Genomic DNA, 115,343 nt, shown 5'->3' on the forward strand with positions numbered 1-115,343 from the left:
ACCGTCATGCTGGACCGGCTGGAGCTGCTGGAGCTGATCGCCCGCGTGACGGACGAGAATGACCGCAGAGCGGTAATCGTTACGATTACCGGCAAGGGACAAGAGGTGCTGGAAGAAGCACAGCGCCGGTCACTGCTGCTGCTGGAAGAGCATTTGGCCATTCTGGAGCCGGCAGAGCTGGAGAACTTCGCGGATTATTATCTCATGCTGGAGAATCAGGAGCGTTAACATAAGCATCACAAAGAGGCAGCGCTTCTCCCGTTACGGAGAGGCGCTGCCTCTTGTCTAGTCTGGCTATTCTGCGGCAGGATCTTTGTCCGGCAGTTGCGTGACGTAGCTGTCAGACAGCTGGCGCAGCCGCAGAGCGCGGTTGTATTCATCCTCGTTGCCGGCCGGAGCAGTACCTCCGGTCGCCAGCGGATATTGGGTATTATCCTCGAAGCTGTTGCCCGGAATCAGCAGGGCAGAGCTGGAAATGAAGGAGCCGGTAGGCAGGTAATACCGCTGCGGCAGCAGATTGTAGGACTGGCTGAGCAAATCCTGGCCGAAATGAATGTTGTGATCCATGGATACCCCCAGCAGGCTGGCAGCTGTAGGCATAATATCGACTTCTCCGCCTACCTGTGCAAGCTTCTGCGGAGCAATTCCTTCGCCATGGATAAGCAGCGGGATGTTGAGCATATTGGCGTAGCTGTAATCATACCCGTAGATTTCCTTCATTAACTGCTTGTCGTCATGATCCAGCGAATAGATCGGCAGTCCCATATGGTCGCCGTAGACCATAACCAGACTGTTGTCCCATAATCCGCTCGCCTTCAGTTCATCTACAAACTGTCCGAAGGCAAAGTCCGCATAGTTCTGGGACCGGACATAATCGCCGACAAAGGTTCCTTCATACCGCTCAGGAAGCTTCATCTTGTGCTTTTCTTCAGGAATAGTGAACGGGTGATGCGCCGACATGGAGATGACTTGGGCATAGAACGGCTGGCCCGCATCGCTCATTTCCTTCAGCTTCTCCGAGGATTTGCGGTAGAGCACCTCATCGGAAGCGCCGAAGAAGAAGGCATCCTCGTCACCGAAGAACTGGTGATCGTAATACTTCTGCCAGCCGAGGGCCTTGTATAGCTCGCCCCGGTTCCAGAATTCCACTACATTGGTGTGGAACGTGGCCGTCTGATAGCCGTTGTCTCCCAGCAGACGGGGGAGACTCGGCAGCTGCTTGTCGATATAAGACATGGTAGCCGCACCCTGCGGAGGAATATAGAAGGACGAATTGACCACGAATTCCGCATCGGAGGTGTTGCCCTGGCCGACCATCTGATAGAAGTTCGTGAAGTACAGGCTCTCCTCCATCAGGCGGTTCAGGTTAGGGGTAATCTCCTGACCGTCTATCTTCAGACCAAGCAGGAAGTTCTGGAAGGACTCCAGCTGGATCACAATCAGATTCTTGCCCTTGGCGGCACCGGCATAAGCCGAGACTGCTGAAGGGTCGATGCCCTTGAGCTGGTTAATCGTGCTCTGTGTGATTTCACTGGCCTGGACCAGCTCGGTTTTATCTTTGGCAAAGATCGTGTATGCTTCATAATTAAGGATGCCCATTTCCTGGGCCTTCTTGATCTCATTCATGCTCGCCTTATTCGGAAGAATATTGAACAGGCAGAGTCCGAGCGAGACCGCGAACAGTACGACATGCAGCGTCCGGCCACTGCGCCGGTTGATCTGGTCTTTTTTATAATTGCGTCCGTTCTTATTAATGAAGAAGTAGAAGCCCAGCACGATAATATCGGTGAAGATCAGCAGATAATAAGGGTCCATCAATGAGAACACGCTGTTCTTGACGGCAGTGACCTGGTTCACCTGCTCGGCGGCATGGTAAGTGACAATGACCCCGTAATATTTGAAGTACATAATGGCGGCAAAAAAGATCGCGGTAACCAGCAGATTGACCGTCATGTAATAGCCGAGCTTCCGTCTGGAAGCAAAGCGCTCAATCAGGAAAAATAGGGCCCAGACAAAGGGCAGCTCCGTCAATACGGATTTCCAGAATTGCAAATCATCAAAGATTACACCCCAGGCCAGCAGGCTTTTGAACAGAAAAAGAATGGAAAAGAACACAAATGGCTTAAGGAGCCAGCGTTTCACAGTTTGGGATGACACAGCTTCGCCTTCTTTCTGAAGAATGAACAGGTTTCCCGGGTGATAGGAAACAGCAGCATGAGGACATAAGAATACCATTATCAATAGAACTTATTATGCAGTGCCAGGGAAGGAATGTCAAAAATCAGAAGCGGCCGTATACTTCCTGGAGCGCGCATAAACTACGGCTAGAACGAACCTGGCGCAGGCCACTCCCTCAGGCGGGGGAATATCGGCGTTAAACGAAGAATATGAGCCTTACGCAGTGAAAGCTGGCGGAAATTATTGGAGGTGGGGACGGATGGAGCATACAGAAATCACACTGTCCGTGAGGGCGCTTGTGGAATTTGCCTACAGCAGCGGCAGTCTGGAGCCGGGCTTCCGCAGCGGAACCGCCATGGCGGAGGGGACGCGCAGCCATCAGCTGATCCAGAAGCAATATAAGGAAGGGGACCGCAAGGAGGTCTATTTGAAGACCGGAATTGCTTACGGAGAGCTGCTGTTCCAGATTGACGGGCGCTGCGACGGCCTGCTTACGGCAGAGGATGGAAGCCTGACAGTGGAGGAGATCAAGTCCATGGCCGGAATCCCGGATCCTGCGCTTGAAGGGAAGGAGGTACACTGGGCCCAGGCTTATATGTACGCTTACATGCTGGCAACGGATCTTGAGCTTCCCTACATTCAGGTGAAGCTCACCTATGTGCAGCGGGGAAGCGAGGCACAGTATAGTCTCTACCGGGAGATGTCCCGTGAAGCGCTGACGGCCTTTGCGCTTGAGACAGTAAGCAGGTATGCACCGTATGCCGAAATGATGGTCCGTTACAAGGCGAAGAGAGGGGAGAGCATCACGAACCTATCTTTTCCGTTCTCGGCTTACCGGCCCGGCCAGCGCCATTTCGCAGCCGCAGTCTACACCTCCATTGCTGAGGGGGCGAACCTCTTCGCCCAGGCACCGACTGGCATCGGCAAAACCATGTCCACCCTGTTCCCGGCGGTCAAAGCGCTGGGCGAAGGTAAGGCGGCCGGTATCTTCTATCTGACCGCCAAGACCGTTACACGGATCGCGGCGCAGGAGGCAGCCACGATGCTGAACCGCCGGGGGCTGCATCTGCATGTCATTGCGCTGACGGCGAAGGAGAAGGCCTGCTTCCGGGAGGAAGGCATCTGCGGCACGGATTCCTGCGCGTATGCGGAGGGCTATTATGACCGGATCAACGGCGCGCTGATTGATATGCTGGAGCATGAGACACTGATGACCCGGGAGACGATCGCCGGCTATGCCCGTAAGCATCAGGTCTGCCCGTTTGAATTCTCGCTGGATGCCGCCTATGCCTGCGATGTTGTTATCTGCGATTACAATTATATCTACGACCCGCGCATCAGTCTGAAGCGCATGTCTGAGGAGCGTAAGAAGAACACCGTGCTGCTGGTGGATGAAGCGCATAATCTGGTGGACCGGGGCCGGGAGATGTATTCGGCTTCGCTTACCAAGGCACCCTTCCTGGCGCTCAGCCGGACCTACAAAACGGCGAATCCCCGGCTCGGCACTGCCGCCAAAGCGGTGAACGCTTTCTTCATTGCCCTGCGTAAGATCTGCGGTGATAAGGGTGCGGGAGAGTGGGCGGCCTATCCGGAGGAGCTGCCGGAGCTGCTGGAGAACTTCGCAGCCGAAGCGGAGCTGGAGCTGGAGCTGCTGAATTCCTCTTCCCTGGTAGGCTCTGTGCAGGCGGAGGAGGACAGGGCGGATAGCCTGCTGGATACCTATTACGCAGTACAGGGGATGCTTCGCACCTTCAAAACCTACGATGAACGCTACATTACCTATGCCGAGGTGCGCAGCGGAGATGTGTATCTGAAGCTGTTCAATCTCGATCCGTCGCATTTGCTGCAGCAAATGGGCAAGAGCTTTCGCAGCCAGATTCTGTTCTCTGCGACCCTCTCGCCGCTCTCGTACTACAGGGACATGATCGGTGCAGGCGAGGAAGACTACAGTCTGAGCCTGGCCTCACCTTTTCACAAAGAGCAGTGGCAGGTGTCTGTCCTGCCGGTATCCACCCGGTTTCATGACCGGGAGGCTTCCTTGCAGCCGCTGAGTAATGCTCTTAGAGGCATGGTCTCGAAGAAGGGCAACTACTTGGTCTTCTTTCCCTCTTATCTGTACTTGAGGAATGTCTATGAGGTGTTCACTGAGAAGTACCCTGAAGTCCCTACGCTGCTGCAGGGCAGCGGGATGAGCGAGCCGGAGCGGGAGAGCTTCCTGGCGGCCTTCCGCCCGGATAACCCGGAGCCGCTGCTTGGCTTTGCCGTGCTGGGCGGTATTTTCTCCGAAGGGGTGGATCTGCCCGGCGACCGGTTAAACGGGGTAATGGTGGTGGGGGTCGGACTCCCGCAGGTGGGTCTGGAGCGCAATCTGCTCCGGAGCTATTTCCAGTCACAGGGCAAGAACGGCTTCGATTATGCTTATATCTACCCTGGCATGTGCAAGGTGCAGCAGGCTGGAGGACGGCTGATCCGCAGTGAGAGCGACAGCGGGGTCATTGTGCTCGCAGACGACCGCTTCATGCAGCCTTCCTACCGGCAGCTGCTTCCAGAGGAGTGGCGGGACTACTCTGTTATGACCTAAGCGAGTATAATCTACTGAAAAGGCATTCACCAGACAACTCAGGAGGTAATGACATGACGCTTAATATCGGACTTGTTGGAACAGGCTGGTTCTCCAAGGTACATGCGGATTTGCTGGCGGGCATGGAGGATGTGTCGCTGAAGGCGGTCTGCGGCAGCAGCAAGCTTAAGGGAGAAGAGATGGCCCGCCCTTACGGGGCCGAAGGCTACGGGGAGATTACCGAGATGCTGGACAGCCACAAGCTGGATGCCGTCTACATCTGCGTGCCGCCACAGTCGCACGGGGCGATTGAGCGGGCGCTGATCCGCAGGGATATCCCCTTTTTCATCGAGAAGCCGCTAGGCTCAAGTACAGCCATTCCGGCCAGTCTGCTGGAGGATATCAAGCAGCATCAGCTGCTGACCTCGGTAGGCTATCATTTCCGCTATCAGGAGAATATCCAGCGGCTGAAGCAGACGCTTGCCGGAGACAAGGTAGGGATGATTACCGGAGAATGGATGGGCGGAATGCCCGGCGTGGCGTGGTGGCGCAATCAGGAGCAGTCCGGCGGGCAATTCACGGAGCAGACGACGCATATTGTTGACTTGCTGCGTTATCTGGCCGGTGAGGTGACAGAGGTCTACGGCATGTTCGGCAACCGGATTATGCATGAGAAGCATGAAGGGGTGACCGTAGCCGATGTAGGCACCGTATCGCTGAAGCTTGCAAGCGGCATTATCGCCAGCATCTCCAATACCTGTGTGCTGCCAGGAGAGGTGAACAAGGCTGGAATCAGCTTCTATAATGACAACGGCATGCTTGACTGGAACCCGGAGCGTCTGCTTGAAGTCCGCAGCGGGGACAGCAAGGAATACAAGAATACGGGCAACCCTTACGCGGTAGAGAGCGAGGCCTTCCTGTACGCTGTCCGCACCGGAGACCGCTCCCGTATTCTCAGCGATTACGAGGACGGGTACAAGACGCTGAAGGTAACCTGCGCCGCGTATGAATCCGCCCAGAGCGGATTGCCGGTGAAGCTGTAGGACTCTGTCCTAGGGTCAGGGAGCTGCTTAATGAATGAACACTGCGATCAGTGCGGGTGCCAGCCCAATGGAGAACAGCGCCGCCAGAATCATCGAGATACTGGAGATGGTGCCGGTCAGCGAGCTAAGCTCGAAGGCCTTGGAGGTGCCGGTGCCATGCGCTGCAGTGCCCAGCGAGACCCCGCGTGCCACTTCATTCTCAATGTGGAAGAGGCGCAGCACCGAAGGACCCATCATCGTTCCAAGCACACCCGTGAGAATGACGAAGACTGCGGTGATGCTGGGAACTCCGCCGATGCTCTGTGAGATGCTCATGGCAATCGGCGTAGTTACCGAACGGGGGACCAGGCTGGTGGCGAGATCTCCGCTCAGGTGCATTAATTTGGCCAGCAGCATGGACGACAGTACAGCCGTTACCGTTCCTGACAGCACGCCTGCCGCAATTTCGGCGGCGTGTTTTTTGAGTAGCTTGAAGTTCTTGTGCAGCGGAATCGCAAAGGCGATTGTCGCCGGCTGAAGCAGGTCTGACAGCCATTTGCCGCCTGCATTGTAGGATTCATAAGAGCTGCCTGTGATCAGCAGGAAGCCGATGATTACCAGCGGGGTGATGATCAGCGGAGAGGCGTACATTTTGCCGCTGGCCGCATAGATCCGTTTGGTTATAAGATATACCGCAATGGTAAGTCCAAGGAATAAAAGTCCGGTCATCATGAGCTTCTACGCTCCTTTACTTTATAGATCATCCCTGTCAGCAGACCCGAGCTGGCCATGACAGCAAAGGTGCCCACGAGCACAACAGCCAGTACCTGCAGGCCGAAGGATTCCAGCAGCTTCGAGTAGTTCATGACCCCGATAGCCGATGGAATGAAGAACAGCAGCAGCTCAGCCAGCAGCCAAGAAGCTCCTGCCTCCACCCAGTTCAGCCGGATCACGCCGGATTCGAGCAGCAGGAATAATAGAATCATCCCGATAATGCTTCCGGGAAGCGGAATATGCAGTAGTGAGGTTAATCCGTTAACGAGCAGGGAGAACACGGTTAGTCCGGCCACCTGCAATAAGCCTAAGGCAATCTTTTTCATCATGATTACCTCCTTTCATCTCTTACTGAAATTTTACATCTAATTCTTTCATAGGTACAATGAATGGATTGAATAGCTCGCATTCTAATTGTCTATGCATGGAGGTTACCTAATGGATATCAGACAGCTGGAGTATTTCGTGCAGGCCGCCAGGCTGAACAGCTTCTCCAGAGCCGCAGAATCGCTGTATATCACCCAGCCGACCATCAGTAAGATGGTCCGCAATCTGGAGATGGAGCTGGGGGCCGACCTGTTCTACCGCGAGGGCCGGAGCATCCGTCTGACGGATGCGGGAGAGCTGCTGCTCGTCAAGGCGCAGAACATTGTAGAGTCCTTTGCCAGCCTCTCCTCCGAGCTGGACAGCCTGCGCAATCTGAAGCAGGGGCATATCCGTATCGGACTTCCGCCTATGGTTGGAGCCAGCTTCTTCCCGGCGGTCATCGGGGAATTCCACCGGAAGTATCCAGAGGTGACGATCCGGCTGCATGAGGACGGGGCGAAGAAAGTGGAGGATGACGTAGAGTCCGGCCTGCTCGATATCGGGGCGATTGTACTGCCGGTGGACCCGGCCAGATTCCACTGCTTCACCTTTGTGGAGGAGAAGCTGGAATTGCTGGTTCCCGCAGGCCACCGTCTGGACGGAGAGCAGCAGGTGCCGCTGAGAGAGCTGGCCGGGGAGGAGTTCGTCCTGTTCCGGGAGGACTTCGCCCTCCATGACCGGATTATCTCGGAATGTGTCAAAGCTGGCTTTCAGCCCAAGGTGGTCTATGAAAGCTCCCAGTGGGATCTGATCAGCCGGATGGTCGCCGCCGGAATGGGCATTGCGCTGCTGCCGGAGACCATCTGCCGGGATATTGACCGTTCGCGGATTGCGGTGATTCCCCTGACCGAGCCGGTGATTCCCTGGCAGCTGGGCATGATCTGGCGCAAGGACCGCTATCTGTCCTTTGCCGCCAGGGAGTGGATTGCTTTTGCGATGAATGTACTAGGAGAGCGGTATTCGCGGCCGGAGCCTCCGGAGGATATATAAATAACAGAGCTTATTTATACTTCCGCCGACATTTTTTTCTTTTTTTTCAAATTTTGTTTTTTGGCATCATGATTTATGATAAGGGAGAAGTTGATAGAGAGAAGGTGAGTAACCGTGAACCTTTACCAGAATTCTCCTGATGTTAGCGGCCGGGATTACAGAGAAGATGAGCTGTTCCTTACTATAGAGAATTTAAGAAGCGAGCTGCTGGAGGTGGCCCGGGAACGGAGTCTGAGCGACCATACAGTGCTGGAGCTTAGCCAGCGGCTGGACGGATATATTGTGATGGCCCAGAACCTGATGATGGAGAGCCTGCGCAGCCGCAAGAATGGAGCCGCGCCCTACGGCAAGAATAAGAAGAGCCAGCGGATCAGGAATCAGGCGGCTCTGCAGCAATAATCTATAATACACCCAAGCATCTGACGGTGTTTGTTAATCATGGTCCTACTAATGTGGGGCCATTTTGTTGTGCTTTTCATAGTGTTGTCCTATAATGGCAATTAATAGAAGGATAACCTGAATGATGGATAGGGAGGTGCCGGGTGGAGGCGAAGCTGACTACTTTACGTACGGAAATCGAGAAGAATCTGTCCCGCTCGGGCCATAATCTTGCCTCATTTGCCAAAGTCTCCGGCCTGAACCGCGGCAGTCTCAGCGCCATTCTTCACGGCAATCCGCCGAAGCCCATCTCGCTGGGACAGCTCGATGCCGTGATCCGGGCCTTCGGCTTCCCGGAAGGCTGGCTGTATCCGCTGTATGTGGATGAGTGCTTCAGTGAAGAGCGGATCTCCCGCCGCCGTATCGAGCCCTTCCTGGTTAAATGTGCCGAGATGGGCAAGCAGCAATGCATTGAAGAGGTCTTAAGGCGGATTATGGAATATCAGCGGCCGCTGGATATCATCTACAGGGTGGCAGAGAGGCTATTCTGCAGCGGCAAAGTACAGGAGTCCATCGTATTCTACAAGCTGATTGTAGACCATGAACAAGACAGCTATTCCGAGCGTATGGCGATTAGCCAGTACCGTATCTTCATGTCTTTGCAATCCACTCCGGATGTGGATATGGAGCAGAAGCTGCGCGCCGTAATCAGCTTCGAGCCGTATCGTGGGCTGCTTCCCGAGGAGATGCAGCTGGACGGGCTGCTGAAGCTGGCGAAGGTATGCTTCGCGCTGCACCGCTGGAAGGATGTGGAGAAATTCGCTGATGAGCTGAGGGCATTAGCAAGCGGAATCTACCGCGAGGAGCTGCGCCGCAGCAAGGGGAAGAGGGCAGAGGCCTTTCAGGCAGAACGTCCGCTGGTGGTCTATTACGGGCACGGTTATCTGCTGAAGGCCTCGGCGCTTACCAAGCAGGGGGAGTATCAGCAGGCCAAGAAATATACCGCCGGCTATGCGGACCTGGGATGGTTCGAGATGCTGGATGACGAGGGGCGCAGCAGTGTGGACAGCTTCAAGCTGTTTGCCACGGCCAACGGGTTCACGCTGGAGATTCTGATGGGCAATATCTCTGTATTGCCGTCCTATATCGCTTTTTTGTCCGAGCATCCCGGTGAGATTCTGTCCGGCATGGTGATTATTATGGAGTCGGCCAACCGCTTCGGTTTCTCCGCTGATACGGTGATGTCGCGCTTTTCCCGGGAGATGCTGCGCTTTGAACAATTCCAGGATACGATCAATGTAGACCGGGTGTACCGTCTCTATTATCAGATTGCGATCTACCATATCTCCCGCCAGCAATATGCCAAGGGAATCGACTATATCATTCATTGTCTGCGTCTGACCATTAGGCTGAACAGCGGCAAGGACTTTATTAATTGTGTAACCTTATTTGAACTGAACAGAGACTATGCCTCCGATACCCAGCAGAATGCTTACCGGGAGCTGATCAGGGAGGTGAGAGCGCATGAAGAGATCACTGTTGATGACGGCCAGCGTTTTGGTATTGTTTAGCTTCATTCTTGCGGGTACAGGAACAGAACAGAAGTCCAAGGTAAGAGGCTTTACCGCTGTTGAACACGGAGTGGAATTCTAGAGCAGATTAGAGCAGTTAATTGTATAGCTAAGAGAGACTCCCCGGCCCTCTGTGTCGCGGGAGCGTTTGCGCGTGGTAATGTGAAATAAATTACATAACAAGAGCGTAATCAGGAATTGACAAATTGCAGGCACGAAAATATAATTAGGTAGCCTAATTAATATAGGGTTTAATTATTTGTAGACCTAACTAAAATGGGGTGGAAGCATTGGGATAAATCGCGAAGGTGAAAACACAGTCGGACACAAGCTTTTCTCTGCACTTCGGAAGCTGCGCAAAGGGCATTGGCATCACTCAGTGGAGGGGCATAAGCCAAGTGAGATGACTTTATTGATATGTATTGCACGGGCTTCGCATGCTTCAGATCAGGGACTTAAGGTGTCGGAGATCAGCCGCTTCCTGGGACTGACTCCGCCAACAGTAACCCAGCTGATTAACAGTCTTGAAGCCAAGCAGATGGTAGAACGGCAGGCTGATCCGTCTGACCGGAGGGTAGTGCGCATCAAGTTGACCGAACAGGGGAAAATTATTACCCGCAGAGCCAGGGACCATATGGACGCCACACTTAACAGGATGGTGGAGTATTTAGGTGAGGAAGAATCTGATCAACTGGCGGAACTGCTGCTGAAAGTCTATGCCTTTATGGAGGATAATCCTCCGCCTAATCTAGACCGGTTACAAATGAACGGAGATGAGAAGCATGATTAAATTAATGAAACAACTGAAGCCCTTTCGCTGGGCCATTGCGGCTGTACTGATTCTTGTATTTCTGCAGTCCATGGGGGATTTGTATCTTCCGACCCTGATGAGTGACATTATCGACAAGGGGATTGTGGACGGCGACCAGCCTTATATCTGGAGAATCGGCGGCTTCATGCTGCTGGTGGCGGCTGGCGGTGTGCTATGCTCTATTATTGCCAGCTATCTGTCAGCCAGAGTGGCGGCAGGCTTCGGGAAGAATACCCGTTCCCGGGTGTTCAATCATGTGGAGAATTTTACGCTCCATGAATTCGATAAGCTGGGTACGGCCTCATTGATTACACGTACCACTAATGATATTACACAGGTTCAGACCGTTCTGACTATGATGCTCCGCATGATGGTTGGTGCTCCGATGATGATGATCGGCGGGATTATTATGGCGGTGTCGGAGGACGCCAAGCTCTCGCTGATCTTTGTAGTGGTGATTCCGCTGCTGGTCGGAGCGATCCTCTTCATTGGAATGAAGGGCCTTCCGCTGTTCAAGGCCATTCAGATCAAGCTGGACAAATTAAATCTGGTGCTGCGCGAGCATCTGACCGGTATCCGCGTCATCCGCTCCTTCAACCGGATTGAGCATGAGAACAGACGGTTCAGTGCGGCGAACCGCGACCTTACCGACACGGCGATTAAAGTCAACAAGGTGATGGCGGGACTCATGCCGCTGATGATGATCGTCATGAACTTCTCGATGATTGCCATTCTGTATTACGGCGGAATCCGCATTGGCGACGGGGATCTGAAGGTTGGCTCCCTGATGGCCTTCATTCAGTATGCAATGCAGATTATGTTCTCGCTGATCATGGTGTCGATGATGTTCGTGCTGATTCCAAGAGCTTCTGCCTCAGCGCTGCGCATTAATGAAGTGCTGGATATGCAGCCAGAGATTAAGGACCCTACCTCTGCAGAACTGAAGACTACGGCTACAGCTACACAGGAGGACGGCCGTGACGGATTGCGCGGGTATGTGGAGTTCGACAATGTATCCTTCGCTTATCCGGGTGCAGAGCAGGCAGCCTTGTCGGGAATTACCTTCAGTGCGCGCCCCGGTGAGATTACCGCCATTATCGGCGGAACCGGGTCAGGCAAGTCCACGCTGCTGAACATGATTCCGAGATTCTATGATGCCATAGAAGGTACGGTAAGTGTGGACGGTGTGGATGTGCGCCAGATGACGCAGGAGGAATTGCGGAGCAAGATTGGTTATATTCCGCAAAAAGCCGTGCTGTTCACCGGTACCATCAACGAGAATATCCGTTACGGCAAAGAGGATGCTACCGAGGAGGAGATTCTTCATGCCGCCAAGGTGGCACAGGCCTATGACTTTGTCACAGCGATGAAGGAAGGCTTCGATTCAAGCATCTCCCAGGGGGGCGGTAACGTCTCCGGCGGCCAGAAGCAGCGTCTGTCGATAGCCCGTGCCCTCGTCCGCAAGCCGGAGGTATATCTGTTCGATGACAGCTTCTCCGCGCTGGACTTCAAGACCGATGCCAAGCTGCGTGCCGCGCTCAAGGAGGAGACTACGGAATCTACTGTCCTTATCGTCGCACAGCGGGTAAGCACGGTAATGGATGCAGACCGGATTATCGTACTGGATGAAGGTCAAATTGTCGGTATGGGCACGCACCGCGAGCTGCTGGACAACAATGAGGTGTACCGCGAGATCGTATCCTCGCAGCTGTCAGAGGAGGAAATAGCATGAGTGAGCAGAACAAAGCAATGAAGCCGCCCGCCCGCAGACACGGCGGATTCGGTCCCGGCCCGGGCGGACCCGGCATGGGTATGCCTCCCGAGAAGGCGAAGGATTTCAAGGGCACCCTGCGCCGCCTGATCCGGTATTTGCGCCCGCGCCAGGTACAGCTGATTATCGTATTCGTAATGGCGATTGCCAGTACCGTATTCAGTATTTTCAGCCCTAAGGTGATGGGTAAGGCAACGACCAAGCTGTTCGAAGGCGCTTATGGCAAGATGATGGGCGTGCCTGGGGCGGCGATTGATTTTGGCTATGTGAATGATATTCTGATCCTGCTGGCAGGCCTGTATCTGTTCAGCGCGCTGTTCAGTTATATCCAGCAGTATGTCATGGCCGGTGTGGCGCAGAAGGTCGTATACGACATGCGCGAGCAGATCAACAGCAAGCTGGAGCGGCTGCCGCTGAAATATTTCGATTCCCGGACCCACGGGGAGATTCTTAGCCGGGCGACCAATGATGTGGACAACATCAGTACCACCCTGCAGCAGAGCTTGACCCAGCTGATCACCTCCATTGTGACGATTGTCGGGGTTATTGTGATGATGCTGACGATCAGCCCGTGGCTGACCCTGATTACGATCGTTACGCTGCCGCTGAGCTTCGTAGTGATTATGCTGATCACCAAGCGCTCCCAGACCTATTTCGTCGGACAGCAGAAATCGCTGGGCCAGCTGAATGGTCATGTGGAGGAGATGTATACCGGGCACCGGATCATCAAGGCTTTTGGACGGGAGAAGAATTCCCTGAAGGACTTCAATGCCATCAATGAGGATCTGTATAACTCCGGCTGGCGCTCCCAGTTCATCTCCGGGATTATTATGCCGCTGATGATGTTCATCGGGAACCTGGGGTATGTGCTGGTCTGTGTGGTCGGCGGGATCTTCGTGACCAAAAAAGCGATCGACGTCGGTGACATCCAGGCATTTATCCAGTATTCGCGCCAGTTCACCATGCCGATTACGCAGACTGCCAATATTGCCAACATCATTCAGTCTACCATCGCTTCGGCAGAACGTGTATTTGAACTGCTGGATGAGGAAGAGGAAATCCCTGAAGTGGCTGCTACACTGGCGAAACGTTCAGCAGCTGCAGAAGAGGGCTCTGTGGAATTCCGTCACGTGCAGTTCGGCTACAAGCCGGGTGAACTCCTGATTGAAGACATGAACATCGAGGTCAGTCCGGGACAGACCATTGCCATTGTAGGGCCAACCGGAGCCGGCAAAACCACGCTGATCAACCTGCTCATGCGCTTCTATGAGATCAGCGGCGGGGAGATTGTGATCGACGGTGTGAACATCACCGATATGAAGCGCAGCGAGCTGCGCAGCAAATTCGGTATGGTGCTTCAGGATACCTGGCTGTTCAACGGGACCATCCGCGATAATATCGCTTACGGCCGGGAAGGGGCTTCGGAGGCTGATGTGGTGCGGGCAGCCAAGGCTGCGCATGCCGATCACTTCATCCGTACGCTGCCGCTCGGGTATGACACGATTCTGAATGAAGAGGCCTCGAACATCTCCCAGGGTCAAAAGCAGCTGCTTACCATCGCCCGGGCGATTCTGGCCGATCCGTCCATCCTTATTCTGGATGAAGCAACCAGCAGCGTGGATACGCGGACAGAGGTGCAGATCCAGAAGGCGATGAACACGCTGATGCACGGCAGAACCAGCTTCGTGATCGCTCACCGCCTGTCCACCATCAAGGATGCCGATCTGATCCTGGTGATGAACCAGGGTAGCGTCATTGAGAAGGGCACCCATGTGGAACTGCTGGAAGCGGGCGGCTTCTATGCCGATCTCTATAACAGCCAGTTCTCCGGTGATGACCTGCCGGACGCAGGCTGATCTCTGATCTGAATGGAATAGTTACCTGAATATAACCGGCTGTAGGTCACAGCCAGGCATCACCTAGCGTTCATGCAGAGCGTCTTCGGACATTCTCTGTTATGAACGCTTTTTTTGCAACTCACACATCAACTCACCACTTACCTATGCCACTACTCGACTCCACCAACCTAGCCTTTCCTGCATTTTATACAGCATTCCTCGAATTATCAGCTTATCTGTGAGCGGAAGTTGCAATTCCTGCAACATTTCTGTCTGCGGATTCAAAAGCAGGTCTAAATCGAATTCTCCAGATAATACTAGAGAGAGTATCTACGATCACCCGTTATTAGCGGCATTGAGTCAGCTGTTTCCGGGCAGCAGCGGCAGTGATCACTCTAGTTTTTCAACATTTCAGAAAAAAGATTTGCTTAAAATTTTCGGGGTATATATGATAAGGATATCAAAATGACCCGCGGCTCATTTTTTTGGGCGGACGGATAGGAGAGAGGATGAAAGGTATGTCGGGCTACGGAAAATGGGTAGCAGGGAGCAAGACCAAATGGATCACTCTGCTGGTGTGGGTTGCACTGGTCGGGGTGCTTACGATGCTATGGCCATCAGTGAATTCACAGGTTGCTAACAATGCCTCCAATCTGCCGGAGGATTCACAATCGGTGCGGGCATCGGTCGTTGCTGAGAGAGAATTTCCGGCCGGAAGCGGAGTGCCGGCACTGCTCGTATGGCATCGTGACGGAGGAATCGCGGAGGAGGATCTCGTACATATAACAGCAGTATACAGCAAGCTGGAGCAGCAGCCTCTTATGCATCAGAACTTCGTTCCGCCGCTGGGCAAGCTGCCGCCGCAGGCGCTGCAGGCGTCCTTGTCGGAGGACCGGAGCACGCTGGTCACCCCGGTGCTGTTTGACAAGACGGCGGACAGCGACCAGCTCGGAGAGTCGCTGAAGAGCCTGAAGGAGCTGGTCCGGACGGAGACGGGGACTGACCCGTCTGCCGCCAAGCCGGACAGCGGAGACTTGAGCCTGCGCGTATCCGGCCCGGTTGGAATCTCAGTAGATGCTACAGGGCTGTTCAAGAATGCCGATGTGTCGCTGCTGATTGCCACCGTCATTCTGGTGCTGGTCTTCCTGCTGCTGATCTACCGTTCGCCGATTCTGGCGCTGATTCCGCTGGTCGCTGTAGGCTTCGCTTATGGCGTAACCAGCCCGGTGCTTGGCCTGATGGCCAGGGAAGGCTGGATTACGGTGGATTCGCAGGCAGTCTCGATAATGACGGTGCTGCTCTTCGGGGCAGGGACAGACTATTGCCTGTTCCTGATCTCGCGCTTCCGTCAGATGCTGAAGGTGGAGGAGAGTAAGGGGCGCGCACTGCTGAGCGCCATTTCCCACTCCTCCGGGGCGATTGCGATGAGCGGCTTCACCGTGGTGCTGGCCCTCTTCGCTCTGCTGCTGGCCAAATATGGCGCGTACCACCGGTTTGCAGTGCCGTTCAGCGTGTCCATTCTGATTATGGGAGTAGCCAGTCTGACCCTGGTTCCGGCCTTGCTGGCGATCTTCGGGCGGACCTCTTTCTTCCCGTTCGTGCCTCGCACGCCGCAGATGGAAGCAGAGCGGGCCAAGGCCAAGGGCAGACCGGTGCCGCAGCCGCAGCCTGCCCGCCGTAAGGGAATCGGGTACCTGGTGGTATCCCGCCCGTGGGCCATTGTCGGAATTACCGTAGTACTTCTGGGAGTGCTGGCCTCATTCTCCAGCGGAATTAAGTTCACCTATGATATTCTGTCGTCGTTCCCGAAGACGATGGAATCAAGAGAGGGCTTCGACCTGATTGGCAAGCAATTCTCCCCCGGTGAGCTGGCGCCCGCCAAGCTGATGGTTGATACGGAAGGGTTATCCGGCGGAGAAGACCTGAAATCGGTGCTGAGCAGCCTGTCCTACGTGGATGTGGTCTCAGACCCGCAGCAGGGGGCCGTCAACCCGAAGATTACCGCCTATGATATCGAGTTCAAGGACAATCCGTATTCGATTGAGGCAATGGACCATATCCCTGCACTTCAGGCTACGGTTGAGTCGGCTCTGACGGAATCCGGGATTGAGAACGCACAGGATAAGGTATGGATCAGCGGCCAGACTGCTACCCAGCACGATACCAAGGAGCTTGGAGAACGGGATACTGATCTGATCATCCCGGTTGTTATCGGCCTGATTACGGTGCTGCTGCTGGTCTATCTCAGATCTGTCGTAGCCACAGTATATCTGGTGGGGACAGTAATTCTATCGTTCTTCTCGGCACTGGGCCTGGGCTGGATCATCATTCATTATGTGCTCGGAGCAGATGCGATTCAAGGGTCCATTCCGCTATATTCCTTCGTCTTCCTGGTAGCGCTAGGGGAGGATTACAACATCTTCATGATCTCGAATATCTGGAAAAAGCGTAAGCATATGCCGCTGAAGCAGGCGATTGCAGAAGGTGTAAATGAGACCGGCTCGGTCATTACCTCCGCCGGACTTATCCTGGCCGGTACGTTCGCCGTGCTGGCAAGTCTTCCGATTCAGGTGCTGGTCCAGTTCGGCATCATCACTGCGATCGGTGTCCTGCTGGATACCTTTGTGGTCCGTCCCTTCCTGGTACCGGCTATCACTGTTCTCTTCGGCCGTCTGGCCTTCTGGCCCGGCAAGCATCAGGAGATTAGCGAAGCCTCTGCTTCGGATACACAGCGGTAAGAAGTAGTTAGTTCTACAATTTTCTGAAAAAACAACAAAGAAATCGCCCTTTCGGGAAAATGGAAGATCCATCAACCATCCCGAAAGGAGCGATTTTTTTGCTTTTGCCAGCGAATCTCTATTAAAGGGAGAAGCCCTTCTTTTGATCGGAGCTATTCAGCCTGGACATCCGGAGTACGGCTGTGCAGCAGCTCGTACTTGTCGAGCGAGGAGCCGACAATGGCTTCGTTCCGGCCGGCACCGCGGTGCGAGTCCCGGAAGGCGGGGCTTGAGGTCCAGCCGTTCAGCGCTTCCTCATTCTCCCAGACGGTGCTGATCTTCAGCTCCTCCACGCCTTCCTTGGGAGCGCCGCGCCACACCTCCATGCGGATGAAGCCAGGGATGCTCTGCACCCCGTTATCTGCGCTGAACCGTGAGGCCAGCGCTTCACCATGTCCTTCCTTGATCTTAATCGTATTAGTAACTACCAGCATGCCAAGTCCTCCTTGTAGGGCTGTACGTAATGTCAGTCTTTATTGCGGATTTGTGGTCCAGATCCCTGCCGTCTTCAGGAAGACGCGGTCAGGCAGCTTAAGCGCAGCGAGCGTCAGCTCGGCCACATCCTCCGGCTGCATCATCCGGTCCTCGTCCCCGATCTTAAGACCCGCATCGGCAGCAAGGCCTGTATTCACTGTGCTTGGGGTCAGCGCTACGACACGGATATTATGCTTACGCACCTCCATCGCCAGCGACTCCGTCATGCCCATAAGAGCAAACTTGGAAGCACAGTAGGCCGAGCCTGTGGCGAAGCCGCGTTCTCCTGCGGTGGAGGAGATATTGATAATATTGCCGCTCGAACGCTCGATCATCGCAGGCAGTGCCGCGCGGGTCACATAATAGGCCCCGAACAGGTTGATCTGCATATGCCGTTCCCAGTCCGCCGGGTCCATCTCCAGGAACGCGCCGAACTGGGCGATCCCGGCATTGTTAATAAGCGCGTCGAAGGGGCCGAGGTCCTTCTGCAGGGCCACTACCGCCCGCTCCGCTTCTTCACGTACGGCGATATCGGCTACAGCGATACTGACCTTGATGTCGTACACCTCGGTCAGCGCCGCCTTCAGCGCCTCCAGATCCGCCGAGGTTCTGGAGATCAGCCCCAGGTTGGCACCTTCCTTAGCCAGCGCCATAGCGAGCGCCTTGCCGATTCCCTTGCCTGCACCTGTAATGACAATACTGGTTCCTCTCAAATCCATAACCTGTCGTCACGCTCCTTATATATAGAATGATGGGTAATTCTAGAAGATACTGTCTATTATACCTGAGCGGCCGGGCACAATCACGCCGGAGCCGCAGCTCCGGCAGTGCAGACCGCCAGGCCCCCAGGCCCCCGGTACCACTTGTGCCGCTAATGCCCCGCCGCGCCCGGTCATCCCGCTTTAGTCTTCCGGCGTAATTGTCTTAAGAGGCACGGTCGCCGGACCTTCGAGCACATCGCCTTCGTAGGAGAAGCGGGAGCCGTGACACGGGCAATCCCAGGAGCGTTCGGCATTATTCCATTCGCATTCACAGCCCATGTGGGTACAGGTTCTGTCCACAAGATGCAATTGGCCTTCGGGATCGCGGTAGGCACCGACACGTTTGCCGTCATGGAAGACAACAGCCCCCTGATCCGGCTCCAGATCTTTTGTCTTGGTGTGCACAATCTCCACTTTGCCGGCCACCAGCTCCTTGGCGACCGAGAAGTTCTGCACGATGAAGTTCTTGATGGCTGGAACGGCCTTGAAGCGTGAGGGATCATATAGCCCGGTGTACGGGTTGCTGCTTCCCAGAATGCCGTCTGCGATCAGGCGGGCAGCCACGGTTCCGTTCGTCATGCCCCATTTTCCGAAGCCGGTAGCGATATAGATCTCCTCGTCCTCAGCGCGCTTGCCGATATAGGGCACCCGGTCCAGCGTGATCAGGTCCTGGGTGGACCAGCGGAACGGAATACTGCGGATGCCCAGCAGCTCCCCGGCGAACCGCTCCAGATTCTCATAATGGCCGAACGTACAAATGCCTTGACCCGTCTTGTGGTTCTCTCCGCCGGCGATGACCAGCTTCCGGTCTCCCCATTCCACTGCCCGCAGCGAACGGGCCGGTTCACCGGCACTCAGATACATGCCGCCCTCATAATCCGTCTCCGGCTCGAACGCCAGACAGTAGGAGCGTTCGGCATGCAGCCGTGAGAAGTAAAGGGAGCCGCCGTCATAGAAGGGGAAGTGGGAAGCCGACACGGCATGGCGGCAGCGGATCTGGAGCTTCTCTCCCTCGGTATGCAGGGTTATCTGTCCGTCCGTATCGACCTTCTCTCCGATCATCGTATGCTCAAATACGGCGCCGCCCCTGTCCAGAACCGCCTGCAGCAGTCCCTTCAGGTACTTTAGCGGGTGAAAACGGGCCTGATCCGGCATCCGGATGGCCCCGCCCGCGCCCAGCGGCAGGGGGACCTGATCCAGCCACTCTCCGGGCAGTGCCAGCTTGCCGTAAGCCTCGAATTCCTTATTCAGCGCCTTCAGCGTCTTCTCGTCACCTTGATCCGCATACAGGTAGGCCGCTTCCCGCTTCATCCCGCAGGACAGGTCCAGCTCCTCCGCTGTGGCAATCATCCATTCCATGGCCTCGCTGTTCGACTGATAATACATCCGGGCCTGCTCCACGCCGAAATGCTTCAGCAGATCATGATAGATCATGCCGTGCTGGGCGGAGATTTTGGCGCTGGTATAGCCGGTGGCCCCGCCGAGAATCTGTCCGGCTTCAAGCAGTGTGACCTTATATCCGGCCTTGGACAGCAGATAAGCGGTAGTAATCCCGGTAATTCCTGCCCCTACAATAGCTACGTCTGTGACATGATCTTCCGCAAGCACCGGAAAAGACGGCAGACCTGTACTGTCTAGCCATAACGATTCCGGAAATTGCGGAAGACCTTGCGGACGGGGTTCCTGTGTGCTCATAGTCTAGTCCCTCCTAAGTGATGATCCATTTCATTTATTACCACTCTTCCGTGAAAAGAAACGCCCCGCTCCCCCGGCAGGTGCATGAAAACCGCCAGAAAGTGCCAACCTAAGAAGAAATTCACGGAGCAGCGGGCGGAGAGGGGCAGAGACCTATGTCGGAACAACAGCATACACAAGCGGTCCTGCTCGAATGGATCAGAAGCCAGCTAAGCGGGTTCGGCGACCTTGAAGACAAGATCTTGACGATTCCGGCGGGACAGGTCAGCCTGCTCTATATCAAAAGTGTGACAGACGGACAGGCCATCAGCCGCAATATTATTGCTCCGTTCTACGAGATGGGCCATCCCGCAGCCTACTACAGCTATGTGGCCGATTACCCCGGCAGTGAAGAGGTGACAGACGGGCAGCGTGCTCTGGATCTTCTGCTCAGCGGCTATGCCTGTATTGGGCGGGAGGGCAAGCTCTGCTGCTTCGATGTCCTCCGGGCGGAGGCCAGCAGTATCAAGGAGACGATCACGGAGAGTATCAGCCAAGGTCCATCCGATGCGCTGGGGGAGAGTCTGGCGGTGAACCTCAATCTGGTCCGGCGGCGGTATCTGTCCTCTGCGCTCAAGATGGAATTTACCGTTATCGGCAATGTGTCCAAGACTAAGGTGGCAATTCTCTATGACGAGAGCCGGGTGAATCACCAGGTGCTGGCGGAGTTAAAAGAGAAGCTGGACTCGCTGAAGCTCGACATTCTGCAGGCTGCCGGTGAACTGGAGAAATATATCAGCAGCGACAAGCTGCGCATTTTTCCCAAGACCATAGTAACCGAGCGCCCCGACCGGGTGGTATTCAATCTGGCAGAGGGCAAGGTGGCGGTCCTGCTGGATACGACCGGGTATGCGATTGTGCTTCCGTCCATATTCAATGATTTCTTCACCGCCATGGATGACAAAATCCATCTGCCCTTCGTCGGCCGCTTCCTGAAGCTGCTGCGCATTCTGGGCGTGGCCATGACGTTATGGCTGCCGGCCTTGTACATTGCCTTCACCTCATACAATCCGGAGATTGTGCGGGTGCAGATCGCCCTGCTGATCGGGGGAAGCCGCGCTACGGTGCCTTACCCTTCTTTTGTCGAGGTGATTCTGATGATGATTATGATGGAATTCCTGACGGAGGCCAGCTTGCGTCTGCCCAGAGCCATCGGTCCTACAGCGACCACGGTCGGCGGTCTGATCCTGGGGCAGGCTGCTACAGCGGCAGGGCTGATCGGCAACATTATGATTATTCTCGTCTCCGTAGTGGCGATATCCAATTTCCTGGTTCCGCTGAATATGATGAGCTTCTCCATCCGTGTGCTGAAGTATTTCTTTGTCATTGCCGCAGCTGTGCTCGGGCTTGTCGGTGTCGTGATCTGCCTGGTGGGCTTCACGCTGTACTTATGCAGCCAGCGCAGCTTCGGCCAGCCGTATTTCAAGATGTTCGTCCTTGATTCGCTGGGAGCGTCACTGAAAAAGAAAAGCGGGGGCTCCTAATGGCAAACAGCCGCTATTTCTACTGTCTGTTTCTCATGAATTCCTTGATCAATATCATTAACTTCGCCCCGCGGGAGCTGCTGGATGCCCGCTTCGACGGTGCGCAGTCCTCCATTCTGGTTGCGGTGGGCACGGGCACGCTGTTCATCTATCTTTTCACCAGTGTCATTTGTAAATTCCCGGGAAAGGGACTGCCAGAGATCTTCGGTTCAGTGATGCCGAGGCTGCTGGCCTCTCCGCTGATTATCGTATATGCGGTTCTCTGGTATCTGGCCGGGGCGCTGATTCTTCTGTCCTTTGTGGATATTACCCTGCGGTTCATCAGCCCGGACACCGGCCCAATGGCAGTCTTGCTCGGGTTCCTGGTATTGACCTGCCTCTGTGCCAGAATAGACTCGCTGTCCCTGCTCTATGGACTGGAAATTACACTGGCTATCACCCTGCCCTTAATTCTGTACACGACAGTCAAAGCAGTGGTGAACCCGGACTTTAGCTGGGACGCTGTGCTGCAGATCATGACACATGCCCTGCATCCTCCAGACTGGAACAGCATTGCAGCGGCGACCTTCACGTTCAGCGGCTACATTAATATGGCGGTCTTCAACCGGGTATTTCATGGCTTGAAGCTGAAGCATATCTGGATTCTGAGTCTGGAGGGGCTGCTCGTGCTGGCCATCACGTTTTATGTGCCCATCGGATATCACGGAACCGTCGGTGTCGAGCGGCATGTGTACACCTGGTTCACCACAGCGGACAGCATCCGGATTGAGTCGTTTTTGATTGAGCGTATGCTCTATCTCTTTTATTTTGCTTACAGCACGCTGGCGCTGGTCAGTGCCATTATCCAGTGGCATGTCGGCAAAGAGCTGCTCCTCAGCCAGCTCCCCTCCGCCCCCGGCAGACCTAAGACCAGACAGTGGCAGGAGATCGTCATTCTGGCGGTTTTTGCAGCGGGCACCCTGCTCCTGATGCGCATAGATCAGTACGATCTTAATATGCTCGGGGTATTCCTGCTGCATATCCGCTGGTACGGGGAGCTGCTGCTGATCCTGCTGTTATTCGGGTGCTACTGGATGGTAAGGAGGCGAAGAGCGTGAGAGCGGGAGTAATCGGGACTCTGCTGGTGATGCTGCTGTCTGCAACCATGACCCTGGCCCTTACAGGCTGCAATTTCAAGGATATTGACCGGAGAATATTTGTGGTTGCTATTGGCATTGATCCCGGCCGGAAGGAAGGAACGTTCAAGGTTAGTCTGAAGCTGGCGATTCCGCAAGGGGATGTCACGAAGATTGACGAGAAGATGCAGATTCTGACCGAAGAATCGGATAGTATCTCTGAAGCATTGCGCAGAATGAAGTCCAAGGTGGAGAAGGAGCTCGACTATGTGCACTGCAAATCGGTGATTCTGGGGGAAGGGCTTGCCGCGGATGATATCCGGCATGTAACGGACTGGGCAGTCCGGCGCAGAGACATCCAGCTGATTCTTAATTTCGCCGTGGGCAGGCCGGGGGCGCTGGAGGTGCTTCAGGTTAAGCCGCCGTCAGAGCGCATTCCGTCCAACTCGCTGATTCTGGCAATGAGCGGGCAAGGCACCGAGTCGCCCTTCATCTCCAGTGTGTATTCCTACCAGCTTATGCGGAGTATTTATGAGAATGGGATAGACCCCATATTGCCGGTTATTGAAGCGCAGAAGAAGGACCAGTTCCTGATTGACAAGATCGCTCTGCTGGATAAAAGAAAAATCAAGCTGGTCCTCTCCCCGGACGAGACCCGGTTGTTCAACCTGCTGTCCCGCTCCAATCTGCGGACGAACTTCCCCGCCCATATAGGCGGCGGTATGTATCAGTACTATACGGAGAGCTCCTCTTCAAGCTACCAGATTGTCACTCCCGCAGATGAAGATCCCTATCTCCGCTATACCATTAAAATCCGGGCGATCCTGGAGGAGAACAGCACGGCGGAGATCGTCACCCACCATATGCTGAAGGAGATTGGGGAGGCCGGTGCAGCGGAACTGGAACATGCCGTAACCGCACTGCTGGTCAAAATACAAGGCAGCGGCATGGACCCGCTGGGCTGGGGGCTGCATTACGGCGCGCGGCACTGGAATAATGATACGGAGATGGCTGACTGGGAGCGTCTGTATCCCCGGCTGCAATTTCAGGTCAAGGCCAAGGTGGACATTAAATACTCTGGAATGATCAAATAGAGCCGCGGCGGATTGACGCTTCCGGCATCAGGACTTATACTTGATCTAAAAACAAATTAGAGGATGATAAAGATGAGAACCCTGAACCTGACCTCTCAGCGTCAAGCCGTGTATGATATCGTCCGCAATTCCCATGATCACCCTACCGCTGCGGAAGTCATGAACCGGCTGGTTGAGCAGGGGCATAACCTCGCTTATGGAACGGTCTACAATTCCCTGCGCTACCTTACAGATAAGCAGATGATCCGCGAGCTGAAGCTGGGCGAGGCGGCCAGCCGGTATGATGCGCGCCTGGACGACCACCAGCATATTGTCTGTGAAATCTGCGGTGCCGTGGATGAAGTGATGAGCCAGGTCCCGCAGGAGTGGAGCGACTCGGTGGCAGCAGATACAGGCTATTCGATCACTCATACGCATGTGGTATTCGGAGGCATCTGCCCGGCCTGCCAGAGCAGAAATTCACGCCAGAACTAGGACGTTTGTATGAGGCGTGCTGGCTCGCTTAGTAACGGAATATAACAAAAGACCGTTTTCATGGAAACGGTCTTTTTGCTGTGCTCCTATAAAAATTATCAATAAATATAGGGAAATTATCATTAATTGCCGGAAAAAAGAGGGTTTCGGGGGCTGATATTTAATTATATATAAAGCCTGCCGCTATGATCCTTCTTAAGACCCAGGAAGAATGAAAGAGAGAGTGAGTCCATCATATGAATAAAAAGGTGCGTCTGAACATCCGTACGAAGCTGATTACTACCTATCTGCTTGTCCTGCTGGTACCGAGCATCATTATAGGCTGGTTAACCTATCAATCGGCCAGCAGCAACATGGGGGAGCAGCTTACCAATAATGCACAGGAAAGTGTAGTTGCAGTGAACCAGATCATAAGTTCCAATATTCAGTCGAAAATAGATGATATTCTCTATTTCGCCGGACAGCTTCCGGCAGATTCTATTAATAACGAGGCGGCCGGACTGGCGGCGCCTGCACTGGAGAACAGATTGCGGGAGTATGCCGCGCTGCATCCCGATGTGCTTGATATTTATGCCGGAACCAGCAAAGGCAAGAGCATCCGAGCGGCAGAGCTGGAGCTGCCGGAAGGCTATGATCCGCGCAAGGAGAATACATATATCAATGCGCTTAAGCAGGGCAGCGGCACTGTGATCTCACCGGTATTTCAGACGGTGAACGGGGAGAGCGCCATTGCGGTATCGGCGGTGCTCGCAGGCGGGGACGGCGTAGTCAGTCTTGATCTGAATCTGTCCTCCCTTGCCGGTATGACGGATATCAAGGTCGGTCAGGAGGGCTATATTCTGATTATCGACAGCAGCAAGAAATTCCTGGTTCATCCCACAGAAGCGATTGGCGCGGAATCCTCGCTTGAGTTCGTGAAGCAGATGTTCGGGAGTGAGAGCGGAAGCTTCGATTATGTATATAAGGATGCACCCAAGAAGATGACCTTCATGGTCAATGAGCTGACGGGCTGGCGAATCGGAGGCACCATCAGCTTGAATGAGATTACGCAGGCAACCAGCGGCATCCGTGAGACGGTCTGGCTGGTCATCTCTGTATCCGTGCTGCTGGCGCTGGTGCTGATCTATTTCAACATTGCGTCGATTCTGAAGCCGCTGATCCGCCTGCGCAAGGCAACCGAGCGGATTGCCGGCGGCGACCTGTCTGAGGATATCGGGGAATTCCGGGGGGATGAGATCGGCCTGCTGGCCGGGAATTTCCGCCTGATGGTGGAGAATCTGCGGCAGATGATTATCGGGGTGCAGACGATGACGGATAATGTCTCTTTCTCCGCGGAGCAGCTGAGCGCAGGGGCAGAGCAGACGACCAAGGCTATAGAGCATGTTACAGTAGCCATCCAGGAGGTGGCAGCCGGCACGCAGCAGCAGGTCAACAGTGTGCATAAAGGAATGGCAAGCACGGCAGCCACCACCACCGAGGTAGCCCATATCTCGGAGTTCATGAAGCAGGTATCGGTAATGATGGACAAGACCTCGCTGTCGGCTTCGGAGGGCAATGATTCGGTCATCAGCGTAGTCGACAAAATCAACGGCATTCATGAGACCGTGGAGGAGATGGGCAAGGTCATCGATCAGCTGAGTGAGCGGGTCGGGCAGATCCAGGGGATCACCGGTGTGATCTCGGGAATCTCGCGGCAGACGAACCTGCTGGCGCTGAATGCGTCCATAGAAGCGGCCAGAGCCGGTGAACAGGGTCGCGGGTTCGCTGTGGTAGCCTCGGAGGTCCGCAAGCTTGCGGAAGAATCCGGAAAGTCAGCAAGCCTGATCTCCGAGCAGGTTGCCTCTATCCATTCAGAGATGCTCCGGGCTACGGCAAGCATGGAGGATGCGAAGACCAAGGTGATGGACGGCATTATGGCTGTGGATACAACGGGACGTTCGTTCTCGCGTATCCGCAGGGCGATTAAGGGGGCCGCGGAGACTATAGGCGGAATGAACGAAGGCGTTCAGACCCTGACTGCAGAAGCAGATAGTCTGGATCAGGCTATTAGCGAGATCCGCGGCATTACCGAGGCCGCGGCAGGCAGTACCGAGACGATCTCGGCAGCAGCCCAGCAGCAGCTTGCCTCGGTGGAAGAGATCGCCTCTTCCTCAGCCGACCTGAGCCGGCAAGCCGATGAATTGCAGCAGCTGGTCGGACGCTTCAAGCTGTACCCGGGAAACCAGGCTCCTGCCGCGCCGGAAGCGGTCAAGCCGGGGGAGAACCTCCCTGGGGATCAGCAGAATTCATGAGGCCGAATATGCGGTCTGGTCTTTTCTTTTACCTCACTTTGCAAGTATACTGGTAAGCAACAATACGGGGTGATGAAGGGGAGAAGCGTTCATGGCAGAGCAATTAAAGGGCATTACCGTAGCCCTGGCCGGTCCGCGTAAAGCGGAAGACATGGCCAAGCTGGTAGAGAATATGGGAGGAACCGCGCTGCACCGTCCCGCTCAAGGGACAACCTTTCTGGATGATGCAGCCCTGCGTGAGGGGCTGATTGCCTGGACAGAGCAGCCGCCGGATCTGGCTATTCTGACTACCGGTATGGGGCTGGACGCATTGTTCGAGACGGCTGCGAAGCTGGCGCTTGCGGACCGCTTCCTGGAGGTTCTCTCTGGCTCACCTGTTGCTGCCCGTGGTTATAAGACAGTGAATGCCCTGAAGAAACGGGGACTTGAGCCGGTCGTGCGTGACGATGACGGCAGCTCTGCCGGACTGATTCGCGGCCTGCAGGACTATGATCTGCAGGGCAAGCGGGTCATGCTTCAGCTGCATGGGGAGACTGCCCCGCAGCTGACCGGTTGGCTGGAGCAGGCGGGCTCAGCCGTAAGCTGTGTGCAGCCTTACCGGTATACTCAGCCGGAGCCTGGAGCGCTGGAGCTGCTGCTCACAGAGATCACCGAAGGACAGGTGGATGCAGTGGCGTTCACAAGTGCGCCGCAATTCCGCTTCCTGGCACAGCATGCGCGGGAGCAGGGGCAGCTTGCGGCGTTGGTGCAGGCTTTTGAAGAGAGGGTGCTGGCGGTATCTGTCGGCCGTATGACCTCGGAGGCTCTGAAGGAAGAAGGCGTGAAGCGGATTGTCATGCCGGAGCACGAGCGGATGGGCAGCATGTTCGTTACCCTGGGCCGCTATATTGCGGCTAACCGGTAGCAGCAGGCCGTTCAATTACAGTTACTGCTACAAATACAGAGAGATATGGAGGAGGAGACCTATGGACAAGAGAAAATGCCTGTTGTTAGGCGATTACACACACCCCCGGTTTCACCCGTTGCAAGGTGTGGACAAGCAGGTCAGTGAAATTCTGCATGAGCTTCTGACGGTACAATGCTCGGAGAACAAGAAGCTGATGCTAAGCGAGCATTTGTCCGGATATGATCTGTGCATTGCATATAATGAATTGTGGAATGAAACCGTATCTCCGCAGCAGACGGCAGGTCTGCTGAGCTATGTCAGCGGAGGAGGCGGTCTGATTGTCCTGCACACCGGGGTATCCCTGGCGAAGCGTTATGAGCTGGCCCAGCTGATCGGTGCCAGATTCACCGGCCATCCGGCCTATACTCCGCTTCAGTTCAAGGTGCAGGAGCATGATATTACCGAAGGCATCGAAGACTTCCAGCTCGATGAAGAGCCGTACCGGTTCGAGTTCGATCCGTTCACCGAGAAGCAGATTCTGCTCGAATACGAAGCGGACGGGGAGATGCTGCCTGCGGCCTGGTGCCACAGCTATGGCCTGGGACGGGTGGTCTATCTGATGCCCGGCCATCATGAGCCGTCGTTCCGGCATCCGGCTGTTCGTCAGCTGATTCTGCGGGCAGCCACCTGGGCGGCGCGTATCCCCAGATAATCAGCAAATAATCGGCAATATCGAAGCTTAGCCCCACTTTGTGGGGTTATTTTGTGAAATGGCGGGCGAAGGGGTATACTTTATCCATAACTGCAATCTTTGGGAGGGAAGTACCATGAGTGATCTGTTGAAGAAAGCTATCTCATTAGGCGTAGGCCTCACCATTGTCAGCAAGGAGAAGGTTGAGAAGGTCGTTGACGATCTGGTGAAGCGGGGCGAGCTGGCCCCATCGGAATCCAAGGCGCTGGTGGAACGGCTGGTAGAGCGCGGAGATGAAGAACGGGGTGTGTTCAAGTCTGCCGTGCAGGAGCAGGTTCAGCGGGTGCTGAAGGAGCTTAAGGTACCTGTGCAGGAGGATATCACCAGGCTGGAGTCGCGCATTGCCCAGCTTGAGGGCCGTGTTGCCGAGCTTGAGGGCAAGTCAACCCAGGAGACCACCGTGCCGGAACAGCGTACGGAATAAATGGCTGTCCGCATAAGGCATGCCGGACGTTACCGGGCAATCGCCATGGCGCTTATGCGTCATGGCTTCGGCTATATGGTGGAGGAACTGGGCCTCTACCATCTTCTGTCACTTCCCCGCAGGATCATCACACAGGAGGTTCATGAAAGTGTGACCCTCGCTGAACGGGTCCGCAGGGTGCTGGAGGAACTGGGGCCGACCTTCGTCAAATTGGGCCAGCTTGCCAGTACGCGCTCCGATCTGCTGCCTGATGCGATTATTCAGGAGCTGGTCAAGCTGCAGGACCATGTGCCGCCGTTCTCAGCCGAGACAGCCCGCAATATTCTGGAGCAGGAGCTGGATCAGCCTATTGATGCGGTCTTCGAATACTTCGAGAATAATCCGCTCGCTGCCGCCTCCATCGGCCAGGTGCACCGGGCTGTGCTGCATGGCGGGCAGAGTGTAGCGGTCAAAATACAACGTCCAGGCGTCATGCGGACGATGAGCAGGGATCTTGAGATTCTATCGGATCTAAGCCTGCTCGCCGAGCGCAAGATGGACTGGGCCAGGCAATACGGATTAGCCCGGATGGTCGAGGAATTCTCACGGGCCCTGCTGGCGGAGCTGGATTACGCCCAGGAAGGGCGCAATGCCGAGCGTATAGCCGGGCAGCTGTCTGCTCAAGATAACGTATATATACCGGCCATCTATTGGGACTTCAGCTCCACCAGGATTCTGACCATGGAGTACATGGAAGGAATTACGCTGAACCGCAAGGACGAGCTCCTGGGCTCGGGCGTGAAGCTTAAGACAATCGCCCAGCAGTTTGTGGAGATGATGCTGAACCAGATTTTTATTCATGGCTTCTTTCATGCCGACCCGCATCCAGGCAATGTCATGGTGCTGGAGGACGGGAAGCTGGCCCTGATTGATTTCGGGATGGTCGGACGGCTTAGCGAGGAGATGAAGGATGGCCTGTCCGCGCTTGTGATTGCACTCATGCGCAAGAATACGGACTCAATGGTACGGGCCATTCTGCGCCTGGGAGTAATCCCGGAGGAGGCCGACCGGATGGCACTGCACGAGGATATGGACCGGCTGCGCGAGCAGTATTATGATATCCCGTTCAAGCAGGTCAGCATCGGCAAGGCGCTGAATGATCTGTTCAGCATTGCCCGCAAGCACCGGCTGGTCATTCCGCCGGATCTGGCGCTGCTGGGCAAGACGATGCTGACCCTGGAGGGCATGGTCGCCAGCCTGGACCCGGCCTTCAGCATTATGCAGATGGCCGAGCCGTTCGGCAGGCGGCTGATCAAGCAGCGCTTCAGCGGAAGCCGCCTGCAGCGCAAGCTGCTGGGCGGGGTAGCTGATCTTGCCGAAAGTCTGGTCGAGCTTCCCGCTCAGGCCCGGCAGCTCTCCTCGCTGATCAGCAAGGGGAAGCTGAAGGTGGAGATCGGGGTCCCCGAGCTGCAGGACCTGGAGCATAAGTTCAGCCGGATCGGCAACCGCCTCTCCTTCAGTATCGTGCTGCTGGCCTTCAGCATCATCATGGCCGGACTGATTGTTGCCTCCTCCCTGCGCGGCGAGCCGTCGCTGCTCTGGGACTTCCCGATTGTGGAGATCGGCTCGGTCATCGCACTGCTGATGATTCTGTGGCTGCTGTTCTCCATCTTCAAATCGGGCAGATTCTAGCCGGGAGGGCCGGATAAATAATTATTCTTCGCCGAATGCACACAAAGGTTGCAAAATCAAGTACAATATTAAGATAACTTGCCACAATTAAAGTGTAATGGAACGCAAATGGAGTGCCGTCTGAACGTCCGGTGGATCGCTGCTGCGCCGTATAACCGAACGTTCGACCGCTGCCTTGCGGGCCCATGGGACGGAAGGGCTCCGGTGACGGGGTGCTTCCGCTTTTATTTGAAACGATAAGAATGTGAACGGTACCGTCCTTGTCAAAGGACCTGAGGGTGAAATGCCCCTCAGCTTACATTGCGTACATTACTCCGTTACATGGATGAATATAAGTTATGAACTGAAATGTTGAACAGAAAATTTAAGGAAATTAGTGAGGTGGAGCAATTGCCGGGTTTTAAAGATTTAGGAGTATCTGAAGTGCTGATTGATCTGCTCAAGGGGCAGGGCATCGTGAAGCCGACGCCGGTGCAGGAAGAGGCGATTCCGCCGCTGGTGCAGGGTCTGGATGTGATCGCACGTGCGAAGACGGGAACGGGGAAGACGCTGGCTTTTCTGCTCCCGATTATGGACAAGATCCGGGTTGAGGCCGCTTATCCGCAGGCGCTGATTCTGGCACCGACGCGTGAGCTGGCGCTGCAGATTACCGAAGAGGCACGCAAGCTGGCCCGTCATACGGGCGTGAAGATTCTGGCGGTCTACGGCGGTCAGGATGTGGAGAAGCAGCTTCGTAAGCTGGAAGGCGGCAGACATCTGATCATCGGTACGCCGGGACGGCTGCTGGATCACCTCCGCCGGGAGACCCTGGACCTTAGCGGTGTGAAGATGCTGGTGCTGGATGAAGCGGACCAGATGCTGCATATGGGCTTCCTGGAGGATGTGGAGACCATCATTACGGCTGTGCCTTACCGCCGCCAGACGATGCTGTTCTCCGCGACGATGCCGGACCCGATCAAACGGCTGGCAGCGAACTATATGAAGGAGCCGCTGGATGTCATTATCAAGAGCGGTTCGCCGATCCCTCTGGACAATATCCGCCAGCAAGTGGTGGAATGCTCGGACCGCAACAAGGAGGAGGCGCTGATCTCCCTGATTGAGCGCGACCGTCCTTATCTGGCGATCATCTTCTGCCGGACGAAGCGCCGGGCCATCAAGCTGAACGAGGCGCTGCAGGCGGCCGGGTATGACTGTGACGAGCTGCACGGCGATCTATCGCAGGGCAAGCGCGAAGCCGTCATGAAGCGGTTCCGGGACGCCAAGCTCCAGCTGCTGGTGGCTACGGATGTGGCGGCACGGGGTCTGGATGTTGAAGGGGTCACCCATATCTTCAACTATGATCTTCCGCTGGATGCGGACAGCTATATTCACCGGATCGGCCGCACCGGCCGCGCCGGAGGCAAGGGCCTCGCGATCACGTTCGCTTCGCCGCGTGAGCGCGCCGGGCTCGAACTGATCGAGCATGGCATCTCCCAGCGGCTGGACCGCCGCCGGTACGAGAAGGATGAATTCGGCGTAGGCGAATTCACCTCGGTGCAAGGCGGCGGCTCGCCGCGCGGGCGGCAGAGCGCGGCGCCTGAAGCGGCGCGCGCCGGCCGTGGCGGCCGCGGGCAGGGCCGCAGCGGCGGTGCGCCGCGCGGCGAAGCCGCAGGGCGTCCGGGCGGGCGCGGACGCGGCGGCAAGGACGCAGGCGGCTGGGGCGCGCCTGCGGAAGGCGGCGGCCGCAGCCGGAAGGACGCGGCCGGAGGCGGCAAGCGCAGCGCGTACAGCGCAGCTGCGGCGCCGAAGGGCGACTCCGCCGGGCAAGGCGCGGCGAAGAAGCCGAGACCTGGCGGCGGCTACGGCGCCTTCGCCAGCGGTGGCGACAGCGCACCAGCCAGCGGCTATGCTGCGGGTGCAGGTGCGGGTGCCGCAGCCGGGCGCGGCGGCAAGGGTGGCGCTGCGCGGGGCGGTTCCGCCAGAGGCAACGCCTCCCAGGGCGGGCCGAGCAGCGGCTACAGCACCAACGTATCCCGAGGCGCAGAAGCTGGCGGCTTCAGCTACGGCGCTTCGAAGGGTGCCGGCTCCGGGGCCGGGTATAATCCCGGCGGCGCGAAGTCGAGCCCGAAATTCCGGGCGCATGTAGCGCGCAGCAACGATGCGGGCGGCTATAACGCCTCCGCTCCCAAAGGCGGCTCACGCGGCGGCTCTAAGGGCGGTAAGGGCGGCTTCAGCTCGGGCGGACGCAGCAGCAGCGGCGGGAATTCATCGCGCGGCGGGCGCAGCGGTGGCTCCGGCGGCGGTGCACGCGGCGGACGCGGCTCCTCCAGATAAAGGCGCTTTACATGCATAGCTAATCCTTGTTACCATAGGGCCGTTGGCGTAACAGCCAATGACTCTATGGTAATATTTATTTACTGAAACCTTTTGGCTACCAGGCCTGTCTAATAGATACCGCCAGAAAGATTCGGGCAGGTATTCGGGTACAAGTATAAATAGAGAGATAAAGAATGTAACCTGCACTTTTGATCAGGCGGGGTTCTGCCGAATTCAGGAGTGCGGGGGTACACAACGTTTAGGAGGATTACACAGCATGTCCAAAACCGCTAAAATTGTCATTCTACTCATCGTCGTCATTGCGGTCGGCTGGGGAATCGGGAAGTACACGGCACCGTCCGCTTCCCAGGAGAACGAAACCAATATAAATGCAGGCACAGATCTGGGAGCCGAGGGGCCGGAGGCAGCGCCTGAAGCTTCGGCAGTGCCGGAGCCTACGGATCAGCCAGCTCCTGGCGGTTCAGGCAATGGCACATCCGGGAACAATGCTGCGCAGATGGTGGTAGCCGAGCCGGAGAGCATCACGGTTATGGTTAATAAGCAGTACAGCCTGCCTGATCAGTATAAGCCTGCCGATCTGGTCTACCCGGACGTACCTTTTATCTTCTCGGAGAAGATTGAGAAGCGGATGCTGCGGCGTGAAGCGGCTGCGGCGCTGGAGGAGATGTTCGCGGGGGCGAAGGCGGACGGGGTCTATCTGGCCGGTGTATCCGGCTACCGTTCGGAATCGACCCAGAGACGGCTGTTCGATAACTATGTCGCCAGAGACGGCGAAGAGAAGGCCCGGACTTACAGCGCCATGCCGGGACACAGCGAGCATCAGACGGGGCTGGCCATTGACCTGTCCGGCAGAGACGGCAAGTGTGCGGCGGAGAGCTGCTTTGCAGGAACGAAGGAAGCGGAGTGGCTTGCCGCCCATGCCGCTGAATACGGCTATATTATCCGGTTCCTTGAAGGCAAAGAGGCGATTACCGGGTACAAGTATGAGCCTTGGCATGTCCGTTATGTAGGCAAGGAGATTGCGGCTTCCATAGCCGAAAGAGGGATTACACTCGAGGAGTATTATGACGCCGTCCCGGTGTCGAATTAACCCTACACTATAATCAGGCGGTCCCGCGATTTGCGGGGCCGTTTGTGTGTCTGGGCGGGCGGGAGGTGATTTGTTCGCCAGTTGGCTGTATCGCCACAATGAAGCGTGTACGGACATTAACGGGGCGCTATAGTAAGAGGTTGCATCTCTGAAGCTACAAAGAAGCAGGCTAGGGTGAGTAATGTATGCTTTTGATGCTACAAGGCACGCTAATGTCGGGTAATAGATGCTCTGATCATACGTGTGTCAGGAGAATAAGTGGATTTCATCCACCTGCTGTGGCGCGATTGAGCCCTCCTCCGGTAGCAATTGGAAAAAGAGCACTTAATTAATCACTATTCAGCAAAAGTACCCAAACTCCACAAATTAGATGCTGTTTTTCCAATTGCTTCCGGCCAATCGTCTGAAACCGGGAAAATAAGATACGTTAATCCACTCGCTTGCTTCTGAGGCGGGTAATGGCTCGTTCAGCAGCATGGTTCACCCCTGGAAACGCTGGTTAAGTAGTGGGAAACCGCACACTATGAAATGGGAGGCGTTCTGGATGTCTGAACATAATCATGTGGTGAGTAAGGACGGCAGTGTGACCATGAACCGGGTAACGGATGCGCTGGACCGGATCGATCCGGGGCAGAAGGAGATGATTCTGGACAATTTCGGGCAGTTCAAGGCGTATTTAGGAAAGCGCATTCAACTGGCGCAAAAAATCGGCCTCAGCGACGAACAGCTGGCACTGGCCGCCGAGAAAATCGCCGATTATCTGGCAGCGTACGAGGAGCCCCGCAATAGCGAAGAGAAGCTGCTGCTGGAATTGTGGAAGGCCGGGAACAAGGAGGAGCGCCACCGGTTGGCGCATATGCTGGTGAAGATGGTGCAGCACTAAAAGTAGCGGTACCACTGGCAACTCAAGCAATACAAGCACGGCAAGCAGCATGACTCCCTGAAACAGTAACAACGTTGCTCCATCCCATCCTATAAAAGTAAAGTAAATCAGGCGGTTCCGTGATACTTGCGGTGCTGCCTATTTGCTGTGCAGGAAACAATTGACCCAGCAACCCAATGACCACCCTTAATCTCCTATCCCTGATTTTATTCTGTACGTTCCTTGCCTCTTATGTGTTAAAGCTTGTAATTCTAAACAGAAAGAACATCCATAGCTGAGCCGTATCTTGTGAACTTGCTTGGGCGGCATTATAATCTTCCGGTTGTGAATTATATCGGTGTGGGTATAGTTAGTATAGGGTGTGCGGTATTCATTCTTGCCATGGCAGCGATGAGCACGTCCTGGAGAGTAGGAATTGATAAGTCCACAACAACCAGACTGGTGACCCGCGGGGTGTATAAGGTTAGCCGGAACGCTGCTTTTGTCGGCTTCGATCTGATGTTCGCAGGTCTTTATCTTATGTATCCGAGCTGGCTGACGCTGGTTATTCTAGTGTTGAATGTTGCTGCTATTCATCTGCTGATTCTGCAGGAGGAGAAGCATTTGCGTCTTGTCTTTGGCGAAGAATACAGATCCTACAGCAGCAGGACGCCAAGATATCTCTGAAGACTCTATAATCCAACCCATTGGAGTTGCTCTCATATGAAATTAAGCATTCTCGATCAATCCCCGGTGCCGGAGGGAAGCACTCCGGCAGAGGCGCTCCGGCAGACGGCCCTGCTGGCCCGTGAAGCGGAGCGGCTCGGCTATCACCGCTTCTGGGTTGCGGAGCATCATGCTGCGCCAGGCCTTGCCGGCTCCAGCCCTGAAGTGCTAATGGCGCATCTCGCTGCGGTGACCTCAGCGATCCGCATCGGCTCGGGAGCGGTGCTGCTCCCGCATTACAGTGCGTTCAAGGTCGCGGAGAATTTCCGCGTCCTGGAGGCGCTCTATCCCGGGCGGATCGATCTCGGGATAGGGAGGGCGGCAGGCGGCGGTGCCCTGGCCGCCAAAGCACTACAGGATACCCGTGTGACTATCGACGACGTTGACCGGTACGAGCAGCAGATTCAGGAGCTGATAGTCTATCTCTATGAAACAGAGGGCGGAGCATCCCCGCAGCGCTATGCCGGATTGCGGGCAACGCCTGCGGTAGACTCAGCACCGGAAATCTGGCTGCTGGGCTCCAGCCGGGAGAGTGCGGCGCTCTCGGCCCGGCTGGGAACGGGTTATGCCTTCGCCCGGTTCATTGCCGGGAATGGGGGAGCGGGAGCGGTGCATGAGTACCAGGACAGCTTCGCGCCATCCGTGGCCGCTGCATCGCCGAAGCCGCTGCTTGCGGTGTTCGCCGTCTGTGCAGAGACATCGGCCGAAGCAGACCGGCTGGCTGCCAGTATGGATCTCTCACTGGTTAGCCTGGAGAGGGAACACCTCTCTTCCCCGACCCCGTCCGTAGAGACTGCACTGAACTATACATATACCCCTTACGACCGTTTCACCATTAAGGATAACCGGAAGCGGATGGTTATAGGCTCGCCTGCTGAAGTCAGGGAGCAGCTTCAGCTGCTGGCGGAAGAATACCGCTGCGGGGAGCTGATGATTTCTTCGCATATCTATGAGTTCAGGGACAAGCTGCAATCCATCCGGCTCATCGCCGAAGCCTGCGGGCTGCAGCGCAGGGCATAGCCTTTGCCGCTGGAATTTGGTTTTGGCTGCGAATAGGGTAGAATGAAGAGGTTACTTATATAAAGCGCACTTAAGAACTGGGCATACAGCCGAAAGGAAGCGAAGCAGAGATGTCGATTTATAGTTTTGCCGGAGTGAAGCCTTCGGGTACAGAAGTGCCGTTTAAGGACTATGAGGGCAAGGTGCTGCTGATTACCAATACGGCCAGCAAATGCGGACTGACCCCGCAGTACGGAGACTTGCAGAAGCTGCACGAGCAGTACGGGGACCGGGGGCTGGTGGTGCTGGGCTTTCCGTGCAACCAGTTCGGGGGTCAGGAGCCTGGCACAAGCGAGGAAGCGGAGTCCTTTTGCCAGATTAACTATGGAGTCACCTTCCCGGTGTTCGCCAAGGTCGATGTGAACGGTCCGGAGGCGAGCCTGCTATTTCAATATTTGAAGGGCCAGCAGCCGGGTGACGGCGAGAGCAGTGATATCCAGTGGAACTTCACGAAGTTCCTGGTGGACCGCAGCGGCAATGTAGTAGCCCGTGTCGAGCCGAAGGAATCACCGGAGAGCATGAAGGGGCTTATCGAATCCCTGCTTTGAACTTCCACACCCTTAAAAGGGCGGGATTCTTAGCTAGTTAGCGGGCGCATACGTTTCCGCTTTGCCCTACTGCTAAGTTAAGGGCGAGTTCATTCGCCCATCCTAGATCAGAGCGTATAGCTATCTAGGCTGGCAGACTGTTACCATCTGCCACAGGTTGACGCATGATGTTGATGGCACCGACCCGATCTCGATGTGCTGTATACCCGCAGTCGCACTGATACGTTCGATCCTTTGCTTTGTTCCGCTCTCCACAAGAGGGACAGGTTTGCGAGGTGTATGCCGGATTCACTTCAACCACTTGGATTCCAGCGAGTGCCGCCTTATATCCAATGAACATTTGCAACTGATAGAACGACCAATGATGCAGATTTTTAGCGTTTTTACGACTTGTTCTTGTCGTCTTACGGATATTCTTCAGCTTCTCTAGCTTGATGACAGATACCCTTTCTTGAATCGCCATATTTACGATCTGGCGGCTAATTTTGTGATTCTGATCTTTCATAAAACGACTTTCCTTGTCGTTCTGTTTGCGGATCGCTGATAGCTTTTTAAGCTTTCCTAATTTGCGGCGATAGCTATGGTACTTACGGCGAACAAACTTGTTTTGACGTCCATTTCCACAAAATTTGGTCTTTCCGCTAGAGGTTACGACAACAGCAGGTACTTTCAAGCCTAAATCAATCCCCATCACTTCATGACCATCGGCTGGCTCAGTGGGGCGTTCGATTGAAATTTGAACAAACCATTTCGCTGATTTTTGAACCACTCGCAGAAGTCCAAGTTTCCCATTCGAAAGCATGTCACGCTCCCGATCCGAAAGAAGCACAGGAACCACCAGACGTTGTACTTTTCTTTCCAGCATCACTGGAAAAGAAATGTGGTTGCCCCAAATCGTATAATTTTGATTGTTAACGTAATACACCCTCTTTTGGAGAAGAGGTCGCTTCTTCGTTTTCTTAAACCGCTGAAATAGGCTTTTGGCGTCTCGAATCACTTGATTCTTTACGGCAGAGGGTAGATTGGCATGAATGGTTTTTGAAGTTAGTTTGGGAAACGTTCCAGACCGTTCGGCTTGCTCCGTTAATTCGTTGACGGTTCGAATGTATTCGTTGCCCATATCCACCAATACAGACGGATGGGTTGGAAAAATGCGGATTTGAATCGTTACGGTTTGCAGGGTTTCACCCCTCTTTTTTTGTTCTTCAACATATTGTTTGATCGTTTTGCTTGAAACGTTCCCTGCGGTACTGACCAAGTAGGAACGAGTCCAGAGGGAAGGCAAGTGGTTCAAGTGCTTAAATTGTTCACGGAGGCACCGGGAAGTGAAGTGATTCTTTTCAGTTTCGCCATAAGTTCTGCGGGAGAATCGGTGGGCAGTACGTTTAGAAAAATATACACATGATCAGGCATGACTTCCATTGCGAGTAGCTGCCAATCCTGTTCGGCACATATCTCTATAACGATTTGCTTAAACTGAATCACCACTTGATCGACTAGCACTTTACGTCTGTATCTAGGGCAAAAAAACAAAATGATAGTTAATGAAGGATACGGTTGTTTTGGTATTTCTGTAGGATTGTCTCATACCTAAATTGTAGCATTTAAACAATTTAACTACTACAAGAACACGCGCTCATTTAGTACAATTTTTACAACATAAGGATGTTCCTTGATTAAAGAAGATTCAACCCACCCCTAAAGGAGTGGGCTTTCTCGACCAACTTCTTTAATGAAGTCGAAATCATCCGCTCTGAAGGCTGGAGCCAGGCTATACGTGTTCTCCCGGATAGTGGTGCAGATGCGCCCGGTCCGGGAGTTTTCTATACAATTAAGTTTCACCCTGTATGAAAATTATCCTTGAATCTTTTCAGAGACCCTGTATTCTTTGAAGAGAAATGCTTCGCCTGACTACATGAATCGCATACAGGAAGCAAGGATGCAGGATAATAACGGCAGGAGGGTTACATAACGGCATGAGGTTAATTACAGAGGTAGCATCGGCAGCGGGGATCAAGGAGGAGCATCTGGAACTGTACGGCAAATATAAAAGCAAGCTGGCGCCCTCGCTCTGGGCAGAGCTGAAGCACAAACCGGACGGCAAGCTGGTTCTGGTGACCGCGATGAATCCTACACCGGCAGGTGAGGGCAAGACGCTGACGACCATCGGGCTCGCCCAAGCGATGAATGCAGCGGGTGTACGGACGGTAGCAGCGCTGCGTGAACCCTCGCTTGGTCCCTGTCTGGGGATGAAGGGCGGAGCGACCGGGGGCGGCAAGGCGCAGATCGTTCCGGCAGATGAGATTAACCTGCATTTTACGGGGGATATCCATGCGGTGACGTCAGCACATAACCTGCTCTCGGCGATGATCGACAATCATATGTTCCAGGGCAACAGCCTGGGGCTTGATCCACAGCGAATCGTCTGGAAAAGGGTCATGGATATGAATGACCGCAGCCTGCGGAATATCGTGACCGGCATTGGGGACGGCAACGGAACTGTGCGGGAGAGCGGTTTTCAGATTACAACAGCCTCCGAGATTATGGCCGTGCTGTGCCTATGCAGCGACCTTGCGGATCTGAAGCAGCGGCTCAGCCGCATTCTGGTCGGGTATGACCATGCGGGTCAGCCGGTAACCGCACAGGCGATTGGAGCCGTGGAGGCGATGACTGCGCTGCTGAAGGAGGCGGTGAAGCCGAATCTGGTCCAGACGCTGGAAGGAACCCCGGTCATTGTACATGGCGGCCCGTTCGCTAATATTGCCCACGGCTGCAGCAGTGTAATCGGAACCCGCTACGCACTGAAGCTGGGCGATGTGGTGGTGACGGAGGCAGGCTTCGGCGCAGATCTGGGCGCGGAGAAATTCATGGACATCAAATGCCGCCAGGCCGGGCTGACACCTTCGGCTGCTGTTCTGGTGGTGACGGTGAAGTCGCTGAAATACAACGGCGGCGTCCGCAAGGAAGAGCTGTATGAGGGCAACCGGGCGGCGCTGCTCTCCGGAATGTCCAATATGGAGCGGCATATTGAGAATCTGCGCAAGTTCGGCGTGCCTGTGCTGGTGGCGCTGAATCATTTTGAAGGGGATGCCCCTGCTGAAGTGAATGAGGTGCTGGAAGCCTGCGGGCGGCTGGGTGTACCTGCTGCCGTATCCAAGGTATGGGCGGAGGGAAGCGCGGGTGGACAGGAGCTGGCGAAGGAGCTGATGAAGCTGCTGGACCGGGAAGAGCCTGTGAATTATGCGCCGCTGTATGAAGACCAACTGGATATCCCGTCGAAAATCAACCGCATCGTCACGGAGATCTACCGTGGTGCGGGAGTAGCCTTCTCTCCGGCAGCCAAGCGCAGTCTCGCTGTCATTGACCGGCTGGGCCTGCATCATCTTCAGGTCTGCATGGCCAAAACCCCGTATTCCTTCTCGGATCAGCCCCGGCTGCTCGGAGCCCCGGAAGGCTTCACCATGGGCATTCGGGACATCACTCTGTCCCTCGGGGCGGGATTCGCTGTAGTGATCACCGGCAACATGGTCACGATGCCGGGTCTCCCCGCCAAGCCTGCGGCAGAAAGCCTGTTGGTGGACGAGGATGGCGTAATCTCGGGTCTGGAATAAGACAGCATCAGCTAACAGTTGTAGTTTGGCCTCACTTTACCGCAGATATGCTGCGGAGGGTGAGGCTTTTTTGTATGCCAAAACAAACATGTCTTTCAAGGCACAACCCCAGCATGAAAATGAGCAGCGCGCCTAAAAACAGAACGATCACAATTGGACCGGGCGCGCCGCGTAGGCCAAATTTCCTCCTGCTGTTTCCTGCTCCTGGCAGACATAATGCCCCTCCTCCGGGGGAAACTAAGCCAAGGTTGAAGAGTGCAGCGGCGGTACAAATGGAGTGGATGATGCGGTGAAACTCCAAAGTTATTAAAATTTGAAATTGTGAACAATGTGAGAAAAATCACAATAACCCTTGCAATGTGATAAATATCACAATATAATCAGTGTATAAAGTGAAAACAATCACAAATGTAAAGTTGTATAAACGCAGTCAGTACAGCACTTTTTTACAGACGCAATCACAAGCCCTACTAAATAAGCTTTTCAACTTGGAGGAGGAAGAAATCATGAAAGTAGCAGTTATTGGATGTACCCACGCCGGAACGGCCGCCATTGTAAATACCGCACAGTTATACCCGGATGCACAGATTACGGTGTACGAGCGCAACGATAATATCTCATTCCTGTCTTGCGGCATAGCCTTATACGTTGGCGGTGTGGTCAAGGACCCGCAGGGACTATTCTATTCCTCCCCGGAACAGCTTGCCGCCCTGGGTGTGCTGACGAAGATGCGTCATGAGGTAATCAACATTGACACCGCCCGCCGGACCCTGAAGGCCCGCAACCTCGTCACCGGCGAGGAAATGGAAGATACTTATGACAAACTAATTATGACAACAGGTTCATGGCCGATTGTGCCTAAGCTCGAAGGAATAGAGATGGAGGGCATCCTGCTCTCGAAGAACTACAATCACTCCAACACCATTATCGAAGAAGCGCAGAAGGTGAAAAGAATTACTGTGGTCGGTGCCGGATATATCGGGGTCGAGCTGGTGGAAGCTTTTCAGATGAATGGCAAGGAAGTTACGCTGATTGATGGGGAAGACCGCATCCTGAGCAAATATCTCGATGAAGAGTTCACCGCACCGATCCAGCAGTCGCTTGAGGATCACGGCATTAAGCTGGCGCTGGGCGAGAAGGTCGCCTCCTTCGCTGGTGAGAACGGCAGAGTGACCAAGGTGATTACGAGCAAGGGTGAGCATGAGACGGATCTGGTGATTCTCTGCATTGGCTTCCGTCCGAATACAGAGCTGCTGAAGGGTCAAGTGGATATGCTGCCGAACGGCGCGATTATGGTTAACGATTATATGCAGACCAGCCTGCCGGATGTCTATGCTGCCGGTGACAGCTGCGCGATTCATTACAATCCAACGGGTAAACATGCATACATCCCGCTGGCCACCAACGCTGTGCGTATGGGAACGCTGGTTGCCCGCAATCTGGTCTCGAACACGATCCCTTACATGGGTACACAAGGAACATCGGGCATCAAGATCTACGAGGACAATATTGCCGGAACCGGACTGACTGAAGAGGCTGCTGCAGCCGAGGGAATGGATACGGAGAGCGTGATGCTGATCGACAACTACCGTCCGGAGTTCATGCCGACCTTCGAGCAGGTTCAGGTAAAAGTGGTCTTTGACCGTGCCACCCGCCGCATTCTGGGCGCGCAGATTATGTCCAAGATGGATCTGACGCAGTCGATCAATACCGTATCGGTCTGCATCCAGAATAAGATGACCGTGGACCAGCTGGCCTTCATCGACTTCTTCTTCCAGCCGCAATACAACAAGCCTTGGAACTTCCTGAACACCGCAGGCCTTCAGGCTCTGCCTAAGCTAGCTGCCGTCAAAGAACCTGTACACGTATAAGAGCTGAATATTTTGCCGGAGCCCGCTTAGGGCTCTTTTTTTGTGAACTCTCGATGCAATGGCAGCGGGAATGAAAAAATTTTCCGTACAGCCAGCTTTTATGGTAAATTTGACATGTCAGTGAAAACTTTCACGTGGTTTTTATGATAGTGACTTTTATCACGTAAATGTGATTGTGATCACGTTACAATGGCATAAAGGAACAAATTTTAAGTAATTAGAAGGGGATAGGAATCATGGCTTATAACAAACCGCAGGGAATCGCTGAAGTCACGGTAGAGAACGGAGTCAAGAAGGCGCATAATCCGCTCAGCACTGTACTCATTCTTGGTTTCTTGGGAGGAGCGTTTATCGCGCTCGGATTTTTGCTGGATATTCGTGTCATTGCCGGTGCGCCTGCCGAGTGGGGGTCCATTGCCAACTTCATCGGGGCTGCGGTGTTCCCGGTAGGACTGATCTTGGTGCTGCTTGCCGGAGGAGAACTGCTGACAGGCAATATGATGGCTGTGCCGCTGGCTTTTATTGCGAAGAAGATTTCCTTCTGGGAAGTCATTAAGAACCTGGTGCTGATCACACTCAGCAACCTGGCGGGTGCCTTATTCGTCGCTTATTTCTTCGGTCACATCGTTGGTCTTACATCAGATGGCGTGTATCTGGAGAAGCTGGTAAGTATGGCGGAGCATAAGATCGATGCTACGTTCCTGCAGGCTTTTATCTCCGGGATCGGCTGTAACTGGCTCGTAGCGCTGGCGGTATGGCTGTCGTACGGGGCAGACAATTTCAGCGGCAAAATCCTCGGTATCTGGTTCCCGACCATGGCGTTTGTAGCCATCGGCTTCCAGCACGTTGTAGCTAACATGTTCCTTATCCCTGCTGCGATCTTCGAAGGACATTTCACCTGGGGCCAGTATGTGGCCAACTTCGTTCCGGTCTGGCTGGGCAATCTGACGGGCGGCGCAATCTTCGTGGCTGCGGCGTACTGGATGGCTTATCTGCGCAAGGAGCCGGGTGCTGTGAGCCCAGCCGCAGGCGTACCTGCTGCTGGATTGAAGAAACACGCTTAATCTACAGATTTTGACCCGGTGTGAATCACATCGCTGGTCTGTAACATAGCTTGGCCTAAGCACTTCCTGCTTCTCGGCACCCTGCATCAAGGGATTCGTAGAGACAGGGAGTGTTTTTGTATCGGGTACAGCAGGATCATCCTCGGGACAAAACAAAATTCACCGTGCAATCCGATTCGGGGGAACGAAATCGGATCTCACGGTGAATAAAATAGGGAGTGTTTCATATGGATCATTACCCCGGCTTCCGGGGAACGAATCAGTGCGGGCGAGGTATTTTTCTTTACGTGTGAAAGAGCGGGTTATAGAATATTAATATCGCTGGCGGCGGTGAAGACAGGATTGATTTTCAATAGGATAATTCCCTGGTTTCCCGCGATACAGCATTAACGCGTATGCTTGCCCCGCCCCCTGTTTTGGGATGATACTGGATGAATTAATGACAGCTATGTTACAGGGGATGACAGACAAGATATGAGATTCATGCAGGCCTATCCGAAGGAAATTAAAGTATTTTTGATTGCCAGTCTTATTAATGCTACCGGCAGTGCGCTGATGTGGCCGCTGGTTACAATGTATGTATTCGATGAACTGGGACGCAGCATGAAGGACGCGGGAATTGTTCTGCTGGTGCAGTCACTTGGCGGAATTGCCGGACAGCTGCTGGGCGGTTCGTTGTACCATAAGGTAGGGGTCAACCGTCTGATTGTCGGCGCTCTGGCCATGAACGCCCTGACGCTGTTTGCGCTCCCGTGGGCGAGCGGAAGCTGGAGCGTATTCATTATCGTGATGGGTATGATGGGATTGTTTAACTCCCTCTCCCTCCCGGCGATCCAGGCGTTTATCGGTTTCCGGTTCGCGGAGCAGCGCGCAGAGCTGTTCAATATCATCTATGTTGCCAATAATATAGGGGTAGCCCTGGGAACCGCGCTGAGCGGCTTCCTGGGCAATTATATGCTGAGCTTTGTGCTTAACGGGGTGACCTCGGCCGTATTTGCCGGATTCTTCTTCGTCTATCTGCGCAAGGTAGGGACGGCTCCGGCTCACAGCACAGTATCGAAAAAGCAACCGCAGCATGAATTATCGGGCTGGAGACTCCTCGGCCATATACGGATCTATCTGTTCATGGCGGTGGGCTCGATGTTCCTGCTGATCGGCAATTCGATCTGGAACAGCGGAGTCTCCCCGTTCATTATCTCGGAAGGCTGGTCGAAGCAGCTATACGGCTTCCTCTGGACGCTGAACGGTGTGCTGATCTTCGCGGCGCAGCCGCTGGTCAGCCTAATCAAGCGCGGGTTCGCGCAGACGTCAACCGCGCAGATGACAGCAAGCGCCGTCTTTTACCTGGCCGGGTATGCTGTAATTCTGTTCTTGCCAAGCTATCCGGGGATGCTGTTGGGTATGGTGCTGGCTACCCTTGGGGAGATGCTGATCTCTCCGGCGATGCCTTCCTTCATCTCGGAGCATGCCCAGCGCAGCGCGCCGTTCTATCTCGGGCTGAGCGGCGGAATTGGCGCAATCGGCCGTGTCATCGGGCCTTATCTGATGGGTGTTCAGTTCGACAGGGGCGGTCTTGCGCCAACCGGCTGGCTCGCTTGCGGCATGGCTGTGCTGTCCGTAGGATTCTTCGCGCTCCACGCCTATATGAACCGTTCCGCTGTACAGCTTGAGCGCAGGACTGCATAATCGTTCATGCTGCAACTAATCCTTTTACTAACTGCTTAGTAAGGCAAGGGGTGTATAATAATGCAACCAATTAACAGAGATGCTGCACTGCTTATCCGGCCCTCCGAAATCAAGGATGCCCGTGAGCTGATCGTGCTCGATAATATGATCTGGACGGAGAATACAACCCCGGGTCCGCTGATGTGGCGCTCGCGGGAGGACTATCTGCTGCATGCGCCGCCCGGCTCCCAGCTTGTAGCATTGCAGGACGGGGAGCTATGTGGTTATGTTGGCTTCGGCTGTCCCAGCGGGATGGAGAGCAACCGCCATGTATGCGAGGTGAATATCGCTGTGCACCCGCGCTTTCAGCGGCTGGGTATAGGCAGTCGATTGATCGCGGAGATCAAGCGCCATGCCGCGGGGCATGGCATCCGCAAGCTGCGGCTGCGTGTGCTCTCCTGCAATACACCGGCACTTCAGTTCTACCGCAAATGCGGATTCGAGGAAGAGGGACGGCTGCGGGAGGAATTCTACTTAAGCGGACGTTATGTGGATGAAGTATTTATGAGCTGCAGGCTGACGGGAGGAGAAGGGGATGGAGAGTAAAGTGAAGATGCAAGTCGTCTCGCTTAATGTAGGCAAGCCGAAGACGGTGGAGTACCGCGGTAAGCCGCTGGACACCGGAATCTACAAGCTGCCGGTAGCCGGGCCGCTTGCGCTTCGGATGAGTGGGTTCACCGGAGACGGGCAAGCGGATCTGGTCAATCATGGAGGCCCTGACAAGGCAGTCTGCGTCTATCCGTTGGAGCATTATGCCCACTGGGAGGAGCGGCTTGGCCGGAAGCTGGAGGTTTCCGCCTTCGGCGAGAATATCACGGCGCGCGGACTGCTGGAGACCGAGGTGTGTATCGGGGATGTTTTTGAGATCGGTACAGCACTGCTGGAGGTCAGCCAGCCGCGCTTTCCGTGCTTCAAGCTTACGCAGAAGCATGGACCGGCGGATATGCCGGCCCAGGTGCTGTCCACGGGGTATAGCGGATTCTATTTCCGCGTGCTGCGTGAAGGCCGGGTGGCAGCCGGTGACCGGATTGTTAAGCTGGAGAGCGGTGCGGGAAGCTTCCCGGTGAGACAGGTACTGTACTCGATGGAGCATGGGCGTAAGGACCCTACCGGACTGGTTGAGCTGGCCGGACTGGAAAGCCTTGCGGCTGGTATCCGTGAGCGGTTCCAGAGATGGCTGGATGCGGCGGAGAGCTAGGGTGGTGAAGGGTAAGGGCAGGGGGTGTGGGCGGAGTAGGCAGAGCAGCTAGGAGAGCTGGGCCACCCGCCCTGCCCTGCAAAGTAAACAAATGGAAAATTGTATCTTAATCCGTCGACTTCAAGCAAATAACCGAAAACAAGTGGAAAAAGCCCAACTAAAATAGTTAGTTTCAGCCCAGCAGCTTCCATTCGCTGCGCAGCAGGCCGTACACTGCATGGTTCACATAACCACTAGGCAGCTTCTCCGCCTGGCGGATGACCCCTTCGAAGATAAATCCCAGCCGTTCGGGGATCGCTCTGCTGGCCATGTTGCCTGTGGCACAGCGGATCTCGATGCGGTTCAGCTCCAGCTCCAGCAGGGCGTAATCGACAAAGACCCGGCAGGCGCTGGTCATATAGCCTTGTCCCTCATAGCCTTCGCCCAGCCAGTAGCCGATGCCGACCGAGCGGTTATGCCAGTCAATCTCGTGATAGCCGATAATTCCGGCCAATTCCTCCCGGACCCACAGTCCGGCAGTGAAGCCGCCGTTATCAATCCCCTGCTTCACGGAGTTCTTGATGAACGTGGTAAGATGAGCCTGCTCGGCTACGCCATCCACCCAAGGCAGCCACTGCCTGAGCCGGTGGCGGGAGCGTTCCACCAGGGCGAACATCTGACGGGCATGCTCCGGCATGAGCAGCTTCAGCTTCAGCTCTTCATCTATGACATAATTAAACATGCGGCTGCCCCCTATGCGTTATGAGATATAACCCACGCTGAACTAACGCTTCCTCCACTCCAAGGCGTAGATGTCTTCCTCCAGAGCCTGCATGCGCTGGAGGGTAAGTGTGCGGCAGTCGCTAAGCGCCCCGTTATAGATCGCCGGTCCCAGCTCCTTCAGGAAGAACTCCAGCAGATTCTCTGCGGCCAGGTGGCCGATCGTTTCCCCGCGCTCCGTCTCGAAGTAGGTACGGATATTGTCCGTAATCATATCGCACTGCTCTTTAGGCAGTTTTACCGGTTGCATAAGCATCCCCCTTGTCTTAATATTCCTATATTTATCATGCTACTCCATCGCCGGGAGAGAAGTCAAAGGATGCGGGGCTGCTTAACTTTTAAAATATAAAAATTTATATGTTTCACACGATAACTTATCTTTCTATTTCTCGCTGAAACGGTACCGTCCTTTAAAAGCACGGCAATGCCGTTTCCACTTGTTGAACATTCCCTGCTTAACGGGTATATTAATAGGAAACATGTTCATACAAGGAAGTAGTTATATTACAGAATGAAAGGTTGATCAATGTGGAGAACCAGGGTACACCCTCCAATTTCATTAAGAACGTCATTACCGAAGATCTCCGCTCGGGTAAGGTTAAGGAAGTCGTCACCCGCTTTCCGCCGGAGCCGAACGGTTATTTACATATCGGACATGCCAAGGCGATCTGGATTAACTTCACGCTGGCGGATGAGTTCGGCGGCAAGACCCATCTGAGATTCGATGATACGAATCCGCTCAAGGAAGATACCGAGTACGTCAATTCCATCCAGGAGGATGTGAAATGGCTCGGGTATGAATGGGAGGAGCTGCGGTTCGCCTCGGATTATTTCGGGGAGATGTATGCGCGGGCCGAGCTGCTGATCAAGAAGGGCAAGGCCTATGTCGATGATCTCAGCGCCGAGCAGATCCGTGAATTCCGGGGAACCCTGACGGAGCCGGGGCAGAACAGCCCTTACCGCGAGCGTGGGGTAGAAGAGAACCTAGATCTGTTCCACCGCATGAAGGCGGGAGAATTCAAGGATGGCGAGAAGGTTCTGCGCGCCAAAATTGACATGTCCTCTCCTAACATCAATCTGCGTGACCCGGTCATTTACCGGATCTCCCACTCCCATCACCATAATACGGGCGACGCATGGTGCATTTACCCGATGTATACCTTCGCACATCCGCTGGAGGATGCCATTGAGCATGTCACCCATTCCCTCTGTTCCCTGGAGTTCGAGGACCAGCGCCCGTTCTATGACTGGGTTGTCGCGGAATGTGACATGGAGGCTGCACCGCATCAATATGAATTCGGACGCCTTAATCTGGCCCAGACCGTTACGAGCAAGCGCAAGCTGAAGCTGCTGGTCGATGAAGGCCATGTGGACGGCTGGGATGATCCCCGCATGCCGACGATCTCCGGGCTGCGCCGCCGCGGCTATACACCGGAGGCCATCCGCAGCTTCGTGCATGAGACCGGCATCTCGAAGAGCCAGGGGCTGGTGGACCTGCAGATGCTGGAGCACTTCATCCGTGAAGATCTCAAGCTGACGGTTCCCCGGACGATGTCTGTGCTGCGGCCGCTGAAGGTGGTTATTACGAATTATCCTGAAGGCGAGACCGAATACTTCGAAATTGAGAACAATGTGGAGAACCCGGAGATGGGCAACCGCCAGATTCCGTTCTCCCGTGAGATCTATATTGAACGCGATGACTTCATGGAGATTCCGCCGAATAAGTATTTCCGCTTGTTCCCCGGCAATGAAGTGCGTCTCAAGAATGCTTATTTCATCAAGTGCAACGACTTCATCAAGGACGAGAACGGCGAAGTGGTGGAGCTGCACTGTACCTACGATCCTGAGACGAAGAGCGGCAGCGGCTTCACCGGCCGCAAGGTTAAGGGAACGCTGCACTGGGTAGATGCAGGCCAGGCTGTACCGGCGGAATTCCGCCTGTATGAGCCGCTGATCTCTGCTGAAGAGGCGGAGACGGATGCTGAAGTAGAAGGTCTGGAAGCTTCCGCTGACAAGCCGGAGCCAACCTTCCTGGATCAGCTGAATCCGAAGTCCATCGAGATCCTGCAGGGCTTCGTGGAGCCTGGGCTGAAGGACAGTGTGGCACAGGACAAGTTCCAGTTCTTCCGTCACGGGTACTTCAACGTAGACAGCAAGTATTCGTCGCCGGAGCATCTGGTGTTCAATTTGATTGTATCCCTCAAAAGCTCCTTCCAGCCCAAGAAAGGCTAGAAGAGCTGCATATAAGCAGGCAGGCTTGGTCTCCCGCCGGGAGGCCAAGCCTGTTTGCTGTATCCAAATATAAGAATTTATATGTTTTACGCTATAAATTATCCTTCTATTTCTCGCTGAAACGGTACCGTCCTTTTAAAGGACGGCAAAGCCGTTTCCACTTGTGCGCATTCCTAATCTTCCGCCAACTCGTCCTCGGGATCAGCCGGAGGGCGGTAGCTGCCGCGAATGACAGTGAGCCACATCATTCCGAAGCCGATCGCCCCGAACAGGGCAAGAAGCGCACCGGATTGATACATCGTCTGCGCGCCGAGGGTCTGATACATCCAGCCGCCGAGGACGCCGCCAAGAATGCCGGAGATTCCGCTCCAGGTGAGCGTGTAGAGAGCCTGTCCCGAGGAACGGTAGGGCCTTGGCACCAGCAGCATAGTCAGCTGGGTTCCGACATAGAAGAAGCCGCCGAAGGTAATGGAGTGCAACACCTGAATAAGTGCGACCTGCAGCGGAGTCGTTGCATCGGCCATCAGCCACCACCGCAGGAAGAACAGCGCGCTGACCAGCGTGAGCGAGGCGAGCAGGACAGAGATTTTGCGCCGGAGAACGTAATTGCACAGGAGCAGCACACCCATCTCCAGGATGGAGGACAGGAACACAGCGAGACCGATCATGGTCTTGCTTCCCCCCAGCTCCGTGATGTACAGTGACACAAAGGTGTTATTCATCGTATTCGGAATCGAGACCAGGATGCCGAAGAGGATGAAGCACAGGAAGAACGGGTTATGGAAGATCTGGCTCATGCCTTTGAAGGGCAAGGGGGCAATTCCGATCGAATGGTCCAGCTTCGGCAGCGTGATCAGTGCAATCATCGCCGCACAGAGCAGTGATGCAAACAGATAGGACAGCACAGAGATGCCGGCCCATTCAATTACGGGACCGGCAAGGATGGCGGTGAAAGCCCAGCCTAGTGATCCCCATAACCGGAAAGAGCCAAAGCTGCGGCTGGTTCCGTCAATATAGCTGAGAATCATCGTGTTGCTCTGGGCAAACAGGGGCCCCTGGAAGAAATAGAAGAACAGAATGGAGATGTAGATCATTTCATATGTATTCGCCTGAAAGACAAGTTGAGTCAAGACCAGCGTTCCCGTCAGCATGACGAGGACAATCCGCCGGATATTCTGATACCGGTCACTCCAGATGCCCCAGAAGGGGTTGGCAATAATGGAGACCAGTGCGCCTACAGACATCAGGCTCCCGATCTCCAGCTTATTCATCCCTACATCCTGCAGATATAAGGGAAAGAAGCTGGTGAAGAGGACAACCGTTCCATATACGAAGAAGTTGAACCATTTCAGAGAGGTGAAAGACAGCTGCTTATCGAGATGATCCCGCAAACGTTGCACTCCTTTCCCGCTAGGATGCCTTGCATTCTTGCTGTGGCCGTCTTATGATGCCGCTGATATCACTGTAACATTTGTTGAAAAGGGATACAAACCAACTTTTATGGGGAACTACAAATCAATGGAAAAATATCTGTTTAACTTCAGTTTACATAGGCCAGTTATTCTGGGTTCTAAGGCGGAAGCGGGGCGCCACTGCTCCATGCATCTATCTGCCGGAAAAGGGGATTCCTTATGACAAACAAGCAAGCACCGCAGAAGCAGGGAGCGGCCATGAAGCCGTTCCTGAAGCTGCTGCACGAAACCAAGCCATCTTATCTGCTGCTGGCGCTGGCCCTTGGCCTCAGCATCATTTCGACCCTCGTCGGTCTGGTCATTCCCATGTTCACGAAGAATCTGGTGGACGGCTTCTCGCTGGCTTCTGTCAGCAAGCTGCAGATTGCCGGCATCGCCGGAGCGTTCATTGCGCAGACCGTGGCCGGCGGAGTCTCGATCTATCTTTTGAATGCCGTCGGGCAAAAAGTTGTGGCCGGTCTTCGTGACAGGCTGTGGCGCAAATTCCTGGTGCTGCCCGTCTCCTACTACAATGAGAACCGGACAGGCGAGAGCGTCAGCCGGATGACTAATGATACAGGAATTCTCAAGACACTGATCTCGGAGCATCTGGCCAGTCTGTTCACCGGCCTCATCTCCATTGTCGGCTCTGTCCTGGTGCTGTTCTATCTGAACTGGAAAATGACGCTGGTGCTGTTCACGGTGCTCCCGCTGTCGGCGCTCATTCTGGTGCCGCTGGGACGGCAGATGTACAAGATCTCTAAAGGCACGCAGGACGAGACGGCCTCCTTCACCGCTGTACTCAGCGGCGTATTGTCCGAGATTCGGCTGGTGAAATCCTCGGGCGCGGAGCAGAAAGAGTATGAAGCCGGGCGGAAAGGGATTATGAACCTGCTGGGCTTCGGGATTCGTGAGGGTAAGATCAGCGCCCTGATCAGCCCGCTGATCTCCTTCGTCTTCATGATGCTGCTGGTAGTTATTATCGGCTATGGCGGGATGCTGGTATCCTCGGGGGCGCTTACTGCCGGTGAACTGGTCGCCTTCATTCTGTATCTGATCCAGATTATTATGCCGCTGACGCAGCTGACGCAATTCTTCACCCAGCTCCAGAAGGCCAAGGGAGCCTCTGAGCGGATTATTGAGACCCTTGCCGCAGAGGAAGAGGTGTATGACGGCGTGGAAGAGGCTGAAGGCACAGAGGGACCGATTGCAGTGGAGGATCTCAGCTTCGGATACAAGACGGGCGAGAAGGTGCTCAGCAAGGTAAGCTTCACTATGCAGCCGGGGCAGGTGACTGCCATTGTCGGTCCGAGCGGAGGCGGTAAAACAACCCTGTTCTCGCTGCTGGAACGGTTCTATGAGCCGCATAGCGGAGTTATCCGGCTGGACGGCAAACCGGCATCGATGTTCTCCCTCAAATCCTGGCGGAAGAGAATCGGTTATGTCTCACAGGAAAGTCCGCTGCTGGCCGGTACTATTGCCGAGAATCTTGGATACGGGCTGGACCGCGAGATCAGCAATGAGGAGCTGAAGCGGGCGGCGGCCATGGCCTACGCTGACGGCTTCATTGAAGAGCTTCCGGACGGATACAACACGGATGTTGGTGAACGCGGGGTGAAGCTGTCCGGCGGACAGCGGCAGCGGATTGCCATCGCCAGAGCACTGCTGCGCGATCCGAAGATTCTCATGCTCGATGAGGCGACCTCAAGCCTCGACAGCCAGTCGGAGGCCGTGGTACAGAAGGCGCTGGGCAATCTGATGCAGGGCCGGACTACGATTGTGATTGCTCACAGATTAGCTACGGTGGTGAATGCGGACCAGATTATTTTCATGGAGAAGGGCCGGATTACCGGGAAGGGCACGCATGAGGAGCTGCTGAGGGACCATGAGCTGTACCGTGAATTCGCCGAGCAGCAGCTGCAGCTGAACACACCTGAGCTTCTGAGCCAAGGGATAGAGGAGGGTTCGACAGATTATGGTCAAAATACTGGTGGTGGACGACGATCCGCACATCCGCGAATTGGTGGGAGTGTTCCTGAGAGCTGAAGGGATGGCCGAGGTGCTGAGCGCTTCTGACGGACTGGAGGCGCTGCGGCTGCTCGAAGAGACTGCGGCGGATATGGCGATCATTGATATTATGATGCCGAATATGGACGGCTGGGAGCTGTGCCGGGAGCTGCGTAAGCAGTATGATTTTCCGATTCTAATGCTGACGGCCAAAGGGGAGACCTCGCAGATTGTCAAAGGCTTCGAGCTGGGCACAGACGACTATCTGGTCAAGCCGTTCGAGCCGCCGGTGCTAATCGCCAGGGTCAAGGCCCTGCTGAAGCGTTACCAGATTTCGGCCGCCCAGAGTGTTACCGTTGGCAGTCTGCGGATGAACCGCGCCACCTATGAGGTGCAGTCCGAGCATGGCGAGTTCACGCTGCCGCTGAAGGAATTCGAGCTGCTCTTCAAGCTGGCCAGTTACCGGGGGCAGACGCTGACCCGTGACCGGCTGATTGAAGAGATCTGGGGCTACGATTACGAAGGCAATGAGCGGACGCTGGATGTGCATGTAGGCCGTCTGCGCGAGCGGTTTCCGCAGGAGAAGTTCGGATTCTCCATTCGTACGATCCGGGGGCTTGGCTACCGGCTGGAGGGATAAGCATGAAGCGCAGAGTCATGAAGATATGGGAGAAAATCAGTATAGTTGGACCTATAGCCGGAATGTTGACCATGTTCTTTATCTCCTGGAACGGAAGCTATTTCGGCTCAAGGCTGCTGGTCCATTATTTTCACTGGTCCTTCTCCGAATACGGGTATCACCTGTTTGTTATGGCGATGCAGATTATCATCTTTTTCGTCTGCGGGGCGATGATTGCCTTTGCTACACGCGGCAAGGATCAGAACTTCTATAGGCCGATCCTTACAGCCATGCGGCAGATCTCTCAAGGCAACTTCAAGATTGAACTGGAGAACAGCGGCCAGTACCGGCAGTTCGGAGGGATTGTGGAAGGGATCAACGAAATGGCGAGTGAGCTGAGCCGGATGGAGCTGATGCGGCAGGACTTCATCGCCAGCGTATCCCATGAGATCCAGTCGCCGCTGACCTCGATCCGCGGGTTCGCTGCCGCGCTGCAAGAGGAGAACCTCAGTCCGGAGATACGCAAGCATTACCTGGATATTATAGAAGCGGAGAGCCGCCGTCTGTCCGGCCTGAGCGACAATCTGCTGAAGCTGTCCGTGCTGGATGCGGAGAGCTTCCCGTTCGAGCGGAAGCCCTATAGGCTGGATAAGCAGGTGCAGGCGATGATCCTGGCCGCAGAGCCGCAGTGGCTCGGCAAGGAGATTGAGGTGGAGGCCGAGCTTCAGGAGACCACCGTGACTGCGGTGCAGGATCTGCTGAGCCAGGTATGGACCAACCTGCTGCATAACAGCATCAAATTCACTCCGCAGGGTGGAAGGATCACTGTCACTATGCGCAATACGAGGGAGTGGGCGGAAGTGGAGGTCAGGGACAGCGGGATCGGCATGACCGAAGAGGAGCTGGCCCGGATCTTCGAACGGTTCTATAAGGCGGATAAGTCCAGAAGCGTCAGCAGCGGCAGCGGCAGCGGACTGGGACTCCCGCTCGTGAAGAAGATCGTGGAGCTCCACGAAGGCAGCGTACACGTAACAAGCCGCCCCGGAGAGGGGACGGCGTTCATCGTGCGGCTGCCGCAGCAGGGCGGATGAGCCTGCGGTAAAAGGTAATGATCAGATTGCTGACCAAGCCACAGTGTTCACCGGACAGGCGAGTGATTACGCAGGCGATGTCCTCCGGTTCCCCCAGGTATCCGAACAACATAGCCCCGAACCCATGACAGCCAGAGGATGTTGTCAGGGTTCGGGGCTATTTGCGCATTCGCTTGAGATAGGGCTGCGTTGTCTCCCATCAGAGTCCCCGCCGGATCATCTCTGCCAGCAGGGGGATGCCGCGCTCCAGTTCTGCCGCAGAGGCATAGGCGTAGGACAGTCTGAGATGCCTCCCGTCGCTGCGGTCATACAGATCGCCAGTATTCAGCAGCAGTCCGGCACGCAGCGCTGCGGTGAACAGCTTGCGCGGGGGGACAGCCTGGTGGAGCGACAGCCAGATATAGAAGCCGCCTGCCGGTATATTCCAGCTTGCCAGTCCGGTGCAATGGAGCTGCAGCAGCTCAAGCATGTGGTCGCGGCGCGCGCGTAGTCTGCCGCGCAGCACATGCACGTGCTCCTCATGATAGCCGCCCGTAAGCCAGCTGGCGGCCGCCAGCTGAGACAGGGAGCTTGCGCCGTAATCACTCTGCATCTTGATGTCGGCCAGCCGCCGGACGACCGGCTCTGGTCCGGCAATCCAGCCGATGCGCAGACCGGGGCTGGCGGCCTTGGACAGGGTGCCCAGATGCAGGACCCGTCCCTCATGATCCAGTGCCTTCAGCGGCGGTGGAGGAGGAGCGTCCAGCCATAATTCCTGATAGGCCCCATCTTCCAGAATGGGCAGGCCCAGCCTGCCTGTGAGCTCCATCAGCTCCCGGCGGCGCTCGGCATCCATCAGGATTCCGGTAGGGTTATGAAAAGAAGGGATGCTGTAGAGCATCGCCGCCTTACTGCGGACCGCCTCGGCTGCAAGCTGCTCCGGGATCAGACCACGCCCGTCCATAGGCAGGCCGCTGAATTTCACCCCGGCAGACTGAAAGGCGTGAATCGAATACAGATAGGACGGCTTCTCCAGCAGGATAGAAGAGCCGCGCGGCAGCAGCCCGAGGGCAATCAGCTGCAGCCCCTGAAGGGCACCGGAGGTGATCAGAATGGAGTCCGGTCCAGCGGTAATTCCGCTCCGGTCCAGTAACCGGCTGACCGCCGCCCGCAGCGCCGGACTACCGAGCGGCTCCTCATAGGAGAGAGGAGGAAGAACGCGCTGCGCGAGTCCGGCCAGCACCTCGTTCATTGCGGCTCCGGGCAGCAGCTCAGGCGCTGGCTCACCCGTGCCAAGGCGGATCAGACCCGGCTCATACTCGAGCCGGTTAATGTCCTGGATGGTGGGCAGGTTGGGATAGTGAATTCCCTCCTCTACATAGTCATTCCAGTTGCCTGAGCGTTCCGGCCCGGCTGGAGCCGCTGCGTTTACCGTATCTGTACGGCCGATAGGCGGCCGCCCGCCTGTAACTATTGTTCCGCCGCCGCGTCTGCCTTCAATCAGGCCAAGGGCGGTAAGCTGGCCCAGCGCTGTAACCACTGTGCTGCGGTTCACGCCGAGCTGGCGGCACAGCACCCGCTGCGGGGCCAGCCGCATGCCGGGCGGCCAGGCCCCGGTGGTGATCTTGGTCAGGAAGTAGTCGAAGATCTGACTATGCAGCGGCAGCGGAGAAGCCGGGTCCGGCTTCCATGTGTCCAGCAGGCCGGAGCCAGCACCAGCTTGCTGCGTTCCAGGAGCTGCGGGCCGAGAATCGTCCGTATATACGGATGGGCCGGGCGTGCCTAAGTCTGTTGTTGTATGGTTGTACCGTTGAGGATGTGTCAAGGGCAGGTTCCTTCCGGACGAAATAATGTACAAAAGCGAAAAACTGAACACATTATGCTTCAGCGCAGGCAACCGGCCCCAATGTATGCGAAAAACTGAACACATTGTGCCACTGCGAGGGCTACCGAGCGATTGTCGCTCCTCACAGCCGCTATTGAATAGCATAGCCCTCATTTCTTTCTCTCTTTCGTTCCTTCTTTCTTCCAGTCTACCATGATTCCTCCGCTTTCATTCGTCTTGGTTGGTAAGTGGCGAAGAACTTGGATGGTTACGGAAGTCACTAGGTCAGGGTACGATCATTAGGCTATAACCGGAGGAAGCCTGTGAAGCTGGTTTACCCTGGAAGCATCATAAGGAAGATAGAAGGGGGAAAAGAAATGGTACAGGCCATTATACATGGAATCATCCTGGCCTTCGGGCTGATTCTGCCGCTGGGCGTACAGAATATATTCGTCTTCAATCAAGGGGCACAGCATACGAGATTCCGCAGTACGCTGCCTGTCGTTCTGACAGCGGCAGTCTGCGATACGCTGCTTATCGCTGCGGCAGTCGGCGGAGTTTCCTTGGTCATTCTTTCGGTGAGCTGGGTCACGCCTGTTATATATGGAGCGGGCATTCTGTTTCTCACCTTCATGGGCTGGAGAATCTGGCGCTCTACTCCAGCGAAGGATGAGTCGGGCCGTCTCTCGCCGAAGGGACAGATACTCTATGCGCTGTCTGTCTCCCTCCTGAACCCGCATGCCCTTCTAGATACGGTGGGCGTGATCGGGACCAGCTCGCTGCAATACGATGGGCTGGTGCGTTGGGTCTTCGCGGCGGCGACAGTGACTGTCTCCTGGCTCTGGTTCCTGGGTCTTGCTGCAGCGGGCCGCCAGCTCGGCAGGCTGGATGCTTCCGGCAAAGTCATGAAGGGGCTGAATACCGTTTCCGCCCTGTTGATCTGGGGGATCGCCGTTTATATGGGAGTTCAGCTGTGGGGGCTGTTGTAATGCATACGAAGCTGGCTCCAGATATTCAAGTCATTTAACTGACTATTTTAGTTTGTACTTACTTTACTCAATAGATCTGTTAATTCTTTAGAGCTGCGATCTTTTAATTTCAACATTTTTTCGCTATTGCTATCTTTAATCAGAAATCCACTTTTGGTTTTAAAATCTAAATAAAGGCTGAATCTCACAACTTCGGTATCTGCGTAAGTAACATTCATTCGATACGTTGGTGGACCCACATCAATAGTATTAATGAAATTGAAATGATGCAGATTCTTTTCATAAACGCTCCCCTTAATGAAATGTTTCTGGCCTTTATTCAATAACTTCTAAATTGTTGATTCAGCCCTTATCCGTAAGATTCGGCAAGCCCGTTGCCAAACTGTTTCGAATTCTTCACACTTTCGAGCTATAGTTGTTTTATTTGACTCTATTCTATTGACGGTTGAAATCCCATCCTCTACCATACAGATATAAACATAATGTTCTAAATTATGGAATGTGGGAGGTGGTGTTGCTTTGAAGCCTGCAGTCATGATTCGAGACCAGCTTGCAGATTATTTAACCCAGCAGGGGTTGTCCATTAATCAGTTCGCCATAAAATCTGGCATTAATTCCGGGACACTGAGCCGGATTATTAATGGCCATCAGCCCATTGCCATGAGCCATCTGGAGTTAATCACTGCGGGAATGGGGGTGAGCGAGGATTTTTTTTACAGTCTGTATGTGGAGGAGTGTTTCTATTATTCGGCACCGACCTGGCGGCGGCTTCGCCCGTTCATTGTGAAGTGTGCGGAACTGGGGCGAACGGATTGTATCGGGCGTCTGGTGGAGAACCTGCTGGATAATCTGACCTATGTTCCCATGCTGTATGAAGTAGCGGAAGGCTTGTTCCAACAGGGCCACTGGCCGGCGGCGGCACTCCTCTATGAGAACGTAAGCGCCAGCGAGAAATACCAGTATTCCGAACGCTTGGCCACCTGCCAATACCGCCTGTTCCAGATTGCCCTGGGTGATGACCAGAGCACGAACCTGCGCGCAGCCACTCTGTTCGAGAGCTACATCCCGCGCCTGAATGAGGCGGATCAGCTGGATGGATTGAAGGATCTAGCCAATGTATATAGTTCACTTCATAAATGGAACAAGGTTGAAGATCTAGCCAATGAGTTATACCGGATTGCTTCAATTCAATATAGCTTACAATTTTCTTCGAATCAGAATCGGAGTGCGCTCAGGCATTCCAAAAGGCCGATATATGGTTACATATTATATTCCCATTTGCTAAAGTCATTGGTCTGTGAAGAGGAAGGAAATTATGCAGAGGCATTAAAACTTGTATCCATGTATGCAGATGGTAGTTGGATAAGAGAGCAAACTGATGAAGCTAAGCAGACCATTGCTCAATTTCAAGAGTGGGCTACAGCAAACAACTATTTGTACCGTATCATGGACGGTGAACAAGGAGTAATAGCAGAATATGTCGAATATATTTCAATAAGAGAGAGTGAAATTTTCACAGGGTTATTCAGAATTATTCAAGCTGCAAATCGATATGACTGGAATGTTGACTCTATTTTATTAAGATTCTATAAACATCTGCCATTGAGAGATTATCCTAACCCATTTGGTGACTATCATAAACAAGTGAAGTTAGACCACTACGCACAGTTTCTAATAGAATTAGCAACCTATTACTTACAGCACAATCGAACTGAAGGGGTCCAGACTGTACTGCAGAGTCTTCTGTTCTCTATTCAAATTAACAGTGAAGTCAAGATCATTAAATGTATAGATTTATTTGAACAGCACCGTGATAGAGCTAATCACGAACAAAAGAACCAGTACAAAAATTACATTAGTGAGGTGCGAAACCATTATGAGAAGAAAAGGCACACTACTGCTAGTCTTGTGTAGTCTAGTATTAATGCTTGTTGCTCCAGTGGCATATGGTGATCCAGTCAATCCAAATAATACAGGTAAACTTTCAGTTCTGGTTGAACCAATGGGACATGGACATGGTGGATATTGAGAGAAATCTCATATTAGCGTATAAGATCAGAATGGACGCTCCAGAGTCATTGGGGCGTCTTTTTTATGGACAACTTCTATCTCGTCAGAGCTTTGTCAATATATTCACTTTAACAGATAATGCAATCAGTCCAATATTTTGTAGTTTTACATAAAAATCTATAATGTTGCATAAGGAGGCGGGATTCCCATGCATAGTCCAGCAATCGTTAGAATTCGCATAGAACAAGCTAGAAGTAAGCTTCATAAATTACATATTCAATACGGCGGTTTCAATCATCCGCAGGTCTTACGGCAATCGGTAGTACTGGATGAATTGCTCAATGCGTACGATAACGCCTACCGGATGAATAAGAGGCCGCCCGCTTAAGCACTACACAAGAGAAACAATCGGAGAGTCAGATATAAGTTCCAATGGACATGTGTATAAAAAAGGTGGTAAATGCTGTGGAGCATACAGTCAAAATTCGAGACGAGATAGCGGCGTATCTCACAAAACATAAACTGTCTATTAATCAGTTTGCGATTGCCAGCGGAATTCATTCCGGCACACTGAGCCGTGTGATGAAAGGGCAGCAGGCTTTGGCGATGAATCATTTGATCCGCGTGACAAGCGGGATGGGACTGCCAGAGGATTACTTTTACAATATGTATGTGGATGAATGTTTATACGATTCGACACCGACTTGGCGGCGCTTGCGGCCATTCCTGCTGCAATGCGCGGCATTATCGCGTCTGGATTGTATAGAGCAGGTTGTGCAGAATTTACTCGATAATCTGCTGTATGCACCGTTGCTGTTCGAGGTTGCCGAGGAGTTATTTGAGCAGGAGAACTGGCAGGCCGCAGCATTAATCTATGAAAATGTGGGGGCCAGCGAGAAATATCAGCACTCTGAGCGCCTGGCGCTCTGTCAATACAGGCTGTTCCTGATTAACCTCGGGGATGATCCGCAGAAGAATCTAATCGCGGCCGCCATACTGGAGAATTACGTGGACAAGCTGGATGAAATCAATCAGTTGGATGCGCTGAAAGAGTTGGCGGATATCTATCTTGCGCTTCAGAAATGGGACAAGGTATCTGAGGTTGTAGAAGAAATGCTCCGAGTGGCCTCCGTCCATTATGACCTTCATGGTGAATCAGGCCGTAAGCATAGAGATCATAAGTTATATAAAAGGCCTCTGTATACATATATATTATATGCTCAGCTTATGAGATCCTGTGTTTATGAAGAGATTGGAGATTACAAAACTGCACTCGATATGATACCTATATATATGGATCATAGCTGGATACGGGAAGATGACGAAGAAGCATGGCGTATTAAGGCTCAATATATAGACTGGGGAACGGCTAATACGTATCTTTACCGCTTAATGGATGGGCAGATTGAGGTTCTTGATGCATATGTCGAATACATCTCAAATCACGAAAATGAAATATTCATGGCGCTGTTCAAGATCGTTCAAATGGCTAATCAGTATAAGTGGGACGTGGATCATGTTTTACAGAGATTTGCGGATTATATTCCGTACCGGAAGATTTATAGTATCTTTGGTGAACATAACAAATTCCTCCATGAAAAAAACTACACCCAATTCTGCAGCGAGTTAGCAACCTACTATCTCACCCGCAAACGGTACAAAGGCGATGATGTGATTATGCAAAGCGTAGACTTATCCGCCAAATTAGACAGTGAGCAGCAGGTGATCCGGGGGACGATATCTGTGGATTTTGAAATTGCGATTTCAGAGTTTCCGAAGTCGGGTTGAAGCACATACAAGCTTCCACGACTATGAATGTGTTATAAAGACAGGCCCATGAACTTGTTCATGGGCCTGTTACATTTTTCTCTGTGTCACCTACCCGCCAATCTGCGACATGCGGCGGGCGGTGGGGGTGTGGCTCTGGGCTTTGTGCTCCAGGGCCAGGGCCATTTCATGATTATGCGGCTTGTTGCCGAGCGCCTCGCGGAACAGGGCCTGCACCGCCGCAGGGTCGCTGATCAGCGGGCGCACATTATATTCGTCCTGCCAGTACAGGCAGGCTTTGATGTTGCCGTCGGCAGTCAGGCGCAGGCGGTTGCAATTGTCGCAGAAATGCTCGCTGACCGGATGGATCAGCCCGAAGGTTCCCTTCGCGCCGGTGACACGCCGGTTCTGGGAAGGGCCATTCCCGGAGGGCATGTCGGCCTCCTCGGTGGTCCAGCCCGCTTCCTTGCAGGCCTCTACTACAGTCTCCAGCGGCAGATAGGTCTGCCGCCAGGCATCGCTGGCGCTGCCAATCGGCATGTATTCAATGAAGCGAACATTGAGCGGGCCGTTCAAGGTCAAGGCGATGAAATCCTTAATCTCGTCATCGTTGATGCCTTTCATCAGCACGACATTCAGCTTGATCGGGGACAGGCCGGCGGCTTCTGCGGCTTCAATTCCCTTCAGCACCTTGGCAACATCGCCGCCGCGGGTAATCATCGAGAAGCGGTCCGGCCGCAGCGAATCCAGGCTGATGTTCACCCGGGACAGCCCGGCCTGCTTCAGGATATCCGCTTTGGCTGGCAGCATCAGCCCGTTCGTCGTCAATGAGATATCTTCAATGCCGGGTATAGCGGAGATCATGGCTACCAGCTTCTCCAGATCCTTGCGGACCAGCGGTTCGCCCCCCGTCAGCCGGACCTTCCGCAGGCCCAGGGGCGCAAGCGCCTCCACCACAGCGGCAATTTCCTCGTAGCTCATAATCTCGTCCTGCGGCTGGAATTGCATTCCTTCGGCGGGCATACAATAGATACAGCGCAGGTTGCAGCGGTCTGTAACCGAGATACGGAGGTAATCATGTATGCGTCCAAAAGGGTCAGTCAGCGGCTCCATAGCGTTGCTCCTTCACCTGTTGATTTTAGTTTAAATTTTAAAGAAACCATTCCGCCGCGTCAATGCACAGCGGACAATCTAAAGCATAGGGGGACAGAAGGCCAAAGCAGCAGCCTAATTATGACAAAAGTGCGACAATTCCAGGGAATGGTCATAGAATGCTCACCGAAAGCGCTTATCATATTCGATATAATTTAGGTGCGGAAGATTCAAACTTTAGATACTTTTACTTTTGCGAAGCACAGCTATGATACCGGAAGGCTCAGGCGGCGATCCCTAAGGATACCCCGGGTATCCGGCAAACTATGTAGGGAGGATTTGCAAAATGACCATACCAACTGTTCCATCGCTTGTCGTGCCGGAGGCTTGCAGCCGCTGGCTGGAGAGTCGGGGATTAATATATCAGCTGCTGGTGGACTTCTATGGAAGAAAACCATCACTCTCACTGGTCGCCCAGTGGAGCCGTAACCGTGAGATGAGTGTCGCTGCGGAGATGACCGAAGGCGGCCGTGAATTGAAGCGTTACCTGTGCAGCCAGGAGCCGTCGATGCTACCGGCCATCTGTGAGAAAGAGAAACTCGAATACAAACGTCTGATGAATGAGCGGGCCGTCAGCTCCTTCGTGGCCCGTGAAGCGGCTCAGCTGGGCCGTGAGGAAGAATTCTGCAACGTGCTCTCGGATGTGTACGCTTCGGCGGGGATTGTCTTCAAGAAGTGCAGCGGCGAAGCCGACGACCACATTGCCATTGAGCTGGAATTCATGGCCGTGCTGCATGAACGGATGCTGTACAACAGCTTCTCGATCCGCAGTGCGATGGAGCTTCTGGAGATTCAGGAGCGATTCCTTGAGGAGCATCTGCTGAAGTGGACTCCACAATTCTGTGCGAGAATGAACGCTGCCACCGAGAGCCCGCTGTATCTGGGACTCAGCCATATGCTGGAGGAATTCCTGCCGCAGGATCTGCATATGCTGCGTGCCTGGAAGGCTTCGCTGGAGAGCAGTGCCGCAGCCATGGCTTAATAAGCATCCATACTCAATCAACAAGGCGCCCTTCCATCAACTGGAGGGGCGCCTTATTTCTGCTCGGGGTTTACGTGCTTTAAGTGTAGTCTCTACAACTAAAATGATGCTCGAACGCTAGCAAATGGTTATAAATGTAGTCTGTACAACTAAATATCCCGATTTTTCCTAAAACAAGCGATAGCGTTGTTTTTAATTGTACGGAATGCAGTTATCCCGACAAATCAGGCTTTTCACCATCATTTAGGTGTACAAAATACAATTAGCGGATAAATGGTATAATAAAGTCATATGGGATATTCAAAGGAATGATTTAATTGAGAAGATCATTGAAACGAAAGCAGGCCGCCCTATCGTGTGTTAAGTCATCCCTTGCAATTGAAGGAATTCATCTTACTGTACAAGAAAATCAGGTGTTAATAGATAGAAGTAATGGACGTATGAAAAATTCTGAGTTTTTAGCTCGTCCATTAGAAATGGCTAAGAATGTATGAGCAAGAGGACTCTAGGTACTGTTACCCTGGTACGATGGATTTACTGATAGAAGAAGCAGATTAATTGGTATCATTAGTAGTACATAAAGATAGGCGCCCTTTCATCAATCGGAAGGGCGCCTTATTTCTGCTCGCGGGGTCTTGAACTTAAGCTTTCACTTTATAGGTTTTGATTGAAAGAAAATACAAAAAGCGTGTAGGATCGGAGGGGGATTTTGGAACTGTAGGAGCGGTAGCGTCCGCCTTTGTCTCCGGATTTCTACCGCAACAAGCGGTCTAAATCAGGAAATCTGGAGACAACAGCGGCCGGAAGTCCAAATATCCACCGTAGTGACGTCTGAGCTTTACGCTACGTTCTTACGATCAGCTCATATAACTGAAACTGAAGTTCATCCCCTATTTATTCGTAAGTCTTCTTACTCCGAAACTTCATCAGGAACTCATACACCACCGGTACAACGACCAGGGTCAGCAGCGTGGAGCTGACGAGACCGCCGATGACGGTTACGCCAAGCCCCTTGGAGATGATTCCGGCGCTGTTCTCCAGGCCTGTAACCAATGGTAGCAGGGCGCCTATAGTAGCGAGCGCAGTCATGAGAATCGGGCGAAGGCGGGTAGCCCCGGCCTCAAGCAGCGCCTTGCGTGTAGACATTCCCTCTTGTTCCTTATGGATTACCCGGTCAATCAAGACAATTGCATTGGTGACCACGATACCGATCAGCATCAGCGCACCCATCAGTGCGGAGACGTTCAAGGTCTCGCCGGCCAGGAGCAGGGCAACAAGAGCGCCGATGACTGTGAACGGCAGCGAGAACAGGATGGCGAACGGTGCCAGACCGCCGCCGAAGGTGACTACGAGCACGAAGTATACAATCGCAATAGCCGCGAGCATGGCGATGCCAAGCTGTCCGAAGGTCTCATTAATCTGCTCGGTGACTCCGCCGAAGGTGATGGTCACGCCGTCCGGGAGATCAAGAGCCTCTATTTTGTCCTGCACAGCCTTGGAGGCACTATTAATGTCACTGGAGATAATGTCGGCGGTTACCTCGACTTTCATTTTGCCGTCTTCACGGGTAATGGAATCCGGGGACTGGCCCTGTTCGATGCTTGCTACCTCGCCAATCGGTACAGTAATACCCAGTGGAGAAGTGAGCGTGGCGGCCTTCATTTCTTCAATGCTGCTGTAGGAATCCTTGTCCGTCTCAATGTAGACCTTGTAATTCTTGCCGTCCAGCTCTACCTCAGTCAGTACAGGCCGGGTTCCGGCAGGGCTCAGCTTCATCGCAAGCTGTCCGGCCGTTAGGCCCAGTGAGCTAAGCTTGGCCTGGTCAGCGACGATGGTGTATTGATCATAGGCTTCAGAGAGGCTGGTCTTCCCGTCTTTGAAGTTCTTGGTGTCTGCCTGAACGATCCCGGCAATGTCATCGGCTACCGGTTTGAGCTGCTCCAGCGTATCGCCGAAGATGTTAACAGTAAGGGTACTGCCGCCGAGTCCGCCTCCCGCCATGCCGGACAAATCGCCCCACACGCCATCCGGCACCTCTTGGCTCAAGCCTTCAATTAACTTCTCCTTCACGGTATCGAAATCAGGCGTGTTGCTGTCATACGTGACATAGAACAAGCCTGAATTGCCTGAGCCCATTCCGAACGGGCTGCTGCCGCCGATCGAATATTGCATTTTATCAAGATGCTCCTGCGCCAGAATGTACTTCTCCGCCTTCAGGCCCAGCGCCTTCACATCCTCCAGCGTCTGCCCGGCCTTCGGGGAGAAGGTAAGCGTAACATTCTTCTCTTCCTGGGAAGGCAGGAAGCTGACGCCGATCGGCTTAATCAGGAACAGACTGCCTGCCAGCAGCAGTACAGCAACACCCAAGGTGATCAGCTTATGCGAGAGACACCAGTCCAGGATTCGGACATACCCGCCCGCCAATGCGCCGGGCTTGTCTTCGTGACCCTTTTTCCCCTTCTTGAGTCCATTGCGGAACAGGGTATGGGCCAGTGCAGGCACCAGGGTAATGGCAACCACCAGTGAAGCCAGCAGCGCGAATACCATAGTGAGGGCAAACGGCAGGAACAGCTCACCGACCATCCCGCTGACAAAAGCGAGCGGCAGGAAGACGGCAATCGTCACAATGGTTGAGGACATAATCGGCACAAACATCTCACGGGTAGCCGCGCTGATCAGCTCTCTGCCGCGAAGCTTTTCGCCGGACAGCGTAAGCCGCCGGAAGATGTTCTCAATGACCACGATGGAGTCATCGACTACCCGCCCAATGGCCACGGTCATGGCGCCGAGTGTCATCATGTTCAGCGTAATATCCATTTGCCGCAGGCATAATACTGCAATCAGCAGTGATAATGGAATCGAGATAATAGAAATAATGGTAGAACGGATATTGCGCAGGAACAGCAGGATGATAAGCACGGCGAACAGGGCGCCGAAGGCAGCCTTGGATAGCATCGTGTTCACGGAATCCTCAATCGGCTTGCCTTGATCCAGCAGTACGGTGAGGTCCATCGACTTGTATTGTTTCTTCAGTTCTTCTGTCTTGTCCTTGACCCCGTTCACGACATCGACGGTGTTGGCATCATTGGCCTTCACAATCTGAATCCCGATCGATTCCTTGCCGTTGGTGCGGGAGATTGATTCCGATTTGCCGACCACCTCGATAGTGGCAAGCTCGCTCAGCTTCACCGTCGGCAGCCCAGTCATAGCGCCAGCGCCGTTATTGCCAGCCGCAGCATTGGTGCCGCCAGCAGCACTAGCACCACCTGAAGCTGCACCGCCTGCCTCCCCGGCTCCCGCACCGGCAGCTCCTGCTCCGGCAGCGCCAGGGGCGGAAGGAACCAGCGGAATGCTGACATTCTGCAAGTCCTCCACCGTAGTGATGTTGCCGTCAACCACAACAGCCTTCTGTGACTTGTCCATCTCGAACAATCCGAGCGGCACCCGCAGGGAGGAGGCCTGGATGATGCCTTTGATCGTATCCTCGGTCAGCCCGTATTGCTTCAGCTTCTCCTGATTGAACTTCAGGGAGACTTCTTTGACATATTGTCCGGCAATCTGCACAGAGGCGACGCCTTCGATATCCTCCAGCGCCGGGCGGATATCATTCTCGGCAACCCGGGTCAGCTCCTCCAGATCGCCGGAGCTCTCATCAGAGATGCTGAGGGAGATGACCGGCAGCGAGCTGAGGCTGAAGCGCGAGATTTGCGGCTTTTGCACCTCATCCGGCAGCTTCACCTCGTTCAAGGCTTCCCGCACTGCTGCTGTGGCATTGTCCAGGTTCGTGCCGTAGTCGAACTCAATGGTGACGCTGGAGGCGTTCTCCAGAGAGGTAGAGGTCAGCATTTTCACGCCGTCTACATTGCGGAGCTTCTGCTCCAGCGGCTTGCTGACGTCATTCACGACCCCTTCGGGTGCAGCTCCGGGATAAATAGTAGTAATGCTGAGATAAGGGATACTAATGTTAGGCAGGGTCTCCTGCTTCATAGTCAATCCGCTGTACAGACCGGCGAAGACAATAATGATCGTCAGCAGCCAGACGGCGAATTTGTTGCGGAGCGAGAAATTAATTAGGCTTTTCATCAGTAAAAAGAACCTCCAGTACATTTAATCTTGATATTACAGGCGTGCCGCATCTGCGCTTCGCTTAATGAAATCCGCAGGAAGTGTGCATATAAGGAGCGAATACTTTCTTCAATTGACTTAGCTCGCCGGATAGCCCAGGGTATCCCTCAAGATTGGCCAGCATCCCTTGAATGATCGCTTTACGGGGCTGGGAGGTTAGGATCTCGTTCTCCAGAATGCTAAGGGACTCCAGGCCGTCTTCGGCATGCTCGTGGTGTATTCCGTCCGCTTCACTGAGCAGGAGCTTCATCGCCTTAATCAGCTGAAGCGGGCTCTGGCGCGGTCCTTCTCCTTGACCCTCGGCCCATCCGGCGAGGACTGCGGAAGAGATCAGAGGGGCGGGCTTCCCTGCAAGCAGGCCGGAGACCATAATGTCCAGCCAGTCCACCAGCCGGTCAGCCAGCTCAGGGATGGAGACAACAATCTCCTGACCGAACAGCAGCTTGATGCTGGAGCTGATCATGCCGTGGCTGAGCACGCACAGCTCGCCTGCATAGGGCAGAATCTCTGGCCCGTACATGAGCTCCAGCTTCTGCTGGAACCAGCGCAGCAGGGCGGCGTTGTTCTGCTTCACCCAATCGGGAATCTCGGCAACACCCCGGCCGGCCACCTCCTGGAATTGGCGCTGCAGGAATTCGCGCAGCTCGTATACATGACTAAGCAGAATTTCGAGCTGGTTACGCAGCTTCTCCCGGGGCTCTCTGCCGGCAGCCTGCTCCTCCTGCTGCAGCGGATCATGAATCATCCGGAAGCAGTAGATGTATATACTGCGTTCCAGATCTTCTTTGGATTTGAAGATCAGATACAGACTTCCTTTGGAGATCCCGCATAATTCGGCAATCTCCTGCATGGAGGTGGAGGAGGAGCCTTTTACAGCGAACAGCTGCATGGCGGTCTTGATGATTTGTTCTTTTTTGGTCATGCTTTTAGCGGTCAAGGCGATATAAGCCCCCGTTCTGACTAGACAGTTCTATATTTGACTGATTGGTCAGTGAGATTATATTATATATCCTGCAGCAATACAAATTTGCAGGTTTCAGTAGGAAGAAACGGATTCTTCATGTAAGATATAAATGTGTCATTTTGGTGAGAATCGGCGGAATGAGAAGGTAGGGTACATATGAGAAGAGGACTGCAGGCTATGGTCATCATAGCGGCTATGCTGGCTTTCTATTATTTTGGATTTGGGATTTTCGGCAGTACAGCCGGAACCATTATCAGTATATTTTCGACATTGACTGTTATCTCTGTCGCGCTGGGGATCTTCATGGAGAACCGCAATCCCTCCACCACAGTGTCCTGGATTCTGCTGCTCGCGCTGATCCCGGTGCTGGGGCTGGTGTTCTATTTCCTGTTCGGGCAGAATGTATTCAAGCGGCGCAAGTATGACAAGAAGGCCCAGCGCGACCTCATGGCCTATGAACGGATTGAGAACGATGCGTTGCGGATGCACCAGGACTGGTCGGTGTTCAGCCCCTCGCAGCAGAAGCTGCTGGGCCTGTCCCAGCGGCTCGGTCGCACGCCGATCTCCTTCAATTCAGAGTCGCGCATTCTGACCAACGGGGAAGAGACCTTCGGGACACTGCTGCTGGAGCTGCGGCAGGCGCAGCATCATATCCATATGGAATATTATATTTTCCGGGCGGATCATATCGGCACGCGCATTCAGCAGATTCTGATTGAGAAAGCCCGCGCGGGCGTTGCAGTCCGGTTCATGTATGATGCGGTCGGGAGCATGCAGCTCTCCAGAGCCTTCCTTAAGGAGCTTAGTGATGCGGGGGTGCAGGTGGCTGCTTACGGCAACTCTACCTCCTTTTTCTCCAGCAGGGTGAATTACCGCAATCACCGCAAAATCGTGGTCATCGACGGCGATGTCGGCTTCATGGGCGGGCTGAATGTCGGGGATGAGTACCTGAGCCGCAGCAAGACCTACGGGTTCTGGCGGGATACACATATGCTGCTGAGGGGCGAAGCGGTGCGCACGATGCAGATTATCTTCCTGCAGGACTGGATGCACACCACCGGCGAGAAGATCCTGGAGCAGGATTACCTCTCCCCGCAGCTTCGCTTCACTACCGGAGACGGGGCGGTGCAGATTATTGCCAGCGGCCCGGATAATGAGCGGCGTGCGCTCAAGAATATTTTCTTCTCCATGATTACTACTGCGGAAAAATCCGTCTGGATCGCCAGTCCCTACTTCATCCCCGATGAGGATATACTGACTGCGCTGCGTGTGGCGGCGATGTCGGGGCTGGATGTCCGCCTGCTGTTCCCGGCCAAGCCGGATAAATGGATTCCGTTCCTGGCCTCCCATTCCTACTTCCCGGCGCTGCTGGAGTCCGGCGTGAAGATCTATGAATATGAGAAGGGCTTCATCCACTCCAAGCTGCTGATTGCAGACGGGGAGATTGCTACGATTGGAACAGCGAACATGGATATGCGCAGCTTCCATCTTAATTTTGAGGTGAACGCGCTGCTGCTGCAGACCGAGAGCGTCTCGCGCATTGTCGCAGACTTCGAGCGTGACCTGCAGTCCACGCGGCAGATTGTCCATGAGACCTTCATGGAGAAAAGACTGCTGGAGCGGCTGCTGGAATCCGCAGCCCGGCTGATGTCTCCGCTGCTGTAAGCGGACAAGCAAAATGAAAAACGGTACCGTCCTTTTGTGGCGCGGTACCGTTTTTTTGTTTTTAGGAAATTATGATTTTCTTCTGTTTTGGATAAGTGGCGCGCAGGTATTTTATTCACCCGTCTAGGGTGAATTTGTTCTTTTTCCATTCAGAAGGTAGTGAATCCAAGCCGGGTCTGTATCCGGTAGAGGATGTATTTCAACCAGGTGACGTCACTCTGATATTCCGTGAGCGGCAGGCTGTATTGAGCGCCCTCGTTGTTCCATAGCCGGTTGAAGTAGCCCTCCACCTCCGCATACAGCGGCTGTTCCCGCGGAACGGATACATAGAGGTCATTCTCCAGGTTATAGTCGTCCAGATTCCGGGCTGTGAAGTTCGTTGATCCGCCCAGCAGGGTAGAGTCGCCTGACGCCTTGGCAATGAACATCAGCTTGCTGTGATACTGCTCCTCGCCTGTATTGTACCAGCGGATCAGGATATTTCCTTGAGAGCGGCGGTCCAGGTCCATGGCAACGGGACGGTTCGGGATGCCGATTTTGTCCCGTCCAAAAGCATTCTGGTTAGGATCAAGCAGCAGTCTCACCTGGGCGCCGCGTGCATCTGCGGCAAGCAGGGCATCGATAATTCCGTCGTCCGCCAGATAGAACATACCCATCCAGATGACATCCCCGGGTCCTGCCGCAGCGATCTCATCCAGGGCATATTTGTATACCTTGCCTTCGGTCAGATAGCGGACTTCAAGCGAAGGTCCCCCGGATGCGGCGGCGGGCGGTTTGAATTCAGGGGGCTTGCTCAGCAAGGGACCGGCTCCCGAGAGATTAGCCGCCGCCTGCTCACTCCGCAGAATATCCTCCTGGATTGGACCCTGCACCTCCAGGGCAATGTTGGAATGATAAGCACTGGCATCATGCACATTGCCGGAGGAGATCAGGGCGGTGTTCTCGCTCAGCACAACCTTGCGGTGGTTCGCTTTGACATTGAGCAGCTTCAGGTAGGAACGTGCGGTAATGTCCGGTCCTCCGCTGGCCATCAGATTCGGAATCCAGCCGGTGCCGGATTGTCCGAACCACTGGATGAAGGTGCGCCAGACCGCAGAATAGGCAGGAGTCGAGTCCCGCAGACCGTCTACATCCGTCATGATGATCTTAATACCGGCGGCTCTCATCTCTTCCAGGAGGGCATTAGGCGCAGAGCCGTAGTTCGTATTCACCTCATCGGTGATGAAGATGATCTCCATGGCGGCATAGGCGGCTTTCTGGGCAAGCAGCTTATCGGTAAGCTGTCTGCTGACAGCGGGGAACTGCTGGTCTGTATGGGTATAGTTATTGAACAGGAACAGATCGATCACGAGGAACTGTCTGGACTCTTCAATAATCTGCAGGATTCTGGGCAGAATCTGTTCTTCCCTTGCCTGCTTTCCGCTGCTATCCTGATAGGTCAGATCATGCCAGAAGGCGACCGTACTCACCTTATAAGCAGGGCTCTCCGCAGAAAGTCCGGGCGGCAGCGGCTTATGGATGTGATAGATCATCACCCCGGCCAGCCAGAGGGGAAGAAGGATCAGGGCCAGCAGGAGTCTGGAGCGGCGGCGCAGGAAGAACTGCGTCTGACGCTTGTGGCGGGATGCCGTAATGGCACCTGAAGCCAGCGTGATCTGTAACTTTTCGGGTGTGACGGGATGGCGGCCTTGATTCATAGTTATCCTCCTGGGTCTGCTGCGGGGCTAGAGCGGCTATAGGGTAGCCCGGCATTGTAAATACCTATAACGCCCGCTAAGGAGAAGTGAAGCAGCTGACGGCAAAATCCCTGAAAAATCTAGTGTTGCACAAAGCGCTCCTGTTCATCCGCGCCGTACCTGCAAGCTGCATCATACAAGTTCTGGTGACATAACACAGATGCAATTGTATAATGAGTGTAAATAATTTGTATAAGGTTTGAATCTTCAAATGTATTCAGTGTAAACAGGAAGGCAGTGAGATCCATCGTGTATTCCATCAAACAGGTCGTCGAAATGCTCGATATTCCCTCTGTCACTCTGCGGGCGTGGGAGAACCGGTATGCGGCTGTCGTCCCGGAACGTACCGAGTCCGGCTATAGACTGTACAACCAAGAGAATATTGAGGACCTTCGCTGGTTGAAGGAACAGACCGATAAACCGGGCATCAGTATCTCACATGCTGTGCGGATGCTGAAGCAGCATAAGCAGAAGGACCTGGATGAACGGCTGTCCGTTGCGGGCGGTGACCCCAAGGATGCCTTGGACAAAATGAGGCAGCAGATCTATGCAGCGCTGCTCGACATCCAGGGTGAGCGGGCCGATGCCCTGATCGATTTCGGGTTCTCCCTGTACGGCTATGAGGCGATGGTCCATCAGGTGTTGGTGCCTGTTCTTGTGAAGGTTGGTGATGCCTGGGAGCAAGGGACGGCAACCGTGGCCCAGGAGCATTATATGACACATAGGATCTCGAACCGGCTGTCCCAGTTCTTTCACGTGTTCCCGGTGTATGCCCATCTGCACAAGGTGCTTGCCTTCTGCCCGGCAGGAGAGCATCACCAGGTCGGCCTGCTGCTGTTCTCGCTGTTCCTGCGCAGGAACGGGGTTGAAGTCATCTATCTGGGGGCTAATACCCCCGAAGACGGTGTGATGGAGCTGCTGGAGAAGCAAGAGCGGATCGGAGCTGTCTGCCTATCCGTTACGAATGGTACGCTAGTCCCTTATACGGAGGAGCTGCTTGAACGGCTAGGCAGCTTGTACCCGGAGATGCAGCTCATTGCGGGCGGTAGAGCTTATGAGGCAATCAGCCTCCAGGATACCAACGCCACCTATGTGATGGCGGAGCCGCCGGAGAAATGGCAAGCCTGGTTCGATCAGGAATATGCCGGAATCCGGCATAGGGCTTAGCAAATATAGCGGATTTTAATTGAAGTAGATTCCATAGGAACCGGTCAGAACCCTTGTACAGGGCTGTCCGGTTCTTTTGCTATGGACAAGTCTAGCAACCAAATTGCTGGAAGTCCGGCGGATGATATTTACATGGCCCGGCAAAGTATGTATGATATTTGTATCACTATTGTATAGTTTTTGTATAACGTTTGAACGAAGGAGGACGTCGCTTGATCCGAACCACAGATACCGCAAAAGTCGCAGTAATCGGCGCAGGACCGGGCGGGCTGGCCGCCGCCATGCTGCTTGCCGCCGAAGGATATGAAGTAGATCTCTATGAACAACAGGCAGAAGTTGGCGGAAGATCAGGCGAGCTGAAGCTGGGAGACTACCGTTTTGACCGGGGAGCCACCTTCTTGATGATGCCGCATTTGCTGGAGGAGCTGTTCACTCTGGCAGGGCGTTCGGTGCATGACTATGTCTCGCTTACACCGCTTGATCCGCTGTATTCACTGCATTTTGGAGATACCGTATTTACGCCTTCCACGAACCAGGATCAGACGGCCGAGGAGATTGAGCGGCTGTTCCCGGGCAATGGCAACGGCTACCGCCGGTTCATGGCCGAAGAAGCCGACAAGCTGGAGCGGGTGATCCCGTTGCTGCAGCGTCCGTTCCAATCGTTAGGGGATTATTTTAAAAGAGATGTGCTGCACGCGCTGCCTAAGCTGAACGCTACAGACACCGTATACAACCGGCTGTCCCGTTATTTCGATGATGAGCGGCTGCGGTTCTCGTTCACGTTCCAGGCCAAGTATCTGGGAATGTCGCCTTGGGAGTGTCCGGGCACCTTCACGATTCTGTCGTACATGGAGCACCGTTACGGCCTCTATCATCCGACTGGCGGCATTAACCGTGTGCTTCAGGCTATGGCTGAGGTCATCCAGGAGCATGGCGGGCGGGTCCATACCACAAGCGGGGTGAAACGCATTATCGTCAAGGACGGGCAGGCCGCAGGCTTGCTGCTGGAGAACGGGGAGAAGGTGGATGCGGATTATATTGTGATTGGTGCAGATTTTGGATCTGCAATGACCCAGCTGTTCGAGCCCGGGCTTCTGAAGAAATACACCCCTGCCAAGATTGCCCGTAAAAGATATTCCTGCTCCACCGCCATGCTCTACCTCGGTGTGGATGGAGAGGTGGACCTCAGTCATCATTCGGTTCATTTCGCGGACGATTACCGGCGTAATGTCAAAGAGATCACGGAGCTGGGCGTTCTGTCGGAGGATGCTTCTATCTATATTCATAATCCGTCAGTCATCGATAAGACACTGGCGCCTCCCGGTAAGTCCTCGCTCTATGTGCTGATGCCGGTGCCTAATCTGAGTGCCGATATCAACTGGGAGCAAGAGCGTGCTGTGGTGGAGGACTGGATGATGGAGCGGCTGCAGCAGATCCCGCAGCTTGCCGGAATCGCCGGACGCGTGGAAGAGAGCCTGTTCTTCTCTCCGCTGGACTGGCAGAACCAGCAGAATGTATATAACGGGGCCACCTTCAATCTGGCCCATAATCTCGGGCAGATGATGCATCTGCGGCCGCATAATACCTTCGAGGAGGTACGCGGCATCTGGCTGGTCGGCGGGGGAACCCATCCGGGCAGCGGCCTGCCGACGATCTTCGAGTCGGCCAAGATTAGCGCACGGCTGCTGCGGGAGCATGACCAGGCTGTGCGGGGGCGGTTCACCGTACAGGCGGGTGCGCCCGGCGCAGGTGCGGGGGTTCCGTTATGAGCCGCATTGCCATCGTAGGCAGCGGAATCGGCGGGCTGACGGCAGCGCTGCTGCTTACCCGTCAGGGACATGAGGTGGTGATCTATGAACGGGCACCCCAAGCGGGCGGGCGTGTGGCCTTTGAAGAGCAGGACGGCTACCGGATTGACCGCGGCCCTACCATCGTGCTGCTGCCGGAGATGCTTCTCGGTATTCTGGAGGAAGGCGGCCTTCCGCGATCCAGCCTGGAGCTGCTGCGCTGTGATCCGCTCTACCGGGTTCACTTCAGAAGCGGGCGGGTGCTGACCAAATTCGCAGATGCGTCGGCGCAGGCAGAGGAGATTGACCGGCTCTATCCCGGAGAGGGCAAGGGCTTCACCCGGTTCATGAAGGACATGGCAGTGCTGTATCCGCAGGGGCGGACGTCGTTCCTGGAGCGGGGGTATGCCAGCGGGCGGGAATTCTTTAGTCCGGCTAACCTGTCGTTGATGGTTCGCCTGCGCGCTTACCGGAATCTGCGCTCTGCGATCGGCCAGTATTTTCGCAATGAGGAGCTTAAGGATGCGTTCTCCCTGCAGAGCCTCTATATTGGAGGAGCGCCCTTCCGCACACCTGGTATCTACACCATGCTTCCTTACGCCGAGCATGCCTTTGGCATCTGGATGCTGAAGGGCGGATACGGGACGCTGCCGCAGATCATGGCCCGGGAGCTGGAAGACCGCGGGGTACAGATTCATACGGGCGCTGAGGTGGAATCTTTGCTTGTTGAAGGAAGCCGCTGCTGCGGAGTTGTTGTTCAGGGGCAGTCGATTCCTTATGATGCCGTTCTGTACAATGGAGATTTCCCGAATGTAGAGCAATTGCTGCCGCCTGGTGTGTTCAAGCAGGAACAGGCACCGGTTGTGACGGCGAATAAGGGCAGATCCGTATCGGCCAAGGCCATAAAACGCGGAAGCTGGAAGCCCTCCTCGGGCTGTCTGCTGATCTATGCGGCCACAGACAAGCGCTGGCCGGAGTCGCTGGTGCACCAGTTCTTCCTGCCGGATAGTCTGAATAGCAGCCTGCATGAGCTGTTTGACCTGGGACAAATTCCCCAGGATTCATCTTATTATGTATTTAATCCGGTAGCGCTGGACGACAGTGCAGCTCCTTCCGGACAGAGCGTGCTTTATTTTCTTGTTCCTGTCCCGGCGGCGCCGGATAAGAACTGGGAGGAAATAGCCGGAGCATTAGCCGATAAAGTCATGACGGATGCCGAGAAGCGGGGCTTCCCCGGGCTTGCCGCGAGTGTGATCTGGCGCAGGCTTAGAACGCCTGCCGATGCGGAGCAGGAAGGAATGTATGGCGGGGGCAGCTTCGGTATTGCACCGCTGCTGAGCCAGTCGGGGGTATTCCGGCCCCAGCCGAAGCCTTATCCGCTCAAGGGGTTGTATGCCGCAGGTGCTTCCGTCCATCCGGGCGGCGGTGTGCCGATCGTCATGCAGGGAGCGAAGCTTGCCGTTCAGGAAATGATAAAGGAGATGAGCGTACATGGATGAAAGGATACTGCAGCAATGTGAGGAACTGATGAAGAAAGGATCCACTTCGTTCCATAAGGCGTTTGATGTTCTGCCAAGTCCCAGGCGTGAGGCGGTGCATGTTATTTATGCCTTTTGCCGGATTATAGACGATAGTGTGGATGAGCCGGAAGGCGCGCCATACAGCATTCATGAGCTGCGGGAGCATTTCATGAATCTGGAGCAGGCGGACGGGCATTTCATCTGGCCGGCGCTGCGCTGGCTGTTCAGCAGCTTCCCGCAGCTTCAGCGTGAGCCGTTTCTTTTGCAAATGGAGGGACAGCTTAGAGATCTTACCTTCACAGCCTATGACACGATGGAGCAGCTTAAGGATTACTGTTATCTTGTAGCGGGAACGGTAGGGGAGATGCTGCTGCCTGTTCTGCGGGATGATCAGAGTGAAGCGGCACGGACATCGGGGATTGCGCTGGGGATAGGAATGCAGCTGGTCAATATCATCCGCGATGTGGGTGAGGATCTCAGAAGAGGACGCAGATATGTGCCGCTTGAGGTGATGGTGGGACATGGCTACAGTCAGCAGGAATTGGAGGACGGAGAGGTCAATTACCGTTTTACTGCCGTTATCCAGGAGCTGCGGAGAGAAGCGTTGGACTGGTTCCGGCGAGGGCTGGAGCATGTGCACACGTATCCTTTGGAGAGCGGTCTGGCCATTGAACTTGCCGCATCCTTCTATGCTGCTATTCTGGATGCTGTGGAGGCAGACGGGTATGATGTTTTCCGCAAAAGATCCTATGTCAGCGATGAAGCCAAGCTTCAGCTGTTCCAGCGTACGGTCGTGCGTTATGCCGGTGTAAGAACTGCGGTGGTCTAACGATGGTCCGAACCCTTTTTTGGATATGGTATACCATCGGTGCACTGCTGCTGATCGTGTTCGGAATTCCGGACAGCCTGAAATTCTCTAACGGATTATTTCTCGTATTCTATGGTGTCTACGGGCTGGACTTATTAATCAAGGGGCAATTCAAACCCTTCATGTCTGACTGGTCAGTCAATTCTTCAGGAGGCCGGATGACTAAGCGATTCTGGTATGCTGCGGCTCTTATCTGGTTAGGCGGAATGGCCGTCGAATGGGTAGGCGTGCATTCCGGCCGGTTGTTTGGGGATTATAATTATTCTACTATTCTCGGGCCTTTATTATTTGGTGTGCCGGTTACCCTGGGCTTCGCCTGGATTGCTGTTGTGTGTAATGCCGTGCTGATCAGCCATGATTTCGGACAGCGCGGCCTCCGGCTTCTGCTGCTGCGGGCCGTGCAGGTAGGCTTCTGGACGGTCCTGATGGATCTGGTGCTCGATCCAGTTGCCCATGCGAGGAACTTCTGGCATTGGGAGGGTGGCGGGGGCTTCTACCAAGTGCCCTGGAGCAATTTCGGCGGCTGGCTGATTGCAGGCGCTGCCTTGTCTATGCTGCTCCCGGCTGTGCCGTTCACCCGCCTGGCTGCCCGCCGGGGCACCCGCCTGTATCAGGCGATCCTGATCCTGTTCGGCCTGATCAGCCTGACAGAGGGATTGCCTGCCTGCGCGGTGATCGCCGGAGCAGGCGCCGCTTTGGCCGAAGGGAGTCTACGCTATGCTGGAAGCCGTTCCATCGGGAAGGTTTGACTGGTTATTCTACCGTTATAATTCCTTGTATCTGCTGCGCAGACATTTCCACTTCATTGGAATCAGCGGAGAGCTTCAGCCCGCTGCCGCTGCCGGGCGGGGGATTCTCTACCTCATGAATCACAGCTCGTGGTGGGACGGCCTGCTGGCCTATCACGCCGCAGGGAAGCTGCCGGGGAAGCGTCATTATTTCATGATGGAAGAGGAGCAGCTCCGGAAGTATGCCTTCTTCAGAAAGCTTGGCGCGTATTCCATTAACCCTGGAAGTCCAGGGGATGCGCGGGCTTCGCTGCGGTATACAGCCGGACTGCTGCAGGCGGGAGAGAGTGTCTGGATGTATCCTGAAGGGGAAATCCGGCCGCTGGAGCACCGGCCGCTGAGCCTGAAGGAAGGGGCGGCCCTGGCGCTGCGGCTCAGTCCGGGGGCGGCCGTAGTCCCAGTGACGCTATACCACGGCCTGTTCCGGCATACGAAGCCGGAGGCTACGCTGCTGGCCGGTGCGCCGCTGCTGCTCCCTTGGGCGGATATGGACCGCTCAAGGGTAGCTCGTACGCTGGAGACTGTTCTTGGCGGACAACTGGAGTCCCACCGCAGCAGAGTGCTTAACCATCAAGGCTATATGCCGGATGAATTCAGGCCGCTGCTCCGCCGGGGGAGATCTACCAATGAATGGCTTGACCTGCTGCGGCCGGGCGGTGGGAGAGGATGAACGTATTCTTTCAGGCTGTAACCGGTATTGTGCTGCTCCAGCTATTGTTCGCAATATGGAATGCAGCGCAGCTCCCCAAGCTGGGGGCAGCGGTCGGTACAAGAGCGGCGAAGGCGCTGCCAGCAAAAGCAACGGCATCCTCACGGGCCTTGAGCTTATCGGTACTGATCCCCGCCCGGGATGAAGCGGATAATATTGGGGACTGCCTCTCCTCTGTAATGGCCTCAAACACCGGCGGAATCGGGGTGGAGATTATTGTACTGGATGATTCATCAACTGACGGAACGGGGGCTATTGCCGCTGCAGCGGGCAGCGGAGTACGCGTTCTGAAGGGAAGAGAGCTGCCGGAGGGCTGGCTGGGCAAGTCCCATGCCTGCGCTCAGCTTGCAGAAGCGGCAAGCGGAGACTGGCTGCTGTTCATGGACGCAGATGTCCGTCTTCAGCACGGGGCGCTTCAGGCGGCGCTTTCTGCTGCTGAAGCAGCGGACGGCGGCATGATTACCGGCTTCCCCCGGCAGATGACCGGAACCTGGCTGGAGCGGCTGGTTGTTCCCCTGATGGTCTTCACCATCATCTGCCACCTGCCCATTCCGCTGGTCCGCGGCTCCAGAGATCCGCGGTTTGTTGCGGCGCATGGGGGCTTCATCCTGATTCACCGGGACAGTTACGACAGCTGCGGCGGGCATGAAGCCATCCGCAGCGAGCTGGTGGATGACATGGCGCTGGCCCGCGCCGTGAAGCGGTCGGGCGGAACGGTGGCGCTCATGGATGTTACGGAGCAGGCGTTCATGCGGATGTATCACAATGCCCGGCAAGTATGGAATGGCTACCGGAAGAATATCTATGCCGGTATCGGCCGCAGCCCGCTGCTGCTGCTGGGTGTGCTTATTGCATATCTGTCGCTGTATGCGGTGCCCGCCGCCGCCGTTCTGTACTATGCCCTAAGCGGACAGCCCGGTGCGGCCCTCTGGCCCGCTGCTGCGCTGTTTGCCGGTCTGGCCGTGAAACGGACCAGCGATGCTGCCGGTCGGCAGCCGTTCTGGTTCTGTCTCCTACTTCCGGCGAGTATACTCTGCCTGTCGCTGATTGCTGTGGCGTCCTGGCGCGGAAGCCGCACGCGCGCAGGCTATGAATGGAAAGGAAGGCGTTATGGATGAAACCGAAGGCAGTAATCATAGGCGCCGGATTCGGGGGGCTGTCCTGTGCGGTCACTCTTGCCGCTGAAGGCTGGGAAGTCACCGTGCTGGAACGCCAGCAGCATCCGGGCGGTAAGCTGCAGCGTGTTCAGGCGGGGGGCTACACCTTCGACCGCGGCCCCAGTACAATTACGATGCCCCATGTCTTTCGCTCGCTCTATGAGCTTGCGGGAGCCCGCATGGAGGATTATGTCCAGCTCTATGAGCTGGAGCCGCGCACCCGCAATGTCTTCGCAGACGGCAAGGTTGTCGATTTCTCAAGGGATACCGGGCGAATGCGGGAGCAGATGGCTTCCTACAGCCCGGCGGATGCTGCGCGGTTCCCGGAGTTTCTGGAGGAAGCCTCGCGGCTGTATCAGCTCAGCGAGAAGCAGTTCCTGAACAGGCTGCTGCTATCCTGGAGGGATAAGCTCTCGCCTTCCCTTGTGCGGGATCTGGTGCGCGTAAGGCCTTTTCTCAGCCTGCATAGCTTGCTGCTCCGCTACTTCAGCCACCCGAATACGCTGGCTATGCTGGGCCGCTATGCCACCTATGTGGGATCATCGCCGTATCGCTCCCCCTCCATCTTCGCCATGCTTGGTCATCTGGAGATTCAGGAAGGCGTATACGGGGTGAAGGGCGGCACCTATAAATTAATCAGCGGTCTGTCTGCACTCGCCCGGAATTTGGGCGTACGGCTGATTACAGGCACGGAGGTGACGGGAATTTCCGTAGTCTCCGGTGCGGTGGAAGGTGTGGATACGGAGCAGGGCTTCTACCCGGCCAAGACCGTGATTGCCGGTGGCGATGTCCTGAGCATCAACAAGATGCTGCTTCCTGAAGCGGTACGACCGGGAATGACGGACCGTAAGATTGAAGCGTACGAGCCCTCCCTGTCCGGGCTGGTAACGCTTGCGGGCGTGCCGCGTACGTATGATGTGCTGCTGCATCATACGGTATTTTTCCCGGAGAACTATAAGCAGGAATTTAAGGATATCTTCGGGCATAAGCGTCCGCCGCAGCAGCCGGCAGTGTATGTATGCCATTCCGGTTATTCTGAGCCTGAGATGGCGCCTGCGGGCGGCAGCAACCTGTTCATTCTGGCTAATGCACCTTATCTGAGCCCGGCCTGTGACTGGAGTGAGGAGAAGGAGGAGTACGGGGAACGTGTAATATCCGTGCTGGAGAGCCATGGAGTGAGCGGGCTGTCGTCCGCAGATGTGCTGGAGCGCTACACCCCGCAGGATATCGCCCGCGATACGCTGGCGCATCAGGGAGCCATTTACGGGATATCCTCCAATACGGTGAAGCAGACCTTCTCCCGCCCTGGCAACCGTTCCAGCGATGTTAAGGGACTGTGGTATGTGGGCGGAACCACGCATCCAGGCGGGGGAACCCCTGTGGTGTCCTTGTCGGGCAGGCTGGTGGGCGAATATATTGCAAGCCATGTATGAGGAGTGAACCCCCCGCCAGCGTTCAATGGCCGAGCAGGGTTGTGCTATAGTTGTGCTATAATGGAAGGTAATTGTGGAGCGGGATATATTGCAAGTAGAGACGGTTTCGCCGCCTTTTAGGGGCGGCACCAGTCTTTGAATAACTCGTAGAGTGTCTTTGTTGCTGAATGTATGTGGAAAACAGCATACATTGTGCTCGCACGCAGGCGTATGTCCAAATGTATGTGAAAAACAGCATACATAGTGCTCACACGCAGGCACATGGCCCGAATGTATGTGGAAAACAGCATACATTGTACTCGCAGGCAGGCGTATGGCCGAATGTAAGTTGAAAACAGCATACATAGTGCTCGCACGCAGGCACATGCCTAAATGTATGTGGAAAACAGCATACATAGTGCTCACACACAGGCACATGGCCGAATGTATATGGAAAACAGCATACATTGTACTCGCAGGCAGGTGTATGGCCGAATGTAAGTTGAAAACAGCATACATAGTGCTCGCACGTAGGCGCATGGGCCAACTGTATGTGGAAAACAGTATACATTCTCCGTAGGATGATTTTGTTCTTTTTTTGAGAAAAGTGAAGCAGAAACGGAGGAAGACAGCATGAATGATATGCCGCGAAACGGTGTGCCGCAGAGCGCTGTGAAGCCCTCAGGAACAGGGCCCCAGCCAGGTCAGGAGGCAGCAGGCTCAGGCCATGCCGGACATAAATCTCTGCTGCCCGACTCCAGAACCGGAGAACGGAAGATTGAGCATGTACGGCTCTGCTTGAATGAAGATGTGGCCGGCAATGGAATTACAACCGGGTTCGAGCAGTACCGGTTCCGCCATAACGCGCTGCCGGAGCTGGATTACGATACCATCTCACTGGGTACTGAGTTCTTAGGCCGTACGCTGCGTACCCCGCTGCTGATCAGCTCCATGACCGGGGGAAGCGCGGCTACAGGGAAGATCAATGAGCGGCTGGCCGAAGCGGCGGAGCGCCGGGGTTGGGCGCTTGGCGTCGGCTCGGTGCGCGCGGCTGTAGAACGCGCGGAGCTGGCGGCTACCTTCCATGTGCGGGCCAATGCACCCACAATTCCGGTCATTGCCAATGTCGGAGCCGTGCAGCTCGCCTACGGCTTCGGGGTAGAAGAATGCCGCCGGGCGGTTGAGATTGCCGGAGCGGACTGGCTGGTTCTCCATCTGAACGGGCTGCAGGAGGTATTCCAGCCCGAGGGTGACACCGGCTTCGGTTCCCTGCTGCAGCGGATAGAAGCATTATGCCGGAGCCTTGAGATTCCAGTGGGGATCAAGGAGGTAGGCTGGGGGATTGACGGCGATACGGCCGCCCGGCTGTATCAGGCTGGCGCTGCCTTCATCGATGTTGCCGGAGCTGGCGGCACTTCCTGGAGCCAAGTAGAGAAGTTCCGCAGCATCGACCCGGTTCGGCGTGCGGCAGCGGAGGCCTTCGCCGACTGGGGCATTCCCACGGCGGAGTGCATTGCCGAGGTCCGCGCGGTCTCCCCGCGCGGGGCATTGATCGGCAGCGGCGGGCTGAAGCACGGCGTCGATGCTGCCAAGGCGCTGGCCCTTGGCGCCGATCTGGCGGGCTTCGGACGGGGGCTGCTGGGTCCGGCCGTCAGCTCCGAGGAGGTGCTGGATCAGGCGCTGGCCCAGGTAGAGCTGGAGCTGCGGACGGTGATGTTCGGCATCGGTGCGCCGGATCTTGCCGCACTGCGTGGAACGCCGCGTCTGGTCCGGCGCTGAGCCAGGCTTACTTTTATAATCAGAACCGAAGGAAGGTATCCAAATGACGATTACATTGGTCCCGATGGACGAATCTGCGTTTCAGTCGTTCTTGAAGCAATCTACCCGCGACTACGCAGAAGAGAAAGTACAAGCCGGAGCCTGGGATGCAGATACAGCGTTAGCGCAGGCCCAGGAATCGATGAATCGCTACCTGCCGCAAGGCCTCAATACGGCGGGAGCTTATTTCTATTCGGTAGTAGAGGACGCTTCGGGGACTCAAGCCGGTTATCTCTGGTTCAACGTGAGCGAGAACCGCGGGGTGCGGGAGGCGTTCATTTATGACATTTATATCTTTGAGCCGTTCCAGGGCCGGGGCTATGGCAAGCAGACACTACTCTTGTTGGATGAAGAAGCCCGGAAGCTGAAGGCGGCCAAGATCGGCCTGCATGTCTTTGGGCACAACGAACGCGCCTTCGGGCTATACAAGAAAATGGGCTTCCAGGTTACAGACATCACGATGTCCAAGACGCTGTAGGCTGCAGGCGGAAAGTAGCACCAGGCAGGCATAAGGTTCTGCACAGCACCAGCCGAAGTAACTGGACTCCTCAAGGAGTCTTTTTGCATAAGGGGCAGTGTTCGAGAGTAAGTGCGGCGATGTGTGAGCCAAGGATTCACGGAAAAACGAACAAAATGGGACTGGCGCAACGTGTAGTCGAAATGTAGTCGAAAAACCGATTACAATTGGAGAGGAAGCGCCGTGTAGGCTGGATGTAGTCGAAAAACCGACCACAATTGGAGCGGACGCGCCCCGTAGGCTGGATGTAGTCGAAAAACCGATTACAATTGGAGTAGAAGCGCCGTGTAGGCTGGATGTAGTCGAAAAACCGACCACAATTGGAGTAGAAGCGCCGTGTAGGCCAAATGTAATTGAAAAACTGACCACAACGGGCAGCGCCAAGTAAATATTTTTTACACGGTAAGATGAGTTTGGCCGCCCGCCCTTGACTTCTGCTGTTGCTGGAGAATTTGTTCTAATATATAATGGTTTGAGATCAGTTCGGGATTTCATGCGGTGATCAAACCAACCGAAAATAGGAGTTGTCATATAAATGGCTTTGAAAGCAGGTATCGTTGGACTTCCCAACGTAGGCAAATCGACATTATTCAATGCAATTACACAAGCGGGCGCAGAATCCGCCAACTATCCGTTCTGCACCATCGACCCGAACGTCGGGGTTGTAGAAGTGCCGGACGAACGTCTGGATAAGCTGGTGGAGCTGGTACAGCCGAACAAGACGGTTCCGACCGCTTTTGAATTCGTCGATATTGCCGGACTGGTGCGCGGTGCGAGCAAGGGCGAAGGCCTGGGCAACAAGTTCCTGGCCCATATCCGTGAGGTGGATGCCATTGTTCATGTGGTGCGCTGCTTCGTCGATGAGAACGTGACCCATGTAGACGGCAAGGTGAATCCGATCAGCGACATCCAGACGATTAACCTGGAGCTGATTCTGGCTGACCTGGAGAGCGTGGAGAAGCGGATCGAGCGTTCCCGCAAAAACATCAAGGGCGGCGACAAGAAATACGCCCAGGAAGTAGAAGTACTGGAGCGCGTGAAGGAAGCCCTGTATCAGGACCAGCCTGCACGCAGTCTGGAGTTGTCTGACGATGAGCGCCAGATCGTGCGTGATCTTCACCTGCTCACCCTGAAGCCGGTGCTGTATGCGGCGAATGTGGGCGAGGATGAAGTGGCTACTGCCGAGGAGAATCCTTATGTGCAGCAGGTCCGTGAATTCGCAGCAGCCGAGAATGCTGAAGTCGTACCGATTAGTGCCAAAGTGGAAGCGGAGATTGCGGAGCTGGAAGGCGAAGACAAGGCGATGTTCCTGGAGGAGCTGGGTCTGCAGGAATCCGGGCTTAACCGTCTGATCAAAGCGGCTTACAAGCTGCTGGGTCTGTACACTTATTTCACTGCGGGTGTTCAAGAGGTTCGTGCCTGGACTATCCGCAAGGGCACTAAGGCCCCTGGAGCAGCGGGCGTGATTCACACTGATTTCGAGCGCGGTTTTATCCGGGCGGAGGTTGTAGCTTATACCGATCTGGTGGCGGCAGGTTCAATGAACGGTGCCAAGGAACGCGGGCAGCTGCGTCTGGAAGGTAAGGAATATCTGGTGCAGGACGGCGACGTTATGCATTTCCGGTTCAACGTATAGAGACTTTTCGCTTGTTATAGAGAGGCCATTCAGGAGTAGAGGTTTGCTTGCTGGATGGTTTCTTTGCGTCATTCGGACTCGGTGCCGATGTATAAGCTGGCCGGAGGCTCAACATCATAAGATCATACAGAATCTTAATTTAAAAAAATCCCCGGCCCGCCGCATGTACTGTAGCCAATTGAGGCTTGTGGTGGTATAATATAAAGTCGTATATCTACTTCAGTTGTAGCAACAATTTAAAGTAATAATGAACGAAGAATTTGAATCAGGAGAGGTGAATTCCCTTGTTGGACCGATTGCAATCCCTGGCGGACCGCTATGAGAAACTCAGTGAACTGCTATGTGACCCGGATGTTGCAAGCGACAGTAAGAAACTGAGGGACTATTCCAAAGAACAATCCGACTTGCAGCCCGCCTTCGAGGCGTATAGCGAATATAAGAACGTAATGGAAGAGCTTGAAGCCGCGAAGATGATGCAGGCCGAGAAGCTTGATGATGAAATGAAAGAAATGGTCAAGATGGAGATCGATGACCTGTCCGAGCGTCAGGCCGTTCTTGAGGAGAAGATTCGTCTGCTCCTGCTGCCTAAGGACCCTAACGACGACAAGAACGTAATCGTGGAAATCCGCGGCGCAGCCGGCGGGGACGAAGCGGCCTTGTTCGCCTCTGACCTCTACCGGATGTATACCCGTTATGCCGATGCCCAGGGCTGGCGCGTAGAGCTGATGGATGTGAACACGAATGATCTCGGCGGCTTCAAGGAAGTCATCTTCCAAATTACCGGGCGCGGCGCTTACAGCAAAATGAAATTTGAAAGCGGCGCACACCGTGTGCAGCGCATCCCTACCACAGAATCCGGCGGACGTATCCATACCTCTACCTCTACCGTGGCCGTAATGCCGGAAGCGGAAGATTTTGAAATCGAGATTCATGACAAGGATATCCGTGTCGATACTTTCTGTTCCAGCGGCGCGGGCGGACAGTCCGTTAACACGACCAAATCAGCAGTACGTGTAACCCACGTACCTACGGGGATCGTGGCTACCTGCCAGGACGGCAAGTCCCAGAACTCCAATAAGGATAAGGCGCTGAAGGTGCTGCGTACCCGGATCTCGGATTTGAAGCGGCAGGAAGAGGAAGCGAAGTATTCCGGAGAACGTAAAAGCAAGGTGGGAACCGGTGACCGCAGTGAGCGTATCCGTACCTACAACTTCCCGCAGAGCCGTGTGACGGATCACCGGATCGGCTTAACCCTTCACCGTCTGGATCAGGTGATGAACGGGGATATTACCGAGATTATCTCGGCACTGTCAATTGCGGAACAAGCAGAATTGATGGAAAAAGGAGAATAATGCTTTGAAACACGACTCTTATGTCATGCCTGACGTGCAAAGCATCCGGGAAGCCTTTGCGGAGGCTTCTTCTTTTTTGGCCGGACACGGCCTTACGGAGCCGCAGCGCAGCAGCCAGCTCCTGCTGGAGCATGTGCTGGGCTTGTCCGGGGCGGCGTATTACATGGCCTTGGCTGATCCGTTTCCGCTGGCGCGCAAGGCCGAATGGGAAGCACTGGTGACCCGCCGGGCGGCGGGGGAACCGGTGCAATACATCACCCGCGAGCAGGAATTCTACGGCCGGGCCTTCGAGGTCACGCCCGATGTGCTGATCCCGCGCCCGGAGACGGAGCTGCTCGTCGAGGCGATTCTGAAGTACGGCGCGGAGCTGTGGCCGGACGGAATGGCGGGAGTGCGGAGCGAAGCCGCACGTGAAGCTGAAGGAGACGGGCAGTGGACAACTGCGGGCGGTGAGGCTGGAGGGGGGCGGGGCGAAGCCGCACGTGAAGATATGGCGGCTGCGGATGAAGCAGCCGCCCGCCGGGAAAGCGGCGCGGGCGCAGCCGGCGCCGCACGGCCGCTGACCGCCGTCGATATCGGCGCCGGCAGCGGAGCTATCTCCGTCACGCTGGCGGCGGAAGCGCCGGCGTGGCGGGTCTGCGCCGGCGATATCTCGCCCGGCGCGCTGGCCGTGGCCCGGCGCAATGCGCAGCGGCACGGCACGGCGGTGGACCTGCGGCTCGGCGATCTGCTCGAGCCGTTCGCGGGGCTGGAGACGGATATTCTCGTCTCCAACCCGCCGTACATCCCCGGCGGCGACATCGCCGGGCTGCAGCGCGAGGTGCGCGATCATGAGCCGCGCACGGCATTGGACGGCGGCGGGGACGGGCTGGACCCGTACCGCCGCATGATGGAGCAGCTGCCGCTGCTCCCGGCTCCGCCGCGCCTGGTCGGCTTCGAGCTCGGCCAGGGGCAGGCCGAGCAGGTAGCCGGACTGCTGCGGGCAGCCGGACATTGGGACGAGATCATCACCATCGATGATCTCGCCGGGATTCCCCGGCATGTACTCGGCATTGCCCGCCGGGGACGGACGTAGCCGTGCCGGTGTAACCGTCTGGTGCGGCGTCATTTTTAGAAGGAGCGGCGCTGCTGTTGCGGTTGGAAGTCCAATTTTCACCGCAGTGACGGCCATGCTTCGAGTCTAATTTTAACCAATAGCCTGCTGAAGATTTGCCGTGCCCCATTAAGCTGCAATCGCTGCGCTAAATGCACTTTGTACAACTAAATTATCTAATATTCCATCCATAATCTGTTTAACTGTATAACGTACACTTAAATTTCCCTCCGCACCCGATGTTCCCGTAATCAAGCAGATTTAGTTGTACAGACTACAATTAGAAGAGGAAAACCATCACTTTTACTACTTTTAATTGCACAAAATACACTTATTACTCAATGGCCGGGAGAACGAGGGGCGGAGTAGATATGCCTATCGCTGAATGGCTGGGAAAGCGAGGGGCGCGTGAGGGCATCGGAGCATGCGCACAGCACAATCTCCTCCAGGCGAAGCAGAAAAGCGCCAATCTTTGGTAAATTGTATTTAGGCGGTCCCTTCCTTTACAATAGACAGGACGGAACTTCTGCCTGGGCGGCTGCCAGGGGACAAGAACGGGAAGAACCAGTACTGAGTAAGGAGACAGAATATGCTTCAGAAGATTAAGAAGATTGACGGCGTTATCCTGGTGATTCTTGTGCTGCTGATGGTGGTCAGCATTTTCTCCATATACAGTGTGACCCACGGGCGTGAGAGGCTGGACGGGTCGCATATTAAGATGATCAAATTCTATATCGTGGGCTTTGTTGCCTTTATCGGGCTGACGTTCGTGGATTACCGCCTGCTTGTAAAATATGCGTTATATGTGTACATCACGGGGATTGGCATTCTGATCCTGGTCAGCTTCGTGGGCACAGAGCAGAACGGTGCACAGGGATGGATCAAGTTCGGCAACAGCTTCAGTCTTCAGCCGGCGGAGCTGTTCAAGCTGATTCTGATTCTTTTTCTGGCAGCTGTGCTAGTACGCAAGAATAAAAATAAGCTGCTGTTCTGGCGTGATGTGGTCCCGCTGGGATTATTCAGTCTCGTGCCGTTTGTCATCGTAATCAGCCAGAATGACCTTGGAAATGCGCTCTCTTACATCGTTATTCTGATCGGTCTCCTGTGGATCGGCAATATCAAATTCACCCATGCGCTGATCGGGCTGCTGGTTATAGGCGGCTCTGCGGCTGCCGGAATTATGAGCTATATTCATTATCATGATGAAATTAAGGATTTCCTGGTAGATATCAAACGTTCGCACTGGATCGAGCGCTTCGACCCATGGTTGGTACCGGATAAGGCGACGGCCAAGGCGATCTACCATACGAAGAACGCCAAAATGGCCATCGCCTCCGGCGGCATGAGCGGTGAAGGCTACATGACGGGCAGCTCGGTGCAGACCGACCGTGTACCATACACCTATTCGGACTCCATTTTTGTGCAGATTGCGGAGGAATACGGCTTTGTCGGCTCGGCACTGGTGCTGCTGCTGTACTTTATCCTCATTCACCGTATGATACTAATTGCACTGGAGTGCAAGGATAGGGGCGGGCCGTTCCTGATCGTCGGGGTGGTGGCGATGCTGTTGTATCAGATTTTTGAGAATATCGGGGCCTTCCTGGGCCTGATGCCGCTGACCGGGATTACGCTGCCGTTCATCAGCTTCGGGGGAACCTCACTGCTGATCAATATGGCGAGCATAGGGCTTGTAATGAGCGTGCGTCTGCATGGGCAAGAGGTGGAGGAGGATCTGCCGAGTCCTGCACTGTATTCTTCCGCCGCCCCCGCCAAAAGAAGCTAACTTATTAAGAATAATAAAGCCCGCGCATTTAGGGAAGCTGGATGCTTCATCCATACCGGAATTCTTCGTTAACGAAGGGTTCCGGTATTTTTTTGCAAATGGACGGCAAATCCGTTTCCACCTGGGCTGACATACTTAGAAGGAGGGCGTAGTGGGTCAGCTATGCAGAAATAGAAAAATTGAATAAATGCTCCCAATTGCATTACAATGGAAATTAGTGGATTGCAGCCTGGGATGGCTACAGCGGGCGGATTCCTAATACGGAGAGGTTGAGGGGTATATCCTTATGTTGCAGAGAATCAAAAGAATAGACGGCAGCATTGTGCTTATTTTGATTGTGCTGATGGGGATCTGTATCTTCTCCATTTATAGCGTGACTCATGGAAGAGACGGCCTGGATGGTATGCATATCACCATGCTGAAATATTATGCGCTGGGGTTTATCGCGTTTATCCTGATCACCCTGTTCGATTACCGCCTGCTGGTGCGGTATGGACTCTATATTTACATCGCCGGGATCGGGATTCTGCTGTCGGTCAGCTTTTTCGGCAAGGTGAAGAACGGTGCCCAGGGCTGGATCGGTATAGGAGATTTAAGCATTCAGCCGGCGGAGCTGTTCAAGCTGATTTTGATTGTTTTTCTGACCACCATGCTTGTCCGTAAAAATAAAACCAGGCTCCAGTTCTGGCGCGATGTCGTGCCGCTGGGTCTGATTGCATTCATGCCGTGCGCGCTGGTCATCGTCCAGAATGACCTGGGCAATGCGCTCAGTTATATCGTAATCCTGCTTGGCTTGCTATGGATCGGGCGTATCAAATTCTCGCATGCGCTGATCGGTCTAGTTGTCGCGGGCGGAGCGATTCTGGGCTTCATCCTGTGCTATATCAACTATCACGAGCAGACGGTTGATTTCATTGAGAAAACGCTGGGCCGGGATCACTTCGTCAGCCGGTTTGATCCTTGGCTCGTGCCTGAGCTGGCGAGCAGCACGGCGAGCTATCAGACGAAAAATGCCCAGACGGCGATTGGCTCCGGGGGCCTGAAGGGAGAAGGCTATTTGGAGGGCAGCTCCGTACAGAGCAACCGTGTGCCGTATCTGTATTCGGAATCGATTTTTGTGCAGATTGGGGAAGAATTCGGCTTCCTGGGCGCAGCGGCGCTGCTGATGCTCTTTTTTATCCTGATCCACAGATTAATCCTGATTGCCCTAGAATGCAAGGACCGTGGCGGGCCGCTCCTGATTGTCGGGATTGTGGCGATGCTGCTGTATCAGATTCTGGAGAATATCGGTGCGATGACCGGACTGATGCCGCTGACCGGCATTACCCTGCCGTTCATCAGCTACGGCGGAACCTCGCTGCTGATTAATATGGCCTGTATGGGAATTGCGATGAGCGTAAGGCTCTACGGGCAGGATGTGGAGGATGATCTCCCTCTGCCGCAGCCGGACACGAAGGGCAAATCCCTTTTGTCCAAAAACTAGGCAGCCGCTGTCTCTACTTCATAAATCATAGATTAATAGGTTTGCAGTCTCTCATTCCTGGACATACTGGGAACATAAGAGGTTCAAAGGGAGAGGGGCTGCGGAAGATGGAGGATTATAAGCTGGAACGAGGGGATTCCCTGCGAATTACCTTTAAGTATACTGCCATTTTAATTTGTTTTTTTATGATTCTGATGATGGCCTGGGAAGGCCAAAAAAGCGATGCTGCCGTAGCAGAGGTATCCATCCCGCAGGAGTCGATCCGCCTGCGTATTCTGGCGAATTCGGACGGCACCGGGGATCAGCTGGTCAAGCGCCAGATTCGTGACCGGATCGTGGAGCAGATTAATCAGTGGGTGGCCGGGCTGGAAGATCCGCAGAGTCTGGAGCAGGCCCGTGCCCTGATCCGTAATCATCTGCCGGAGCTGAATGAGCTGGTGGGCAGAGAGCTGGCGCAGCGCGGGATTGAATACGGCTATCAGGTGGAGCTGGGCACGGTTCCTTTTCCGACCAAAATGTATGGCGGACGGGTCTACCCAGCCGGAGAATACGAGGCCGTCCGGGTCACGCTTGGATCAGGCAAAGGGCAGAATTGGTGGTGTGTGCTGTTTCCGCCGCTCTGCTTCATCGATGCAGGAACCGGGGATGCTGCGGCTGCGGAACCGGCTGCTGCGAAGGCGGAGGCCAAGGGTGCGGCTAAGGTTTCAGCCAAGGCTTCGGGAGACGGTGCGAAGGTGAAGGCGGCGGATGGAACAGCGCAAGGTGCAGTATCCAGTCTCTCGAATTCTGCTAACAAGGAAGGAAGTTCGGGTGATACTGCTGAGGCACCGAAGGTGAAGTTCTTCGTGTGGGAGCTGCTGAAGAATATCTGGAGCTGGATCTGCGGGCTGTTTGCCTGAATGTCCTGAAAAGCATGGCGTAAACGTATATTGGATTCTACAGTTTTTGCGCCGGATATGGTACGATGATTGCAGAACTTGAGCAGAGGCGGCTCCACCTGAGGGGGCCGTTTTTGAGTGTAGAGGAAACTATTGTTTCCTCCTGTTGTGGACAAGGTGCCTAAAACCGAATGCCATAAGCTGGCATAGGGCCTTATGGACCAAATGTATGTGAAAAACAGCATACATTGTGCTGGCACAGGAGGCGAATGCCCGAATGTATGTGAAAAACAGCATACATTATGCTGGCGTGAAGGAGTATGGCCCAAATGTATGCCAAAAACAGCATACATTGGCTACCATGCAGGCATATGTGCCAAATGTATGTGGAAAACAGCATATATTATGCTGACATGCAGGCGCATGGGCCAAATGTATGTGGAAAACAGCATATATTATGCTGACATGCAGGCGCATGGGCCAAATGTATGTGGAAAACAGCATACATTGTGCTGACACGCAGGCGCATGGGCCGAATGTATGTGGAAAACAGCATACATTGTGCTGACGCGCAGGTAATCCCATTCATCCGGTAGGATGATTTTGTTCCGTAATAATTCAATCAGAAAGCTAGTGATGATAGATGACAGAAGATAAGCATTCACCATTCGCGGCCCAGCGCCGCAGCGGTCATATAGAATCCACCCTGTACTGGAGCCTTGCTTCCGGGAAGGAGGGAACGGATGGCGGAACGGAGAGTTCTGACGGTTTGCCGGTGAGCACGAGTGACCTGGGCATGATCTCGGAAGCGGCAACGCTGCTGCGGAGCGGGGAGACAGTGGCCTTTCCGACGGAGACGGTGTACGGGCTGGGCGCAGATGCGCGGAACACCGCAGCGGTAGAAGCGGTATTCGCAGCCAAAGGCCGTCCCTCCGATAACCCGCTGATCGTTCATATTGCCCGGCGGGAGGATCTCGGTCGCCTGGTGACGGAGGTGCATCCGGTGGCCGAGGCGCTGATCGATGCGTTCTGGCCCGGCCCGCTGACGCTGGTGCTGCCGGTGCGTCCCGGCGTCCTCTCGCCGCTGGTGACGGCGGGTCTGGATACGGTTGGCGTGCGCATGCCGGATCATCCGGTGGCGCTTGCGCTGCTGCGCGCGGCGGATTGTCCGGTTGCTGCGCCTAGCGCCAACCGCTCCGGGCGGCCGAGTCCGACGCTGGCCGCCCATGTGCTGGAAGACCTCGCCGGATATATCGGCGGGGTTCTGGACGGCGGCGCGGCCGGGGTCGGCCTGGAGTCGACCGTGGTGCAGGTGCAGCCGGACGGGACGGTAGCCGTGCTCCGTCCCGGGGGCATCACCACCGAGCAGCTCGCGGCGGTGACCGGCACTGAAGCGGCCGCAGCGGAGCCGGCCGCCGGGGCGGACACGCCTGCCGGTGCATCCGGCGGCGGGTCCGTGCCTGTGCCGCCGGCAGCCGTGCCCGGCGGCGGCGAAGCCGGCGCTGCTGCGCAGGCGGCCGCAGGCAGCAGCCCGGCGCCGCGCGCGCCGGGCATGAAGTACACGCACTATGCCCCGCGCGGCGCGCTTGGCATCGTACGCGGCTCCTCCGCGCAGCGCGTGGCGGAGACCGCCGCAGGGCTGCTGCAGGCGGCGCAGCGGGCGGGCGAGATCACGGGCCTGCTCCTCTTCGAGGAGCATAGGGCCCTGTATCCCGCCGACCCGGCCGCCTGCACGGTGTCTCTCGGCTCGCTGTCCTCGCCGGAGGAGGCCGCCCGCTTCCTGTATGCCGCCTTGCGGCGCTTCGATGAAGCGGGGGCCACGTACATTCTGGCCGAGGCCTGCCCGGTCACGGGCCTAGGCGCAGCCATCATGAACCGGCTGATGAAAGCCGCTGGAGAATCAGTGATCGACGCCGGGTAGTCAGTTGCTGTTAGGATGGTATGGACCATGTCCTCCTTCTAAGACTGGAACTCATAAGATTAACGTGGAGGTGCTGCTATGAGTGGAAAGGATCAGGAAGCCGATCAGAACAAACTCAGAGAGCTTGAACGGCAACTGAAGGAACGCGATCGGCAGCTGGCCGAGATGGAGGAAGAGTTGGCCATCCTCAAAAAGGCAAAGGAATACTTCGACAAACCCGAAAAATGAATTTTCGGTTAAATTGATACACCTGATTTTACGCAGGCCATGGCCCTTCGCCCCCGCCCTGCCATCCACCCCACAGTCATGAATACCATCTTGTCCGCATATCGTTGTTGTACAAGAACTTACGGACTCAGGGTGGAGGGTTATTCATGGGCTGGGACGGAATGGTTGGGGGCTGGGGGGGAATACATGGGGGCTGGGGCCAGATAGTAACAGTGGCCATTATGGCAGTTGCGCTGGGGATGGATGCGTTCTCGCTTGGCGTGGGCATCGGGATGAGGGGCATCCGTCTGCTGCATGTGCTGCAGCTTAGCCTGCTGATTGCTTTTTTTCATGTGCTGATGCCGCTGCTGGGCTTGTTCACGGGCAGCTATGTCGGGCATTTACTGGGACAGGTTACCACCTATGCTGCCGGAGGCCTGCTTGTTCTGCTGGGCGGACATATGGTGTTCAACTCCTTCCGTCAGGACGACGGCGGCAGCAGCCGGCAGATGGATCACCGGACAGTGTGGGGCATGCTGCTGATCTCGCTCAGTGTAAGTGTGGATTCTTTCTCGGTCGGGGTTTCGCTTGGGATGTTTGTGAATAGTATTATTCTAACCGTGCTGGCCTTCGGTGCCTGTGGCGGTGTTATGTCCATTACAGGGCTGCTGCTGGGCAGGCGGGTGAGCCGGGGCCTCGGAGAGTACGGGGAAGCGCTGGGCGGAGCCATTCTCCTGGCGTTTGGCTTGATGTTCATCTTTTGATACAATAACGGCAATACCCATAATTTTTAAGCTTGCTTCATACCGAAATTATAATGTTTACCGGAGGTGGAAAGGTTGCTGCATATTTTATTTGTCTGCACAGGTAATACCTGCCGTAGTCCCATGGCCGAAGGGCTTCTGCGGAAGCTTGCGAAGGAGCGGGGCATTCATGTGGAGGTGCGGTCTGCCGGAGTTTCTGCTGTCCCGGGTACTTCCATATCCAGACATGCTGCGGGCATTCTGCAGGATGAAGGGATTCAGGACCGCATCGTATCCTCACAGCTGAACGGGGAGGCAGTGGCTTGGGCCGATCTGATCCTCACCCTGACAGGAGCGCATAAGCGGCATTTGCTGCAATATTTTCCTGACGCCGTTACCAAGACCCATACCCTTAAGGAGTATGTCCAGACGCAGGAATCCGTGAACGCCGATATCCGGGAGCTGGACAGCTTGTATGCAGATGCGGAGCTGAATCTGGCCCTGGGCACCGAGCCGGATGCTGCGGCTATGCAGCGGATGATTGAGATCCGCCAGCGTATCCCCAGCTTCGATATCAGTGATCCGTTCGGCGGCTCGCGTGAAGATTACGAGCTGGCGGCTGCCGAGATCCGTACGGCGCTGTACAGTCTGCTCGATAAGCTTGAATCGCTGAGACGGCTTTGAAGTGGTTGATTTTTTGCCGCCAATCCCTTAAGATGTAATAAATATGATCCGGTTCCGGTGTAACTGGCGACAAGTGTGGATGAAACCACGATGGAGCACCTGGAATAAACGGCCGGTCGCCTGGGCAAAAGAGCACATCCGCAGTTCAACCTGCGGACTGCTCTTTTTTGTTTAAAAGTTGCATCTCCATGGAAATCAGAAACGGTTGAAGGGGGCGGTAAGATGGAGGAAGTCCTGAAGCAGAAGTCAGGGGATGACCGCTTATCCGGTATGGCGGCTGCAGAGCAGCAGCTAACGGGCGGCGGGGAGCTTTCTTTGGCCGCAGCCACTGCTGCGGTAACGCGTGAACTTGCAGTAGCGGGCCAGCTCGGTCCGGGGAAGATCATGGTCGTCGGAGCCAGCACAAGCGAAGTGGCAGGGAAGCGGATTGGGACAGGCGGTGCGCTGGAGGTTGCGCGGCAGCTGCTGGAGGGGATTACGCAGATTGCGGATGAATTTGGTTTTCACCCGGTCTATCAATGCTGCGAGCATTTGAACCGTTCGCTGGTGATGGAACGCGCTCTGCTGGAAGCCCTTGGTCTCAGAGAGGTGTCGGCTGTACCCATTCCGGGGGCCGGAGGCTCTATGGCTGCAGCGGCCTACCAGTCCATGACAGATCCGGTACTGGCAGAGACGATTGAAGCTCATGCCGGTATAGATATCGGGGAGACCCTGATTGGCATGCATCTGCGCCGGATTGCCGTACCTTACCGGCCTAGCCTGCGGTATATCGGGGCTGCCCGGGTAAATGCCGCATGGAGCAGACCGCCGCTGATCGGCGGGGAACGGGCCGTGTACCGCACGCCTGAGACTAGCGGTTCCGTGAATTGTGACTGAAGTGAGAGGTTTTAACTAACACCACATAAATCAGAGTTACAGGGAGGAAATTAGAAACATGGAACAATTGCGTAAAAGTGACCCGGCAGTATTGGAAGCGATGGGCCTCGAACTGAGCCGCCAGCGTGCGAACATTGAACTTATTGCCTCAGAGAATATTGTAAGTGAAGCCGTCATGGAGGCCATGGGCTCCGTGCTTACGAACAAATACGCCGAAGGTTATCCCGGCAAGCGTTACTACGGCGGCTGTGAAGATGTGGATATCGTAGAGAACCTGGCCCGGGACCGTGCCAAGGAGCTGTTCGGTGCAGAGCATGCCAACGTGCAGCCGCATTCCGGCGCACAGGCTAACATGGCTGTATATCTTGCTGCCCTTAGCCCTGGCGATACAGTACTGGGTATGAATCTGGCGCATGGCGGCCATTTGACCCACGGCAGCCCGGTGAATGCTTCCGGAATTCTGTATAACTTCGTGGCTTATGGCGTACAGGAGGATTCCTTCCTGATCGATTATGATGAAGTGCGCAAAGCCGCCTTCAAGCACCGTCCCAAAATGATCGTTGCCGGTGCGAGCGCGTATCCGCGTACGATTGATTTTGCCGCACTCGGTTCGATTGCAAATGATGTGGGCGCTCTGTTCATGGTCGATATGGCCCATATTGCCGGTCTGGTGGCTGCCGGTCTTCACCCGAATCCGGTTCCTCATGCCCACTTCGTCACTACAACTACGCACAAAACCCTGCGCGGTCCGCGCGGCGGGATGATTCTGTGCAGACAGCCATGGGCTGCCGCGATTGATAAAGCAGTCTTCCCTGGTTCCCAGGGCGGACCTTTGATGCATGTGATTGCGTCCAAAGCCGTATCGTTCGGTGAGGCGCTGCAGCCTTCATTCAAGACTTATGCCGAGAACGTAGTTAAGAATGCCAAGGTACTGGCAGAGACCCTTGTTGGTGAAGGTATTAATATTGTATCCGGTGGAACCGATAACCATCTGATCCTGCTTGATACCCGCAACCTGAACATTACCGGCAAGGTTGCTGAGAAGGTGCTGGATTCCATCGGAATTACAGTCAACAAGAACGCGATTCCGTTTGACCCGACTAGCCCATTCGTAACCAGCGGTATCCGCATCGGCACACCGGCTGTTACTTCACGCGGTATGGATGAGCAGGCTATGGTTACAATCGGCCGGATTATTGCTACTGTCCTGAAGAACCCGCAGGATGAAGCTAACTTGACTCAGGCGGCCCGTGAGGTAGCCAAGCTGACTGAACAATATCCGATTTACCCTGGATTGCAATACTAATCAGAGTCCTCTAATAATCGCCTTTGCGTACCCGGTTCCGCCGGAAGTACGCAAAGGCTTTTTATTTGCTGCGTTGCTGTTACATAATGTTCACAAATAGCTGCTGAGAAAACGAATGAATTATGTTGAAAATTACATGAAAGTTCATGGAACTTTCATTAAAAGTAGTGAAAGAACTGTGAATAGTATTAAAAGCGCTTAATCGTACAAACTAAGCTTTGTTTTATATCCAGAGAGGTGGCTATATTGCCTTAAGCTTCCATGGGCTGGGAATCTGCAGGAAGCAGGACGACTCGCGGATCTGTCTATCTGTAGGTGAAAAGCAGTCTTGGTGATGATATAATAGATAGGATTTAGCCACCTGAGAAGCCAAGTGCTTACTTTGGCTATAAATAAGACTTACAATTACCGGAGGGACAACATGGGAAAATTGGTGATTTGCGATCATCCATTGATTCAGCACAAATTGACATTCATTCGCGATGTGCGGACCAACACAAAAGACTTCAGGGAGCATGTCGATGAAGTAGCAACACTTATGGCTTATGAGATTACACGTGATATCCCGCTGGAGACCATTACGGTGCAGACGCCAGTGCAGGAAACGCAGAGCAAGGTGATTTCGGGAAGAATGCTCGGACTGATTCCGATTCTGCGCGCCGGTCTGGGGATGCTTGAAGGTGTCCTGAAGCTGCTTCCTGCAGCCAAGGTAGGCCATGTAGGCCTGTTCCGTGATCCGGACACCCTGCAGCCGGTGGAGTACTACATTAAGCTTCCTACGGATGTCCAGGAACGTGAGCTGATCGTAATCGATCCTATGCTGGCTACAGGCGGCTCTGCCATTGCGGCGATTACCTCGCTCAAGAACCGCGGCTGCACCCAGATCAAGATGATGAACCTGATTGCTGCCCCGGAAGGTGTTGCTGCTGTACAAGCTGCTCATCCGGATGTGGATATCTATGTTGCAGCGCTTGACGATCATTTGAATGATCACGGATATATCGTTCCGGGCCTCGGAGATGCCGGGGACAGACTGTACGGAACCAAGTAAGAAGCACAGATAATAATAGTACGAACCCAATATACCGCGGTTTTCAGAAGAGAGGGAAGGGCTTATGTCCAAAATTAAAGTAATGACGATTTTCGGAGTGCGCCCCGAGGCAATCAAGATGGCGCCTCTGGTTCTGGAGCTGAACAGACATCCTGAGCAGATTGAATCGATTGTTTGTGTAACTGCGCAGCACCGGGAGCTGCTGGATCAGGTGCTTGAGGTGTTCAAGATTACCCCGGATTATGATCTGGACGTAATGAAGGACCGCCAGACGCTCAATGAGATCACGATCCGGGTGCTCGAAGGCCTGGAGCCGGTGCTCCGCGAAGTGAAGCCGGACCTCGTGCTTGTACATGGCGATACCCTGACCACCTTCCTGGCCAGCTATGCGTCTTTCCTGCAGCAGATTCAGGTTGGGCATGTGGAAGCAGGTCTTCGGACATGGAACAAGCTTTCGCCTTATCCGGAAGAAATGAACCGTCAGCTGACAGGCGTGCTTGCTGATCTGCATTTTGCTCCGACCCATTGGTCAGCGGGCAACCTGAGACACGAGAACAAAAAAGAATCAAGTATTTATATCACAGGCAATACCGTAACTGATGTGTTTCAATATACCGTACAGCCGGACTACCGGCATCCGGTCCTTGATTTTGCTTCAGGAAAAAGACTTATTTTGATGACGGCGCACCGCAGAGAATCCCAAGGCGAACCGCACCGTCATATTTTCCGTGCAGTCAAAAGAATCGCTGATGAATTTGAAGATGTAGCCATTGTGTATCCCGTGCACCCGAGTCCGGCAGTCAAGGAACCGGCGCATGAGATCCTCGGCGGACACCCTAGAATCAAGCTGATTGATCCGCTGGATGTCGTTGACCTGCATAACTTTTATCCGCATACCCACCTGATATTGACCGATTCCGGCGGCCTGCAGGAGGAAGCTCCCTCCTTTGGAGTTCCTGTGCTTGTGCTGCGTGATACAACCGAGCGCCCGGAAGGGATCGAGGCCGGAACACTGGAGCTTGTGGGAACGGACGAGGAGAAGGTGTATCAACGGACACATGCTCTTTTGACCGATCAGAACCTGTATCAGTCGATGAGCCGGGCCGCCAACCCGTATGGAGACGGCAAAGCCTCCGAGAGAATTGTCAATGCGATTTTGCACCATTTCGGAGCTGCTGAAGAACGTCCAGAAGAATTTCACACAATGTTCACAAATGATAAAACAGGGCAAGACAACTAATATACTAAGGTTAATAAAAGCAGCATACAGTTAAACTGTACGGTTTATATGGTTTTGGTGTATTTTGCTGTGATTATTTTCATATTTTCATGCGATTTTGGGCAATTTTCTGTGAATTGACAAAGAGTCTGGATATTCAGTAAAATTAGTTGGGATTGTAGCCTATGAAGGAACCAAAGAATGAGCCTGGACTGGGGCGTACGGCTCTAGTACTCGGGGGTGCGGGCAGCTTGCTCACCGCTTACATTGTAATAGGCTTTTTTGTGGCAAAGTGGCTGCGCAATCTGATGGACGGACCTGCCTTTTGGCTGGCTATCGGAACAATTACCGGGTTGATTCTCGGAGTTGTGAATGTTGCTTTGCTAATCAAAAATTTTTTGGGGGAGCAAAATGGATAATATGACTCCCGTAATCAATATCGTCACCAGGGTGACAGTAATTATTATGGCAGGATTGGTAATGGGGTGGGCTCTCCATCATGAGACCCGTGCAGTTACTCTGGGAATGACACTCGGCTTGCTGGCAGGACTGGTTAATTTTCGTTATCTAGCCCTTAAGGTCAGAAGAGTGACAGCAGCGGTGGCGAAGCAAGGGAAAAGCTCCTTCAGCCTTGGTTTTGCTACAAGAATCAGTTTTGGAATTCTGGTGACCATGTTCTCAGTCAAATACGAACATTTCTCGCTGGAGGCAACGATTATCGGCCTGTTCATCCCCCAGCTTCTGGCTATTCCCGTGGGGATATATCTAGGAATCAAGAATAAGCTGTAGCCATACTAACGAGAAAGGGGGATGATACTATGCACGAAATGCCTTTAATCTATGTTGGCGGAATACCGATTGACCTGTCTGCTGTGCTAATGCTGGTAATCAGCTCGGTGATAGTGTTCGTACTGGTCATGCTGTCCGTCCGCAACCTGTCGGTTGAGAATCCGTCCAAGCTTCAGAATTTCATGGAATGGGTTGTCGAATTTGTACAGGGACTAATCAGCAGCGCCATGGATTTGAAGAAGGGAAAGCCTTACATATCACTGGGATTGACGCTGATACTGTTTATCTTCGTCTCCAATCTCCTTGGTCTGCCGTTTTCCTTCATTACAGAAGCGCATGAACCGGTCTACATTTTTGGACATGTTATTGAAGCGACCAAGAACCTGGCCGATGGCGCGCATGCTGAGATTCTGTGGTACAAATCGCCGACTGCAGATATCAACGTAACCGCAGGACTTGCGATCGTTGTGTTTGTACTCATGAACTACTTAGGCATCAAGCTGAACGGCAAGCATTATTTCAAACATTACATTGAGCCGTTTCCAATTTTCTTGCCGCTGAACATCATTGAGAACCTGGCGAAGCCAGTGGCGCTTGCCATTCGTCTATTCGCTAACATTTTTGCCGGCGAGGTTCTGATTACCGTCATTCTGAAGCTGGGACTGTTCAGTATTCCGTTCCTGGCCATCTGGCAGGGCTTCAGTATCTTTGTCGGGGCGCTTCAGGCCTTTATCTTTACGATTCTGACGATGGTCTACATCGCACAGATGACGATCCACGAGGAAGAAGCGCATTAATAAGCTGCCGTGAGGATAGCGGCAGCTGCCGGAACACTCTTCGCGGGAGATTTTATATTATTAAGACATTACAAAAAGAACCGAAATTAAAGGAGGATATTTACAAATGGAATTTTTAGCAGCAGCAATCGCGGTTGGTTTGGGCGCACTCGGCGCAGGTCTGGGTAACGGTATGATCGTCAGCAAGACAGTGGAATCTATCGCCCGTCAGCCGGAAGCACGTAACGCACTGCAGACAACAATGTTTATCGGTGTAGGTATCGTGGAAGTTATTCCTTTGGCCGCTACAGTTATCGCGTTCCTGATCATGTTTACTTAATAAACCGTTTTTACGGTTTGGCGGGGAGGGCAAGTGCCATCCGCGCCTTACTTTTGTATATGTCCGCAAGCCGCGGTAACGGAAGGGAGTGACCTCAGTGGATATCATTTGGACCAATATAGTGTTTTCTATTGCTGCTTTTGTAATTCTATACTTCCTGCTCAGCAAATTTGCCTTCAGCAAGCTGTTCGGAATTATGGAGAAGCGCCGCGAAATGGTGCTGCAGCAAATGGATGAAGCAGCCAAGACCAGAGAGCAGGCGGTCGCTTATGTAGAAGAGCAGAAGCAGGCCCTGCAGCAGGCGCGCCAAGAGGCACAGGCTATCATTCAGCAGTCCCAGGCTACCAGCAACAACCAGGTTGACAAGATTCTTGAGCAGGCCCACGTGGAAGCTAGCCGTCTGAAAGACGAAGCGGTCCGTGACATTGAGAACGAGAAGAACAAAGCGGTAGAAGCGCTGCGCAGCGAGCTGGGCACAGCCTCGGTCCGCATTGCCTCGAAGCTGCTTGAGAAGGAAGTTGCAGCTGACGGCGAGCAGGAACAGCTTGTTGATCAATACCTCAAAGAGGTAGGAGGCCGATCATGAGCCGCGACACGGTAGTTGCCGGGCGCTATGCCAAAGCCTTGTACAGTGTAGCGGTGGATGAAGGCATTACGCTTCAAGTGGAGGAACAGCTCAAATTAGTGGTCGAAGTGCTTCATAATGATGCAGAGGTGAAACGGTTTATCCTGGCACCCCGCATCTCGCAATCCGACAAGCTGAATGTGCTGCGCGCGACACTTCAAGGTAAAGTCTCGGAAGCCGTACTGAACACGGTAGAGCTATTGGTAGAGCGGGGCAGAACCGATATTTTCGAAGAGTTGCTTGCCAAGTATATCAAGATTGAAGGGGATGCTCTTGGCATTGGCTACGCTACTGTCTATTCCGCTTATTCCCTGAATCAAGCTGAACAGGATAGTGTTGCGGCTGAATTCAGCCAGCTTACTGGCCGTAAGATTCGTGTAACCAATGTGGTCGATACAAGCCTGCTCGGCGGACTGAAGGTCGTCATCGGCGATACGCTGTATGACGGAAGTCTGTCCGGTAAGCTTACGCGTCTTGAGAAATCCTTTAATGATAAGCAAAGAAGATAGGGGTGAGGATATTGGGCATCAGACCTGAAGAGATCAGCACTTTGATCAAAAGTCAAATTGAGCAATATAAAGCCGATATCGAAGTGGCCGAAATTGGCACCGTCATTCAAGTCGGCGACGGTATCGCCCGTGTCTACGGTCTGGAAAACGCAATGGCAGGGGAACTGCTGGAGTTCTCCAACGGGGTAGTGGGCATGGCGCTTAACCTGGAAGAAAGCAACGTCGGTGTTGTTATTCTGGGTGAATACAAAGAGATCCGCGAAGGCGATCAGGTTAAACGTACCGGTCAGATCATGCAGGTTCCGGTTGGCGAAGCCATGCTGGGCCGCGTAGTGAATGCACTGGGCCAGCCGCTTGACGGCAAGGGACCGATCGCTACTACAGAATTCCGTCCGGTTGAACATAACGCGCCGGGGGTTATCGACCGCAAGTCGGTACACGAACCGATGCAGACGGGGCTAAAAGCAATCGATGCCATGGTGCCAATCGGCCGCGGACAACGCGAGCTCATCATTGGTGACCGTCAGACAGGTAAGACTGCGATTGCAATTGATGCGATTATCAACCAGAAGGGCAACGGGATGAAGTGTATCTATGTTGCTATCGGACAAAAACAATCTACTGTTGCACAGGTAGTAGAAACCCTCCGCCGTCATGGCGCGCTGGATTACACTATCGTTGTAACCGCGTCGGCTTCCGAGCCTTCTCCGCTGCTCTATATTGCTCCGTACGCAGGTTGCGCTATGGGCGAATACTTCATGTACAAGGGCGAGCATGTGCTTGTAATCTATGATGACCTGTCCAAGCAGGCTTCGGCTTACCGCGAATTGTCCCTGTTGCTCCGCCGTCCGCCGGGCCGTGAAGCCTTCCCTGGTGACGTATTCTATCTGCACTCCCGTCTGCTGGAACGTGCGGCCAAGCTTAGCGATGCGCTTGGTGGTGGTTCATTAACCGCGCTGCCATTCATCGAAACACAGGCTTCTGACGTATCGGCTTACATTCCAACGAACGTAATTTCGATCACAGACGGCCAAATCTTCCTTGAATCCGACTTGTTCAACTCCGGTCAGCGTCCGGCAATCAACGTAGGTATCTCCGTATCCCGTGTAGGGGGTTCCGCACAGATCAAAGCCATGAAGAAGGTCGCCGGTTCCCTGCGTCTGGATCTGGCTCAATACCGTGAGCTTCAAGCCTTCTCCCAGTTCGGCTCCGATCTGGACAAATCAACGCAGGCCCGTCTGAACCGCGGTGCGCGTATGATGGAGATTCTGAAGCAGGGTGTGAACCAGCCGCTTAGCGTTGAACATCAAGTGCTTAGTCTGTACACCGCTGTCAAAGGACATCTGGATGATATTCCTGTCAAGGACGTTAAGCGTTTCGAGAAGGAATTCCTGGCCTTTATCGACAGCAGTGCAACTGAAATCCTGAAATCCATCGCGGATACCAAGGATCTGACAGTAGACAACGAAGCAGCGCTCAAGGATGCCATCGAGAAATTCAAAAGAGGCTTTGCTACAAGCTAATATATAGAGTTTACCGTTTATGCTTACGAAGTTAGCTTTGACATACGTCAAAGCTCAGAGGTGGTGAAATCATGGCAAGAAGCATGCGCGATATTAAACGTCAAATTAAGAGCGTTCAGAACACCAGACAGATCACCAAAGCGATGGAGATGGTCGCTGCATCCAAGCTGCGCAAGGCGCAGGAGAAGGCGGAAGCAGCCCGTCCGTATTCAGAGAAGCTGAAAGAGGTCGTCTCGAGTATTGCTGCCGGTACGCAGGATCTCCAGCACCCGATGCTGGTCAGCCGGCCTGTCAAAAAAACAGGTTATCTGATCATCACCTCGGACAGAGGTCTTGCCGGCGGCTACAATGCGAATATTCTGCGTAAAGTAACGATGCTGATCGCAGAACGCCATAAGTCCAAGGATGAGTATGCGCTGTTTGTGATCGGGCGCAAAGGCCGTGACTTTTTGCGGCGCCGTGAATATCCCATTGTAGAAGAAATCACCGAGCTGTCCGATACCCCGAAATTTGCCGACATCAAGTCGATTGCCTATTCGGCGGTTAACCAGTTCGAGACAGGCGTCTATGATGAGATCTACATTTGCTACAACCGGTTCGTTAATGCGATCAGCCAGGTTCCGACTGTAGACAGACTTCTGCCTATGGAAGGCGTTGGGGAAGGCGGGCATCACGGAGCATCTGCTGCTTATGAATATGAGCCTTCACCTGCAGGCGTGCTGGAGGTTCTGCTTCCGAAATATGCCGAAACTTTAATCTATGGTGCTCTTCTGAACGGCAAGGCCAGCGAGCTGGGAGCCAAGATGACAGCGATGGGCAGTGCAACGAAGAACGCGTCAAAAATGATCGGAGAACTTAGACTTACGTACAACCGTGCCCGTCAGGCGGCCATTACGCAAGAAATTACCGAGATCGTGGCTGGTGCGAACGCGCAGTCTTAATATGAGTGGGCTTAAGGTCCATATGTAACAGCTTTCGAGGAGGGAAATGAAGATGAACAAAGGACGCGTTGTGAGCATTATGGGTCCGGTTGTCGATATTGAATTTGAACGCGGCCAGTTGCCCCAGATATTCAACGCCATCAAAATTGTTGCGAGCCTCAGCGATGGCCGCAGCATGGATCTGACTCTTGAAGTTTCCAATCATCTTGGAGATAACCTGGTGCGTTGTATCGCCATGTCCTCTACAGATGGACTGGTTCGCGGGATTGACGCTATTGACCAGGGAGTGCCGATCTCGGTTCCTGTCGGTGAAGCAACACTGGGCCGCGTATTTAACGTACTTGGTAATCCAATCGATAACGGTGCTGAAGTGGTGGCTGCTAGAAACCCGATTCACCGTCTGGCTCCTACCTTTGATGAATTGTCTACTCAGGCAGAGGTTCTGGAGACCGGAATTAAGGTTATCGACTTGCTGGCCCCTTATGCCAAGGGCGGTAAAATCGGCCTGTTCGGCGGTGCCGGCGTAGGTAAAACGGTAACTATTCAGGAATTGATCAACAACATCGCACAGGAGCACGGCGGGATATCCGTATTCGCCGGCGTTGGCGAGCGGACACGTGAGGGGAATGACCTCTATCACGAAATGACCGATTCCGGCGTTATCAAGAAAACGGCGATGGTCTTCGGACAAATGAATGAGCCTCCGGGCGCGCGTCTGCGCGTAGCACTGACCGGTCTGACCATGGCGGAATATTTCCGTGATGTGGAAGGCCGCGATACGCTGCTCTTTATCGATAACATCTTCCGCTTCACCCAGGCGGGTTCCGAAGTATCGGCCCTGCTCGGCCGGATGCCTTCTGCGGTAGGTTACCAGCCTACACTGGCAACAGAAATGGGTCAGCTGCAGGAACGGATTACGTCCACGAAGAAAGGCTCTGTTACATCCATCCAGGCGATCTACGTGCCTGCGGATGACTATACTGACCCTGCACCGGCTACGGCGTTTGCCCACTTGGATGCAACGACCAACCTGGAGCGTAAAATCTCCGAAAAAGGGATCTTCCCTGCGGTTGACCCGCTGGCTTCCAGCTCGCGTATGCTGGCACCGGAAATCGTCGGCGAAGAGCACTATAACGTGGCACAAGGCGTTAAGCAGCTGCTGCAGCGTTATACCGAGCTTCAGGATATCATTGCCATCCTCGGTATGGATGAGCTGAGTGAAGAGGATAAGGTCATTGTAGCCCGCGCCCGTAAGGTTGAGCGCTTCCTGTCCCAGCCGTTCCACGTAGCAGAGCAGTTCACCGGCTTCAAGGGAAAATACGTGCCGATCAAAGAAACCGTACGCAGCTTCAAGGAAATCCTGGAAGGTAAGCACGATGATCTTCCGGAAGTAGCGTTCCTGTTCGTAGGCACGATTGAAGAAGCCGTGGAAAAAGCGAAAACGTTGTAACCCTAAGCATGCTTATGCTGGGGGATCGGGCTTTATTCTGTAAAGCTTTGAGGAGGAATGGAAGTGAATACCTTTTTGCTCGAAATAGTTACTCCGGAGCATCTGGTCTACTCCAAGCAAGTGAACAGTCTGACGGTACGCGGCGTGAATGGTGAACTGGGGATTCTACCGGGACATATTCCGCTCGTCACCCCGCTTCAGGTTGCTCCGCTTAGCGTTAAGGCGGACGGCGTTACAGTCTCCATCGCTGTGCATGGCGGTTTCGTTGAAGTGCACAAAGATAAGGTAACGGTGCTGGCTGAAAGTGCTGAGCTGCCCCGGGATATTGATGTGGAGCGCGCTGAAGCGGCTAAGGAGCGGGCTGAGCGCCGCCTTAAGCTGCAAAGCAAGCAGGATGAGATCGATCACCGCCGTGCGGAGCTGGCATTGCAGCGTGCTGTAACGCGGATCAAAGTTTCGACCGGCAAAGGACAACAGTAGCAGATAAGCGGTCAAGCCCTGGGCTTGACTGCTTTTTTTAGAATTTATATGTTTTGGGGCCCCCGCAAAGTACCTGAGTCATCATCGAAGCTAAAGCCCACTTTGTGGGGTAATTTAGCTAGCGCAAATCTAGCAGATTATGAACATATCGTCATCAGATCTGCATATAAAGACCCAATTGTTTAAAATTTCGTAAAAGTACTGGATTCTTTTCCCCTGCACAAGTATGATATAAGAGTCGATTTCCGAGTACCTAACACAGGGGGCTAATATGAACACACGCTTATCCGCTGAGTTGTCGGGTGCGATCGGCACCAGCAATATGATTTCTATGGTTATCTCTTTGATCTGCGTTGCATTATCCTGGTGGTCACTTCAGAACCTTAAGCTGGATTTGATCATAAGATATCCCAAGAGCCCTCAGGGCAGACTGCTGCACCTGCTGCTGGCGATTGTCCTTGGTCACTTTGTGGCCGGGTTCCTGCTTGATTACTTGGGCTGGAGCGGACTCATCGGACGGATGTTTTAACGGCAGCAGCTTTGGTTATATCTGTATAGGCTGATGCAGTGAAAAAAGTGTCGAATAATAAGGTTTTATTATGTCAACACTGAAGTTAAGCAAGGAATCTGCACCTAAGACGCAATGGCGGAATATTCAATATCTTAACAGACGAATTTTAACCTCAAAATTAATTTCAGAAATAATGGACGCGGAGGGAAACCGAAATGAGCAAATTTATCGTCCGCGGTGGCAACAGATTGACCGGGAGCGTGAAAGTCAGCGGCGCAAAAAATTCCGTACTACCGATCATAGCCGCCTCTCTATTGGCAGAAGAAGGAGTCAGCGTCATTGTGGACGCACCTCCGTTAGACGATGTAATGACGATTAACAAGGTATTGGAATCTCTGGGTGCAGGTATTACATACCAGAACGATGTGATTGAAGTAGATGCCACTAATATTACTTCCTGTGAAGCACCATATGAATGGGTACGCAAAATGAGGGCTTCTTTCCTGGTTATGGGCCCACTCCTGTCCCGAATGGGGCATACTCGTATTTCTCTGCCTGGCGGTTGTGCCATTGGAACTAGGCCGATTGACCAGCATTTGAAGGGTTTTGAAGCGCTTGGGGCCGAGATTAGTCTGGGCCAGGGCTATATTGATGCGAAAAGTAACGGGAGACTGCGCGGCGCCAAGATTTACCTGGATGTGGCCAGCGTAGGTGCGACCGAAAATATAATGATGGCTGCCGCGCTTGCCGAAGGCACCACAGTGATTGAGAACGCCGCAAAAGAGCCGGAGATTGTTGACCTGGCCAATTACCTGAACGGGATGGGCGGCATTGTACGCGGAGCCGGTACCGGAGTCATCCGGATTGAAGGCGTTGAGCGTATGCACGGCGTAAGACATCATGTCATTCCTGACCGGATCGAAGCTGGAACCTACATGGCGGCAGCGGCGATTACAGGCGGTGATGTGTATGTTGAGGGAGCTATTGCCGACCACCTGGGTCCGGTGATTGCCAAGATGGAGGAAATGGGCGTTACGATTATCCCGGATGAGAACGGAGTCCGTGTCATCAGCGACAAGCCGCTGAAGGCTGTCGATCTCAAGACATTACCTTACCCGGGATTCCCGACAGATATGCAGTCACAGATGATGGCGCTGCTGCTCCGCTCGGAAGGAACCAGCGTAGTGACAGAGACTGTCTTCGAGAACCGGTTCATGCATGTGGATGAATTCCACAACATGAACGCGGAGATCAAGATTGAGGGCCGTTCTGCAATCGTGACCGGCAATGCCAGTCTAGTCGGCGCTAAGGTATGTGCTACGGACCTGCGTGCAGGAGCTGCGCTTATTTTGGCAGGACTTGTGGCGGAAGGTACTACAGAAGTTAGCGGAACGCATCACATTGACCGCGGGTATGTGCACCTGGCTGAGAAGCTATCAGGACTTGGTGCGGACATATGGCGGATTTCCATGGAAGAGTCGGCTGTTCCTGCTGCGAAGGAAGAAGCACTTAAGCCTGAACCGGCCAGAAGCGAATCCTCCAAAGCCGAAGAGATCAGACCCCGTTTCCAGATTCAGCCGTCTTGGGTATAATAGTTATTCTTAAAAATATGAGGACCAGCCGCTAAGCGGCTGGTCCTTTTTTGGAAAATTTACCTTATATGTTCCGGGGGATTCCGCAACTCTCTTTCTCTCAAAATCCCGTTCTAGCAGGTGCCGCAAATTCATATCTATAAGAATCACCGGTGCTTACGGAAGGAGCCATAGAGATGAAAGAGTTAATCAACCTGCGCCGCATCCTGAAGCGTCCGCGCAGCGTAGCGCGCGTGCGGCGGCGCGGCGCACACCCGCTGCGGCGGCTGGCCCCCGCCGCCTGGCTGGCAGCGCCCCTGCTGGCGGCGCTGCTGCTGCCGCTGGCTGTTGTCCCGCAGCGCGGGGGACAACGGCCGCCGGCGCCCCCGGCCGTGCCGCAGGCCACGGCCGCTCCGGCGCCGCCGGCAACGGCTGCCGCAGAGGCGCCGCAGCCGGAGGTCTCCGTCTATTTGTCGCGGAGCGGACAAATCGAGACCCTGCCGCTGGAGGAATACGTCAGCGGCGTACTGGCGGCCGAGATGCCGGCCGAATTTGAGCTCGAAGCGCTCAAGGCGCAGGCCGTAGCGGCCCGCACGTTCATTGCCCGCCGTCTGGTCGCCGGCGACCACAGCGGGGTACCCGTTCCCGAAGCGGATGTGAGCGATACGGTAAGCCATCAGGCTTACGTATCCCGGGCCGTGCTGGAACGGGACTGGGCGTCCGGCAGCAAGCGCGCCGGCCTGGCGAAGATCCGCCGCGCGGTCCTGGAGACGCGCGGGACCATCATGACCTATCAGGGGCAGCCGATCACGGCTTCCTTCTTCGCCTCCAGCGGAGGGTATACGGAGAACTCCGAGGAGTACTGGAATGCTGCGGTTCCCTACCTGCGCAGTGTAGCCAGCCCGTGGGAACTGCAGATCACCCCGAACCTGGCGGTAAGCTACACCTTCAGCAATTCGGAGCTGCGCAGCAAGCTGGGCCTTGGAACCAAGGACCTTCCGGTAGCAGCCAGTCTGGGAGCTTCGGGCAAGGCAGTGCCGGTCTCCGCTCAATCCTCCACCAGCTTGCCAGCGGAGGTACTGTCGCTGACAGCCGGCCACCGGATCAAACAGATCTCTATCGGTGGGAAGGTGTTTACCGGGCGGGAAGTGAGAGAGAAGCTGGGGCTGCGCTCGAGCCAGTTCACCTGGAAGCGCCAAGCGGGGAAGGTGCAGATCACCACGTATGGCAACGGCCACGGTGTCGGTATGAGCCAGTGGGGGGCGAACGGGATGGCGAAGCAGGGGAAGACGGCCACACAGATTCTCAAACACTACTACCGCGGGGTCTCTTTTACCGGAATCTCAACTCTTCTGAAAAAATAATCTGCAAGATACGTATAAAAGCGAAGCGCCCGGTAACACTGGTTACTGAGGTGATAACCATATGAATGAACAAGACAAAATCAAATCAACCCATGATGAATCTCTCAAAAACAAGCAGGGAGATTCAGGCGCCAAGCCTTCTTCATGGAGCAGACTGTTATCCAAACGGTGGGTATTCCCGGCAGTCTACACGGCGGCAGCGGCACTTATACTAACCTTGGTGTGGGTCTATCAGGATGCCGGCCAGAAGCCGCTGAATCCGGACAACGCCGCGGTAGTATCCCAAGGTGAGGCCGGCAGCAAAACCGGAGCCGCAAACGGTGATCCCGAAGCCCTGGAAGTTGTCGCATCAGCCGAAAGCCTGGTCTGGCCGGTAGCCAGCCCGAGTGAAGTGGAAGTGGTCAAACCGTACTACGATGAGAACGGCACGGAAGAGAATCATATTGCGGCGATGGTGCAGTACAACAATACCTTTGTCACCAACACCGGAATTGATATTGCCCGTGAGGACAACAAGACGTTTGATGTGAAGGCGGCACTCAGCGGTGAAGTCACCAGAGTGGAAGATGTTGCTGTACTGGGTAAGGTAATCGAGATTACCTCCCCTGGCGATCTGAAGACGGTCTATCAGAGTCTTGGCGAAACCAAAGTGAAGCAGGGCGATGAAGTGAAGCAGGGCGATACACTGGCTACAGCGGGACGCAATGAGATGGAGAAGGGTCTTGGCAATCATGTGCACTTTGAAGTGCATGAGGACGGCAAGATTGTGAATCCTTCGGATCTGCTTCCGCAGCGCTAAGCCAAATGATCAGCAGGGGGCGGAAGCCTCCTGTTTTTTTTCTACCTGAAATGGACAGTCCGGCAGGTTCTATTCTGGAAATGGAGCCGTGAAATGCAGTGAATTGGGTTGTCCGACAAATAAAATGAGCCTTCCTGAGCTTGTCATGTCCTGAAAGCGCGAATATATAGGCCCGCCCCTCATATAATGTACCAAACTATTCACAGTTGGGAGGCGGGAGCGTGCACGATTACATCAAGGAACGTACCATTAAAATCGGACGCTGCATCGTGGAAACCAGGCACACGGTCCGGACCATAGCCAAGGAATTTGGCGTTTCAAAAAGCACGGTGCATAAAGATTTAACCGAACGGCTGCCGGAAATCAATCCGGATCTGGCTGATCAGGTGAAGCACATTCTCGAATATCACAAGTCCATCCGTCATCTTCGGGGGGGAGAAGCCACAAAAATTAAATATAAGAAAACCACAGGTAAGAAGCGTGAGGTTGCCGTAGCCTCAAAGCCATAAGATTTTCGGATTTTCGCGCCATAATTCAGGTTTAGTCCATTGTACTCACCCCCTAAAGTATGGTATTTTTAAATTTGGTACAATCATCATTTCTCATTTAAAATAACACTTTGGGGGCTCTTTCATTATGCTTAGCAAGGATATCGGAATCGATCTCGGCACAGCCAACGTGCTCATTCATGTCAAGGGAAGGGGAGTCGTTCTGGATGAACCTTCCGTGGTCACACTTGAAAGTGATACGAAGCGGGTCCTTGCGGTTGGTGAACAGGCACGCCGGATGGTCGGGCGGACACCTGGAAATATAACGACGATTCGTCCGCTCCGTGACGGGGTAATCGCCGACTTTGCCATTACGGAAATGATGCTCAAATACTTTATTGACAGCGTTGGCGGCCGGACCTGGTATTCACGGCCCCGTATTTTGATTTGTGCTCCCACCAATATTACTTCTGTGGAAACGAAGTCCATCCGTGAGGCGGCAGAGCGCAGCGGGGCCAAAGAGGTCTTCATGGAGGAAGAGCCCAAAGCTGCAGCCATTGGCGCAGGAATGGACATTTATCAGCCTAGCGGAAATATGGTCGTCGATATTGGCGGCGGAACGACGGATGTAGCCGTATTGTCTATGGGCGACGTCGTTACCGCCTCTTCCATTAAGATCGCAGGGGACAAGTTCGACGATGCCATTTTAAGATATATTAAACAGAAATATAAGCTACTGATCGGTGAACGCACGGCGGAGGATATCAAAGTGACCATCGGCTCGGTACGTCCGGGCGGCATGAAGGCAGAGATGGACATCCGCGGGCGTGATATGGTGAGCGGATTGCCTCAGACTCTTACCATTTCATCCGGCGAGGTGAAGGAAGCGCTGTGGGACCCGGTTTCGTCGATTGTGGCTGCGGCCAAGTCGGTGCTGGAGCGTACGCCTCCTGAGCTGTCGGCAGATATTATTGACCGTGGAGTGGTGTTGACCGGCGGAGGCGCCCTGCTTAACGGACTGGACGAGCTGCTCTCCGAACAGCTGCATGTTCCGGTCTGGGTGGCTGAAGATCCGATGCACTGCGTCGTCAAGGGCACGGGAATTATGCTGGATCATTTGGACAAGGTAGTTAAGAAAAAGTTCTAGCCTGCCGATAATAAGGGAGAACAGCAGATTCCAGGAAGGGACTGACCTCATGCTCAGAGGATTATATACAGCCGCAGCAGGAATGGTGACGCAGCAGCGCAGACATGATACGGCGACGCAGAACTTGGTCAATTTAAATACTACGGGGTACAAGCAGGTCGACAGTGTCAGCCACGCTTTTCCCGAGGTGCTGGTCACCGCGATGAACGGGGGCGCTGCTAAGACTGTCGGACGGATCAATACCGGGGTTTTTGCCGAGCAGTCCGTCTCCCAATACCTGCAGGGCGACCTTATTGAGAGCGGAAAAAGCGTAGACTTTGCGCTGTCTACCGATCTGCAGGTCCCAGACCCGGAGAATCCGGGTACCAATCTTGCTTTTGACGGCTCGGGGAAATATATCAGTCCGGATGGCGAGGTAACTTACCGGCCTCAGGCGTTCTTTACCGTTCAGGATAATGAAGGCAATAATTTATATACACGTAACGGAAGCTTTACCGTGTCTCCCACAGGGGAGGTACACAGCTTAGGAGGATTCAAGGTCCTCGATAGTAACGGCAATCCGTTGCAATTGAATGGACCGCAGGATAACCTGAAAGTGGACGGGCAAGGTAATTTGATTGATAATAAGACCGGGCAGCCTTCAGGCACCCGGATCGGAATCAGCGTCGTCACAAGACCGCAGGAGCTGGTGCGTGACGGCAACGGGGTCTTTCATGCTGATGATGCCGAGGCCGCAGACATCCGCTTTTCTAATGGAACGGATATTCTGCAGGTACGCCAGGGCTACCTTGAGAACTCTAATGTGGATGCCACTCAGGTCACTGTGGATATGAACGCCGCTTACCGCGCGTATGAAGCGAATCAGAAAGTGATCCAGTTCTACGACAGCAGCCTGCAGAAGGCCGTGAATGAAGTCGGCCGGGTATAGCCGGGCTGCATGGACCATTACTGATGGTGTAAGCCAGTTTCTTCTTATCAAGCTAGTAGGAGGTTAGACCTGTGAACAACTCGACAATCGGTGCTTCTGTCTCAATGGCCAGTCTGCAGCAGCGGCTGGATATTATAGCGGATAACATTGCCAATATGAATACCAATGGTTATAAGAGCAAGCAAGGCTCGTTCGAGGATGTGCTTACCCGTGTACAGCAGCAATCCAAGGATTATAACCAGCCTGGGCGCAGCATGCCGCTGGGCTTCAATATCGGCTTTGGTGTGCGTGTGCCTACAGTGTCAAGTAATTGGGAGGAAGGCACGCTCCAGGAGACAGGGAAGCCTACGGACTTGGCGCTTCAAGGCAATGGATTGTTCGGCGTTCAGGTGAACGGTGAAACGGCATATACCCGCCAGGGGAATTTCCACTTCACCCCGGATACGGCCAATAAGGATAAGATGATTCTTGTGGACAATACCGGCAATCCTGTGCTGGGTGCTAACGGTACTCCGCTCAGCGTAGGGGCTAATGTAAGTGCTGCTATTGATGAGCGCGGGCAGGTGTGGACTAAGACGGATGAGAAACAGCCGCCTGTCCTGGCAGGCAGCTTAATGATTGTTGAGCCGCTCAGCAAGAATGCTTTGCAAGCTGTGGACGGTAATTTCTATGTATTGGCTGATGGCGTAACAGCGCAGCAGGCATTCATGCAAAGAGCAGCGGGCGAAGCGAAGGATGTAGGCGTTCGCTCAGGCTATCTGGAATCCTCTAATGTGGATCTGAGCCGGGAAATGACGGAGATGATGCAGATTCAGCGTACGTATCAGCTTGCTGCCCGGGCGCTGTCCTCCAGTGACCAGATGCTGGGCCTGGCTAATAACATGCGCGCGTGAGGTGAAGGAATGAGTCGTGAGAAGGTTAAGACTGCACAGAAAGCAGAAGAGGAGCAGCAGCAGCCGGTGAAGCGGCGCAGGATTAGGGCCTGGACCATTATTCAGTGGTTCCTGATTCCATTGCTGCTGGTTGCCGCACTTGGCGGCGGGCTGGTCGTAGGGTATGTGATCCTCGGCAAAAAGGAACTAAGTGATGTGCTCCTGTGGAGTACGTGGAAGCATGTATATGATCTGGTGTTCGCACCTTAAAGTGTTATGGCATACCGATATCGGAGGCTCCCTTGTTGTGCAGGGGAGTTTTCTTTTTTATACTGAAAAATGTATAATGATGGCGTGCCCTAAGAGCGCCAAAAAGGGCCCTCTCCGCCATGCTGCCGCGTGCGGTGGAGAAAGCCCCTTATCTTAACCTCCACTGCTGCAGGTGGTGAAGGATAATTATAGTTTTTGCCGAAGCTGTCCATATTTATGCAGAGACAGCGGAGAATAAAACAAAAGTGCTGCTGTAGGCGGAGGTTCATAGACGCGGTTACAACCGAAGGGAGCTTTAATAATCATGATGAATACCAATCAAATTCAAGAAATCATCCCCCACCGGCCCCCATTTCTGCTGGTGGAC

At 54.4% G+C, this 115,343-nt stretch carries 100 protein-coding genes, 1 pseudogene and 1 riboswitch (2 of these 102 only partly in view); of the genes and pseudogenes, 85 read left to right on the top strand and 16 right to left on the bottom strand.

The features are described 5' to 3' along the window. On the top strand, positions 1–228 hold the 3' portion of the coding sequence (locus tag MHH78_RS04660) for a MarR family winged helix-turn-helix transcriptional regulator (RefSeq protein WP_076080951.1). The gene continues 204 nt to the left of window position 1, outside the view; only the last 228 of its 432 coding nucleotides appear in the window; its start codon lies off the left edge, out of view; it ends in the stop codon at positions 226–228. A 66-nt stretch (positions 229–294) separates the two neighbouring features. Here the strand turns inward: MHH78_RS04660 and MHH78_RS04665 are convergent, their stop codons facing one another. Continuing rightward, positions 295–2,235, bottom strand: a complete 1,941-nt coding sequence (locus tag MHH78_RS04665) for an LTA synthase family protein (protein ID WP_341166738.1) — start codon at positions 2,233–2,235, stop codon at positions 295–297. A 202-nt stretch (positions 2,236–2,437) separates the two neighbouring features. Here MHH78_RS04665 and MHH78_RS04670 point away from each other — a divergent pair, with 202 nt between their 5' ends. Beyond that, positions 2,438–4,759: an ATP-dependent DNA helicase gene (locus MHH78_RS04670; protein ID WP_341166739.1), complete on the top strand. Its 2,322-nt coding sequence runs from the start codon at positions 2,438–2,440 to the stop codon at positions 4,757–4,759. Positions 4,760–4,812: 53 nt separating this feature from the next. After that, positions 4,813–5,781 (top strand): Gfo/Idh/MocA family protein, encoded by a 969-nt coding sequence (locus MHH78_RS04675; RefSeq protein ID WP_076159248.1) that lies wholly within the window; start codon positions 4,813–4,815, stop codon positions 5,779–5,781. A gap of 27 nt (positions 5,782–5,808) precedes the next feature. Here the strand turns inward: MHH78_RS04675 and MHH78_RS04680 are convergent, their stop codons facing one another. Continuing rightward, entirely contained in the window at positions 5,809–6,489 is a 681-nt protein-coding gene (locus tag MHH78_RS04680; RefSeq protein ID WP_341170278.1) for a CidB/LrgB family autolysis modulator, read from the bottom strand. Then, on the bottom strand, positions 6,489–6,860 hold the full coding sequence (locus tag MHH78_RS04685; protein WP_036728241.1) for a CidA/LrgA family protein: 372 nt from the start codon (positions 6,858–6,860) through the stop codon (positions 6,489–6,491). Before MHH78_RS04685 ends, MHH78_RS04680 begins: the two co-directional genes overlap by 1 nt. Before the next feature lie 112 nt (positions 6,861–6,972). Here MHH78_RS04685 and cidR point away from each other — a divergent pair, with 112 nt between their 5' ends. The 7 genes from cidR (at position 6,973) to MHH78_RS04720 (ending at position 16,997) form a co-directional block, all read left to right on the top strand. Then, positions 6,973–7,890 (top strand): cidABC operon transcriptional activator CidR, encoded by a 918-nt coding sequence (gene cidR / locus MHH78_RS04690; RefSeq protein ID WP_341166740.1) that lies wholly within the window; start codon positions 6,973–6,975, stop codon positions 7,888–7,890. Between the two features lie 114 nt (positions 7,891–8,004). Then, the gene (locus MHH78_RS04695) at positions 8,005–8,289 is read left to right on the top strand and encodes an aspartyl-phosphate phosphatase Spo0E family protein (RefSeq protein ID WP_076080942.1); all 285 of its coding nucleotides are present in this window, start codon (positions 8,005–8,007) and stop codon (positions 8,287–8,289) included. 143 nt (positions 8,290–8,432) lie between these two features. Further along, positions 8,433–9,839 (top strand): DNA-binding protein, encoded by a 1,407-nt coding sequence (locus tag MHH78_RS04700; RefSeq protein ID WP_341166741.1) that lies wholly within the window; start codon positions 8,433–8,435, stop codon positions 9,837–9,839. A gap of 403 nt (positions 9,840–10,242) precedes the next feature. Continuing rightward, positions 10,243–10,629, top strand: a complete 387-nt coding sequence (locus MHH78_RS04705; protein ID WP_341166742.1) for a MarR family winged helix-turn-helix transcriptional regulator — start codon at positions 10,243–10,245, stop codon at positions 10,627–10,629. Then, complete coding sequence (locus MHH78_RS04710) at positions 10,622–12,382, top strand: ABC transporter ATP-binding protein (RefSeq protein ID WP_341166743.1); 1,761 nt, start codon at positions 10,622–10,624, stop codon at positions 12,380–12,382. Before MHH78_RS04705 ends, MHH78_RS04710 begins: the two co-directional genes overlap by 8 nt. Further along, positions 12,379–14,277, top strand: a complete 1,899-nt coding sequence (locus tag MHH78_RS04715) for an ABC transporter ATP-binding protein (RefSeq protein WP_341166744.1) — start codon at positions 12,379–12,381, stop codon at positions 14,275–14,277. Before MHH78_RS04710 ends, MHH78_RS04715 begins: the two co-directional genes overlap by 4 nt. 491 nt (positions 14,278–14,768) lie before the next feature. Continuing rightward, positions 14,769–16,997 carry an MMPL family transporter gene (locus MHH78_RS04720; protein WP_341166745.1) on the top strand — a complete coding sequence of 743 codons (2,229 nt, stop codon included), beginning with the start codon at positions 14,769–14,771 and terminating at the stop codon, positions 16,995–16,997. Positions 16,998–17,149: 152 nt separating this feature from the next. On the opposite strand, the gene MHH78_RS04725 is transcribed toward MHH78_RS04720, so the two are convergent. The 3 genes from MHH78_RS04725 to MHH78_RS04735 form a co-directional block, all read right to left on the bottom strand. After that, on the bottom strand, positions 17,150–17,470 hold the full coding sequence (locus MHH78_RS04725; protein ID WP_341166746.1) for an antibiotic biosynthesis monooxygenase: 321 nt from the start codon (positions 17,468–17,470) through the stop codon (positions 17,150–17,152). A gap of 39 nt (positions 17,471–17,509) precedes the next feature. Next, positions 17,510–18,229 (bottom strand): 3-ketoacyl-ACP reductase, encoded by a 720-nt coding sequence (locus MHH78_RS04730; RefSeq protein ID WP_341166747.1) that lies wholly within the window; start codon positions 18,227–18,229, stop codon positions 17,510–17,512. Positions 18,230–18,412: 183 nt separating this feature from the next. Further along, entirely contained in the window at positions 18,413–19,966 is a 1,554-nt protein-coding gene (locus tag MHH78_RS04735) for an FAD-dependent oxidoreductase (protein ID WP_341166748.1), read from the bottom strand. A gap of 155 nt (positions 19,967–20,121) precedes the next feature. Here MHH78_RS04735 and MHH78_RS04740 point away from each other — a divergent pair, with 155 nt between their 5' ends. The 15 genes from MHH78_RS04740 (at position 20,122) to MHH78_RS04810 (ending at position 36,796) form a co-directional block, all read left to right on the top strand. After that, the gene (locus tag MHH78_RS04740; RefSeq protein WP_341142618.1) at positions 20,122–21,489 is read left to right on the top strand and encodes a spore germination protein; all 1,368 of its coding nucleotides are present in this window, start codon (positions 20,122–20,124) and stop codon (positions 21,487–21,489) included. After that, entirely contained in the window at positions 21,489–22,586 is a 1,098-nt protein-coding gene (locus tag MHH78_RS04745) for a GerAB/ArcD/ProY family transporter (RefSeq protein WP_341166749.1), read from the top strand. Before MHH78_RS04740 ends, MHH78_RS04745 begins: the two co-directional genes overlap by 1 nt. Continuing rightward, positions 22,583–23,698, top strand: coding sequence for a Ger(x)C family spore germination protein (locus MHH78_RS04750; RefSeq protein ID WP_341166750.1), 1,116 nt, complete (start codon positions 22,583–22,585; stop codon positions 23,696–23,698). Before MHH78_RS04745 ends, MHH78_RS04750 begins: the two co-directional genes overlap by 4 nt. 72 nt (positions 23,699–23,770) lie before the next feature. Then, positions 23,771–24,172: a Fur family transcriptional regulator gene (locus MHH78_RS04755; protein ID WP_036692190.1), complete on the top strand. Its 402-nt coding sequence runs from the start codon at positions 23,771–23,773 to the stop codon at positions 24,170–24,172. Between the two features lie 236 nt (positions 24,173–24,408). Next, the gene (locus tag MHH78_RS04760) at positions 24,409–26,463 is read left to right on the top strand and encodes a methyl-accepting chemotaxis protein (protein WP_341166751.1); all 2,055 of its coding nucleotides are present in this window, start codon (positions 24,409–24,411) and stop codon (positions 26,461–26,463) included. Between the two features lie 91 nt (positions 26,464–26,554). Beyond that, a complete protein-coding gene (locus MHH78_RS04765; protein WP_341166752.1) occupies positions 26,555–27,367 on the top strand; it encodes a uroporphyrinogen-III synthase in 813 nt (270 codons plus the stop codon). A 61-nt stretch (positions 27,368–27,428) separates the two neighbouring features. Further along, complete coding sequence (locus tag MHH78_RS04770; protein WP_339251967.1) at positions 27,429–28,061, top strand: ThuA domain-containing protein; 633 nt, start codon at positions 27,429–27,431, stop codon at positions 28,059–28,061. Between the two features lie 115 nt (positions 28,062–28,176). Next, positions 28,177–28,524, top strand: a complete 348-nt coding sequence (locus MHH78_RS04775) for a phasin family protein (protein WP_341166753.1) — start codon at positions 28,177–28,179, stop codon at positions 28,522–28,524. Next, positions 28,525–30,195 (top strand): ABC1 kinase family protein, encoded by a 1,671-nt coding sequence (locus tag MHH78_RS04780; protein ID WP_341166754.1) that lies wholly within the window; start codon positions 28,525–28,527, stop codon positions 30,193–30,195. 348 nt (positions 30,196–30,543) lie between these two features. Next, positions 30,544–32,508: a DEAD/DEAH box helicase gene (locus MHH78_RS04785; RefSeq protein ID WP_445668031.1), complete on the top strand. Its 1,965-nt coding sequence runs from the start codon at positions 30,544–30,546 to the stop codon at positions 32,506–32,508. Positions 32,509–32,767: 259 nt separating this feature from the next. Then, positions 32,768–33,601, top strand: coding sequence for a M15 family metallopeptidase (locus MHH78_RS04790; RefSeq protein ID WP_036726142.1), 834 nt, complete (start codon positions 32,768–32,770; stop codon positions 33,599–33,601). A 544-nt stretch (positions 33,602–34,145) separates the two neighbouring features. Further along, the gene (locus tag MHH78_RS04795) at positions 34,146–34,484 is read left to right on the top strand and encodes a DUF3243 domain-containing protein (protein WP_341166756.1); all 339 of its coding nucleotides are present in this window, start codon (positions 34,146–34,148) and stop codon (positions 34,482–34,484) included. Positions 34,485–34,772: 288 nt separating this feature from the next. Further along, complete coding sequence (locus tag MHH78_RS04800) at positions 34,773–35,150, top strand: methyltransferase family protein (RefSeq protein ID WP_340827658.1); 378 nt, start codon at positions 34,773–34,775, stop codon at positions 35,148–35,150. Positions 35,151–35,186: 36 nt separating this feature from the next. After that, positions 35,187–36,209, top strand: a complete 1,023-nt coding sequence (locus MHH78_RS04805) for an LLM class flavin-dependent oxidoreductase (RefSeq protein WP_341166757.1) — start codon at positions 35,187–35,189, stop codon at positions 36,207–36,209. Positions 36,210–36,319: 110 nt separating this feature from the next. Beyond that, on the top strand, positions 36,320–36,796 hold the full coding sequence (locus MHH78_RS04810; RefSeq protein ID WP_341166758.1) for a glutathione peroxidase: 477 nt from the start codon (positions 36,320–36,322) through the stop codon (positions 36,794–36,796). A gap of 124 nt (positions 36,797–36,920) precedes the next feature. Here MHH78_RS04810 and MHH78_RS04815 read toward each other — a convergent pair whose 3' ends face one another. Both MHH78_RS04815 and tnpA read right to left on the bottom strand, forming a co-directional pair. Further along, positions 36,921–37,916, bottom strand: a complete 996-nt coding sequence (locus MHH78_RS04815) for an RNA-guided endonuclease InsQ/TnpB family protein (protein WP_341170279.1) — start codon at positions 37,914–37,916, stop codon at positions 36,921–36,923. A 66-nt stretch (positions 37,917–37,982) separates the two neighbouring features. After that, positions 37,983–38,384 (bottom strand): annotated as a pseudogene (gene tnpA, locus MHH78_RS04820) (IS200/IS605 family transposase); the annotation flags it as partial. A 388-nt stretch (positions 38,385–38,772) separates the two neighbouring features. Between tnpA and MHH78_RS04825 the strand changes: the two are divergent. The 6 genes from MHH78_RS04825 to MHH78_RS04850 all read left to right on the top strand — a co-directional run bounded on the left by MHH78_RS04825 (position 38,773) and on the right by MHH78_RS04850 (position 46,265). Further along, positions 38,773–40,407 (top strand): formate--tetrahydrofolate ligase, encoded by a 1,635-nt coding sequence (locus tag MHH78_RS04825; RefSeq protein ID WP_076080897.1) that lies wholly within the window; start codon positions 38,773–38,775, stop codon positions 40,405–40,407. Positions 40,408–40,913: 506 nt separating this feature from the next. Further along, positions 40,914–42,278 (top strand): FAD-dependent oxidoreductase, encoded by a 1,365-nt coding sequence (locus tag MHH78_RS04830; RefSeq protein ID WP_341166759.1) that lies wholly within the window; start codon positions 40,914–40,916, stop codon positions 42,276–42,278. Positions 42,279–42,514: 236 nt separating this feature from the next. Continuing rightward, a complete protein-coding gene (locus tag MHH78_RS04835; protein ID WP_076080893.1) occupies positions 42,515–43,342 on the top strand; it encodes a formate/nitrite transporter family protein in 828 nt (275 codons plus the stop codon). Between the two features lie 474 nt (positions 43,343–43,816). Further along, on the top strand, positions 43,817–45,028 hold the full coding sequence (locus MHH78_RS04840; RefSeq protein WP_341166760.1) for an MFS transporter: 1,212 nt from the start codon (positions 43,817–43,819) through the stop codon (positions 45,026–45,028). Between the two features lie 60 nt (positions 45,029–45,088). Continuing rightward, positions 45,089–45,613: a GNAT family N-acetyltransferase gene (locus tag MHH78_RS04845; protein ID WP_341166761.1), complete on the top strand. Its 525-nt coding sequence runs from the start codon at positions 45,089–45,091 to the stop codon at positions 45,611–45,613. Further along, entirely contained in the window at positions 45,603–46,265 is a 663-nt protein-coding gene (locus tag MHH78_RS04850; RefSeq protein ID WP_341166762.1) for an MOSC domain-containing protein, read from the top strand. The genes MHH78_RS04845 and MHH78_RS04850 overlap by 11 nt, the downstream gene beginning before the upstream one ends. A 172-nt stretch (positions 46,266–46,437) precedes the next feature. Here the strand turns inward: MHH78_RS04850 and MHH78_RS04855 are convergent, their stop codons facing one another. Next, entirely contained in the window at positions 46,438–46,986 is a 549-nt protein-coding gene (locus MHH78_RS04855) for a GNAT family N-acetyltransferase (protein WP_341166763.1), read from the bottom strand. 42 nt (positions 46,987–47,028) lie between these two features. Continuing rightward, positions 47,029–47,274, bottom strand: coding sequence for a DUF2164 domain-containing protein (locus MHH78_RS04860; protein WP_341166764.1), 246 nt, complete (start codon positions 47,272–47,274; stop codon positions 47,029–47,031). A 278-nt stretch (positions 47,275–47,552) separates the two neighbouring features. Here MHH78_RS04860 and MHH78_RS04865 point away from each other — a divergent pair, with 278 nt between their 5' ends. Further along, positions 47,553–49,256, top strand: coding sequence for a glutamine--tRNA ligase/YqeY domain fusion protein (locus tag MHH78_RS04865; RefSeq protein ID WP_076080992.1), 1,704 nt, complete (start codon positions 47,553–47,555; stop codon positions 49,254–49,256). Positions 49,257–49,429: 173 nt separating this feature from the next. Here MHH78_RS04865 and MHH78_RS04870 read toward each other — a convergent pair whose 3' ends face one another. Then, positions 49,430–50,647 carry an MFS transporter gene (locus MHH78_RS04870; RefSeq protein ID WP_076080883.1) on the bottom strand — a complete coding sequence of 406 codons (1,218 nt, stop codon included), beginning with the start codon at positions 50,645–50,647 and terminating at the stop codon, positions 49,430–49,432. A gap of 240 nt (positions 50,648–50,887) precedes the next feature. On the opposite strand from MHH78_RS04870, the gene MHH78_RS04875 reads away from it, so the two are divergent. The 3 genes from MHH78_RS04875 to MHH78_RS04885 are packed head-to-tail and all read left to right on the top strand — an operon-like array spanning position 50,888 to position 54,424. Further along, complete coding sequence (locus MHH78_RS04875) at positions 50,888–52,753, top strand: ABC transporter ATP-binding protein (RefSeq protein WP_341166765.1); 1,866 nt, start codon at positions 50,888–50,890, stop codon at positions 52,751–52,753. Continuing rightward, the gene (locus MHH78_RS04880; protein ID WP_341166766.1) at positions 52,683–53,354 is read left to right on the top strand and encodes a response regulator transcription factor; all 672 of its coding nucleotides are present in this window, start codon (positions 52,683–52,685) and stop codon (positions 53,352–53,354) included. Before MHH78_RS04875 ends, MHH78_RS04880 begins: the two co-directional genes overlap by 71 nt. Before the next feature lie 2 nt (positions 53,355–53,356). After that, a complete protein-coding gene (locus MHH78_RS04885; RefSeq protein WP_341166767.1) occupies positions 53,357–54,424 on the top strand; it encodes a sensor histidine kinase in 1,068 nt (355 codons plus the stop codon). A gap of 199 nt (positions 54,425–54,623) precedes the next feature. Here the strand turns inward: MHH78_RS04885 and MHH78_RS04890 are convergent, their stop codons facing one another. Beyond that, positions 54,624–56,105 carry an aminotransferase-like domain-containing protein gene (locus MHH78_RS04890; RefSeq protein WP_445668086.1) on the bottom strand — a complete coding sequence of 494 codons (1,482 nt, stop codon included), beginning with the start codon at positions 56,103–56,105 and terminating at the stop codon, positions 54,624–54,626. 500 nt (positions 56,106–56,605) lie between these two features. Here MHH78_RS04890 and MHH78_RS04895 point away from each other — a divergent pair, with 500 nt between their 5' ends. The 4 genes from MHH78_RS04895 to MHH78_RS04910 all read left to right on the top strand — a co-directional run bounded on the left by MHH78_RS04895 (position 56,606) and on the right by MHH78_RS04910 (position 61,015). Further along, a complete protein-coding gene (locus MHH78_RS04895) occupies positions 56,606–57,217 on the top strand; it encodes a LysE/ArgO family amino acid transporter (RefSeq protein WP_341166769.1) in 612 nt (203 codons plus the stop codon). A gap of 519 nt (positions 57,218–57,736) precedes the next feature. Then, on the top strand, positions 57,737–59,131 hold the full coding sequence (locus tag MHH78_RS04900) for a helix-turn-helix domain-containing protein (protein ID WP_340827655.1): 1,395 nt from the start codon (positions 57,737–57,739) through the stop codon (positions 59,129–59,131). A gap of 304 nt (positions 59,132–59,435) precedes the next feature. Then, on the top strand, positions 59,436–59,615 hold the full coding sequence (locus MHH78_RS04905) for an aspartyl-phosphate phosphatase Spo0E family protein (RefSeq protein ID WP_341166770.1): 180 nt from the start codon (positions 59,436–59,438) through the stop codon (positions 59,613–59,615). 77 nt (positions 59,616–59,692) lie between these two features. Then, positions 59,693–61,015 (top strand): helix-turn-helix transcriptional regulator, encoded by a 1,323-nt coding sequence (locus tag MHH78_RS04910; protein ID WP_341166771.1) that lies wholly within the window; start codon positions 59,693–59,695, stop codon positions 61,013–61,015. Between the two features lie 90 nt (positions 61,016–61,105). Here MHH78_RS04910 and moaA read toward each other — a convergent pair whose 3' ends face one another. Next, the gene (moaA, locus tag MHH78_RS04915; protein ID WP_341166772.1) at positions 61,106–62,107 is read right to left on the bottom strand and encodes a GTP 3',8-cyclase MoaA; all 1,002 of its coding nucleotides are present in this window, start codon (positions 62,105–62,107) and stop codon (positions 61,106–61,108) included. A 325-nt stretch (positions 62,108–62,432) separates the two neighbouring features. Between moaA and MHH78_RS04920 the strand changes: the two genes are divergently transcribed. Further along, entirely contained in the window at positions 62,433–63,128 is a 696-nt protein-coding gene (locus MHH78_RS04920) for a TorD/DmsD family molecular chaperone (RefSeq protein ID WP_341166773.1), read from the top strand. A gap of 894 nt (positions 63,129–64,022) precedes the next feature. Here MHH78_RS04920 and MHH78_RS04925 read toward each other — a convergent pair. Together MHH78_RS04925 and MHH78_RS04930 are read right to left on the bottom strand one after the other, a co-directional pair. Beyond that, entirely contained in the window at positions 64,023–67,211 is a 3,189-nt protein-coding gene (locus tag MHH78_RS04925; RefSeq protein ID WP_341166774.1) for an efflux RND transporter permease subunit, read from the bottom strand. A gap of 64 nt (positions 67,212–67,275) precedes the next feature. After that, a complete protein-coding gene (locus MHH78_RS04930; RefSeq protein WP_341166775.1) occupies positions 67,276–68,190 on the bottom strand; it encodes a TetR/AcrR family transcriptional regulator in 915 nt (304 codons plus the stop codon). Between the two features lie 183 nt (positions 68,191–68,373). On the opposite strand from MHH78_RS04930, the gene cls reads away from it, so the two are divergent. Next, positions 68,374–69,882, top strand: coding sequence for a cardiolipin synthase (gene cls / locus MHH78_RS04935; RefSeq protein ID WP_076080844.1), 1,509 nt, complete (start codon positions 68,374–68,376; stop codon positions 69,880–69,882). 149 nt (positions 69,883–70,031) lie between these two features. On the opposite strand, the gene MHH78_RS04940 is transcribed toward cls, so the two are convergent. Then, positions 70,032–71,579 (bottom strand): phospholipase D family protein, encoded by a 1,548-nt coding sequence (locus MHH78_RS04940; RefSeq protein ID WP_341166776.1) that lies wholly within the window; start codon positions 71,577–71,579, stop codon positions 70,032–70,034. 288 nt (positions 71,580–71,867) lie between these two features. Between MHH78_RS04940 and MHH78_RS04945 the strand changes: the two genes are divergently transcribed. From MHH78_RS04945 to fabZ, 44 genes are all read left to right on the top strand, one after another. Beyond that, the gene (locus tag MHH78_RS04945) at positions 71,868–72,785 is read left to right on the top strand and encodes a MerR family transcriptional regulator (protein ID WP_341166777.1); all 918 of its coding nucleotides are present in this window, start codon (positions 71,868–71,870) and stop codon (positions 72,783–72,785) included. Between the two features lie 212 nt (positions 72,786–72,997). Further along, complete coding sequence (locus MHH78_RS04950; protein ID WP_076080840.1) at positions 72,998–74,554, top strand: phytoene desaturase family protein; 1,557 nt, start codon at positions 72,998–73,000, stop codon at positions 74,552–74,554. After that, positions 74,551–76,071 carry a phytoene desaturase family protein gene (locus MHH78_RS04955; protein WP_341166778.1) on the top strand — a complete coding sequence of 507 codons (1,521 nt, stop codon included), beginning with the start codon at positions 74,551–74,553 and terminating at the stop codon, positions 76,069–76,071. The genes MHH78_RS04950 and MHH78_RS04955 overlap by 4 nt, the downstream gene beginning before the upstream one ends. Beyond that, complete coding sequence (locus MHH78_RS04960) at positions 76,064–76,921, top strand: phytoene/squalene synthase family protein (protein WP_341166779.1); 858 nt, start codon at positions 76,064–76,066, stop codon at positions 76,919–76,921. The genes MHH78_RS04955 and MHH78_RS04960 overlap by 8 nt, the downstream gene beginning before the upstream one ends. Positions 76,922–76,923: 2 nt before the next feature. Beyond that, positions 76,924–77,709: a carotenoid biosynthesis protein gene (locus MHH78_RS04965; protein ID WP_340946519.1), complete on the top strand. Its 786-nt coding sequence runs from the start codon at positions 76,924–76,926 to the stop codon at positions 77,707–77,709. After that, positions 77,678–78,418, top strand: a complete 741-nt coding sequence (locus MHH78_RS04970) for a lysophospholipid acyltransferase family protein (protein ID WP_341166780.1) — start codon at positions 77,678–77,680, stop codon at positions 78,416–78,418. Before MHH78_RS04965 ends, MHH78_RS04970 begins: the two co-directional genes overlap by 32 nt. Further along, entirely contained in the window at positions 78,415–79,575 is a 1,161-nt protein-coding gene (locus MHH78_RS04975) for a glycosyltransferase (RefSeq protein WP_341166781.1), read from the top strand. The genes MHH78_RS04970 and MHH78_RS04975 overlap by 4 nt, the downstream gene beginning before the upstream one ends. Continuing rightward, positions 79,572–81,047: a phytoene desaturase family protein gene (locus tag MHH78_RS04980; RefSeq protein WP_341166782.1), complete on the top strand. Its 1,476-nt coding sequence runs from the start codon at positions 79,572–79,574 to the stop codon at positions 81,045–81,047. The genes MHH78_RS04975 and MHH78_RS04980 overlap by 4 nt, the downstream gene beginning before the upstream one ends. Positions 81,048–81,659: 612 nt before the next feature. Further along, entirely contained in the window at positions 81,660–82,805 is a 1,146-nt protein-coding gene (gene fni, locus MHH78_RS04985) for a type 2 isopentenyl-diphosphate Delta-isomerase (protein WP_341166783.1), read from the top strand. Positions 82,806–82,848: 43 nt separating this feature from the next. Continuing rightward, entirely contained in the window at positions 82,849–83,322 is a 474-nt protein-coding gene (locus MHH78_RS04990) for a GNAT family N-acetyltransferase (RefSeq protein WP_341166784.1), read from the top strand. 574 nt (positions 83,323–83,896) lie between these two features. Beyond that, on the top strand, positions 83,897–84,997 hold the full coding sequence (ychF, locus tag MHH78_RS04995) for a redox-regulated ATPase YchF (RefSeq protein WP_036726185.1): 1,101 nt from the start codon (positions 83,897–83,899) through the stop codon (positions 84,995–84,997). A 284-nt stretch (positions 84,998–85,281) separates the two neighbouring features. Further along, on the top strand, positions 85,282–86,349 hold the full coding sequence (prfA, locus tag MHH78_RS05000) for a peptide chain release factor 1 (protein ID WP_076080826.1): 1,068 nt from the start codon (positions 85,282–85,284) through the stop codon (positions 86,347–86,349). Between the two features lie 4 nt (positions 86,350–86,353). Continuing rightward, positions 86,354–87,424, top strand: coding sequence for a N5-glutamine methyltransferase family protein (locus MHH78_RS05005; protein ID WP_445668032.1), 1,071 nt, complete (start codon positions 86,354–86,356; stop codon positions 87,422–87,424). Positions 87,425–88,031: 607 nt separating this feature from the next. After that, on the top strand, positions 88,032–89,225 hold the full coding sequence (locus tag MHH78_RS05010) for an FtsW/RodA/SpoVE family cell cycle protein (protein WP_341166785.1): 1,194 nt from the start codon (positions 88,032–88,034) through the stop codon (positions 89,223–89,225). A gap of 286 nt (positions 89,226–89,511) precedes the next feature. Further along, positions 89,512–90,708, top strand: coding sequence for an FtsW/RodA/SpoVE family cell cycle protein (locus MHH78_RS05015; protein ID WP_341166786.1), 1,197 nt, complete (start codon positions 89,512–89,514; stop codon positions 90,706–90,708). A 107-nt stretch (positions 90,709–90,815) separates the two neighbouring features. Beyond that, a complete protein-coding gene (gene spoIIR, locus MHH78_RS05020) occupies positions 90,816–91,607 on the top strand; it encodes a stage II sporulation protein R (protein ID WP_341166787.1) in 792 nt (263 codons plus the stop codon). Positions 91,608–92,382: 775 nt separating this feature from the next. Then, positions 92,383–93,507, top strand: a complete 1,125-nt coding sequence (locus MHH78_RS05025) for an L-threonylcarbamoyladenylate synthase (protein WP_341170281.1) — start codon at positions 92,383–92,385, stop codon at positions 93,505–93,507. Positions 93,508–93,585: 78 nt separating this feature from the next. Further along, entirely contained in the window at positions 93,586–93,735 is a 150-nt protein-coding gene (locus tag MHH78_RS05030; RefSeq protein WP_341166788.1) for a hypothetical protein, read from the top strand. Positions 93,736–93,881: 146 nt separating this feature from the next. Further along, positions 93,882–94,478, top strand: coding sequence for a manganese efflux pump MntP (locus MHH78_RS05035; RefSeq protein ID WP_340827646.1), 597 nt, complete (start codon positions 93,882–93,884; stop codon positions 94,476–94,478). Between the two features lie 75 nt (positions 94,479–94,553). Then, a complete protein-coding gene (locus MHH78_RS05040) occupies positions 94,554–95,141 on the top strand; it encodes a low molecular weight protein arginine phosphatase (protein WP_036721738.1) in 588 nt (195 codons plus the stop codon). 49 nt (positions 95,142–95,190) lie between these two features. Continuing rightward, positions 95,191–95,274: riboswitch (ZMP/ZTP riboswitch) on the top strand. Between the two features lie 137 nt (positions 95,275–95,411). Further along, positions 95,412–96,017, top strand: coding sequence for a TIGR01440 family protein (locus MHH78_RS05045; RefSeq protein ID WP_076084560.1), 606 nt, complete (start codon positions 95,412–95,414; stop codon positions 96,015–96,017). A 58-nt stretch (positions 96,018–96,075) separates the two neighbouring features. Further along, positions 96,076–97,323 (top strand): serine hydroxymethyltransferase, encoded by a 1,248-nt coding sequence (glyA, locus tag MHH78_RS05050; protein ID WP_076084548.1) that lies wholly within the window; start codon positions 96,076–96,078, stop codon positions 97,321–97,323. Between the two features lie 421 nt (positions 97,324–97,744). Further along, positions 97,745–98,374, top strand: coding sequence for a uracil phosphoribosyltransferase (upp, locus tag MHH78_RS05055; protein WP_036721735.1), 630 nt, complete (start codon positions 97,745–97,747; stop codon positions 98,372–98,374). A 64-nt stretch (positions 98,375–98,438) separates the two neighbouring features. Continuing rightward, the gene (gene wecB / locus MHH78_RS05060; protein WP_036721732.1) at positions 98,439–99,614 is read left to right on the top strand and encodes a non-hydrolyzing UDP-N-acetylglucosamine 2-epimerase; all 1,176 of its coding nucleotides are present in this window, start codon (positions 98,439–98,441) and stop codon (positions 99,612–99,614) included. A gap of 164 nt (positions 99,615–99,778) precedes the next feature. Beyond that, a complete protein-coding gene (locus tag MHH78_RS05065) occupies positions 99,779–100,012 on the top strand; it encodes an ATPase F0F1 (RefSeq protein ID WP_076084545.1) in 234 nt (77 codons plus the stop codon). Then, positions 100,005–100,382 (top strand): ATP synthase subunit I, encoded by a 378-nt coding sequence (locus tag MHH78_RS05070; RefSeq protein WP_036699219.1) that lies wholly within the window; start codon positions 100,005–100,007, stop codon positions 100,380–100,382. The genes MHH78_RS05065 and MHH78_RS05070 overlap by 8 nt, the downstream gene beginning before the upstream one ends. A 29-nt stretch (positions 100,383–100,411) precedes the next feature. After that, positions 100,412–101,179, top strand: a complete 768-nt coding sequence (gene atpB, locus MHH78_RS05075; protein ID WP_341166789.1) for a F0F1 ATP synthase subunit A — start codon at positions 100,412–100,414, stop codon at positions 101,177–101,179. A gap of 106 nt (positions 101,180–101,285) precedes the next feature. Continuing rightward, a complete protein-coding gene (atpE, locus tag MHH78_RS05080; RefSeq protein ID WP_036699216.1) occupies positions 101,286–101,498 on the top strand; it encodes a F0F1 ATP synthase subunit C in 213 nt (70 codons plus the stop codon). Between the two features lie 97 nt (positions 101,499–101,595). Next, positions 101,596–102,084 carry a F0F1 ATP synthase subunit B gene (atpF, locus tag MHH78_RS05085; protein ID WP_036721727.1) on the top strand — a complete coding sequence of 163 codons (489 nt, stop codon included), beginning with the start codon at positions 101,596–101,598 and terminating at the stop codon, positions 102,082–102,084. Further along, on the top strand, positions 102,081–102,632 hold the full coding sequence (locus tag MHH78_RS05090; RefSeq protein WP_341166790.1) for a F0F1 ATP synthase subunit delta: 552 nt from the start codon (positions 102,081–102,083) through the stop codon (positions 102,630–102,632). The genes atpF and MHH78_RS05090 overlap by 4 nt, the downstream gene beginning before the upstream one ends. An 11-nt stretch (positions 102,633–102,643) precedes the next feature. Next, on the top strand, positions 102,644–104,155 hold the full coding sequence (gene atpA, locus MHH78_RS05095; protein WP_341166791.1) for a F0F1 ATP synthase subunit alpha: 1,512 nt from the start codon (positions 102,644–102,646) through the stop codon (positions 104,153–104,155). 71 nt (positions 104,156–104,226) lie between these two features. Then, positions 104,227–105,096, top strand: a complete 870-nt coding sequence (gene atpG / locus MHH78_RS05100) for an ATP synthase F1 subunit gamma (protein WP_076084536.1) — start codon at positions 104,227–104,229, stop codon at positions 105,094–105,096. Between the two features lie 52 nt (positions 105,097–105,148). After that, positions 105,149–106,546, top strand: a complete 1,398-nt coding sequence (gene atpD, locus MHH78_RS05105; protein ID WP_076084533.1) for a F0F1 ATP synthase subunit beta — start codon at positions 105,149–105,151, stop codon at positions 106,544–106,546. Positions 106,547–106,609: 63 nt separating this feature from the next. Further along, on the top strand, positions 106,610–107,026 hold the full coding sequence (locus MHH78_RS05110; RefSeq protein WP_036699230.1) for a F0F1 ATP synthase subunit epsilon: 417 nt from the start codon (positions 106,610–106,612) through the stop codon (positions 107,024–107,026). A 271-nt stretch (positions 107,027–107,297) separates the two neighbouring features. Then, a complete protein-coding gene (locus tag MHH78_RS05115) occupies positions 107,298–107,555 on the top strand; it encodes a DUF1146 family protein (protein WP_341166792.1) in 258 nt (85 codons plus the stop codon). A gap of 197 nt (positions 107,556–107,752) precedes the next feature. After that, positions 107,753–109,129 carry a UDP-N-acetylglucosamine 1-carboxyvinyltransferase gene (gene murA, locus MHH78_RS05120; RefSeq protein ID WP_036699206.1) on the top strand — a complete coding sequence of 459 codons (1,377 nt, stop codon included), beginning with the start codon at positions 107,753–107,755 and terminating at the stop codon, positions 109,127–109,129. A gap of 176 nt (positions 109,130–109,305) precedes the next feature. Further along, entirely contained in the window at positions 109,306–110,472 is a 1,167-nt protein-coding gene (gene spoIID, locus MHH78_RS05125) for a stage II sporulation protein D (protein WP_341166793.1), read from the top strand. 61 nt (positions 110,473–110,533) lie between these two features. Further along, positions 110,534–111,271 carry a M23 family metallopeptidase gene (locus tag MHH78_RS05130; protein WP_339251872.1) on the top strand — a complete coding sequence of 246 codons (738 nt, stop codon included), beginning with the start codon at positions 110,534–110,536 and terminating at the stop codon, positions 111,269–111,271. Positions 111,272–111,492: 221 nt separating this feature from the next. Beyond that, on the top strand, positions 111,493–111,780 hold the full coding sequence (gene spoIIID / locus MHH78_RS05135) for a sporulation transcriptional regulator SpoIIID (protein ID WP_019915029.1): 288 nt from the start codon (positions 111,493–111,495) through the stop codon (positions 111,778–111,780). A 127-nt stretch (positions 111,781–111,907) separates the two neighbouring features. Then, the gene (gene mreB, locus MHH78_RS05140) at positions 111,908–112,906 is read left to right on the top strand and encodes a rod shape-determining protein MreB (RefSeq protein ID WP_036699265.1); all 999 of its coding nucleotides are present in this window, start codon (positions 111,908–111,910) and stop codon (positions 112,904–112,906) included. A 49-nt stretch (positions 112,907–112,955) separates the two neighbouring features. After that, entirely contained in the window at positions 112,956–113,834 is an 879-nt protein-coding gene (locus MHH78_RS05145) for a flagellar hook-basal body protein (protein ID WP_341166794.1), read from the top strand. 71 nt (positions 113,835–113,905) lie between these two features. Next, positions 113,906–114,727 (top strand): flagellar hook-basal body protein, encoded by an 822-nt coding sequence (locus MHH78_RS05150; protein WP_341166795.1) that lies wholly within the window; start codon positions 113,906–113,908, stop codon positions 114,725–114,727. 9 nt (positions 114,728–114,736) lie between these two features. Continuing rightward, positions 114,737–114,976, top strand: a complete 240-nt coding sequence (locus MHH78_RS05155; RefSeq protein ID WP_036699259.1) for a DNA-directed RNA polymerase subunit beta — start codon at positions 114,737–114,739, stop codon at positions 114,974–114,976. A 304-nt stretch (positions 114,977–115,280) separates the two neighbouring features. Further along, positions 115,281–115,343, top strand: the 5' portion of a protein-coding gene (gene fabZ, locus MHH78_RS05160) for a 3-hydroxyacyl-ACP dehydratase FabZ (RefSeq protein WP_036721704.1). 360 nt of this gene lie beyond the right edge of the window; 63 of the gene's 423 nt are visible here — the first part of the coding sequence; the start codon lies at positions 115,281–115,283; the stop codon falls past the right edge of the window.

Source organism: Paenibacillus sp. FSL H3-0333, assembly GCF_038002805.1.
In the GTDB taxonomy this organism is placed as follows: Bacteria; Bacillota; Bacilli; order Paenibacillales; family Paenibacillaceae; genus Paenibacillus_AQ; species Paenibacillus_AQ silagei.

Excerpts from the sequence above, each read along its gene's own strand:
- MHH78_RS04665 (WP_341166738.1), bottom strand. The coding sequence starts at position 2,235 with ATGGTATTCTTATGTCCTCATGCTGCTGTTTCCTATCACCCGGGAAAC.
- MHH78_RS04670 (WP_341166739.1), top strand. The coding sequence starts at position 2,438 with ATGGAGCATACAGAAATCACACTGTCCGTGAGGGCGCTTGTGGAATTT.
- MHH78_RS04675 (WP_076159248.1), top strand. The coding sequence starts at position 4,813 with ATGACGCTTAATATCGGACTTGTTGGAACAGGCTGGTTCTCCAAGGTA.
- MHH78_RS04680 (WP_341170278.1), bottom strand. The coding sequence starts at position 6,489 with ATGACCGGACTTTTATTCCTTGGACTTACCATTGCGGTATATCTTATA.
- MHH78_RS04685 (WP_036728241.1), bottom strand. The coding sequence starts at position 6,860 with ATGAAAAAGATTGCCTTAGGCTTATTGCAGGTGGCCGGACTAACCGTG.
- cidR (WP_341166740.1), top strand. The coding sequence starts at position 6,973 with ATGGATATCAGACAGCTGGAGTATTTCGTGCAGGCCGCCAGGCTGAAC.
- MHH78_RS04705 (WP_341166742.1), top strand. The coding sequence starts at position 10,243 with ATGACTTTATTGATATGTATTGCACGGGCTTCGCATGCTTCAGATCAG.
- MHH78_RS04710 (WP_341166743.1), top strand. The coding sequence starts at position 10,622 with ATGATTAAATTAATGAAACAACTGAAGCCCTTTCGCTGGGCCATTGCG.
- MHH78_RS04715 (WP_341166744.1), top strand. The coding sequence starts at position 12,379 with ATGAGTGAGCAGAACAAAGCAATGAAGCCGCCCGCCCGCAGACACGGC.
- MHH78_RS04720 (WP_341166745.1), top strand. The coding sequence starts at position 14,769 with ATGAAAGGTATGTCGGGCTACGGAAAATGGGTAGCAGGGAGCAAGACC.
- MHH78_RS04725 (WP_341166746.1), bottom strand. The coding sequence starts at position 17,470 with ATGCTGGTAGTTACTAATACGATTAAGATCAAGGAAGGACATGGTGAA.
- MHH78_RS04730 (WP_341166747.1), bottom strand. The coding sequence starts at position 18,229 with ATGGATTTGAGAGGAACCAGTATTGTCATTACAGGTGCAGGCAAGGGA.
- MHH78_RS04735 (WP_341166748.1), bottom strand. The coding sequence starts at position 19,966 with ATGAGCACACAGGAACCCCGTCCGCAAGGTCTTCCGCAATTTCCGGAA.
- MHH78_RS04740 (WP_341142618.1), top strand. The coding sequence starts at position 20,122 with ATGTCGGAACAACAGCATACACAAGCGGTCCTGCTCGAATGGATCAGA.
- MHH78_RS04745 (WP_341166749.1), top strand. The coding sequence starts at position 21,489 with ATGGCAAACAGCCGCTATTTCTACTGTCTGTTTCTCATGAATTCCTTG.
- MHH78_RS04755 (WP_036692190.1), top strand. The coding sequence starts at position 23,771 with ATGAGAACCCTGAACCTGACCTCTCAGCGTCAAGCCGTGTATGATATC.
- MHH78_RS04760 (WP_341166751.1), top strand. The coding sequence starts at position 24,409 with ATGAATAAAAAGGTGCGTCTGAACATCCGTACGAAGCTGATTACTACC.
- MHH78_RS04765 (WP_341166752.1), top strand. The coding sequence starts at position 26,555 with ATGGCAGAGCAATTAAAGGGCATTACCGTAGCCCTGGCCGGTCCGCGT.
- MHH78_RS04770 (WP_339251967.1), top strand. The coding sequence starts at position 27,429 with ATGGACAAGAGAAAATGCCTGTTGTTAGGCGATTACACACACCCCCGG.
- MHH78_RS04775 (WP_341166753.1), top strand. The coding sequence starts at position 28,177 with ATGAGTGATCTGTTGAAGAAAGCTATCTCATTAGGCGTAGGCCTCACC.
- MHH78_RS04780 (WP_341166754.1), top strand. The coding sequence starts at position 28,525 with ATGGCTGTCCGCATAAGGCATGCCGGACGTTACCGGGCAATCGCCATG.
- MHH78_RS04785 (WP_445668031.1), top strand. The coding sequence starts at position 30,544 with ATGTTGAACAGAAAATTTAAGGAAATTAGTGAGGTGGAGCAATTGCCG.
- MHH78_RS04790 (WP_036726142.1), top strand. The coding sequence starts at position 32,768 with ATGTCCAAAACCGCTAAAATTGTCATTCTACTCATCGTCGTCATTGCG.
- MHH78_RS04795 (WP_341166756.1), top strand. The coding sequence starts at position 34,146 with ATGTCTGAACATAATCATGTGGTGAGTAAGGACGGCAGTGTGACCATG.
- MHH78_RS04805 (WP_341166757.1), top strand. The coding sequence starts at position 35,187 with ATGAAATTAAGCATTCTCGATCAATCCCCGGTGCCGGAGGGAAGCACT.
- MHH78_RS04810 (WP_341166758.1), top strand. The coding sequence starts at position 36,320 with ATGTCGATTTATAGTTTTGCCGGAGTGAAGCCTTCGGGTACAGAAGTG.
- MHH78_RS04815 (WP_341170279.1), bottom strand. The coding sequence starts at position 37,916 with ATGGGCAACGAATACATTCGAACCGTCAACGAATTAACGGAGCAAGCC.
- MHH78_RS04825 (WP_076080897.1), top strand. The coding sequence starts at position 38,773 with ATGAGGTTAATTACAGAGGTAGCATCGGCAGCGGGGATCAAGGAGGAG.
- MHH78_RS04830 (WP_341166759.1), top strand. The coding sequence starts at position 40,914 with ATGAAAGTAGCAGTTATTGGATGTACCCACGCCGGAACGGCCGCCATT.
- MHH78_RS04835 (WP_076080893.1), top strand. The coding sequence starts at position 42,515 with ATGGCTTATAACAAACCGCAGGGAATCGCTGAAGTCACGGTAGAGAAC.
- MHH78_RS04840 (WP_341166760.1), top strand. The coding sequence starts at position 43,817 with ATGAGATTCATGCAGGCCTATCCGAAGGAAATTAAAGTATTTTTGATT.
- MHH78_RS04845 (WP_341166761.1), top strand. The coding sequence starts at position 45,089 with ATGCAACCAATTAACAGAGATGCTGCACTGCTTATCCGGCCCTCCGAA.
- MHH78_RS04850 (WP_341166762.1), top strand. The coding sequence starts at position 45,603 with ATGGAGAGTAAAGTGAAGATGCAAGTCGTCTCGCTTAATGTAGGCAAG.
- MHH78_RS04855 (WP_341166763.1), bottom strand. The coding sequence starts at position 46,986 with ATGTTTAATTATGTCATAGATGAAGAGCTGAAGCTGAAGCTGCTCATG.
- MHH78_RS04860 (WP_341166764.1), bottom strand. The coding sequence starts at position 47,274 with ATGCAACCGGTAAAACTGCCTAAAGAGCAGTGCGATATGATTACGGAC.
- MHH78_RS04875 (WP_341166765.1), top strand. The coding sequence starts at position 50,888 with ATGACAAACAAGCAAGCACCGCAGAAGCAGGGAGCGGCCATGAAGCCG.
- MHH78_RS04880 (WP_341166766.1), top strand. The coding sequence starts at position 52,683 with ATGGTCAAAATACTGGTGGTGGACGACGATCCGCACATCCGCGAATTG.
- MHH78_RS04885 (WP_341166767.1), top strand. The coding sequence starts at position 53,357 with ATGAAGCGCAGAGTCATGAAGATATGGGAGAAAATCAGTATAGTTGGA.
- MHH78_RS04895 (WP_341166769.1), top strand. The coding sequence starts at position 56,606 with ATGGTACAGGCCATTATACATGGAATCATCCTGGCCTTCGGGCTGATT.
- MHH78_RS04905 (WP_341166770.1), top strand. The coding sequence starts at position 59,436 with ATGCATAGTCCAGCAATCGTTAGAATTCGCATAGAACAAGCTAGAAGT.
- moaA (WP_341166772.1), bottom strand. The coding sequence starts at position 62,107 with ATGGAGCCGCTGACTGACCCTTTTGGACGCATACATGATTACCTCCGT.
- MHH78_RS04920 (WP_341166773.1), top strand. The coding sequence starts at position 62,433 with ATGACCATACCAACTGTTCCATCGCTTGTCGTGCCGGAGGCTTGCAGC.
- MHH78_RS04925 (WP_341166774.1), bottom strand. The coding sequence starts at position 67,211 with ATGAAAAGCCTAATTAATTTCTCGCTCCGCAACAAATTCGCCGTCTGG.
- cls (WP_076080844.1), top strand. The coding sequence starts at position 68,374 with ATGAGAAGAGGACTGCAGGCTATGGTCATCATAGCGGCTATGCTGGCT.
- MHH78_RS04940 (WP_341166776.1), bottom strand. The coding sequence starts at position 71,579 with ATGAATCAAGGCCGCCATCCCGTCACACCCGAAAAGTTACAGATCACG.
- MHH78_RS04955 (WP_341166778.1), top strand. The coding sequence starts at position 74,551 with ATGAGCCGCATTGCCATCGTAGGCAGCGGAATCGGCGGGCTGACGGCA.
- MHH78_RS04960 (WP_341166779.1), top strand. The coding sequence starts at position 76,064 with ATGGATGAAAGGATACTGCAGCAATGTGAGGAACTGATGAAGAAAGGA.
- MHH78_RS04965 (WP_340946519.1), top strand. The coding sequence starts at position 76,924 with ATGGTCCGAACCCTTTTTTGGATATGGTATACCATCGGTGCACTGCTG.
- MHH78_RS04970 (WP_341166780.1), top strand. The coding sequence starts at position 77,678 with ATGCTGGAAGCCGTTCCATCGGGAAGGTTTGACTGGTTATTCTACCGT.
- MHH78_RS04975 (WP_341166781.1), top strand. The coding sequence starts at position 78,415 with ATGAACGTATTCTTTCAGGCTGTAACCGGTATTGTGCTGCTCCAGCTA.
- MHH78_RS04980 (WP_341166782.1), top strand. The coding sequence starts at position 79,572 with ATGAAACCGAAGGCAGTAATCATAGGCGCCGGATTCGGGGGGCTGTCC.
- fni (WP_341166783.1), top strand. The coding sequence starts at position 81,660 with ATGAATGATATGCCGCGAAACGGTGTGCCGCAGAGCGCTGTGAAGCCC.
- MHH78_RS04990 (WP_341166784.1), top strand. The coding sequence starts at position 82,849 with ATGACGATTACATTGGTCCCGATGGACGAATCTGCGTTTCAGTCGTTC.
- ychF (WP_036726185.1), top strand. The coding sequence starts at position 83,897 with ATGGCTTTGAAAGCAGGTATCGTTGGACTTCCCAACGTAGGCAAATCG.
- MHH78_RS05010 (WP_341166785.1), top strand. The coding sequence starts at position 88,032 with ATGCTTCAGAAGATTAAGAAGATTGACGGCGTTATCCTGGTGATTCTT.
- MHH78_RS05015 (WP_341166786.1), top strand. The coding sequence starts at position 89,512 with ATGTTGCAGAGAATCAAAAGAATAGACGGCAGCATTGTGCTTATTTTG.
- spoIIR (WP_341166787.1), top strand. The coding sequence starts at position 90,816 with ATGGAGGATTATAAGCTGGAACGAGGGGATTCCCTGCGAATTACCTTT.
- MHH78_RS05025 (WP_341170281.1), top strand. The coding sequence starts at position 92,383 with ATGATCTCGGAAGCGGCAACGCTGCTGCGGAGCGGGGAGACAGTGGCC.
- MHH78_RS05030 (WP_341166788.1), top strand. The coding sequence starts at position 93,586 with ATGAGTGGAAAGGATCAGGAAGCCGATCAGAACAAACTCAGAGAGCTT.
- MHH78_RS05035 (WP_340827646.1), top strand. The coding sequence starts at position 93,882 with ATGGGCTGGGACGGAATGGTTGGGGGCTGGGGGGGAATACATGGGGGC.
- MHH78_RS05045 (WP_076084560.1), top strand. The coding sequence starts at position 95,412 with ATGGCGGCTGCAGAGCAGCAGCTAACGGGCGGCGGGGAGCTTTCTTTG.
- glyA (WP_076084548.1), top strand. The coding sequence starts at position 96,076 with ATGGAACAATTGCGTAAAAGTGACCCGGCAGTATTGGAAGCGATGGGC.
- upp (WP_036721735.1), top strand. The coding sequence starts at position 97,745 with ATGGGAAAATTGGTGATTTGCGATCATCCATTGATTCAGCACAAATTG.
- wecB (WP_036721732.1), top strand. The coding sequence starts at position 98,439 with ATGTCCAAAATTAAAGTAATGACGATTTTCGGAGTGCGCCCCGAGGCA.
- MHH78_RS05065 (WP_076084545.1), top strand. The coding sequence starts at position 99,779 with ATGAAGGAACCAAAGAATGAGCCTGGACTGGGGCGTACGGCTCTAGTA.
- MHH78_RS05070 (WP_036699219.1), top strand. The coding sequence starts at position 100,005 with ATGGATAATATGACTCCCGTAATCAATATCGTCACCAGGGTGACAGTA.
- atpB (WP_341166789.1), top strand. The coding sequence starts at position 100,412 with ATGCACGAAATGCCTTTAATCTATGTTGGCGGAATACCGATTGACCTG.
- atpE (WP_036699216.1), top strand. The coding sequence starts at position 101,286 with ATGGAATTTTTAGCAGCAGCAATCGCGGTTGGTTTGGGCGCACTCGGC.
- MHH78_RS05090 (WP_341166790.1), top strand. The coding sequence starts at position 102,081 with ATGAGCCGCGACACGGTAGTTGCCGGGCGCTATGCCAAAGCCTTGTAC.
- atpG (WP_076084536.1), top strand. The coding sequence starts at position 104,227 with ATGGCAAGAAGCATGCGCGATATTAAACGTCAAATTAAGAGCGTTCAG.
- atpD (WP_076084533.1), top strand. The coding sequence starts at position 105,149 with ATGAACAAAGGACGCGTTGTGAGCATTATGGGTCCGGTTGTCGATATT.
- MHH78_RS05115 (WP_341166792.1), top strand. The coding sequence starts at position 107,298 with ATGAACACACGCTTATCCGCTGAGTTGTCGGGTGCGATCGGCACCAGC.
- murA (WP_036699206.1), top strand. The coding sequence starts at position 107,753 with ATGAGCAAATTTATCGTCCGCGGTGGCAACAGATTGACCGGGAGCGTG.
- spoIID (WP_341166793.1), top strand. The coding sequence starts at position 109,306 with ATGAAAGAGTTAATCAACCTGCGCCGCATCCTGAAGCGTCCGCGCAGC.
- MHH78_RS05130 (WP_339251872.1), top strand. The coding sequence starts at position 110,534 with ATGAATGAACAAGACAAAATCAAATCAACCCATGATGAATCTCTCAAA.
- mreB (WP_036699265.1), top strand. The coding sequence starts at position 111,908 with ATGCTTAGCAAGGATATCGGAATCGATCTCGGCACAGCCAACGTGCTC.
- MHH78_RS05145 (WP_341166794.1), top strand. The coding sequence starts at position 112,956 with ATGCTCAGAGGATTATATACAGCCGCAGCAGGAATGGTGACGCAGCAG.
- MHH78_RS05155 (WP_036699259.1), top strand. The coding sequence starts at position 114,737 with ATGAGTCGTGAGAAGGTTAAGACTGCACAGAAAGCAGAAGAGGAGCAG.